This is a genomic window from Bacillus cereus (assembly GCF_002567495.1).
GTDB lineage: Bacteria > Bacillota > Bacilli > Bacillales > Bacillaceae_G > Bacillus_A > Bacillus_A cereus_AQ.
On sequence record NZ_NVAP01000046.1, the window covers coordinates 1 to 83,434 of the forward strand.

Consider the following 83,434-nt stretch of genomic DNA (forward strand, 5'->3'; position numbering starts at 1 on the left):
CCTGCTGGCCCTTGAATACCCTGAGCACCTTGAGGCCCAGTAGCACCTTGAGCACCCGCTGGTCCCTGAGCACCTTGAGGTCCTTGCGCACCAGTAGCGCCAGTAGCACCTGCTGGCCCTTGAGCGCCCGCCGGTCCTTGAGGCCCAGTAGCGCCTTGAGCGCCCGCTGGCCCTTGAGGTCCAGTAGCCCCTGTTGCGCCAGTAGCACCAGTAGCACCTCCACCTAGGCAACCAGATCCATATTGAACTAAGATAGCTTGAATTTCTGAAATGAGCTTAACGAGTTTATCGATAGCACAGCAATCGATTTTGAATAACTTAGCGATATACAATAAATAATTAAGCAGACTTTGTAGTTCAACGTATAATGCTCCGCATGAGAAAGGTTTTGTTTTTAAAATAGTTAATAGGTTAGCAATGATAGAATTTCCGATTTGTTTTTGTGCAGGAGACAAATCTAAGCAATTGAGGAATTTTTGTAGGTTATTTAAGACATCAATTAAGTTATTGATATTAACTTGGGAATGGTTTTGAAAGACAGCTTGAATAGCTTGGCCGAGAGCTTGAAGAAGTCTAACAAATTCTTTAAGTTCGGACTTAGAGATGTTGATATAACTACAAGCTCTTACTTCGCAACAATCATTACCATAAAATACTTTCCCTTTATTTTTGTTGTTCATCTTTTCATTCCTTTCTTTCATAGAATAAATAGTCGTTACTATATATTAAAATGAAATTTAAGCTAAATTTGTGATGGACAAACTACCATTTCTAAAAAAAATAAGAAGTTTACCTATCTGATAAAAACCATTAAGAGATAGAGAAAAATCTATATGTTTTAAAGAGACTGGCGTAGCATAAAAACTCCCCTTAATTGTTAGAGTATGTCTAACAATTAAGGGGAGTTCACAAAACAGTCTTGTCACTTTATAGGTTAATTGCTTCACGATTTGTTTTAGGTAAAATCGGAATAGAAATAGTGAAGGTTGTACCGTCTGGAGTACTAGTCATTTTGAGTGTACCGTTATGATTTTGGATGATTTTTTTTGTTACTGACAAGCCTAGTCCTGTTCCCGAATCCTTCGTTGAGAAGAATGGATCAAAGATATATTCTTGAATAGCTGAAGGAATACCAATTCCATTATCTGTGAAAGTAATCCGAACGAAGTTATCTAGGCGATAACTAGTGATTTGAATAGAAAGAGGTTTTTCGCCTTGAGCATCGACAGCATTTTGAAATAGGTTTAAAAATACTTGAACAAGTTCATGTCGATCAATATTGACTAAAATATCATCTAATTCATTAGAAAAGTTATAATCAATTGAAATGTTATGTAAGAAGACTTCACTAGCTAGTAACTGTTGAATATAGTCGCGTAAAAATGTATTGATGGGAAACGGTTCTCTTGTAAATTCACGTGTTTTTGAAATAGCTAAAAATTTTGTAATAATACTATTTGCACGATCTAATTCAGGGATAAGCAAGTTTTTAAATAACTCTTTATGTGATGGAGAAACATTTCCTTGTAAAAATTGTAAGTATCCTCGTACCGTCGTAAGAGGATTTCGTACTTCATGGGCAATTCCAGCTGCGATTCGCCCTGCTAATGAAAACTTCTCTGCATCACGCTCTGTGTTTAAATAATGAAAGACACTAATAACTCTAAAAATCTCCCCGTTATAATCGCGAATAATTCGGTTATTTATAATGCCATAGTTTTTATCTAAAACTTCTTCATTATATATTTCTGTTCCCGTTCTTAATGTTTCAATCGCTTTAATTTTTTCTTCTGGCAAGTTTAGTAATTGTTGAATCGGTTTTCCGATAATATCATTTCGTACTACACCGAAATCATCTGCGGCAACTTGATTACATAAAGTAATATTCCCTTTACTATCGACAAAGGTTACATGATGTGAAAAGGCATCAAAAATATGTACAAAGTGTTTTTCTAGTTGTTCAAATAAAAATAATGAATCACAAGTAAGTTGAAAATGAGCCTCTTTATTCTCTTTTGGCATTTCTTGAATGGAATGAGTTGTTCTGGTTTTCTTTATTTGTAAACCAATATGTGGATTTTTGTATGTGAAATGATGTGGTAATTGATTCACAAGTTCTTCATAAAAACGTACTTTATTTTCTAGTTCTTCAATTCGTTTTTCATGAGATACAGTAGCATCGTTTGGAAGCATAAATAAATAACCCCTCATTTTAAAAATTCTTCCATATAGTATATCATATTTTTATAAGGATACTCTTAAAGAAAGGGCTACTTAATGAAATTGATTAGCCAAAGTGTTTGGGGGAGTGAATAGAAGATAAAGTTAAAAAAGGGAGGGATATATGTGCTGTTCATTGGAGTGACAGGATGGGGAGATCATGATTCTTTATACATAGATTCCTATGAAAATAGAAATAAATTACGAACATATAGCGAGTATTTTCCTATTGTGGAAGTGGATAGTTCATTTTATGCGATGCAACCTGCACGAAACTATATAAAATGGGCAATGGAAACGCCGAAAGATTTTTCCTTTGTCGTAAAAGCGTATCAAGGAATGACAGGACATATGAAAGGGGAAATTCCTTTTTCTACGTTCGATGAGATGTTTGATGTGTATAAACAGTCTATTCTTCCTTTAATAGAAGCTAATAAATTAAAAACGATTTTATTTCAATATCCACCATGGTTTGATTGTAAAAAGAAAAATGTAGATTTTCTTCGATATACGAAAGAAAGAATGGAAGGTTTACCATGTGCAATAGAATTTCGAAATCAAACATGGTTTTATCCAGAAATGAGAGATAAGACGTTACAGTTTCTAGAACAGGAGAAATGGGTTCATACAATTTGTGATGAGCCGCAGGCCGGGATAGGGTCTGTGCCCCTCGTGTTAGAGGTTACGAATTCAGACATGGCATTAATACGTTTTCACGGTCGAAATGTTCATGGTTGGCTTGATAAAGGGGAAAATTGGAGAGCAGTTCGCTGTTTATATCGCTACAACAATAAAGAATTGGAAGAATGGGTTGAGCGACTAGAGCAATTAAAAAAGAAGACAAAGGATATATACGTACTGTTTAACAACAATTCCGGTGGAGATGCAGCAGATAATGCGAAACAGCTCATGAAAATGATGAACATTACATACGGTGAGCCGAAACCGGAGCAGTTAAATTTTTTTGAATGAGGATAAACAAGAAAGGCACTGTACAAACAGGGGGAATGTACAGTGCCTTTCTATATGAAAAAGAGGGGTAACAATGTTACTGAGCGTTTGGTTGATTCATCAATTGTTGGCTTCATAATAAATGATAATGGTTATCATTATCATTGTCAATGTTTTTTCTAAAAATATATAAAAAAACTTTGTATATTTTAAATTGCGATAAAAAAAGAACAGCGATTAATGCTGTTCTTTTCCGTTGACGAATTGTTGTAAATCAAAAGGAGTTATCGCTTGGATAAATTCTTTTGAGATGAGTGTTTGAACGAGAGTGCTCTCAGAGATAGAAGCACCTGTTTTCTTTTCATAAGCTTGTTTTAATAAATCAAGTTTTTCAGCCGTTTCTTTTGGTAATTCAATTGTAAGTGTGTTCATAATTTCTCCCCCTTATTATTAGAGTACCACTACAGTATAGGAGAGACAAGAAAAGAGAATATGAAACATAAAAAAGGTTACCAAATTTTCAAATGGTAACCTTTTTTATGTATAAGAGTTATTAAGCAATACCGATATACTTTAAAGTTTTTGATGGAGTACTGTGATCAAAGAAGTGTTGTAAAAATGCAATATCAACACCTGATTTGTATGCACAATAACCCCAAGTTTTTCGAAGTGTATGTGAGCTAATCCCTTCTAATCCAACTTCTTTTGCAGCTTTGTTTAAAATGTACCATGCATGTTGTCTCGTAATAGATTTTGTTCCTTTTTGAGATTTTAACAATGGTTCATTACGTTTCCAAGTTTTACGTTCTTTCATGTAGTCTTCGATTGCGTGCTGTAAGTCTTCATTTACAGCAAACCATTTATGTTTCTTCACTTTTTCGTTGTAAAATAAAATGGAATGGCGAACATTTTCATTTTCATCGATTACATCACTAACTTTTAATTGTAAGATTTCACTTACTTTTAAGCCAGAATTTACAGCTAATACGAATAATAAGCCATCACGTTTCGAAGATTGTAAAAGTATATTTTTGATAGTTTCTAATTGTTTTTCATTTTGAATAGGTTGTCCTGCTTGTTTCATTTCACGCACTCTCCTCTTTTATATGTGTAAAGGAAAGGATTAACTTGTTTCTTACTATAAAGGGAGAGTGTGAATTTCATGTGAACTCCTAGTGAAATTAAGACAAATTATTTGACTTCTTTTACTTTTTGTAAATTGAAATAGAATATAACACTATTAGTCGTATTATACACACCATACTCGGCATGATGGAGGTCTAAAATGTTTTTTACAATAGATAATCCGAGACCGGTACCTCCGGTGTGACGGCTACGTGATGCATCTAGACGATAGAAGCGATCCCAAATTTTTTCAAGACTTTCTTCAGGGATAGGGTTTCCTGTATTTTCAATTTCGACTTTGACGGTATCTTCTGCTTCAATAATGGAGACTTGTATTTTTTCTCCATCCGGCGTATAGCGGATTGCGTTACTTAGTAAGTTCACAACTACTTGCTCAATACGACTACGATTTGCTTTAACAAGTATAGAAGGGTCTGCATCGACGTTCACTTGTAAATGCTTTTCTTCCATGCTAAATAATAATTTTGTATAGACTTGTTGCGTTAATTCACCGATTGAGAACGTCGTCATATCTAGTTTGTAAGTACCAGATTCTAACTTTGCTAATTCTAACATTTCAACAATCAGCCTGTTCATATTTTCTGTTTCTTCCAAAATAACATCAGTATAATACGAAGTATCCTTACTAACACCATCTTTAATTCCTTCTGCAAAACTTCTAATTACACTTAGTGGTGTTTTTAATTCGTGTGATACGCCAGAAATGAATTCTTTTCTTGTTTTCTCTAATTGACGTTCACGTTCAATATCTTGTTGTAACTTTGTATTGGCAACATTTAATCGATCGATTCGATCTTTTAAATTTACAGATAGTGTATTGATACTGCCGGAAAGCCCGCCAATTTCATCGTCGGCTGTAACAGGTAATTTCTCGCTGAAATCAAAATTAGCCATTTTTTTTGTGACACGATTCATTTTAATTAATGGCTTAACAATGATTTTTGAGTAGTAGAAGGATAACAAAATAATAACGAGAAACACGATGATTAAGGCATAAACGTAATAATCTTTTAAAACGAGCATCGCTTCATTAACTGGCTGCAAAGATGCTATTGCAAAAGCGTATTCTTTAATTTTTCCGTTTTCTATAATAGGTTTTACAAATATGCTATTTTTTATATTTTCTCCGCCATCTAGTATGAAAGTGTTTAATTGGTTCGAGTTAGAAGTGCCATCTCTAATAATATCTGCAAAATATTGAACGGCTTGTAATGTTTCAATATCATTTGCAAGACGAACCTCAGCTTTGGATGGGAGCTGTATCTTAGTTATAACCCCTGTAAAGACGATCCGAGTTGTAGATTTGTAACGGCTCGTAAGTCTATTCTTAGAAGGGTTACCATTAATTGATTGAAAATCCGAATAGAAATGTTCGTTTTGCCATTGATTATAATTCGTTCCTAATTTTTGTGGTGTAATTATATTATTCTCTTGTACGACTCCATCAACATTGATTATTACATCTTTTTTTAAACCTAAATTTTCGAATTTATTATATTCTTCTGGTGTTAAAAGATTATTGAGTGGAATGGAATACAGTGTGTTAGTGCTGGGATTAATTACATCGATATAGTAATTGTTATCACTTTTAATAATACCGTTGGAATCCAAAAACTGCATATCGGCATTTGTTTTATCATGAAATTCTTGTTTTAGTTTTCTAACTTTCTCATAACTTTTATCACTTTTATCATAATTATCTACGAATTTTTCAAAAGCAGTTTGAACTGTTTTTACTTTTTTATTAATATAAAATTTCTCTAAAAATAGAGATTGTCCTAGGAAAAAAAGTAGGAATATGATTGTAAATAAAGTTGATGTTAATAAAAATAGTTTAAAGACGATACTTCTGTTTTTCACTGCGTCACCTCTTATGAGAAATACTGTAAATGATTTCTTTATCCCGCTTGAGCGGGTAATAAGACTCCCACTTCAAAATTCGGTGAATACAAGGGAGTTAGGTGGGAGAACAACTGCCCGTAAAAGCCCGATTGGTTCAACTAATAACCAGTGGGGATGGGGAAAATATCCACTGATTAAAGTTTCCCTTTATTATAACAAACGTTACAATAAAGTAGAGGGGAGAAATCTGTCTCTTTATAAAATAGTTATTTATAAAAAGTCACATAAAAAGAACTCGCCAGACGTATGACAAGTTCTTTAGTGTATTATTGTTGAATCGCTGCATCTAAAGCGATTTCAATCATTTCGTTAAATGTAGTTTGACGCTCTTCAGATGTTGTTTCTTCGCCAGTGAAGATGTGATCGCTAACTGTTAGTACAGATAATGCATTTACACCGTATTTCGCTGCTAATGTGTAAAGAGCAGTTGTTTCCATTTCTACAGCTAATACACCGTAATCTCCAAGTTTTTTAACCATGTCCATGCTTTCGCGATAAAACACATCTGCTGTTAAAACGTTACCGACACGAACGTGTAATCCTTTTTCAGTTCCAGCATCGTAAGCTTTCTTTAAAAGATCAAAGTTTGCAGCTGGTGCAAAATCAAATCCTGGGAATGTTAAACGGTTCATATTAGAATCCGTACAAGCCGTCATTGCGATAATAACATCACGAACTTTTACATCTTTTTGAATTGCACCGCAAGTTCCAACGCGAATTAAATTTTTAACTCCGTAGCTTTGGATTAATTCGTTTACATAAATAGAAATAGAAGGAACACCCATACCTGTACCTTGAACAGATACACGTTTTCCTTTATAAGTTCCAGTGAATCCTAACATACCACGCACGTTATTATAGCAAGTAACGTCCTCTAGAAATGTTTCAGCGATATATTTTGCACGTAATGGATCACCAGGTAATAGGATAGATTCAGCGATTTCGCCTTGTTTTGCTTCGATATGTACACTCATGAAAAGTCCTCCTTATAATGTATTGATAGAAATCAATATCATTTGCATTATACACTACGAATCCTTTCAATTAAAATCTTTTTATTATTTGTAATATGTGCAAAATAGGAGGATTTCATAAATCATAATCTAGAATATATATCTTAAGAAGTTTTGTATGAATAGAGACAATAAAAATGGTAGGTGATGTTTTGAAAAATCTTGTCATTGGGCTTATTGCATTAGTACTTATTGTGGCAGGAGGATTTTACATAAAAAAATATCAAGAAAACGCAGAGACTATAGGAGATGTTCAGGAAGTAAAGTGGGACGTTTCAAATGGAAAGGGAAATGAGAATGTAGATATTTTATTTCAGTTGTTAAACAAAAAGAATAATGAAATTCGTGGTGTAAATGATCAAATTCGGGCAGTGATTGTAGACGGACAGTTAAAAAATATACAACAGATTAAACCTACATTTGCAGGGAACGGGTCATATAAGCTATCTTCCAAAATAGCGAAAGATGAAGAGTATACAATATTTTTATACGAAGATAAAAATAAGTCCGTAGAGTCATTCGCTAGGAAAGATTTTGGGAGAACAAAAGAGGAGAACGATAAGAAAAAAGTGAAATTTCCAATCGACAGTGTACTTACAAAAAAAATAGGAGAGTATGAAGTTTCTCTTTTATTTGGCGCATTACATCCGAATGAGCCAGTTACGTTAACATTTCAGTTTCAAGCAAAAAAGGGTGAGAAATTGAAATTACACTCAGAGAGAGGAGAAGTAGAGTCACTTTATATCGTGGATGAAATGAAGGGAAATTTTTTATATGCTATGCCTGTAGATACGGATGAGCAATTACAATATCGGATTACATTTCCTGCTGAGGGTACGTATAAAATGTGGGGGAATTTCTATATAAATGGTAAGAAGTATGAAAAAGAATTTATTGTACAAGTTCAAAAAAGAAAAAACAGCTAAGAATTTAGCTGTTTTTTCTTTTTCCTATTAATTTTGTTACAGAGAGCATTGTAATTGGTAAAGAATGATTCTTTCTAAATGCTAAATATTTACCGCTCCATGCTGGTTTATATTTTTCTTTAAAATGTCGTAATCCGCTGAAACTATACGTATAACGAACGTTATTAAAGATTGCAGCAGCCACTCGTTCAGACCAGAAAGACTGTGTTGATAAACCAACATTTGAAAGTGGTGCCATACCAATATTAAAGGAGTGGTATTCATTTTCTTTTGCCCATTGGAATAAGTGGATGAAAATTGCGTCCATAATACCGCTAGGCGCATCTGGATAATATCGCATTAAATCAACAGATAATGATCCGTTTTGATAAACGGGCATGAATGTTGTGAATGCAATAATTTTTCCATCGACATCAGATAATGTTGCGATAGGAGCACGGCTCATATATTCACGATCGAAGTATCCGAGTGAAAAACCTTTCTCTTTTTTTCCACCAAGCCATGCATCTGAAACTTTTTGTAACTCTTCATATAATTCGTCTGAGAAAGGTGGCTCATGAATAGAGAATGTATAGCCTTCTCTTTCAAAACGGTTGAAAGTAGCTCGCATGCCAGCGCGTTTCTTTCCTGTTATTGTAAATGTATTTAAATCAACAACAGCTTCTTCACCAAGTTTAAAGAAGTTATAACCAAAATCATGATATAAACTCATCCATTTACTTTCGATTTGATAAAATACACAAATGTATCCAAATCGATCAGCTTCAGCTAAAAACTCTTGCAACACATTACGATAGGAGGAAGGGTCACCAATTGGATCACCTAATACAACAAGACGTTTTCCAGTTATGGAGAAGAGAAGGAGCGCTTTCCCATCACTGCTGAAGAAGAATTGTTTATCTCCTAAATAACCTAAATGACTAAGTACATTTCCACCGTGTTCATCTAAGAAGTTTTGTAACCTTTTATCATTTGCTGGTTGCCCGGGAAATTCATTTCGATAACGATTGGCAATGAGTGAGCCAATTAGTAAAAAAGTAGGAACAAAGAAGGCAGCTGCTAATGCACTTCGTTTCACTTGTGTAATATTACGAACGACGAAATCAGGTTTGAAAGCTTCTTTTGCACCTGCAAATAAAATACCTAAGTTTTTATATAAATATAACGTTACAAGTAAGAATATAAAAACTTTTACGATATCGGAAAGTGAGACTTCCATTTTCTCACGTACAAACCTTTTACGAAGCATATACAATACAGCGAGTACGATTAATAAAATAAACGTTTCTTCAAAATCAATTCCTTTTAGCGTATTAAAAATAGCCGCTCCAATTAAAGAAACAATCGTCATATAATAAGAACGTTTTGTTCCATAATATATCCCCCGTGAAAGAATGAGGAGGAGAATACCGAATGTTAGCGATAAGCTAAAAGAAAATTGAATAAGATGTTTTGGAGCTAGAATATGCAAGGCGTGTGCTCGATTTATACCTGTCGGTAGAATGGTTGATAAAATAACCATTAAGCCAGCAAATACTGTTAAAGCAGCAGATGCCCAAGAACCTAACTTTCCTAGAAAGTCACGCTGCAAAGTCCATATAACACCAGTTGTCTCTAATGCAGGCGCAATAAAAGGTTTATCTTCAAACTTTTTAATGGCTACCCCTGTCATTTCAAAAGCTGCAAAAATGAGACCAAGGCAGAATGGTAAGATGTAATAGACGAGACGATATAATAACATAGCAGGGAGTAAAACACCTGTATCGATGCCGTATTGTCCAAGCCCAGTTAAGAAGACAAGATCAAATGATCCAAGGCCACCAGGAACAAGACTAACGACACCAGCTAAAGCAGCAATGACATATACGCCTAAAAACTTTTGAAATTCAACTTCAATGCCAAATAGTAGTAATATGACGTACATAACAATACCGGCAGATACCCATTCGACTAATGAAACTAATGAGTATAAAACAGTTGGATTTTTCTCTTCTTCTTGTCCCTCTGATTGCGTTGTTTTTCTATTTTTTAGTTTAGAAAATCCGATGTATATAGGGACGAAAAGAGCAAAGAAGATAAGAACAGGCCATAGCCATGGTTTTTCATGCAAAATAAATCTCGTGTCTAATATTCCGATAAGACCAAGAAATGAAAGAATGGCTAATCCGTTAATAAAGGCAGTTGTCATCCAAGCAATACTTTTAATAAGTTTTCCATTTTCTTTTATGTATGGACGATAAAGCATTGTGCGTACACCGGCTCCAACAAGACCTCCAAACCCGATAAATCCATTTAAAGTATTAGCAATCCACGAGATACGGAAAATCTTTTGGACAGGGATATCAGCTTTTAAGTAACGAAGCATAACATAGTCATAAAAGAACATTGTTGATACAGCGAACGCACCAAGTGTAATTGCTAAAAAGACTCCTCCAGTTGGAATGTTTTTGATTGTATCAATCGCTTCTAAAAAAGAAATGCCAGCTAATTCTTTTTTTGCTTGAAAGAATACAATTGTTAATACAACAAATGGGAAGATAATTTTCCCGATTTGTAAGAAACGTTTCCATGAAAACGACATAAATACAACTCTCCTTGTATAAGAAAACTGAGACAATAATATTATTATGACAAACTTCAAGAAAAATAAAAAGGTAAATTCCCGTATAGGGGGGCTATTTTTTATATAGGTATATTTAAAAGAATATTTTGTTTGTCGGAAAATTAAGTTAAAATGAGGTTGAAGAAGGGGAAGGGGTAAGTATATGATTATAAAAGGTTATGTAGGATATGAGTTAGAAAAAGCGAAACCTAATACATCAGAAGATTTTTTTAACAGATCTGAAGTGACATATATATTAAATGATAAAGAGAAAACTTTTTCGGTTTTATACGTTCGATATTTTGAAGAAGTTTTACAAGAAATTACTCCTTTTGAAGGAAATCCAGTGTATAAAGTAGAAGAACAAAACATATATTTGCGTGATATTGTAGCGATATGTTGTTTAGTGAAAGATAGGGAGCTTCGTGCGCAAAAACGTTTGTATCTAAATAATATGGAAGAATTTCAACAATATTTTGATGAGGGAACGGTGTCGAAAGTACAAGAAATATTGGCTGAATTACATAAAAATAAAAGAGTAGAAATAGCGTGAAATGGCGAAGGAGAGAGAAAAAATGTCTAATTTGATGGTTGAAAATCAAACAGAACAAGTTTCTATATTTTTAGAAGATGCTATTCATTTGATAACCAATTATGTAAATTATCATACGTTGCCTTCTTTATTAGAGGAGACACCAGCAGGGAATGAACAATATTATAAAGGGTTATTAGCATCGATGAGACGACTTCTCGTTTTTTGTGAAGAAGGATATGATGCATGTTTTGTTTTGTTGAATAGTCAGCCATTTCGAAAAACAGCAGCTGAAAAGATTTTATATAAGATTTACCATCAAGTAATTGCAGAGTTTTTTTCACCGAAGAGTGATCATTGGTATGAAAATAGTCGGTCTGCATATACAGGAAAAAATTCTATCGTTTTTCAACAAATACCACCTGCATCTTTGGAGCAAGTGATGAAGAATTTAGAAGGTAAATTTCAATTGATGCGTGAAGAACTAGAATATTATGAGACGGATTACCAGACAAAGATGTTACACAAATATTGATTGTGGAAAAGAAGCTAAGGAGACTTAGCTTCTTTTCCTTTTGTACAGTTATATAAGGGATTTTCATTGAATATAGTTAAGTGGATAGCATTAGGGAGGTGCAACATGAATCAGCAAGGTGTATTTACAGATTACTTTCATGAAGTAGAAAATTGGTGTGAAAGTGTTCTTCACGTATTAGATAGCCGCGCAATGGAAGTGTATGATGTCCATATGCTTGCTTATAAAATTCAGACGTTATTAGAGCGTATGAAAGAGCATGAGTATGAAACAGATGCAGAGTTTATGTATGAAATAAGCGATGATGTAGAACATATTCAGCATCACTTGCAGGAAGTATTTATGCAAGAAGAAGAGGAATATGAATTGTATGAAAGAGGGGATAGTGAACGAGCTGTTCCAATTGGAGGACATACACTCCCGCCATTACCTTATCCGTATAATGCGTTAGAACCGTATATTTCTAAAGAAATTATGATGTTACATCATGATAAACATCATCGCAGTTACGTGGAAGGGTTAAATAAAGCAGAGAAGATGATGGAAGAAGCGAGAAAAACAAATCAATTTGATTTAATTAAGCATTGGGAAAGAGAAGCAGCTTTTCATGGATCAGGTCATTACTTACACACAATATTTTGGAATAACATGAAAAAAGATGGTGGTGGAAGTCCAAGAGGGGGCTTTTCGCAACAAATTGAACAAGATTTTGGGAGCTTTTTACGTTTCCAAAAACATTTTACAGAAGCGGCCTCTAAAGTAGAAGGTTCAGGCTGGGCAATTCTCGTTTGGGTGCCCCGATCTGGAAGGTTAGAAATTTTGCAAAGTACACTTCATCAATTATTTACACAATGGGATACGATACCACTCCTTGTACTAGATGTATGGGAACATGCATATTATTTACAATACCAAAATCGAAAAGATGAATATATTAAAAACTGGTGGAATGTTGTAAATTGGCCTGATGTAGAAAAAAGGTTTGAAACTGCGAAACAAATTGAATGGACACCATATTAGACGCAAATTCCCTGCGTCTTTTTTAATGGAAGCAGAAGGAAGATTTCGTTCATATTTTAAAAGGCCAAGCATACACTTGTACAAAAAGTGCCAAAAGGACGTGGGGGGAAATATGAGACGAATTTGTGTAATCATTACGCTTCTTATTATGTACGCAAGCGTTATGCCGATTCCTACATATGCAAAGATGAACAGCAATGTCAGTGCTCGAAATGCTGTATTAATGGAGCAACAATCAGGTCGTGTATTATACGGAAAAGCAGAACATGAGCCGCAAAAAATTGCTAGTATAACAAAAATTATGACCGCCTTGTTAGCTGCTGAATCAGGGAAAATGAAAGAAATGGTGCCAGTTAGTAATGAAGCGGTGAGGGTGGAAGGATCGGCAATCTATTTAAAGCCTGGACAAAAAGTGAAGTTAGAAGATTTAGTATACGGACTCATGCTTAGATCTGGTAATGACGCGGCGCAAGTAATTGCTGAAAGTGTGGGTGGGAGTATAGATGGATTCGTATATTTAATGAATGAAAAGGCGAAAGAAATTGGAATGAAAGATACTCACTTTTCAAACCCACATGGCTTAGATGGAGATGGATCACATTATTCATCGGCTTACGATATGGCATTATTAACGAAATACGCAATGGGGAACGAAACATTTAAGAAAATCTTTGGAACAAAAACATATAAATCAGATTCTTGGGATTATCCGTGGAAAAATAAACATAAGCTGGTGACATCCTATTATGAATTTGCAACAGGAGGAAAAACAGGCTTTACGAAGAAAGCAGGAAGAACGCTTGTTACAACGGCATCAAAAGATGGACTAGATTTAATTGTCGTAACTTTGAGTGCTTCTAGTGACTGGGATGATCATATGAATTTGTTTGATAAAGGTTTTGAACGTTTTAAACAAACGAAAGTTTTAGGACAAGGAGCAATTGCTGAAATAAATGAAAAGAAGTATGCCAACCATGTTTATACGAAAAATAGTTTTTCCATGCCGTTAACTGAAGAAGAAAAAAAGAACGTAGTATTAAAAGTTAAACTCGATAAAAGTGCAAAACTTACGGATGGAGTGAAGGTTGGGAAGACAGACATTTATGTTGGCAATGAGAAAGTTGGAGAACGGAATTTATTTTATAGTAAACGGAAGTTAGTAGCTACAACGGGACTTTACTGGAATAATGTGAAAGAAATTTTTTCTTACATGATAGGTGTTGGGAACGATGGTTAATCTCGTCTGGGTAGCGATGGCTGTTATTGGGATTGTATACGCCATGATAAATGGAACGATGGAAGAAGTGAATAAAGCTGTATTTGACGGAGCAAAAGATGCGGTAACGATTTGTATAGGACTTATTAGTGTTTTAGTATTTTGGCTCGGTTTAATGAAAATTGCAGAGGAAGCCGGATTGTTAAAAAAGTTAGTTGCACTTTTTATGCCGATAGTAAAAAGATTGTTTCCAGAAATACCGAAGGATCATCCGTCTATGGGATTTATTCTATCAAATATGATGGCAAACTTTTTTGGTCTAGGTAATGCAGCAACCCCTCTTGGTATTAAAGCGATGGAACAACTAAAAGAGTTAAATGGAGGAAAGGATTCGGCAAGCCGTTCTATGGTGACGTTTCTAGCATTAAATACATCAGCTATTACATTAATTCCTACGACAGTCATTTCAATTCGAATGACGTATGAATCAGCCAATCCTACTGAAATTGTTGGGGTAACATTTATTGCACAAGTACTTTCTATGATTGGAGCAATTTGGATTGACCGCTATTTTTACCGAAGAAGGAGTAGAAAGGGGCGGAAAAAATGAGTATTGTAAATACAATTTCCTTATGGGTAATCCCTTGTGTAATTGGTTTTATCCTGTTATATGGCACGATAAAGAAAGTGCCGACGTATGAATCGTTCGTTGAGGGAGGAAAAGAAGGGATTCAAATTGCAATTTCCATTTTACCGTTTATGGTTGGAATGCTTGTGTCTATTTCTATATTCCGATCGTCAGGTGCGCTAGATGCAATGATATCAGTAATGAAGCCAATGTTAGATTTAATTCATGTTCCAGCAGAAATCGTTCCATTAGCACTAATACGCCCTATTTCTGGTTCTGCTGGTCTAAGTATTACGACTGATTTGATTGCCACATATGGGCCAGACTCATTCATTGGGAGATTAGCTTCTACGATGCAAGGGAGTACAGATACGACTTTTTATATTTTAACAGTATACTTCGGAGCTGTTGGTATTAGAAAAATGGGAGATGCATTAAAAGTAGGTCTTTTTGCAGATTTAATCGGAATTATTTGCTCGATTGTCTTTGTTTCCCTATTGTTTCAGTAAAGCTATTCATTTTTTATGCTATTTCGCGTATAATACGTATACGACCACTATTAAGGTGTAGCTTAATAGTGGTTTTTTTATGCAGTATTTTTGACAAAATGATGAACTTTTATTGTGAGAAATATGAAAAATATGGACAATAATAAAGGATAAAAACATGATTTGACCTTTATATGTTTAATATCATCGCTATGTTGTTTAAGTGAGATGGAGCGAATAACCGTAAAGCGTATGCGGTTGCCAAGTCTTTCTAATGTAAGGTAAGATAAATTCGAGGTGAAAAAAAGAAATGGAACGATTACAAAAAGTGATTGCGCAAGCAGGTATTGCATCGAGAAGAAAGGCTGAGGAATTAATTCAGCAAGGAAAAGTGAAAGTTAACGGAAAAATAGTGAAAGAGTTAGGAACAAAAGTAACTCCTCAAGATAAAGTAGAAGTAAATAACATCCCTCTTGAAAAAGAAGAACCTGTTTATTTTTTACTATATAAACCAACTGGTGTAATTTCAAGTGTATCAGATGATAAAGGTAGAAGTGTTGTAACAGACTTTTTCCCTGAAATTACACAACGTTTATTCCCAATCGGGCGTCTAGATTATGATACGTCAGGAGTATTATTAATGACAAACGACGGGGACTTCGCAAATATATTAATGCATCCTAAATATAAAGTTGAAAAAACGTATGTTGCAAAAATAAAAGGTCCATTAACAGGTGAGAAAATTCGCATGTTAGAACGCGGTGTTACGTTAGAAGACGGTAAAACAGCACCAGCACATGTGAAAATTATTTCTTGGGACAAGCGTAAAGAAATGGCTATTGTACAATTAACAATTCATGAAGGACGTAACCGTCAAGTACGTCGTATGTTTGAAGCGTTAGACTGTAAAGTAGTGAAATTAAAACGTGAACGTTACGCTTTCTTAGAAGTAGGGAGCCTGCGACCTGGTGATGCGAGAGAATTGACACCACATGAAGTGAAACAATTACGCGCGCTTGCTTCTACAAAGCCAAGATAAGTTATAGAGTTAAAAATTCACCAGTGGAGTGCTCTGCTGGTGATTTATTCAATACAACATTTACAGAAGATAATACATAACATTTACCGAGGAGAGGAGAGGTAATATGAAGAAAAATCGCTTATTATTTCGCATTATTATTCTACTCATTTTATGCGGTGCTGTAGGATTTACACTTTATCAAGGATATTTCACTAAAGAAGAGAAAATGCAAATCGGAAAAGAAGCACCTAACTTTGTTGTGACAGATTTAGAAGGAAAGAAAATTGAATTAAAAGATTTAAAGGGAAAAGGTGTATTTTTAAACTTTTGGGGAACTTGGTGTAAACCGTGTGAAAAAGAAATGCCTTATATGAATGAACTATATCCAAAGTATAAAGAAAAAGGCGTTGAAATTATTGCGTTAGATGCAGATGAAACGGATATTGCTGTTAAGAATTTTGTGAAGCAATACGATCTTAAGTTCCCAGTCGCAATTGATAAAGGCGGAGAAATTATAAAAACGTATGGAGTAATACCGTTACCAACAAGCTTCTTGATTGATAAGGATGGTAAGGTGATTCAAGAGATTAAAGGTGAACAAACGATAGAACAATTGGAGGAGTATTTAAAGAAAATTACTCCGTAATATAGAAAGCCTTTACATACGAGGCGCTTACCTATAGCGCCTTCGGTTTAAAAATTCTGAGTATTGCGGTAACTCTAGGTTAGAATATACAATAGTACATATAGATACAGGGGCGGTGAGAGTGTTGAAAGAAATTAAATGTGAATGTGGACATGTTAATCCGATAGGAACCATTTTTTGTGAAGCTTGTGGGAAACCATTTGAAAGCAATGAAAATGTAAAGCTATTGGATATGCGCTATGAGGGGAGTGCACGGAGATCTCTCACGCAAACAAAAACGATAGTCGATAAAATTTGGAGCTTTTTCTCTTCTGTAAAAGTGGGTGTATGGCTAATCGTAATAACTTTAGCTGCATCAGCGATAGGAACTATTTTTCCGCAAGAAATGTACATAACTCCAGGGATTGCGCCAGCTGAATATTATAAACAGGAATACGGATTTTTAGGGCAATTATATTATCAATTAGGATTTAATAATTTATATGGTTCATGGTGGTATATGATGTTAATTGCTTCTATAGGTATTTCACTTGTGATATGTAGTTTAGATCGCGTCATTCCGCTATACAAAGCTTTAAAAAAACAAGGAGTGAAAAGACATCCAAGCTTTTTAAAGAGACAGAGATTATATGGGACTGGTACACCGCAAGATGGTGACCTTGAAAGAGTGCAAAAGAATTTAAAGAAAGCAAACTATAACGTGAAAGAGGAAGACGGAAACGTTTTAGCAGAAAAGGGACGCTTCTCGCGTTGGGGTCCATATGTGAATCATATCGGTCTCATTATCTTTTTATTCGGTGCAATGCTCCGTTTTTTACCGAGTATGTACGTAGACGAAGCGCTTTGGTTACGTGATGGTGAAACGAAAGAAATACCAGGAACGAATGGTCAATATTATTTGAAAAACGAAAAATTTATAAAGGAAGTTTATGATAAAAGTAAGGACAAGGAAGTTTTTGATGAAGCAATTGACCGTGTAGGTGATAAAATGATTGCGAAAAACTTCCAAACGAATGCTGTATTATATAAATCGGTCGGCGAAAATATAGCAGGACAAAAACCGAAATTGGAAAAAGTAAAAGAATCGGAAATTCGAGTGAATGAACCACTGAAATTTGATAAGTTTGCAGTGTATCAAGTGGATTATAAAGAAAATGAATTTAAAAGTATGTCCTTTAACCTGCAAAATAAAGAAAATAATCAAAAGTGGGGACCGATTAAAGTTGATTTAACGAATCCTACAGAAAAATTCGATTTAGGAAATGGTTATTCTTTAGAACTATTAAGCTATTTTCCTGATTTTTATTTTGATGAGAGTGGAAGACCGAACACAAAAACGAAATTACCAAACAATCCAGCATTTGTATTTAAAATGTTTACGCCTGAAACACCAGATGGTGAAGTGAGTTTTGTTGGTATACAGCAAAATATAGAACCTGATGGAAATAATAAATATAAAATGTCCTTTGCAGGTGTTGAAATGCAAAATGCAACAGCACTTACTGTAAGGAAAGATTTAACGCTTTGGATTCTCGGTATTGGAGGATTTATATTTATGGTTGGTGTGATTCAAGGTATGTATTGGAATCATCGCCGTATTTGGATACAACGCGTCAATGATGAATGGTGGATTGCAGGACATACGAATAAAAATTGGTTCGGTTTAAAGAAAGATATTGAAAGAGTACTAGAAGGTACAGCAATTCCGCAACCAAATGATAAAGTAGTCGATAAAAAAATTAGTTAAGGTGGGGAAACGATATGGTGCAAATAAGTAGTAACTTTCTCTTTACCGCATTTATTTTATATTTAATTGCAACTCTATTTTTCGGGGGGGCAATTAAAGAAAAGGGTCATAAATGGGCAAATGTAGGAATAACGATTACAATTTTAGGGTTTATTGCACAAACAGTATATTTTGTTACAAGATGGATTGCATCAGGACATGCACCAGTTAGTAACTTTTTTGAGTTCGGTACGTTTTTCGGTATGATGCTTGTCGGAGCATTTATTGTAATGTATTTTATGTATCGCGTAAGTATAATCGGACTATTTGCGTTACCAGTTGCGCTTTTATTAATTGCCTATGCGAGTATGTTTCCGAGGGAAATATCCCCGCTTATTCCTTCTTTAAAAAGTAATTGGTTACATATTCACGTGACGACTGCAGCAGCAGGCCAAGCAATTTTAGCGATTAGTTTTATTACGGGCGTTATGTATTTATTGAAAAATGTAGATCAGTCAACGAGAAGTAAACGTACATTTTGGTTAGAGACGGTAGTGTTCACACTTGTTTGTACAGTTGGATTTATTGGAGTAACAACGGTATTTTCTAGTATGAAATATGAAGCGAAGTTTCAATGGATTGATAAAAATGAACAGCAACTGGAAATGAAGTACAATCTTCCAGCTTTAGTTGGACCGCATGAAGGGAAGTTACTGACAGAAAATAAATTAGAACCAGCAGTTGAAGTTCCAGCGATTGTAAATGCGAAAAAATTAAATACTGTTATTTGGTCAGTGTTAGTTGGAACATTACTTTATATTGTATTAAGACTTGTTTTACGGAAGCGAGTATCGGCGGCACTTCAGCCGTTAGTAAAGAATACGAATAGTGATTTACTAGATGAAATCGGATATCGATCTATTGCAATTGGATTCCCGGTTTTCACATTAGGAGCATTAATTTTTGCGATGATTTGGGCTCAAATAGCGTGGACGCGTTTTTGGGGCTGGGATCCGAAAGAGGTTTGGGCACTTATAACATGGCTCTTTTATGCTGCAGTACTACATTTACGATTATCTAAAGGATGGCATGGAGAGAAATCAGCTTGGCTTGCAGTAATTGGTTTTGCAATCATTATGTTTAACTTTATTGTAGTAAACTTAATTATTGCCGGTTTACATTCATATGCATAGAGAAATAAAATAGGAGAGTGCATGTCACTTTCCTATTTTATTTTTGTCAATTTTTCTTCTTTTTTGAGAAAAACATGACAAAGTAGCGGTTGATTTTGTAAAATGATGTCGAGGACATTATATACTGTTCAAAAAAAATACATAGTTTTGGAAAAAAATTGAACAAAATTTATTATTCTTGTGAAGCATAATATGGGAAGTGAAACATTTAGAAGATTGCTTAAATAAACGAGAATAGCGCAACATAATAGTGTAGAAGGGTAGGTGTGAACCGCTGAGGTAAGAGTACGCAGCGGGTAGAAATGGAAAATGAATCAAGAATTTTAATTGTAGACGATGAGGATCGCATTCGTCGTTTGTTAAAAATGTACTTAGAAAGAGAACAATACACAATTGAAGAAGCGGATAATGGTGATACAGCTTTAGAAATGGCGTTGCAAAATGATTATGATTTAATCCTATTAGATCTTATGATGCCTGGTAAAGATGGCATTGAAGTATGTAAAGGGGTTCGTGAGAAGAAAGCGACACCAATTATTATGCTGACAGCAAAAGGTGAAGAAGTAAATAGAGTACAAGGATTTGAAGTTGGAACAGATGATTATATTGTAAAGCCATTTAGCCCACGTGAGGTAGTGCTTCGTGTGAAAGCGGTATTACGTCGTGCTGTACCAACAACATTCTTTACACAAGATACAACGACAAAAGATGTTACTGTATTCCCGCACTTAACGATTGATAATGATGCACATCGTGTTACTGCAGATGGAAATGAAGTAAACTTAACGCCCAAAGAATATGAGTTACTATTATTCTTAGCGAAAGCACCGGATAAGGTATTCGATCGTGAGCAACTGTTAAAAGAAGTATGGCAATATGAATTCTTCGGAGATTTACGTACAGTTGATACGCATGTAAAGCGTTTACGTGAGAAGTTAAGTAAAAAATCACCGGATGCTGCGAAAATGATCGTTACTGTTTGGGGTGTAGGTTACAAGTTTGAGGTTGTGAACGACTGATGCTTTGGAGAAGTGTAGTAGGGAAGTTATGGATGACCATATTACTTCTCGTTTCGTTTGTTCTTGGATTTGTTGCGATTTTACTTTCACAATTTTTTAGAACGTATTATGTTGATATGAGTGAAAATAGACTTCAAAAAGTCGCAACAAGTGTTACGGAATTAATTGAAGAAGGTGCCGATGTAAAAACGATTGAGAGCATCGCGTACAAATTCTCTGATCCACTTTCAAGGATTATTATTGTAGAAGATGGTAAGGAAATCTCTTCTTCACCGAAACAAGAAGGGTTAGTCACTCTTACAATGGATGATTTAAAAGAAGATAAAGAATTAGCGGCTGTTTTTACAGACAAAAAAGAAATTAAGAACAACATTAGAAAAGCTTCTGATAGTAGAAAGAATAAAAGCACTGAAAATGATATTGTGATCGTTGGGAAACCGGTGCAATCAAAAAATCAAAGTGCCGTGTTCGTATATGAATCTTTACAAGTGCCAATAAAAGATATGGAGAGAACGACTGATTTCATTTTCTTAGCAGCTGGGATTGCGATTATATTAACAACTTTCTTTGCGTTCTTCTTATCTACTCGAATTACAGCGCCGCTTCGTAAAATGCGTGAGGTTGCTTTTGAAGTGTCACGTGGGAAGTTTGATGCAAAGGCTCCTATGGTATCTCAGGACGAAATTGGTGAGCTGGCAACGGCCTTAAATCAAATGGGTAAACAGTTGAAGTTTAATATGAATGCTTTGCAGCAAGAAAAAGAGCAGTTAGCAAGTATTTTGAGTAGTATGGCAGATGGGGTTATTACGTTAAATCAAGAAGGTGAAGTCGTAGTTATTAATCCACCGGCTGAACATTTCTTACAAGTTTGGCAAGAAGAAAAAGAGATAGAGCTAAGTAAAAAACTACCTTCTGAACTTGTGGAACTATTCCATCTCGTTGTAGAAAGCGAGCAACAACAAGTAGTTGAAATTAATTTACAAAAAGGGAACTATGTAGTTCTTATGACGCCACTTTACAATCAAACGAAAATTCGTGGGGCTGTAGCAGTACTGCGAGATATGACGGAAGAACGTCGTCTTGAGAAAATGCGTCAAGACTTTATTGCGAATGTATCACATGAACTTCGTACACCGATGGTCATGCTTCAAGGGTATAGTGAAGCGATTTTAGATGATATTGTGCAAACGAAAGAGGAAATAGATGAGTTTGTTCAAATCATTTATGATGAATCCGTTCGTTTAGGTAAACTTGTAAATGAATTGTTAGATTTAGCTCGTATGGAAAGCGGTCACGTAGAGTTACATATTGGTGAAGTGGATATACATCCGTTTGTTGAAAAAATTGGTCGTAAATTCCAAGGGATTGCAAAGGATAAAGAAGTTGAACTAACAGTTGATTTCCGAAATCCGATTGAAGAATACGCGTTTGATGCGGATCGGATGGAACAAGTGTTGACGAACTTGATTGATAACGCAATTCGTCATACGAATGCGGGTGGACATGTAACGCTTGTAATTGATACGAAAAATAATGGTCTCATTTTTGAAGTACAAGATTCGGGTGCTGGCATTCCAGAAGAGGATATTCCATTTTTATTTGATCGTTTCTACAAAGCTGATAAAGCAAGAACACGTGGAAAAAAGGGTGGAACAGGACTCGGGCTTGCGATTGCGAAAAATATTGTTCAAGGCCATGATGGTAAAATTTCTGTTTCAAGTGTTGTTGGAGAAGGAACTACATTCTCTGTATATTTACCGAATCGTATAATTTAGATATGTGTTTTTAAAGTTGATAATGAATAAAGTTCTGCTGTTTTTTATTTTTTTGTAAACTCAATTAAATAAATAATGGTAGAACTTTTTTCTATCTTGGTCGAATTAAGAATAACAAGAGAGGTGCTGTGAAGAAATGAAATTATATACAAAAACAGGAGATAAAGGAACGACAAGTGTAATAGGTGGCAGGGTTGATAAAGATGATATCCGTGTGGAAGCGTATGGAACAATAGATGAGGCGAATTCTCATATTGGATATGCAATGACTAAGCTTCAAGGCGGGTCTTTTAGAGATATTTACAATGAGCTCGAAAATATTCAACACGAACTATTTGATTGCGGGGGAGACTTGGCAATAGTGGAACAAAAAATTCCTTATAAAGTGACAATTGAAATGGTTGAAAGCTTAGAAGGAAAGATTGATTTGTATATAGAAGAAGCCCCACCATTAGAACGCTTTATTTTGCCAGGTGGTAGCGAGGCGGCGGCTACTATTCATATTGCACGTACTGTTGTAAGGAGAGCGGAACGCTCTATAGTATCATTGCAAAAAGAAGTGGAAATAAATGAAGTTGTCTTAAAGTATGTAAATAGATTATCTGATTATTTGTTTGCGATAGCTAGAGTAATAAATGCACGATTACAAGTAAAAGATGTGGAGTATAACCGTAGTGCATTAGTTTTTCGTGATAAGAAAGAGAAGGAAGTGGAGTAATTCACTTTCTTTTTTTGTATACTTTTTTCTGTAATATACCAAAATAGAGAAGGTATGGTGGTAATTAGAAAACGGAGGATGTATATGAAAGTTTTAAAATGCGGCGTCATGTTATTGACGATACTGTTCGTATCTCAATTACATGTTTATGCAGAAGAAAATCGATGGACATGGCCTGTTGAAGGTCAGATAAGTGATTATTTTGGGACGAGGCATGGAAAACACTACGGTATTGATATAGCTGCACCGATTGGAACGCCTGTGGCAGCTATCCAAGAAGGTAAGGTAACGAAGTCTTATTATTCAAATAGTTATGGAAATGTTGTATTTATTAAACACGGAGAATATGAGGCTGTATATGCACATTTAAATAAGCGATATGTGGGACAAGGAGAGTATATTTCAAAAGGAGAAAAAATCGGAGAAGTAGGAAACACGGGAGAATCGCGAGGTGCACATTTACATCTAGAACTTCATCAAGGAAGATGGACGATGGCGAAAAAGAATGCGATGAACCCATTGCTTGTTTTAAATGAACAAAGAAATGAAGTTGTTTCTTCATCATTATATGTCGTACAAAAAGGGGATACTTTAGTTAGTATTGCACGGAAATTTAGTATGACACTTAAGGAAATTAAAGAAAAAAATGGATTACAGCAAGAGCTAATTTATCCTAATCAACAATTATATGTTAAGTAAAGAAAATGTCTCAAAAATTAATCTTTGAACAAATTTATGTTCTTCTTAAATAAAATTGCAATGTATATGAAATCATATGGACGCTTCTGCTAGAAATATTGAGTGAATGAGAGTATCTATATCTAAAAGAAAGCCGTCCCAAAACTTATTTTGGGACGGCTTCTTTTACCAAAAAATAAAGACACATATAAATCCAGAAATAGCTAAATAGCTATATAAGTAAAAAACTTTTGTTCTTGTTTTCTCTTTTGTTCGAAAAAGTACGATAGTCGGTTCAATTAAACCGATTGTCAAACAAAGTAGACCAAGAAGCATACAACCTATCGAAATAGAATACAGGGCGATTTGTGGTGCTTGAAATGGAATCATCCATTTTAATAAAAATGCAATAAGTGCAGTGTAACAAATGCTACCGATGTATTTATTTAGTGGTGTATTAGAACGAAAACCAGGAAGTTTTTTTAAGAAAGAGCGGGACACAACTTCTGTTTGTAAAGATGTATGCTCTTCGATAACTTTTTGGGCTTCTTTTCCTTTTTGAAAAAGAGATAAAATCCAATTTCGCTCACCTTGAAAAATAAATTGAGAAGTTGTCAAATAGTGATCAACTTTCACTTTATTCCAGCTCTTCCACGGATGACGCTCGCACAATTTTAATTTACTTTCTGTTTTTTTATCATACTGATAAATACTGATGCCATCTTCATCGAAAGTAGCATAGTATGTCTCGCTTGAGAATGTGCCTAAATCAATTGGACAGTAGAAAAGTAACTCTTTTTTTAAGTAAAAGTATTCTTTTCTTAAGTTTTTTTTCATTGCTTCTCGAATAGAATGTCTTTTTTCTTTTTTCATGACATTTCCTCCATAACTCAGAAAATGTTCTTATCTTAACAATTCAATATCTTATCACTTTTAATTATATATGACTAGGTAATTCAAAAGAGAAATGCCGGATAATAAAAAATATGGATTGTATTGTAAAATATCTCGCAATTTATTTGTTTTTACAAAAAATAAATAACTAACTTAAAATAAGTTACAATTTTTTAGTTCACAATATTATGGGGTTGTTGTATAATAAAGGGGAAAATAGAATATCGGTCTATCTTCGGGGCAGGGTGAAAATCCCGACCGGCGGTGATGAACTATTTATGATTTTGTTCTAAGCCCGCGAGCCGTTAAGGCAGGATTTGGTGTGATTCCAAAGCCGACAGTATAGTCTGGATGGGAGAAGATGGAGGTTCAAGCGTTCAAAAAAGATATGGATTTGAACGTCTGTTTGATGTGCCTTAAATTCTCCCTTTGTGTAAAACACAAAGGGTTTTTTCGTTCTATGAAAAAATAGGCATAGCAGAACCTTTCCACTTTCCATGAGATGATCGATGGAAAAGGAGAGAGAAAGATGAAACAAAAAAACAGTGTAGTGCAGATGGTGAGTGTAGCGATGCTAAGTAGTATTGCGTATTTACTAATGATGTTGGATTTCCCGTTCCCAGGGCTTCCGCCATTTTTAAAAATTGATTTTAGTGATGTACCAGCTCTAATTGCAGCAATTATCTTTGGACCAGTAGCAGGAGTAATTGTAGAAGCGATAAAGAACATTTTACATTACGGAATTCAAGGAAGTTTAATAGGAGTACCAGTTGGAGAAATTGCAAACTTTATTGCAGGATGTTTATTTATTGGACCAGCAACTTTCTTATTTAGAAAGTATCGTACTGTGAAGAGTTTAACGACAGGATTAATGCTAGGGACAATTACAATGGCACTCATTATGAGTGTATTAAACTACATCATCATATTCCCGGCGTACACTTGGTTTTTAAATTCACCGGCTATGTCTAGCGAAGCTATAAGAACAACGGTTGTAACGGCAATCTTACCATTTAATTTAATTAAAGGAATTATTGTAACAATTGTATTTGTAGCATTATTCTCACGCCTGAAAGTATGGGTGTTTGCAAAAATGAAAAATGCATAATATATATAATAAAACCATTAGTAGTGTGGAACTATTAATGGTTTTTTATTTAGGAAAATAAAATTTGGATACAAAAAATGCCCCTCATATTGATGAGGGGCATTTTTTGAAGTTAATAAAAGACTATTCGAATTTTAAAGCGTCTCCGTCGAATGATTCGTCAGCAACTTTAATTGAGTCAGTTGGACAACCTTCGAATGCATCCATCATATCTTCAACTAATACATCTGGAATTTCAACGATACCTTGGTTATCGTCTAATGTTACAAATGCAATACCTTCATCATCATAGTCATAAATGTCTGGTGCAGCAGCGCCACAAGCACCACATGCAATACAAGTATCTTTATCAACGATTGTATATTTTGCCATCTTTTTTCCCTCCTGATAATATGTATGTGAAAAGCTCGCCATAAAAATTATAACCTTATTGTAAAACGGTTTTTAAAACTTTTCAACATAAAATTATAATGATAATGCTTATCAATTAGAGTGTCAACTTTTTTTTGAATTATTTCATTAGATTTTCAAAATACGTAAATGTGATTTCGTTTGATACAATAGAATATATACAAGTATATAGTACTTATATGATAAATTTAATGAGCGACAGTAGATTAGTGTAATTATACTGAAAAGAATGAAGTTAAGATTGGAAGGTGGAAGCGGTCGTGCAAATACAATATACTTTGTTGCATTGTTTAAAACAATTGAATGGTGAAAGAACCGTTTCTTCTATTTATTATTTACTAAAGGGCAAACGTTCTTCGCAAACATTACAAGATGGAAATATGTTCCGGATTTCTTTTTTGTTCGGAATATATAAATCGTTAAATAGAACTGACTATGATGGTGAAGTTGAAAAGTTGTTGCAAGCAAATTTTATTCAAGAAATACATGAAAATACATATGTGTTAACACCTACGGGTAAAACGCAGTTACATAAATGGGGGGAAGTGTATGCTTTTCCGACGTATTTGCATGGTTTGCATTATGGTGAATTAGGTGAAACATTTTGGAAAAGATTATCATTGATTATTCAAACTATATCAAATTTACAACAGAATAATACGAAGTTTATCCCGATTCAACAAGATACAGAAATAATGATGTGGGTGAAACGTTTTCTAACAGGAATGCCATATAAGAGAAGTGAGTTGGCGAGAAAATTATGGGTGGAAGTACATAATCTTTTAGAAAAGAGTAATGCGATAGAAGCGACGATTGTAACATATCGACTAACGGGTTATGAACGTATTGGTTGTACATTACAACAATTAGCAGAAATTACGAAACAAGATATATTCAGGGTGTATTTTTTATTTTGGGGTACAATGCACTTCTTTATACAAGAAGTTCGTGATAAAGAAAATGAATTTCCGCTATTAGCTGAAATTATATCTTATCCAAATGAGAGAGCTGAATTATTTAGTTTATCAACGAAAAAAACATATAATTTTTGGAGACAAGGGCGTTCTTTAGAAGAAATAGCAACGATTAGGAATTTAAAAGTTGCAACGATAGAAGATCATTTTGTTGAAATTGCTTTGCGAGAAAAAGATTTTCCTATTGAGATGTTTATGGAAAAAGAAAAGATAGACAAAGTAATAAAAGTAATTGAAGCATTGCAAACGCGGAAGTTACGTGTTTTGAAACAAACGGTTGGAGAAGATATCTCTTATTTTGAAGTTCGTCTTGTATTAGCGCGGATGGAGGGTGTAAATGAAACTTGAAGAATATTTATATAAGTGGTTTGGATATTCTGAATTTCGTCCAGGTCAAAAAGGAGTTATTACAGATTTATTAGAAGGCAAAGATGTGATAGCGATGCTTCCGACTGGAAGAGGGAAATCTATGTGCTATCAGTTTCCAGGGCTTATGCGAGAAGGAACGGTGCTTGTTGTATCACCGTTATTATCTTTAATGGAAGATCAAGTGACCCAATTAAAGTATGTTGTGAAAAACCGAGTGATAGCACTTAATAGTTTTCGGACATTAAATGAAAAAAGAGAAGCAATGAGAAAGTTATCTTCATATAAATTTATTTTTGTTTCACCAGAGATGTTACAGTCGGAGTTATTAATTAGGGAATTGAAGAAAATTCATATTTCATTATTTGTTGTTGATGAGGCTCATTGTATTTCTCAATGGGGTTATGATTTTCGTCCGGATTATAAAAAGTTAGATCAAGTAATTAATAATATCGGATTCCCTGCGGTACTAGCATTAACAGCTACAGCGACAAAAGATGTACTGCGAGATATAGAAGAAAGTTTAAGTTTAAAGAATGTCGCACAGCATGTGTATTCTATTGATCGTCCAAATATTGCAATGGAAGTACAATTTGTAGAGACGATAGAAGAGAAAAAAGAGGCACTTTTGGATCAGGTGCTGTATTTGCAAGGGCCAGGGATTGTATATTGTTCAAGTAGAGCGTGGACGGAACGTTTAACGGAATACTTGAGAGGAAAAGGAGTTACTGGTGTAGCTTTTTATCATGGTGGTATGGAACATGAAGAGCGTATGTTAATTCAACAGCAGTTTATGAATGATCAATTGCAGCTTGTAATATGTACAAGTGCATTTGGTATGGGGGTAAATAAGGCGAATACGCGATATATTATTCATTTCCATTATCCAACTAATATAGCTTCTTACTTACAAGAAATCGGAAGAGCTGGAAGAGATGGCGAACCAAGTATAGCTATTTTATTGTGTAGTCCGTTAGATCATGATTTGCCAATTTCAATCATTGAGGATGAATTGCCAAGTCAGTCACAAATACAATTTTTGTTTTCTTTACTACAAGAAAGAATGTTTCAAACGAAAGAATTACCAATAGAAGATGTAGAAGAAATTTGTTATAATGCAGCAAGATTTAATGAGCAGTATTGGCGTTTCGTTCGTTATCATCTCGAACAGCTTGGAATTATACAACAGCGAAGAGTATTATTAGAGGGTTTGTCAGATGAAATCATGAACCGATTAATAGCTGAAGTAGAAATGAGGTTGCGTAATAAATATAGTGAGTTAGAAAATGTGAAGTCATGGATACGAGTTAAAGGATGTAGACGTGAATATGTGTTGCAACAGTTCGGTTATAGGAAAGAGCAAGAGTTAAATAATTGCTGCGACTATTGCGGTATTACAAAAGAAGATTATAAAAAAAGACAAGCGCAACAATCGGATTTCGACTATAATTGGGAAACAGAGTTACAAAAGCTTTTCGGCCTAGAAAAGATGGGGGAATGATGAACATTCAAAGGCATAATGTTGAAGATATGAGTCCGCAGGAAATAAGGCTGAATCTGTATATAACACAGTTAATTATTATCGGTATTGGTTGTTTACTAACATATATATTATTTCAAGATGTAAAAGAAGTGTTTAATCTATGGAAATGGGAACCAGTATCTATACTTATTATAGGTGGTTTGTTAGCGATTAGTATTGTGTTATTAGATTATGTTGCAATGCGAGTGTTTCCAGAGTCTTGGTTTGATGATGGTGGTATTAACGATAAGATGTTTCAAGGGATGTCGGTTATGCATTTACTCGTTATTACGTTCGTAATCGGTTTTGCAGAAGAATTTTTATTTAGAGGTGTCGTGCAAACGCATTTTGGAATTGTAATTGCGAGTTTCGTATTTGCAGTGTTACATATTCGTTATATAACGAAGCCATTTTTGTTTTGTTTCGTCTGTTTCATTAGTTTTGTCTTTGGTTATGTATTTGAATGGACAGGAAATTTGTTTATAACAATCTTTGCACACTTTCTTGTTGATTTTATAATGGGACTCCAATTAAGAAAATAAATGGAAGGTGGTGGTGAACAACATGAGGAAACGAATTCCTGATTTTGAAGAGGAATTAGAAGTTGAGCGAGTGGAAGAAAAAGAAAGTTTACCGCCGCGTAGTGAAATTCATAGAAATAAAGAGAACAAACAAAAGTTTAAAATAAATCACATTTTCGTCCGGGTTTTAACATTTCTATTCATTCTACTGCCAATTAGTATTTTATGGTATACGGATAAGTATATTCAAGTGAAAGGCGATAGTAGTAATGCTGGGAAAAGTGCGTTTGAAGTAATCTTCTTTGATTCAGCTAAATCTGAGTCGCATAAACAGTCTGAAAAGGTAATAACGCATACTGTGAAAGAGGGAGAAACTTTAGAAAGTATAGCGAAGCAATATTTTTCAGATAAAAATGGGATTGAAATAATTAAAAAGTATAATAACTTGCAAGAAGATGAAGTGAGTGCAGGTCAAGAATTGAAAATTCCGACAAAAGATAAGTCCACAAAGCAAGAGAGCTAGTGAATTAAGCAAGGGCAGTTTATTATAAAAGCCTAGGATTATCTTTATGAGGAGGGGAGTAAAAAATATGATATGGATTATATTATTCAGTACTCTCATAGGCATGGGGATTTTATTGATTCTTGTGATGTATAAAGAAGCGATGCGTAATACGGTGTTGGAACATACTTTAGTATTTAAAGAATTTCCGAAAAGTTTTCAAAAAGTAAATGTGTTTTTTATTTCTGATATTCATAGAAGAGTCATTTCTGATTTATTAATTGAACAAGTAATAGGAAAAGTAGATCTCGTAATTATCGGAGGCGATTTAGCAGAGAAAGGTGTCCCTTTATCAAAAATATCTGCGAATATTCAAAAGTTAAGAGAGATAGCTCCTGTATATTTTGTGTGGGGAAACAATGATTATGAGATAGAATATCATGAATTAGATGCGTTATTATTAGAAAATAACGTGAAAGTATTAGATAATACAAGAGTGGTATTTGAGTCTGAATTAGGAGAGAAAATTTGTTTACTCGGTATAGATGATGTTGGATTGCACCGTGATCGTCTAGATTTGGCATTGGCGGATTGTAAAGAAGATGGTTTTCGTATTTTAATTAGTCACAACCCTGATATAATAAAAAAGATGTCTGGAAATGAACAGATTTCACTTGTGTTAAGTGGACATACTCATGGAGGACAAATCCGATTATTCCCATCTAAAAAATATTTAAAAGGTGGCGTATATAACCATTTGAATACGATTCTTTTTGTTAGTAATGGGTACGGAACAACATTGATACCACTTCGTTTTCGAGCACCTGCTCAAACACATATCATTACATTGTGTGGAGGGAAATGATGCCAATTCAAAGTGGAAAATATAATATAAAAGCTGTTTCGAATATAATTGGAGTTCAGCCGAGTACGCTTCGTGCATGGGAACGACGATATCAAATTATTGCCCCAAAGCGGAATCAAGCTGGGCATCGTTTATATACAGAAGAGCATATTCAAATTTTAAAATGGTTAATGAAAAAAGTTTCTTCCGGTATGATGATTGGGCAAGCAGTTCAATTATTAGAAGGGAATCGTTTGCAAAGTACAGTTCAAAAAGAGATACATTTCGATAAAGAAGTTGTTTTAGTGGACGATTTGCTAGAAGCTTTGTTAAAATTTGATGAAATTACAATTGCTGCATTATTAAACGAAGCTTTTAGTATATATTCAACAGAAAAGGTTGTTGCCAGTATCGTTCTTCAAGTGACAGACAAATTGTTAACATCAAAAAAAAATAATGAGATTTCAATGGTGCAATTCCAATATGCACTATTATTTTTACAAACGCGTCTAGGTATGGTGTATCATAATGCCTCAATGTTTTCCTCTTCACACAAAGTTATTGTGTTAGAAAAGGATGCATTGAAAGGATTTATTTTTTCAACGTATTTACGCTTGAAAGGATATGAGGCGATATATATTAGGACAAGCTTAGCTGAAGATGGTATGTTGTCAGCGGTAGAGGAAATACAGCCGAAATATGTATTTGTATCTTTTGCTGATGAACAAGAAATAAAAAAGACGATAAACTTTATAAATTTATTACAAGAAAAAAGGGAATCTCTTTCTGTTGGTTTTATCGGAAAGCTAGGCGTTCTAGATCAGTTGGACATTGAAACAATCTTAATTGGTGATACGAAAGAAGAATGGGATGAATGGTTAAAAATATCGGAATAGTTGTTCGAAAAGAACCATCTATTTTCTATTTCATATAATAAAAATTAGATGCATTGGTTACGTAGGGAGGGTATGAGATGAGGCTGGAACGATTAAATTACAATAAGATAAAAATTTTTCTAACATTTGATGATTTATCTGAACGAGGATTAACGAAAGAAGATTTATGGAGAAATGCGCCGAAAGTACAGCAGTTATTTCGTGATATGATGCAAGAAGCAAATAAGGAATTGGGATTTGAAGCGGATGGCCCAATTGCAGTTGAAGTGTTTTCTCTACAAGCGCAAGGGATGGTTGTAATTGTAACGAAAGAAAATCAAGAAATGGATACAGATGATGAGTTCCGTGACGAGTTTATTGAAATGCAAGTGACTCTAGATGAAAGCGAGCATATATTGTATGAGTTTGCTACACTAGACGACGTAATTAACCTGTCGAATCGTTTATATAACCTTGATGTAACTGGCGGAAAACTATATACGTGGGATGGTCGTTTCTATCTTTGGATGGAAGAAGAAGAGCAAGTTCAATTACTAAAGGCGGATTTTATAGCTATTTTAGCTGAGTATGGTAATCCGTCTACAGCAACCATTTATCGCATCATGGAGTACGGTAAAGAATTAATGGATTCTAACGCGATAGAACAAATACACAATTACTTTGTGAAAAAACAAAACCTCAGCTGATATAACATAGCTGAGGTTTTATTTTTTATCGGATAAGGGAAGTGGGTTTAGGGCTGATTGTAAATACTCGAACATACTTTTTGAAAATAAAATATGCAGTTTTATAGTAGGGGAATGGAATAAAATAAAAAATATTTAAATATTTAAGTATTTTACTTTTCTAAAAGTAATAAAAGGACTATAATAATAGTGAAAACGCTTGCAACAGAAAATAGTTTGTATATATTTGTTAGCGTTTTCTATTGCATTCCAAATTTAAGGGTGTATACTAGGCAATGAAGGTTTACTAAACAAGTGAAATTACAGGGGGTTTACTTACTATGGTAGCCGAAAAGGGAACTCAAACAAAAACACAACAACAAAGGGAACAACATTTTGAACTATTGAATTCAACACAAATTGTTATTAGTGAAGCGTTAGAAAAATTGGGTTATCCAAACGAAGTATATGAATTATTAAAAGAACCAATTCGTATGATGACAGTGAAAATACCAGTTCGTATGGATGACGGGACTGTTAAAATATTTACAGGATATCGTGCACAACATAATGATGCTGTTGGTCCAACGAAAGGTGGAATTCGCTTCCATCCGAATGTAACAGAAAATGAAGTGAAAGCACTTTCAATCTGGATGAGTTTAAAATGTGGTATTGTTGATTTACCATATGGTGGAGGTAAAGGTGGAATTATCTGTGACCCGCGTGAAATGTCATTCCGTGAGTTAGAAAGATTAAGCCGCGGTTATGTACGAGCAATTAGCCAAATCGTAGGACCGACGAAAGATATTCCAGCTCCAGATGTATTCACAAACTCTCAAATTATGGCATGGATGATGGATGAATATAGCCGTATTGATGAATTTAATTCACCAGGATTTATTACAGGTAAGCCACTTGTATTAGGTGGATCGCATGGACGTGAAACAGCAACGGCGAAAGGTGTAACAATTTGTATTCGCGAAGCTGCAAAAAAACGCGACATTGATATTAAAGGTGCGCGCGTTGTTGTTCAAGGATTCGGTAATGCTGGTAGCTTCTTAGCTAAATTTATGCATGATGCAGGTGCGAAAGTTATTGCAATCTCAGATGCTTACGGTGCACTGCATGATCCAAACGGATTAGATATTGATTATTTATTAGACCGTCGTGATAGCTTCGGTACAGTAACAAAATTATTTAATAATACAATTTCAAATAAAGAATTGTTAGAACTGGATTGCGACATTTTAGTTCCAGCTGCAATTGAGAACCAAATTACAGAAGAAAATGCTAATAATATTAAAGCGAAAATCGTTGTTGAAGCGGCAAATGGTCCAACAACATTAGAAGCGACTAAAATTTTAACAGATCGCGGAATTTTACTTGTTCCAGACGTATTAGCAAGTGCTGGTGGTGTAACAGTATCTTACTTTGAGTGGGTACAAAATAACCAAGGTTACTACTGGACTGAAGAAGAAGTAGAACAACGTTTAGAAAAAGTAATGGTAAGATCATTTGATTCTATTTATGAAACAGCACAAGTTCGTAAAGTGAACATGCGCTTAGCAGCGTACATGGTTGGTGTTCGTAAAATGGCTGAAGCGAGCCGCTTCAGAGGTTGGGTATAATATTATATCTTGAGAAAACGTGATTTCCTTTCGAGGGAATCACGTTTTTTGTTGAAGTATTAGATTGAGGTGTTGTATATGGAAAATGAAATGATGGAACGAGTAGAACAATTAGAAGAAAAGGTTAAGCGGTTAGAGGGAGAACTCGTAAGAACGATGAAAGCCCGAAAAATAAGTATCGTTCGGGTGTCCGGGGAAGGGCTACTGTTTTTAATATTTGGTGTGGTTGTAGTTGGGCCAATTATTGCCGTTGTCATCTCAATTCTTACTTGGCTTGCTGAAAAATAAAATAAAAATAAAAAGAACGCTTGTTCTATACGAACAAACGTGCTATACTTTCCTTAGATAAACAAAACGGAAATGATTTTAAGGAGAGATAAATGATGAAAATGACAGTAGACCAAAGATTTATGATGCCAGCGGATGTTGTAGAACGAGTGGAAGTATTACGAAACAAACAAAGTAAGCGTGGCACATTAGTACAATCAGTAAATAAATTTTTCGGTTTAGATACGAAAGAAGATTGTGTTTGGTTTTACGGTTTTTATGGAGTGGCTGTAAGTATTCTGTTATTTATGGTGTTCACATCAAACATTTTCGATTTTCTCTTCGCTTAAGAAATATGCGATAAGAACATTACTGCCGAATACATATATAAGGAAGTAAGGTAATCTTCTAGAGCGGGAGTTGGTAGTAATGGCGATGTTTCCTATAGAGCGTAATTATATTGGATATGGAAGTTCACGGCCGGGGATTCCACTGACTAAAGTGAGGTTTATTGTAAGCCATGATACGGGGAATCCTGGAAGCAATGCGATAGGGAATCGAGATTACTTTAATGAAATACAACCGAAAGCTTCGGCGCATACATTTATAGATGATAAAACAATATTGGAGATTATTCCTATAAGTGAAGTTGCGTACCATGTGCGATACAATGTGCCGACGGATAATGACTTATATGGTTATGATGCAAATAAGGCTGCTATTGGAGTGGAGCTTTGTTATGGCGGCGATGTTAACTTTTGGGAAGCGTATACGCGTTTTACGTGGTATCATGCGTATTTGTGTCACAATTTTGGCTTGAATCCGAAAAAAGATATCGTATCACATAAAACACTTGATCCAGCTAGAAAAATTGATCCTGAAAATGTATTAGGGCAACAAGGTATTAAATTTCAGCAGTTTTTAGCAGATGTCTATCGGATGTACGTTTCGTTTAGATGACAAATATATGAAAAATGAATACAATAAAGATAGGTGCCTACTGCTGTAAGTAGGTTTTTTCTTGTTTTTATAAATAGTGTATTGGTAGAAGACTAGGAGTGGAAGAGTATGCAGAAAGAAACAGTTATTATAATTGGAGGCGGTCCGTGCGGATTAGCAGCGGCAATTTCGTTGCAAAAGGTAGGGATAAATCCGTTAGTAATTGAAAAAGGAAACATTGTAAATGCGATTTATAATTATCCAACTCATCAAACATTTTTCTCTTCTAGTGAAAAATTAGAAATTGGTGAAGTGGCCTTTATCACAGAAAATCGTAAACCAGTTCGAAATCAAGCACTTGCATATTATCGTGAAGTGGTAAAGCGTAAGTCTGTACGCGTAAATGCTTTTGAACGAGTGGAGAAGGTTCAAAAAGATGGAGAAGTTTTTAAGGTTGAAACGACAAAACGTGACGGAAGTAAAGAGATATATGTAGCGAAATATATTGTTGTAGCAACTGGATATTATGACCATCCAAATTATATGAACGTTCCAGGTGAGGAACTGAAGAAAGTAGCTCATTACTTTAAAGAAGGACATCCTTATTTTGATCGAGATGTAGTAGTTATAGGTGGGAAAAATTCAAGTATAGACGCTGCGTTGGAACTTGTTAAAGCTGGTGCACGAGTAACGGTACTGTATCGTGGAAGTGAGTATTCACCAAGTATTAAGCCGTGGATTTTGCCGGAATTCGAGGCATTAGTACGAAACGACACAATTCAAATGCATTTCGGGGCTCATGTGAAAGAAATTACTGAGCATACATTAACGTTTACGATTGATGGTGAAGCTTCTACAATCCAAAACGATTTTGTATTTGCGATGACTGGTTATCACCCTGATCATAGCTTCTTGACGAAGATGGGTGTTTTGATTGATGAAGAAACAGGGCGTCCGATTTATACAGAGGATAGAATGGAAACGAATGCTGAAAATATTTTCATTGCAGGTGTCATTGCTGCTGGAAATAATGCAAATGAAATATTTATCGAGAACGGTAGATTTCATGGAGATGCAATTGCACAAACCATTGCATTAAGAGAAAAATAAAAGGAGCTGTCGAGAAAACCTCGACAGCTCCTTTTTATTCGTGCATAAACATATTTTGGATTGTTTCATGAGAATTTGTATTCTCTAATGCGACCAGTAATTTAATACGTGCTTTTTGTGCGTTTAAGCCGTATGTGAATACAATGCCCATATCTTTTAAGTGTTTACCGCCACCTTCATACGAATATACGTCTTGAACGATACCGTTGAAACAGCGAGAAACTAATACGACAGGAATACCTTTATTTAGTGATCGTTCTAGGCTAGGAAGTGTTCTTGGAGGTAGGTTACCTTGTCCGAGTGCTTCGATAACAATACCGTCTACAGGAAGATTCTCGATTGCTGCTAATAATGTATCATCCATGCCAGCATATGCTTTTAGAACAACTACATTTTTAGACACTTTGTTTACCGTATATGTTTCATGATGTACTAAAGCGTGATGGAAGACAACGCCGCGTTTTGTTACCATTCCAATCGGTCCGTATTGTGGGCTTTGGAATGTTGCGACATTACTTGTATGTGTTTTCGTTACATTTGTAGCGCAATGAATTTCGTCGTTTAATACGACTAAAACACCTTTTTCTGCCGCTTCGTCACAACTAGCGACTTTTACAGCTGATAAGAAGTTATATAGGCCGTCAGCACCTAATTCATTACTAGAACGCATTGCACCTGTTACAACGATCGGAATAGTTGATTGTACTGTTAAATCTAAGAAATAAGCTGTTTCTTCTAATGTATCCGTACCATGCGTAATGACTACGCCATGAATGTTGTCTTGTTTTACTCTTTCATCAATGATGACTTGTAATTGTAACATTTCGCTCGGTGTCATATGGGGAGACGGTAAATGGAACACATCTTCAACGATTAAATCAACATCGCCTTCTAAATCAGGAATGAATTTTAAAAGTGGATTTTTTTCACCTGGTTGTACGACGCCAGTTTCTTTATCTTCCTCCATTGCAATTGTTCCACCTGTGTGTAAAACTAGGATTCTTTTCAATGCTATACCCCTTTCAAGTTGAAAAATACATTTAGAACATAACATGTTTTGAGTAAATTCGACAATGGAAATGTATAAAAGTATGCTAGGAAATTGACAATAAAACTAGTTGTTTTATGTGCGTTGTATAAAAACATGAAACGAGATGTGTAAATGTAGGGTAGGAAGGAGTAAATGCTTTGAAAAAAGTGGAGAAAATTTTTATTCGTATATTGGTCATTCAATGTATTTGTCTTTGTGTTGTACAATTGTTATTTATGCATAAATCTTCAGTGAAATATTTGTCTAAAATTGTTTATTATGAAGGTGTTATCGCAAAAAATAAAGCGGAAATTTTGCAGGTGAATAGGTAGTTTTCATTTTCTTCTATGAAGGATTATGCTACAATAATTGAGGATTTAATGACGTGAAGCAAATGAGAAGAAGCAGGGATGAACACCTGCTTTTCGTTTTGTTTTATAAGTGAAAAAATGAGGTGTTACAATGGATAAACGAATTTCAATTGCTATAGATGGTCCAGCAGCTGCTGGGAAAAGTACAGTGGCAAAAGTTGTTGCGAAGGAACTTTCTTACGTTTATATTGATACAGGCGCGATGTACCGTACGCTTACATATGCAGCCCTTGAACAAAAAGTAGACATTGAAAATGAAGAGCAGTTAATGGAAGTTGTAAAGAATGTAAATATTGAATTTCAGCAAGGAGAAAATACACAGCTTGTATTTTTAAATGGACAAGATGTTTCTGAAGTCATTCGTACACCTGATGTGACGAACCGAGTATCTATTGTAGCGAAGCATCGCCTTGTTCGTGAAGAAATGGTATTTCGTCAACAAGAGTTAGCGAAACAAGGTGGCGTTGTAATGGACGGCCGTGATATTGGTACACATGTATTACCAGATGCTGAAGTGAAAATCTTTATGCTTGCTTCTGTTGAAGAAAGAGCGGAAAGAAGACATTTAGAAAATTTAAATAAAGGTTTTGATTCTAATTTAGAGCAGTTAAAAGAAGAAATTGCTCAGCGTGATAAATTAGATTCAGAACGCGAAGTTTCTCCTCTAAAAAAGGCTGATGATGCATTGGAATTAGATACGACTTCTTTATCAATTGAAGAAGTTGTCCAAAAAATTATGAGTATTGTTTCAGGAGTGTTTGCGAAATAAAGAAAGGGGGCTAGCCTCTTTCTTTTTTTATTTATATAGAAATGTAAAGGATACGTGAATTGTGAGTCTCTTTCCTTGACAAATGAGCTGATTTGTAAGAAGTTAGTTAAAGAGGAATAAAACTGTCAGAATATATTCGCTATTATATTTCAAAACATACTTTTTTCAATCTGGTTTTGCTGTATACTATTTATATAGGTTTAATATATTTTCTTTGTGAATGGTATTGAAAAAGAGTATGTGATGAGAAATTCTTAAACATGCAAATGAAAACTTTGTTTTCATTTCGTATATACATAAAAATGCTTTGTCAATTCTGTAGGGAGGTATTTCCATGGTAGAGAAAATGAATGAAGAAGTTATGGATTCAAAAGAATTACAAGTTGGTGACGTTGTTACAGGTTCTGTAACGAAAGTTGAAGAGAAACAAGTGCTTGTAAATGTTGGATACAAAACAGATGGCGTAATTCCAATTAGTGAATTAGCTAACGTTCATATTGAAAAAGCAAGCGATGTTGTAGAATTAGATCAAACACTAGAGTTAAAAATTATTAAATTAGAAGAAGATGATCTTGTCTTATCTAAACGTGCTGTTGATGCAGAAAAAGCATGGGTAGAATTACAAGAGAAATTTACTTCTGGTCATGTATTTGATGTTACTGTAAAAGATATCGTGAATGGCGGATTAGTTGTGGACCTTGGTGTTCGTGGTTTTATCCCAGCTTCACTTGTAGAAGTACATTATGTAGAAGACTTTACTGACTATAAAGGTAAAACATTAGCGGTAAAAATTGTTGAATTAGACCGTGAAAAAAATCGTGTAATCCTTTCTCATAAAGCGGTAGTAGAATTAGAACTAGATTCTAAGAAAAAAGAAGCAATTTCTTCATTAAAAGAAGGTGACGTTGTTGAAGGAACAGTGCAACGATTAACTGACTTTGGTGCTTTCGTTAACGTTGGTGGTGTGGACGGTTTAGTTCACATTTCACAAATCTCACACGAACGTGTAGAGCAACCATCTGAAGTATTGGAGCAAGGTCAAAAGGTAAAGGTAAAGGTATTATCTGTTGATGCTGATACACAACGTATTTCTTTATCAATTAAAGCAGCTCAACCAGGACCTTGGGAAAATGTTGCTGGCGAAATAAAAGCTGGAGATATTCGTGAGGGAGTAGTAAAACGCCTTGTTACATTTGGTGCATTCGTTGAGATTTTACCTGGCGTTGAAGGACTTGTACACGTATCTCAAATTGCAAATCGTCACGTGAAAAATCCGAGTGAAGTATTGGAAATGGGACAGGAAGTAAAAGTGAAAGTGCTTGAAGTTCACGTAGCAGAGAAACGTATTTCTTTAAGTATAAAAGAAGCGCTTGAGGAAAATAATGTAACTGAAGATTATAGTCAGTATGAGCCAAATGCTGATTCTGCTACTTTCCAATTAAGTGATATTATTGGTGAACAACTGAAAAAATTAAAGAAATAATGAGGGGTACAAGTGGTAAGGGCAAAACGTAAATTAGATCATATTGAATATGCTCTTTCTACTGGACAGTCTCGTACGCATGGCTTTCATGATATTGATTTTGTGCATCAAAGCTTGCCAAATTCAAATTATGACACAATAACATGTGAAACAAAAATCGGCGAACTTTCACTAAGTTCGCCGATTTTTATCAATGCGATGACTGGTGGTGGAGGAGAGAAAACGTTACATATTAATGAGCAATTAGCATATGTAGCGAAACATCATAACCTTGCTATGGCTGTAGGTTCGCAAATGGCGGCGTTAAAAGATAAAAGTGAGGCTGCTTCTTATAAGGTGATTAGAAAGGTAAACCCAAATGGTATTTTCTTTGCTAATTTAGGTAGTGAGGCAACTATCGAACAGGCAAAGTGGGCTGTCGATATGATTGAAGCGAACGCGCTACAAATTCATTTAAATGTCATACAAGAGTTAACGATGCCGGAAGGAGACCGTGACTTTATTGGTGTACTTCAGCGAGTTGAGAAAATTGTTTTAAATAGTGAAGTACCTGTCATTGTAAAAGAAGTTGGATTTGGGATGAGTAAGGAAACGGTACAACAGTTAGCGAACGTAGGTGTAACAGCAATTGATATTGGTGGACAAGGTGGTACGAATTTTGCTGCTGTTGAAAATGAAAGAAGACAGCGAATGCTTTCTTATTTTAATAACTGGGGCATACAAACAGCTACCTCGATTATTGAAGCAACCTCTACAAATAATAACCTCTCTTTTATTGCATCTGGGGGTATACAAACAGCGCTTGACGTAGCGAAAGCAATCGCATTAGGGGCGAATACAACTGCGTTTGCTGGTTACTTTTTACGTATTTTAATGCAAGATGGTATCGAGAAGTTAATGGATGAAATCGATCTTTTACATACAGATTTGAAATTTATTATGACAGCTCTCGGTGTGAAGACGATAGAAGAGTTGCAATCTGTACCTCTTGTTGTAAAAGGTGAAACATATCATTGGTTAATGCAGCGTGGTATTGATACTACGCATTATAGTAGGAGATGAAAAATCAACCGTTTGGTTGATTTTTTTCTTTTTTGTTCTTTTTCGTAATATAAAGTGAAGAATGGAATTAGTATTTTATAAAAATATTTTTTCATAAAAATGTAATGAAAAAAAGGGTTGGAAAATGTAGATGGTTAGTTACTGAACTATTAGATAAGGCTTGATTTCCTAAGGGGATAGGTGGAGGTGAAAAGAAGTGATGGGAGGATATAGTACGTAAAAAAGTTATTTCGATATAAATAAAAAACATTAAAATGATTATGTGAAAGACGGTTTCGTACAATATCGAAACCGTCTTTTTGTATTCATTAGTGCTGGTTTTGTTTTCGAGCTTGCTCTGGTGTATCAAGTCCAGTTGCGCCTGGATATTGTAGTGATCGGTCACGGTCAGATTCAACGCGGCGTGATTCTCTTAGTTTTCGTTCTTGGCGATCTTTACCCATAATGAATAACACCTCCTTGTTAAAAGTGTTGCTGTTATAAGAAAAAACTATGCGTAAATAAAGTAGATTAACTTTCATAAAAAGTTCCCATAATGGAAAACATAGGAGGTGAAGTTGATGGATGGAAGTACTTTTTATTTTGTAGCTTGGATAGGATGGATTATCGTAACCTTTTTTATGAAAAAGGATCCTATTCGGTGGAAGTTAGGCGCTTGTATATTGATTTTTATAATTTGCTCTCCGTTATATGTAACGATTGCCTCATTCGTGGTATCAGTAAATGCTCTTTTACTTTGTATTATTTCTTTTATAGGAATCACGCTATATTCTATTTGGAAAAAATTATATAGCTTACTTTCGGCACTTATTATTGCAATGTTATATACAAGTTTTCATCTGTTAGAAATATATGATCCGATTTGGATTGTGGTGGATAGAGTGTTTCTGCTAAGTAGTGCTCTTGTGTATGCATCAGTGTTATTGCATGGGGATCGTATATTACGATTATGTTCCTTATATGTAGGAATGTTACAAGGAGAGTTGCTAGTAACGCTTATTTTTCGGAAATTGAATTTTCCATATGATTACGGTAGTTTAGCGTTTTTTGATATCGTCGCCGTTTCTACATTATTCATGGCAGTATTGTTTTGGATTGCAAAAGCATCAGTATACATGGAACAGTTTAAGAGAAAAACACGTAAAAGAAAGGCGAGGGTAATACATGACTGAATATACACCAGCCATTTTATGCGGCGTAATAGCGGGGACGGTTACAAGGGTGTTAATGCTTCGGACGGATACGCGGCAATATCCGACGAGGTTGCACGGGAAAATTATTCATATTGCAATGGGGTTAATTGCAGCTGCTTTAGGAGCAATTGCAATCCCATCAATTTTGAAAAAAGATTTTTCTGCCATTACATTTCTTACGTTAGCAGCGACGCAATTTCGTGATGTACGTAATATGGAAAGAAACACACTTCAACAATTAGATGGATATGAGCTCGTACCGCGTGGAAATACATACATTGAAGGAATTGCATTGGTTTTTGAAAGTCGCAACTATTTGGCGATGTTAACGTCGTTTGCAACGACGTTTGCGTATATAGGATTCCGTTCATGGATTGCTGGAGTAATTATGGCTATACTCGCATTTTTTATTGCGAAAAAATTAATGTCTGGAAAAAGGCTACATGATCTTGTTGAGATTGAGCATGTTCCGCTTCGTTTTGAAGGAGCAGGACTTTATATTGATAATATTTATATTATGAATATTGGATTACCAGCGAGGCAAGAAGAAATTATGAAATATGGCATGGGATTTATTTTAAAACCGAAATCAATTGATGCGATGGTGACAATCTCAAATTTAGGGCAACGGCAAGCTGTTTTACACGATGTTTCGGTGGCGTTAGGGATCTATAGAGATTCTGGTACACCAGCGCTTGTACCGTTAGCGAAGCGTGATTTAGAGGACGGCAGGGTTGGAATCTTTGTCTTGCCGCAAGATCAAGATGCAGAAAAAGCGATAAGTGTCATAGGAAATGTACCAACGTTAGAAAGTGCTGTACATATGTCATCGGAAGCCCCGAAAGGAAGGGGAGATAAGAGATGATGTTAGAAAGTGTTATTCTGGCAGTTATTACAACGACGCCAGAAAAATTTGCAGGTGGTGCACCTTTATTTGTTTGTGAGTCGACGGAGGAACTAGAATTTGTTGCAAATAATTTAGAGGCAATTTTAGATGGTATTGCGCATCGCTTACAAGAGAATGTATATATTATTGTGAAACATTAGGAACGTGTGTTATAATGTGAGGTGTTTTGATACGTTGAGAAATATTCTGGAATGCAAATCCCTTCTTGCACAAAGAAGGGTTTTTTACATAATAAACAGAAGCAAGTTGAAAGGATGAAAGTATATGCCGAAACCAGTAATAGCAATAGTAGGCCGCCCGAACGTAGGAAAATCTACTATTTTCAATAGAATTGTTGGAGAAAGAGTTTCAATCGTAGAAGATATACCAGGTATAACTCGAGACCGTATTTATAGTGCGGGAGAATGGTTAAATCATGAGTTTAACATTATTGATACAGGTGGAATTGATATTGGAGATGAGCCGTTCTTGACACAAATTCGTCAACAGGCGGAAGTCGCGATTGATGAAGCAGATGTTATCATTTTTATGACGAATGGTCGCGATGGTGTAACTGCAGCGGATGAAGAAGTTGCTAAAATTTTGTATCGTTCTAAAAAACCAATTGTACTTGCGGTAAATAAGATTGATAATCCAGAAATGCGTAGTGATATTTATGATTTTTATTCATTAGGATTTGGCGAGCCATTCCCGATTTCAGGTACACACGGTTTAGGACTTGGTGATTTGTTAGATGAAGCTGCAAATCATTTTCCGAAGATTGAAGAAGAAGCGTATGACGATGAAACAATCCGTTTCTCTTTAATTGGACGTCCAAACGTAGGGAAATCATCGCTTGTAAATGCACTTCTTGGTCAAGAACGTGTAATTGTAAGTAATATAGCAGGAACGACGCGTGATGCTGTCGATACACCATATAGTAAAGATGATCAAGATTATGTAATCATCGATACAGCTGGTATGCGTAAAAAAGGAAAAGTATACGAAAGTACAGAAAAGTATAGTGTGCTTCGTGCACTTAGAGCGATTGAACGTTCTGACGTTGTTTTAGTTGTTTTAGACGGAGAAGAAGGAATTATTGAGCAAGATAAAAAAATCGCTGGATATGCTCATGATTCAGGACGAGCTGTTATTATCGTTGTAAACAAATGGGATGCAGTGAAAAAAGATGAAAAAACAATGAAAGCATTTGAAGAAAACATCCGTGCTCATTTCCAATTCTTGGATTATGCACCGATTGTATTCTTATCTGCGAAAACGAAAAAACGTACACAAACGTTATTACCGGTTATCAATGAGGTAAATGAAAGCCATAGCATCCGTGTACAAACAAACGTATTAAACGATGTAATTATGGATGCGGTAGCGATGAATCCAACACCGACTCATAATGGTAGCCGTCTGAAAATCTTCTATGCGACACAGGTTGCGGTAAAACCACCGACATTTGTTGTGTTTGTAAACGATACAGAATTAATGCACTTTTCGTATGAGCGCTTCTTAAAGAATCGCTTACGTGAAGCGTTCGGTTTTGTAGGAACGCCGATTCACATTATCGCTCGAGCAAGAGACTAATGGAGAGGATGTGATTTTATGACAAAAATCACAGTAGTAGGAGCAGGTAGCTGGGGAACAGCGTTAGCGATGGTATTAGCTGACAATGGACATGATGTACGTATTTGGGGAAATCGCCCAGAACTTATGGATGAAATGAATACGAAGCATGAGAATAGTCGATATCTCCCAGGCATTACATTGCCAAGCACAATCGTAGCCTACTCTTCTTTAGAAGAAGCATTAGTAGATGTAAATACAGTACTGCTAGTAGTGCCGACGAAAGCGTACAGAGATGTATTACAAGAGATGAAAGAGATTGTTACAGAACCGATTACTTGGATTCATGCGAGTAAAGGGATTGAACCTGGTACGTCAAAACGTATTTCGGAAGTGATCGAGGAAGAAATTCCAGAGAACTTAATTAAAGATGTTGTTGTATTGTCTGGACCGAGTCATGCTGAAGAAGTTGGTTTACGACAAGAGACAACTGTTACGTCTGCAGCAAAGCGTATGGAAGCGGCTGAGGAAGTACAAGATCTGTTTATGAATAGTTATTTCCGTGTATACACAAATCCAGATATCGTTGGGGTTGAACTTGGTGGTGCGTTAAAAAATATTATCGCATTAGCTGCTGGTATAACTGATGGTCTTGGATTAGGTGATAATGCAAAGGCGGCATTGATGACACGTGGTTTAACAGAGATTGCTCGTTTAGGAAGAAAAATGGGTGGAAATCCGTTAACGTTTGCTGGTCTAACTGGTATGGGAGACTTAATTGTAACTTGTACAAGTGTTCATAGCCGAAATTGGCGCGCTGGAAATATGCTTGGAAAAGGACACTCTTTAGAAGAAGTGCTAGAAAGCATGGGTATGGTTGTGGAAGGTGTAAGAACAACGAAAGCTGCTCATGAATTGGCAGAGAAAATGGAAGTTGAAATGCCGATTACAGCTGCTTTATATGACGTACTGTTCAATGGGAATAACGTAAAAGATGCGGTAGGCTCATTGATGGGACGTGTTCGAAAACATGAAGTGGAAGCTATACCTGACTTACTGTAAAGAAAAGCGACAGAAGTACATTTGTACTTCTGTCGCTTTTTTATTTTTTGGGTCTTTTCACCATTTTTTCATTTTTGCATAGGATGAAGAGTAACTTGAGGAGAGGGTGAAAAGAATGGATAATAACATTTTTAATAATATTGAGAAGGAAGCGAAAGTAAATAAAGAGGATATTTTTAAATTAGCATCATCTGTACAAAATGCGAATTTACGTGATGAAACTGTACTTCGTCAATTAATTCATCAAGTTGCTCTTATGGCAGGACGTGAAGTGCCGAAAGAGCAAGAGGATCAAATTGTAAAAGCGATTATTAACAATAATATGCCAGCAGATTTTGGCTCGTTAAGCAAAATGTTTAAAAAATAAATTATGAGAAACAAAGAGTTTGTAGATTGCATATGATAGCCATGAAAGAATGGGAGTAGAGCTGTTTTTGGGCATATTTGGTCAACCGAAGCGAGAGGTATAGTCGCTTCGGTTTTATTTTTATGTAGATTGGTGGAGGGTAGAAAAAATCCAGTTGAATAAAGTTACGCGTTATTAATTCGTATTAAAATGTTCTTTTTATATTTGTTTAAAGATTTTAATTTGTTAAAATAGTATAAAAATAGTTTAATAAAAAGGGGTGTGTATATGTCAGAAGGGCTTATGAAAATGTGGTTGGCTTTAGGAGCAATTGGATTTATGTTTTTTGCAGTAAGTTTTATTTTATTAAGTAGACATAAAATAAAGAATAAATTTTTGAAAGGGATTACAGCGTTAGTAGCGTACACCCTTATGGTTGTGTCAGGAATTGTTATTTTTCTTGTTGTATTTAGTGGACCTGTACAGCAGTAAATGGAATGGTCTCGAAAATGCTACATACGGAGCAAGTTATATTAGTGTGAAAAGGTGATGCTAGTGAAAAAAGTCCATATTATTTTAATATTTTGTTGTATGAGCCTTTTAACGGGGTGTCTGTATCCGAAAGAAAATATGAAGCAAAATGCGGTTCCTTATGAAGATCAGCTACAGGTTGTTCAAAAAGCTGTTGTGACATTTAAGGATCAAAATGATGGGATATTGCCAATTAAGACGAGGGATATGAGTACACCTATTTATCAAAAGTATCCAATCGATTTTCAACAGATTGCCCCGCGTTACATACAAGAAGCGCCAGGGAATGCGTATGAAAGTGGAGGCGTCTATCAATACGTATTAATAGACGTTGAAACAAATCCAACAGTAAAGTTAATTGATGTTAGGATGGCTGAACAAATTCAGGAACTATCTTTAAAGCTTAGGATGTATCGTGATGAACATCAATATCCACCTTTTAAAAAAGTAATTTCAGATGGTGTATATGAATTGGATTTCAAAAAACTAGGATATAAAGATGTACCACAAGTGACAAGTCCGTATTCTGGTAAAGGACTTCCTTTTGTAATAAATGAAAAAGGAGAAGTTTTTGTTGATTATAGAATCGACTTATATGACGCTTTGAAAAAAAATGAAGGGCAGTTTACGGAGGGAGAAGATATTCGGAATATACTTTCGAAAGGTTCCCCGTTTGTACCAGCTTATTCTTTACCGTACACGGTAAAGGACGGAGAACCAATTTTTTTAAAATCATAAGTCATGAACCTTTCTTTTAGTGAATAAGTTCTAGAAGAAAGGTTTTTTATGTTATACAACTTACGATGCAAACAAAAGATATTTTTTAATAGTCATATGAAATTGGACAAAATTATATGATATATTGTCCGAACTTCTAGAATACCATTATATTATATCAGATATTATAGGCAACGTTAGAGAAGGTATTAGTTGACTATAAACGCGGAATTATTCCCAAAAATTTTGAGGGAGGGAATCACTTGGAAAAGGTAGATATTTTTAAAGATATTGCAGAACGAACAGGCGGTGATATTTATTTTGGAGTTGTAGGAGCTGTTCGAACAGGGAAATCAACATTCATTAAAAAATTTATGGAACTCGTAGTTATTCCAAATATTGAGAATGAGTCTGACCGTCAAAGAGCGCAGGATGAATTGCCTCAAAGTGCTGCTGGTCGTACAATCATGACGACGGAACCGAAATTTGTTCCAAACCAAGCGGTTTCAATCGAGGTAGATGAAGGACTTGAAGTGAATATTCGATTAGTAGATTGCGTTGGATATACAGTTCCAGGAGCGAAGGGCTATGAAGATGAGAATGGCCCGCGTATGATTAATACCCCTTGGTATGAAGAACCTATTCCATTCCATGAAGCTGCAGAAATCGGTACGCGTAAAGTAATTCAAGAACATTCAACCATTGGTGTTGTAATTACAACAGATGGAACAATTGGTGAAATTCCAAGAAGAGATTATATAGAGGCAGAAGAGCGCGTTGTAAATGAGTTGAAAGAAGTAGGAAAACCTTTCATTATGATTATTAATACGGTACAGCCGTATCATCCAGATACAGAGCAATTACGCCAAAGTTTATCTGAAGAATATGATATCCCGGTTATTGCGATGAGTGTTGAGAGTTTAAGAGAAACAGATGTATATAATGTACTTCGTGAAGCGCTATTTGAATTCCCTGTATTAGAAGTGAATGTGAACCTTCCAAGCTGGGTAATGGTGCTTAATGAAGGGCATTGGTTACGTCAAAGTTATCAAGAAGCAGTTCAAGAAACTGTGAAAGATATAAAACGTCTTCGTGATGTGGATCGAGTTGTTTGGCAGTTTAGTCAATATGAATTTATTGATCGAGCAAGCCTAGCTGGTATTGATATGGGGCAAGGTGTGGCGGAGATTGATTTATATGCGCCGGATGAACTATATGATCAAATTTTAAAAGAAGTAGTAGGGGTAGAAATTCGAGGGAAAGATCATTTATTGAAGCTTATGCTCGATTTATCTCATGCGAAAATAGAGTATGATCAAGTGGCAGACGCTCTGCGTATGGTTAAACAAACAGGATATGGCGTGGCAGCGCCTGCATTAGCGGATATGAGCCTAGATGAGCCAGAAATTATTCGTCACGGTTCAAGGTTTGGTGTGAAGTTAAAAGCGGTAGCGCCATCTATTCATATGATTAAAGTAGATGTAGAGTCAACGTTTGAGCCGATCATTGGTACGGAAAAACAAAGTGAAGAATTAGTTCGTTATTTAATGCAAGATTTTGAAGATGATCCGTTATCAATTTGGAATTCTGATATATTCGGACGTTCACTTAGCTCGATTGTTCGAGAAGGAATTCAGGCGAAATTATCTTTAATGCCAGAAAATGCAAGATATAAATTAAAAGAAACGCTAGAAAGAATTATTAATGAAGGATCTGGCGGATTAATTGCGATTATATTATAAGAAAAAATCCCTCTCATTGTAGAGGGATTTTTTGTTTTTTTACGTATGAAATAGAAAAATAAACAGTCATTATCTAATATATTGTTGTAAATTGTCAAGTTTCATCAGATTTTCACATTTTCAGAGTAACAATTTCCTTAAAATCATTGAATTATAAAGGAGAATCGTATAATATAGGCGTTGATAATGATTTATCTACATCTTTGTAGTATAGAATTTGTAAAAATTGCCTACAAATGAAAGTAAGACTCATTTTATGATCATTATACAGTCTTATCTTTGGGAGGAGGTGAATGGCATGAACAAGACAGATTTAATCAATGCTGTTGCAGAAGCAAGTTCCCTTTCTAAAAAGGACGCAACAAAAGCAGTAGACGCTGTTTTTGATTCTATCTTAGAAGCTTTAAAACAAGGTGATAAAGTACAACTGATCGGATTCGGTAACTTCGAAGTTCGTGAGCGTGCGGCTCGTAAAGGTCGTAACCCACAAACAGGTGAGGAGATTGAAATCGCTGCAAGTAAAGTACCTGCATTCAAACCTGGTAAAGCGTTAAAAGATGCGGTTAAATAATCCTTACATATTAACAGGGAAGAAGAGTTTCCTTTTTGGAAACTCTTCTTTTTGCTTTTAAAAACATAAATATGCTAGAATGTGTTCGTATCACTTTTAGGTTTTCGGGAGGGCTAGCGGATGGCAAAAGTTAATTTAGAACAAATTGAACATGCAGTACGCCTTATTTTAGAGGCAATCGGAGATGACCCAAATCGTGAGGGAGTACTTGATACACCAAAGCGTGTTGCAAAAATGTACGCAGAAGTGTTCGCGGGTATGCATGAAGATCCGAAAGAGCATTTGCATAAAGTATTCGGAGAAGATCACGAAGAGCTTGTACTAGTAAAAGATATACCATTTTATTCGATGTGTGAGCATCATTTAGTTCCATTCTATGGAGTTGCTCACGTTGCATATATTCCGCAAGGCGGAAAGGTGACAGGGTTAAGTAAATTAGCTCGTACTGTAGATACAATTGCACGTCGTCCACAACTACAAGAACGTATTACATCAACAGTGGCGAACTCTATTATGGAAGTACTAGAGCCGCATGGTGTAATGGTAGTAGTAGAAGCAGAACATATGTGTATGACGATGCGTGGTGTGAAAAAACCAGGTGCGAAAACAGTAACGACAGCAGTGCGTGGTGTGCTTGAAAATGATGCTGCAGCACGAAGTGAAATTTTATCTTTTATTAAAACGAAGTAAAGAAAAGCGGGAAACTGCTTTTCTTTTTTTTACAAGTAAATAAATGATATAGTTTTAGCCAGACAGAGTGAGATTAGAAAGATTCCCTAGATGAATGGCAGGTGTAGCCAAGTTTTGGTTATAGAAAATAGAGTGTATGTGTTATAATAAGTTTTATGAATTAGAAAACAAGGGTGATTTTTTGTGTGTGACATCTACGGAGGGTATGCGGGTATAAAAGAGAAATTGATGGAGAAATTACGCCATCCTTATTTTATAAACTATATTGAAGAACCATTTATTGATGAAGAAAAAATAGCATTGTTATATGGTGCTTTAAAGAGTGCAAACTTACATATAGAACAAATTGAGCATTATGTAGTAACAATTATGCTTGTACAAATTGCACTTGATACGCATGAAAGGGTATCAAATAAAGCAGGTGAAGAAGCGATTGAATCGCATAAATGTCGCCAATTAACAGTACTTGCAGGCGATTACTATAGTGGACTATATTATTATTTATTGTCTATGAATCGTGATATTGTTTTAATTCGTGCGCTTGCTGAAGGAATTAAAGAGATTAATGAACATAAAATTATGTTATACCAAAAGGCGCATGAAACGACGGACGACATAATGAAAAGCGTAGTAACGATTGAGTCTGCGCTCCTGCAAAAAACATGTGATCATTTTCATTTATCGCATTGGAAGCCATTTATCACATACGTATTAGGTGGAAATCGCCTTCAAAAAGAAATTCAATTGTATGCTGATAAACAACATTCACCTGTTTTTCAAGGGGTTCAAGAGGCTTTAGTGGATAAAGTAGAAGTAGAAACAGTGATTAATGGTTGGATGATGGAATTGAGAAAGAAAGAAAAACAATTTTTAGAAAATCACACAGACATAAATGAAATAAATTCTGTGTTAAGGGATAAATCGAAGACATAAGCAATTTTACATTGGAAGAAGGTACGAGCATGCAACAATCAAAAGAAGAAAGAGTACATGACGTATTTGAAAAAATTTCTGATAAATACGATGTGATGAATTCTGTAATTAGTTTTCAAAGACATAAAGCGTGGCGTAAAGAAACGATGCGAATTATGGATGTACAACCTGGCAGTAAAGCGCTTGATGTATGTTGTGGAACCGCAGATTGGACAATTGCGCTAGCTGGAGCGGTAGGTGAGCAAGGAAAGGTTGTTGGCTTAGACTTCAGTGAAAATATGTTATCTGTTGGTAAGCAAAAGGTAGAGGCGTTACAATTAAAACAAGTAGAACTTCTACATGGGAATGCAATGGAGCTTCCGTTTGAAGATAATACGTTTGATTATGTAACGATTGGGTTTGGTTTACGTAACGTACCGGATTATATGCACGTATTAAAAGAAATGACGCGTGTAGTAAAACCAGGTGGAAAAGTAATCTGTTTAGAAACATCTCAACCAACAATGATTGGTTTTCGACAAGGGTATATTTTATACTTTAAATATATCATGCCGTTATTTGGAAAGATGTTTGCGAAAAGTTATAAAGAATATTCATGGCTTCAAGAATCTGCTAGTGCATTCCCAGGGATGAAAGAATTGGCTCAAATGTTTGAGCAAGCTGGACTTGGACGTGTGCAAGTAAAACCATTTACTTTTGGGGTAGCAGCGATGCATTTAGGTATGAAACCAGAATCAAAATAGAAAAAAGAAGTTTTAGGTTAAGGTGAACAATATGAAGTTACAACTTATGTACTCTTTTTTACGATCGGATATTAATGTGATAGAAAAAGAATTAAAAAAGACAGTTGCTTCTGAACAGCCATTAGTAGAAGAGGCAGCATTACAACTTATTGAAGCTGGTGGGAAGCGAATTCGTCCTGTATTTGTGTTGCTTGCAGGGAAATTTGGAGATTATAAGTTAGATGCGATTAAGCATGTTGCTGTTGCGTTAGAGCTTATTCATATGGCTTCTCTTGTTCACGATGATGTTATTGATGCTGCATTTTTACGACGCGGTAGTGCGACTGTGAATGCGAAATGGGGAGATCGTATTGCGATGTATACAGGGGACTATTTGTTCGCTAAGTCTCTTGAATGTATAACAAATATCGAAATTCCAGAGGCGCATCAAGCGTTATCGCATACTATTTTAGAAGTCTGTAAAGGTGAAATTGAACAAATTAAAGATAAATACAATTATGACCAAAATTTAAGAACGTATTTAAGAAGAATAAAGCGAAAAACAGCATTATTAATTGCTGCGAGTTGTCAATTGGGAGCGATTGCTGCTGGTGCTAATCGTGATACAGTAAATCGTCTATTTTGGTATGGATATTTTGTAGGAATGTCTTATCAAATTATTGATGACATTTTAGACTTCGTTTCCACAGAAGAGAAACTTGGAAAACCTGCTGGTGGAGATTTATTACAAGGAAACATTACGCTCCCTGCTTTATATGCGATGGAAGATCCAGTACTTCATAAGAAAATCACATCTGTACATGAAAATACAACAGCAAGTGAAATGCAAGAAATTATTGATGCTGTAAAAAATAGTACAGCGATCGATAAAGCATTTGCGTTTAGTGAACGTTATTTACATAAAGCTTTAGAAATAATAAAACCACTCCCTCGTGGACAGGCGAAGTATGCATTGCAAAATGTAGCAAAGTATATTGGAAAACGAAAATTTTAATGTTTATTCTAAAAAATAAAATAATCTCTCTATTTCAAAACTATTGCACAATTGTGATAAGGGTGATAATATGTGTGTGGGGATATACAATTACATACATAATTCAGAAGTGGAGAGATTTTTTATGGAAAAAACATTTCTAATGGTAAAACCAGACGGTGTACAACGTGCCTTCATTGGGGAAATTGTAGCTCGTTTTGAGAAAAAGGGCTTTCAATTAGTTGGTGCAAAATTAATGCAAGTCACTCCGGAAATTGCTGGACAACACTACGCTGAGCATAAAGAAAAACCTTTCTTTGGTGAGTTAGTAGACTTTATTACATCTGGACCTGTATTCGCAATGGTATGGCAAGGTGAAGGTGTAGTAGATACAGCACGTAACATGATGGGTAAAACAAGACCACATGAAGCAGCTCCTGGAACAATTCGTGGAGATTTCGGTGTAACTGTTGCGAAAAACATTATCCATGGTTCTGATTCTTTAGAAAGCGCAGAGCGCGAGATTGCTATTTTCTTTAAAGAAGAAGAATTAGTAGACTACTCAAAATTAATGAATGAATGGATTTACTAATTATTTTGAAATAATTTGTAAACGCTTTAATCACTGTGATAATAGTAAAAAGCGCAAGGGGAATAGGGGTATTCTTCTTGCGCTTTTTTTATTTTCAATTTGTTACGAAGTTTGAGCTGTTATGATATATTGATATGTAAAGTAGGCCTATCGGAAATATAGAATAAGAAAATGGTTGATTTATGATATAATTTCTTTAATATTTTAGAATGATAAAAGTTAATATTATTGCTTAATATAGTGAGATAAATACATATACGAAAAGAGGAATAACGTATGCGATATATTACAGCTGGTGAATCTCATGGTCCGCAACTGACAACGATTATAGAAGGTGTTCCAGCAGGTCTATCTTTAGTAGCGGGTGATATAAACGAAGAGTTAGCTAGAAGGCAAAAGGGATATGGGCGTGGTAGACGCATGCAAATTGAAACGGATCAAGTGCAAATTTTAAGTGGTGTTAGACATGGAGAAACATTAGGTTCCCCTATTACACTCGTTGTTGAAAATCGTGATTTTGCACATTGGACAAAAGTTATGGGGGCAGAGCCTTTAACTGAGCAGGAAGAAAAAGAGATGAAAAGGAAAGTGACAAAACCAAGGCCTGGGCATGCTGATTTAAATGGTGCAATTAAATATGGTCATAGAGATATGAGAAATGTACTTGAACGTTCCTCAGCACGTGAAACGACGGTGCGTGTTGCTGCTGGTGCGGTTGCTAAAAAGGTTTTAGCAGAACTTGGTATTAAAGTGGCGGGTCATGTAATTGAAATTGGCGGTGTACAAGCTAAGGAGATTACGTATAGTTCAATTGAAGAATTAAAGAGCATTACAGAAGCATCACCTGTACGTTGCTTAGATGACGAAGCTGGTAACCAAATGATGAAAGCAATTGATGATGCGAAGGCAAATGGTGATTCAATCGGTGGAATTGTTGAAGTAATTGTGGAAGGAATGCCAATTGGGGTAGGTAGCTATGTACATTATGATCGAAAACTGGATGCGAAATTAGCGGGCGCAATTATGAGCATTAATGCTTTTAAAGGTGTCGAGATTGGAATTGGTTTTGAAGCAGCACATAGACCAGGAAGTGAAGTTCATGATGAAATCCTGTGGAATGAAGAGCATGGATATACAAGAAGAACGAACAATGCAGGTGGATTAGAAGGCGGTATGACGACAGGAATGCCAATTGTTGTGCGTGGTGTGATGAAACCGATACCTACACTATATAAACCTCTTCAAAGTGTGGATATTGATACGAAAGAAACTTTTACAGCGAGCATTGAACGTTCAGATAGTTGTGCTGTGCCGGCAGCTAGTGTCGTTGCAGAAGCGGTTGTGGCTTGGGAATTAGCGACAGCTTTAATAGAGCAATTTGGATTAGATCGTATGGAACTTATTCGTGAAAATATTGAGAAACATAATGAATATGCGAGGGGATTTTAATGGGAAACATACATATTCAAACGAAATCAAAAGAATATGATGTACATGTAGGAAAAGAATCGTTGTCACATTTGACAACAATCATTCAAAATATGCAGCCATCTGTATCAAACGTAATGATCATTTCAGATGAAGCTGTTGCCTCTTTACATTTACAGAAGATTGTCGATGCATTACAAATAGAGCAAAAAGTATTTTCATTCGTCGTACCGAGTGGTGAGAAAGAGAAATCTTTCGAAAATTTCTATGCGGCTCATACATCAGCTCTTGAAAATAAATTAGATAGAAATTCTTTAATTATTGCACTTGGAGGCGGAATGATTGGAGATTTGGCTGGCTTTGTTGCTGCGTCGTTTATGCGTGGTATTCGCTTTGTGCAGGTTCCAACAACTTTATTAGCGCACGATAGCGCAGTAGGTGGGAAAGTAGCGATTAATCATCCGTTAGGTAAAAATATGATTGGTGCATTCCATCAACCAGAAGCAGTTGTATATCATACGCCGTTTTTGCAGTCTCTTCCTGAAAAAGAGTGGCGTTCAGGTTATGCAGAGGTGATAAAGCATGCTCTTATTGGTGATGTGGAGCTATATCATTGGTTAAAAGAAGAAGTGCAAACATTAGCGGATCTTCGCGATGAGAAGTTAATTCATATATTAACGAAGGCGATTCCTGTAAAGGCAAATGTTGTATCACAAGATGAAACAGAAAAAGGTGTACGTGCCCATTTGAACTTTGGACATACGTTAGGTCACGCTCTTGAAAAAGAGCTAGGGTATGGAAATATTACTCACGGTGACGGAGTAGCGGTTGGAATGTTATTCGCCATATTTTTAAGTGAGCAAGTGTACAAGGTTGATCTTGCTTATGAAGATATGAAGCAGTGGTTCTTGAAATACGGCTATCCAAAAATGCCAAGAGATTTGAATGTAGAGCGCCTCGTTCAATTGATGAAACAAGATAAGAAAGCAAATGCAGGAGCAATTCATATGGTGCTTATGCAGGAATATGGGGTAGTGAATGTCGTATCTATTTCAGATGAGACTGTTCATATTGCGTTAGAGGCATTTCAAAAAGATATGGTTTAAAATGATAGCGAAGTGCTGTGAAGTGCTCATTTAGAGGTATTCTCGTAATAGTGACGGTTATGATAAAAGATTACAGTAAGGGGCTATAACCGTATTGTAATTAAATTGAATGAAATGACTGGGGGAAGAAAAATGAGAGTGAAAGAGCAATTGTTAACTTTGAGAGCGTATGTGCCTGGGAAAAACATTGAAGAGGTAAAAAGGGAATATGGATTATCAAAAATTGTGAAATTAGCATCGAACGAAAATCCATTTGGTTGCTCAGCGCGTGTGACAGAAGCATTAACTTCTTTAGCGAGCCAATATGCCCTTTATCCAGATGGATATGCCTTTGAACTTCGGACAAAAGTAGCGGAACATTTAGGTGTAAAAGCAGAACAACTACTATTTGGTAGTGGATTAGATGAAGTCATTCAAATGATTAGCCGAGCATTACTACATGAAGGAACAAACGTTGTAATGGCGAATCCTACGTTTTCACAATATCATCACCATGCTGTTATTGAAGGAGCAGAAGTCCGTGAAGTATCACTTAAAGATGGTATTCACGATTTAGATGCAATGCTAGAGCAAGTAGATGATAAAACGAAAATTGTATGGATTTGTAATCCGAATAATCCGACAGGTACATATGTTGAGAAACAAAAATTACTTTCATTTTTAGAATCAGTTCCTAAGTCGGCTCTCGTTATTATGGACGAAGCATATTATGAATACGCGGAAGCGAAAGACTATCCGCAAACATTACCACTTCTTGAAAAGTATGAAAATCTTATGGTTTTACGCACGTTTTCAAAAGCATATGGTTTAGCTGCTTTTCGTATCGGATATGCGATTGGGGATGAGAAGTTAATCGGACAGCTAGAAGTAGCAAGGTTACCGTTCAATACATCAACTGTAGCCCAATCTGTAGCACTCGCTGCATTAGAAGATCAAGCCTTTTTACAAGATTGTGTGCAAAAGAATGCTGAAGGCTTAAATCAATATTATGCATTTTGTAAAGAATATAACGTATTCTACTATCCATCTCAAACAAATTTCATTTTCTTAAAACTTGGTATACCGGGTAATGAAGCTTTCGAACGATTAATGAAAAAAGGATATATCATTCGTTCTGGTGCTGCATTTGGTATCGATGATGGTATTCGTATTACTGTCGGTTTGAAAGAAGAAAATGATGAAATTATAGAGTTGCTGAAAGAGCTTGTAAATGAGCAAGTACAGAAAGAAGAAACATATTCTTAAGAGATTGTGAGGGCTCCTATTATAGGAGTCTTTTTTAACGCATTAAAAATAGAGGTTAAAGTTTGGTAATTAAGTCTTTCTGTAAATCACGGTTTGTATGGCTCGATAATTAGTGAGAGAAGTTATTTGCACGGTCACAAAAGAAAGCGGTACAATAGAAGGGGATGATAAGGTATCGGTGCCATATCCGAACCTTTTGAACAAATAACTAACCTGTAAGAAGAAGTATAAGAAGAAGCATGCTCATTCTAAAGGTTGCGTTCTAACAGTGAGTTGCTTATGATAAATGAACAGAAGAGAATATTTTTTAGAATTAAAGGAGACGTTTATGCAAAAGTTTGAACAAGCTGTTTCATATATTGAAAATGGTGAAGCGGAAAAAGGATTACAATTATTAAAAGAACAATTAAAAATCGCGAATGATGAAGAGAAGTATGATATTGCTCGTTACTATCATACACTTGGATTTACAGATGAGGCATTAGCAATTACTGAAGACTTACGTTTACTGTATCCGGAAGAAAGTGAATTCACTGTATTTTTAGCAGAATTATATATTGATCTAGATAAAGAAGATGAAGCGATTGAAGTGCTTCATGATATTCCAGAAAATGATGATTTATATGTTCAATCGTTATTACTTGTTGCAGATTTATTCCAAATGCAAGGTTTTGATGATGTAGCAGAGCAAAAACTATTAAAGGCGAAAGAAATGATGCCTGATGAGCCTGTTATTACGTTTGGATTAGCAGAATTATATAGTAGTAAAGGTGAAGAACAAAAGGCAATTACTTATTATGAGTCGCTATTAGCGGAACATAAAGTAATGGGTGGTGTTGTGATTGCACTTCGTCTCGCAGAAACGTTAAGCGCGATCGGAAACTGGGAAGAGGCAATTTCTTATTATGAAGCAGGCCTAGAGGAGCAAAAAGATATTCACTCATTATTTGGATATGCCTTCACATTATACCAAGGTGAAGAATATCAAAGAGCAATTGGTGCTTGGCAAGAACTAAAAGAATTAGATCCTGAGTACGCATCACTATACATGTATTTAGCGAAAAGTTATGAAAAAGAAGGGATGCTTCAAGAAAGCTATGAAACACTTCATGAAGGAATTAAAGTAGATGAGCTTTCTGTTCCATTTTATGTAGAATTAGCGAACATTGCAGCGAAATTAGGAAAAGTAGTAGAAGCAGAGGAAGTTCTTCAAAAAGCGCTTGAGTTAGATCCAGGACATTTAGGCGCAACATTAAAATATGCGTATATTTTAAAAGGACAAGAAAAGTACGAAGAGTTAATTGCAATTGTAGAGCGTGCTATTGATAGCGGAGAGCCAGATACACAACTACTTTGGGATCTTGCGTATGCAAAAAAACAATTAGAAATGTATTCGGATGCATTAAAACACTATGAAAGTGCATATACTTCTTTTAAGAATCATCCAGACTTCTTAGAAGAATACGGTTATTTCTTATTGGAAGAAGGAAAGCAAAAAGAGGCGAAAGAAGTATTTACCCAGTTATTACAACTAGACCCGACACAAATTCATATTGAAGAGTTATTATATAATTTAGAGGATTTTTCATAAGTTGGAAGGAAACTGAATGCCGCTTCTTGAATCTAAAAAGAAAAGAGAAAGACAGAGGAGGGACTTAATTGCTATGAATACCCCTGTTTCTGTAAACGAGAAGAAGGATTTTGTAAAATGGTTTTTGAATAATTACCAACTGAAACAGCGTGAATGTGTATGGATTCTGAATTATTTAATGAGTCACGACCAATTGATGCATAAAGTCCACTTCGTAGAGCATGCAAAATATTGTCCACGTGGCTTAGTGATGTCAGCGAATTGTGTGAAAGACACACCGTTTCACTTTTTTAAACAAAATGTTATGACAACAGATGCTGAAAAATCGTTTCACGATATTCGTTTAAACCGAGATGAGGATATTTATATTCAACTCAACTTTAAATCATCGTTTCAAAATGCGAATTATGTAGCTGTATTAGAAGAAAACCCATATTTACCGAAGCATATTGAAGTAAATGAAAAAGATCGTTTACTTGCAGAAAGATTTTTGGAAGAAAGTGTATTTTCGTTTAGGAGAGAACGTCTTTTGAAACAAATTGATGAAGCGTTAGATAAGCAAGATAAGGAAGCGTTTCATAGATTAACGGCAGAGTTAAAGACTTTATAGAATTTATTTGGATTAATAAATTTTTACAAATTTCAGAATTTCATCAAGAAAAACTACCTATATTGGGTAGTTTTTCTTTTTTTACCTCTTTTAGTGTGGTTTAATATATATAAAGTGAAAGTTCTGTCATTTGTAAATGAAGGAGGGAAGGAATTTGAAGTGGATTGTAAAAGATGTGGAACAGTTTGAGCAAGCAAGAGAGTATGTTGATACAGGAGTAATACCACTTTTATCAATTTCGGCAGCAAAAGAAATGAAAATGGTTGTAGAACAAGGTGAATTTATCGAATTGTTGAGCATGGAATTGGAAAGAGAGTATAAAGGAAGAGTGCTTTTACTGCCTGCGTTTACGTATTTAGTAGAAAGTCAAAAGAATGAAAAGGGTCGTTTGCAAGAGTGGACAAATCATTTACGAAGCGAAGGTTTTAAGCATATTGCTTATGTTACAAGTGATTTTTCATGGAAAGAGGAGATACAAGAGTTACAGGGAGATTTATTTTGGTTTCCTTCATTAGCACTAGAACAGTTTAGTGATCAAGCAAAAAGAGAAGTTATTCATGCACATATAAAAAATATAATGGTGATGTTGGAAGAGAAGTGGGGAAATCAATAATAAACAGAAAGTTCTTATTATTATGAGTAGTATGATATTGACCTGTGCATGAGCGTATTATATCATGATAGTGTCCTAGTTTTTATTTTTTATATAATTTATCACGAGGGGACAATTTCTGATAGAGGGGGGAAATTTTCGTGAGCGAGAAAGAACATCGCGTGTCAAGAAGACAATTTTTAAATTACACACTCACAGGGGTAGGAGGCTTTATGGCTGCCGGTATTTTAATGCCGATGACGCGATTTGCACTTGATCCGGTGTTAAGAAAAGAAGCCGGAACAGATATGGTTGCTGTTGGGCAAGTAAAGGATATTACAACAGAGCCGAAGCGTTTCGATTTTAAAGTGAAGCAGGTTGATGGTTGGTACAAGTCTGAAGAACCAAAATCGGCTTGGGTTCATAAAGATGAAAGCGGAGACATTGTTGCGTTTTCTCCAGTATGTAAACATTTAGGATGTACAGTTAACTGGAATTCGGACAAAGCACATCCGAATCAATTCTTTTGCCCATGTCACGGGGGACGTTATACAAAAGATGGGATTAACATTAAAGGTACGCCACCCCTTGCTCCGCTTGATGTGTACGAGTCTAAAGTGAAAGATGGAACGCTGTATCTAGGAAAAGCGAAGCCAAGAGGGGGTGCAAAGTAGATGTTAAATAAAATTTATGATTGGGTAGATGAAAGATTAGATATTACACCAATATGGCGTGATATCGCTGATCATGAAGTACCTGAACATGTAAACCCGGCACATCACTTTTCGGCATTCGTCTATTGCTTTGGAGGACTTACTTTTTTCGTTACTGTAATTCAAATTTTATCTGGAATGTTTTTGACGATGTATTATGTGCCTGATATTAAAAATGCTTGGGAATCAGTTTACTATCTACAAAATGAAGTTGCTTATGGGCAAATAGTTCGTGGTATGCACCACTGGGGTGCTAGTCTCGTAATTGTAATGATGTTTTTACATACACTCAGAGTTTTCTTCCAAGGTGCGTATAAAAAGCCCCGTGAGTTAAACTGGATTGTTGGTGTTCTTATTTTCTTTGTTATGTTAGGTCTTGGTTTTACCGGATATTTATTACCGTGGGATATGAAAGCTTTATTTGCTACAAAAGTAGGGATTCAAATTGCAGAGCAAACACCGCTCATTGGTCCTTATATTAAAACATTACTCGCTGGTCATTCCGAAATTGTTGGCGCTCAAACATTAACTCGCTTCTTTGCTATTCACGTCTTCTTCTTACCAGCAGCACTTCTAGGTTTAATGGCCTTCCACTTCATCATGATTCGCAAACAAGGTATTTCCGGTCCACTATAAGAGATTGCTAAATTAAAGGGGAAAGAACTAAAGGAGGGAGATTATGCATCGCGGCAAAGGGATGAAGTTTGTAGGAGATTCTCGGGTACCAGTAGCTCGGAAACCAAATATTCCAAAAGACTATTCTGAATACCCAGGGAAAACAGAAGCATTTTGGCCGAACTTCTTGTTAAAAGAATGGATGGTTGGTGCAGTTTTTTTAATCGGTTATTTATGTTTAACAGTGGCGCATCCGTCACCGCTTGAGAGAATGGCGGATCCAACAGATGCTGGATATATACCACTTCCAGATTGGTATTTCTTATTCTTGTATCAGTTATTAAAGTACTCTTATGCTTCCGGTTCATTTACTGTAATTGGAGCGTTTATTATGCCAGGGATTGCGTTTGGTGCATTACTGTTAGCTCCATTTCTTGATAGAGGCCCAGAAAGACGTCCATTGAAGCGTCCTGTAGCAACTGGATTTATGCTTTTAGCAATTGCATCGATTATCTTTTTAACTTGGGAATCTGTAGCACACCACGACTGGGAAGCTGCAAAAAAACAAGGAGCAATTGTAAAAACAGCACCAGTTGATAAAAATGATGATGGCTATAAATTAATGCAAAAAAATACTTGTTTAACATGTCATGGTGACAATTTACAGGGTGGGGCGGCAGCACCGGCATTGCAAAACTTAACTTTAAAGCCAGAAGAAATTGCTAAAATTGCGAAAGAGGGAAAAGGTTCCATGCCTAAAGGTGTATTTAAAGGTACGGATGAGGAACTGAAGAAGCTTTCGGAATTCGTGGCAAAGTATAATAAAAAATAATAAAAAGCTGACTACAAAATTTGTAGTCAGCTTTTCTATTTAGTTGGATGAAGTTTGTTATAATAGAGTAGGATTTAGTGAATGAATTACTTTGCTTGAAAGGTGTTGGACATACAGATTGGTGTACTTGTATGCAATGTTAAGACAACGCTCGGTATTATTATTTTTATTAATTGTTAACATATTAGGTACAATTTATGGATTTATATGGTACGGAAATCAATTGAAAGAAACGTCACCGATATTTTGGCCGTTTGTACCAGATAGTCCTATGGCGAGTCTCTTTTTTGTCTTTGTTTTACTTGCTTTTTTGATAAAGAGAAGCTGGGGATTAATAGAAGCGCTAGCGATTGTTACTTTAATAAAATATGGTATTTGGGCTGTTGTTGTAAATGGGATTATGATTTATGTAAAAGGTCCTATTGGCTTTATGGGCTACATGTTAATGCTTTCGCATTTTGCGATGGCTGTGCAAGGGTTTTTATATGCTCCGTTTTACCGTATAAAAAAATGGCATTTTATAGTAGCGGGTGTATGGACGTTGCATAACGATGCAGTTGATTATTTATTTTGGCAAATGCCGCGATACGGAATCATGCATTTGTTTGTAGAGGAAATTGGTTATTTTACGTTTTGGTTAAGCATTGCTGTACTATGTATTACATATTATTGTTGCTTACGTGAGCGCAGAAAACAATTTTCTTTATAATGGTTAGAACATTTAGGGGGAGAACATGAAGAAAAATAAGAGTGGTACAAAAATATTGGATCGATTGATTACTTTAGTTGTTTCATATAGCATAGCATTTTCTATTTTTGCACTCGCAACAACGGCAGTTGTGTACGGGAAATGGCTGTATTATTTTGAAATTGATTTTTTAAATATTCCTGATCTAGCGGATATGACGAAGGATGAAATTAAAAGAAATTACGATGTGCTTATTACATATTTATCCCCGTTTTATGACGGGGCATTACATTTGCCAACATTAGATATGTCTACAAATGGTCGTATTCATTTTGTAGATGTTAAAAACATTCTAGTGAAGATTCAATATGTGATGTATGCGACGATTATGATTGCATTGATAGGCGGAATGTATTTATTAAAAAAGAAAAACGAAAAGTTTTTACTACACGGATCGATTTTAACAATTATTTTTCCGATAGTGCTTATGTTGCCAATCGCTATTAACTTTGAAAAGAGCTTTGTATTATTCCATAAGCTTTTATTCAGTAATGATTACTGGATGTTTGATATTGAAACGGATCCGATTATATTAATGCTACCAGAAGAGTTCTTTATGCATGCTGCGTGTGCTATTTTATTATTCATTTTAGGTGGTAGTATACTTTGTTACAGTTTATATAGATATTTCGTAAAAAAGAAAAGGATGTCAAAGAAAAAATTCTCTGCTTAAAGAGAATTTTTTCTTTGTAAAACGATAATATATTTTTCGGTCCAGTTCTGTTCTATTCTTGTCCAAATTAACATATTTTGTACTAGTAGTTATAGGGGGGACCGGGATGAAGAGAACATTAATTGGATTGATAGCATTTCTAATTATAATGTTTCCGTTACGTATATATGCTGAAGAGTGGAATGAGCTAACAGGGTTGTTAGATGACTCGTTACAGTTAGTGAAGCGTAATGAAGATGAAAAAGCAGTACAAGTATTACAGCATTTCTCAGAGCAATTTTTAATAAAAGGGAATGAAAAGAAGCAGGAAGTAACACCAGATCAAGTTAGAGTTATTTCTTTAGCTTATGACAAGGCGCAACAATCGCTCTCTGAAGAAGGTTTAGGTAAGCAAGTTAAAATGGATAATGTGCTGGCATTACAACTTGCTGTTGATGCGCAAGTATCGAAATATCAACCGCTTTGGATGGAAAGAGAAAGAAAAGTAATGGATGCCTTTTCTCAAATGGAAAAAGCGGTGGAAAAAGAAGATGCTGGGCAGTTTCAACAAACGTTAAATACATTTTTAAATGAATTCAATATTATTTATCCAAGCTTAATGATCGCTTTGCCAGAAAACGAGGTACAGCGTGTAAATGCTCATTTATCTTATTTGGATGAATTTCGTAACGTTATGTTAAAAACGAAAGGCGGCCAAATGCAATTAGGGATTATTAAAGGGGATTTGCAAAAGGTATTTCACACAGTAAAAAAAGATGAAATTGCACCCTCTCTCATTTGGTTTATGACAATTACTGGAGGACTTATTTTATTCACATTAACTTATGTTGGATGGAGAAAGTATAAAGGAGAGAGAGAAAAAAGAAAAAGTAATGTACATTCTAAAAATAGATAATGCAATAAATAAAGATATGGATTGTAAGGTTTATTCATTGACAATAGTGGCAGAAAAAAATAGAATGAGAAGTACTATAATTAAAACTTCAATGGAGGTTCATGATGTTTTATTTAATTTACTTCGCGATCATAATGATCATACCGTTGTATGCACAGTCAAGAGTACGTAGTGCCTATAGCAAGTATTCACAAGTTTATTCAACATCAGGTATGACAGGGGCAGAAGTGGCTCGAAAAATTTTAGATGAAAATGGATTATACAACGTAGCTGTAGAAGAAACACCAGGTCATTTATCAGACCATTATGATCCAACCGCTAAGACGGTTCGATTATCAACAGATAACTATTATGGACATTCAGTTGCTGGTACAGCAGTTGCAGCACACGAAGTAGGACACGCAATTCAAGATGCACAAGATTATAACTTTATGCGTATTCGTCATTCGTTAGTTCCTGTGGCTAATTTTGGATCGAATATATCATGGGTATTTATTATGATTGGTATATTTGCGACAATGTCGAAACTATTGTTATTAGGTATCATTTTAATGGCAGCAGGTGTTGTGTTCCAGCTCGTTACATTGCCAGTTGAGTTTGATGCGTCAAAGCGCGCAATGCAACAAATTGAAGCGTTAGGTATCGTATCAACAGATGAATATGGCCAAGCTCGTAAAGTATTAAATGCGGCAGCATTAACATATGTAGCAGCTGCAGCTGTAGCGGTATTTGAATTATTACGTCTCGTATTAATGTATACTGGTATGCAGCGTAGCGACGACTAAAGACTATCAATTTTGATAGTCTTTTTTTATTATCTGTAATAAATGGATAGGATAAAATGAAAGAAACGTTGTAAAAAGCCATAATACATATAAGTAGCGTATGATGAAGGTAGGTGGAGAGCATGGAATATCCAGACCATTTAATAAAACAAGTGAAAGAGCGTAGCACTTCTTATCAGTTAGAAGGGTTTTTAAGTGGCCAAGGTCCTGAAAATCCAAAGTTTATGCTCGTTGGAGAAGCACCTGGTGAAACAGAAATTCATAATGGGATTCCGTTTAGCGGGAGAGCGGGAAAACAATTAATGGATTTTTTAGAACGAATTGATGTTACAAGGGAAGAAGTATATATTACGAGCGCTGTTCGGAGTAGACCTTATAAGTGGCGAGAGAAAAAAGAACGAAATGGTGAAGTCATACAAAAAAAGTATAATAGAACACCAAATCAAGGAGAAATACTTGCCCATGCACCTTTGTTAGATTATGAGCTGAAACTTATAGAGCCGCCTATTATCGTTACGCTTGGCAATATTGCATTGCAACGTTTAGTTGGTAGAAATAATAAAATTACGGATGTTCATGGGAAGTTGTTAAAGCAACCGGTGCAGCAATTGAAAGATAGTAGCGGTGCAGAATTTGTATGGACAGAAAAAGAACATTATGTGTTTCCGACCTTTCATCCAGCTTCCATTTTTTATAATCGGAGTTTATTGGAGCTTATTTATGAGGACTTAGAGAAACTTAAAAGATATGTAATAAAAAACTAGAAAAGCTCTTGAGCTTTTCTAGTTGAATTTACTTATGTAACGGATTTTTATTTTCATCTAAAGTAAACCCTTCACCAATAACATCGTGTACATCACTTACAGCAACGAAGGCATGAGGATCTACAGAAGTAATAATATTTTTTAATTTCACGATTTCATTTTTAGCAACAACGCAATACAATACGTTCCGTTCCACTTTTGTATAGGATCCAACAGCTTTTAAAAAGGTTGCTCCGCGCTCCATTTCGGATAAAATTTTTGCGGCAATCTCGTCGTTTTTATCTGAAATAATAGTTGCCCCTTTAGCGGCATAGGCCCCTTCTTGCATGAAATCAATGACTTTAGCCCCGATAAAAACAGCAACTAGCGTATACATGCCCTCGCGGTAGGATAAATAGGTAAGAATAGAGATGATAATGACGATAGCATCAAACATAAACATTGTTTTACCCATACTCCAGCCGACATATTTGTGAGCTAGTCGTGCGATAATATCCACACCGCCAGTAGTCCCGCCGTATTTAAATATAATGCCAAGACCAATACCGATAAATGCGCCAGCGAATAAAGCCGCGAGTGTCATATCATTTTGCAAGTTTAAATGTAGGTTGAGAACTTCGTAACGTTGAAAAATCCATAGAAATAAAGATACGCTAAAGGTGCCGATTAATGTATATAAAAACGTCGTTCTTCCAAGTAACTTCCAACCGATAAAAAATATCGGGATATTTAAAAGTAAATTTGAGTAGGAAGGATCAAACGAAAATAGAAAATATAATAATAGTGTAATACCAGTAAATCCACCCTCTGCAAGATGGTTTTCAATATTGATATTCACAATACCGAAAGAAAAAATAGCGGAACCGATTAAAATGAAAATGATATTTCGAATTCTCAAATTTGATGTCATATAGAAATCCCCCTAATTATGTAATGATTGCATTGCTCCGCTGAAACGGTACAACATAATGGTAAGTTATTTCTAGTTGTTAGTAAAAAACGTAAGAGCCCGATTGGTTCGGGCTGATCTTTTGCGAAAAGCGTGCAAAAGAAAGTGTCACTTTCCCCCGCTCAAACGGCTGGTAGAGGGTAAAACAATGAAGAAAGGTCGAACCAGCCGTAAGAGCCCGATTGGTTCCACTAATCTTTTGCGAAAAGCGCGCAAAAGAAAGTGTCACTTTATTATAGTCTATCCAAAAACGAGAGGTAAATAGTGATAGGAGAGAATAATATTTGTCAAATCGCGATGAATTGGCTAACATGAAAGAGGAAGGATTAGAGGTGAATAGTATGGAAGCAAAAACGATGAAAGATATGCAGAAAGAAGTAGATGCATATATTGGTCAGTTTAAAGAAGGTTATTTCAGTCCGCTTGCAATGATGGCTCGTTTAACGGAAGAAATGGGGGAGCTTGCAAGAGAGGTAAATCATTATTATGGTGAGAAACCGAAGAAAACGACTGAAAAAGAAAATAGTATTGAAGAAGAGCTTGGAGATGTATTATTTGTTATGATTTGTATGGCAAATAGTTTAAATATTGATTTAGAGACAGCACATAACATTGTAATGAATAAATTTAATACACGTGATAAAGATCGCTGGACACGTATTGATGAGGGAGAGAAAGAATAATGAAAGAAATTAAAGTAATTATCGCTGGACCAAGAGGACGTATGGGGCATGAAGCAGTCCTTCTTATGGAAAGAACGGAACATTTTAATTTAGTAGCAGCAGTAGATTATAAGCATGGTGGAGAGAAGATTTCTGATTTACCTGGCATGCCAGCGTTACATACGCCGATTTACGCTGATTTACATACTTGTTTAGATGAAGTAGAAGCAGATGTGTTGTTAGATTTAACAACACCAGAAGTAGGGAAACAACACGTTACACTTGCAGTTGAGCGTGGACTTCGTTCTGTTATTGGTACAACTGGATTTACAGAAGAAGAATTGAAACGTTTAACAGAGAATGCAAAAGAAAAAGAAGTAGGAACAATTATCGCTCCAAACTTTGCAATTGGTGCAGTTCTTATGATGAAATTCTCACAAATGGCAGCGAAATATTTCCAAGATGTTGAAGTAATTGAATTGCATCATGATCAAAAATTAGATGCGCCATCTGGTACAGCTGTAAAAACGGTAGAATTAATTCGTCAAAATCGTGAATCAAAGCAGCAAGGTCATCCGAATGAAGTAGAGCAACTAGCAGGTGCACGTGGTGCAAATGTAGATGGTATTCACATTCATAGTGTACGTTTGCCAGGGCTTATTGCACACCAAGAAGTAATGTTTGGTGGAGATGGACAAATGTTAACAGTTCGTCATGATTCATTCAATCGTGCATCATTTATGTCAGGTGTAAAACTATCAATTGAGACAGTAATGAACCTGGATCATCTTGTGTACGGTTTAGAAAATATTATCGACTAAAGGGGAGACAACGGATGAAAATTGCCTTAATCGCACATGACAAAAAGAAAGATGATATGGTTTCGTTTGCATACGCATATAAACCAATTTTTGAACAACATGAATTATTTGCAACAGGAACGACAGGGCTTCGTATTATGGAAGCGACTGGCTTAGTTGTAACAAGATATCAATCGGGCCCTCTTGGTGGAGATCAAGAAATTGGTGCAATGATTGCAAAAAACGATTTAGATATGGTGATTTTCTTCCGCGATCCATTAACAGCACAGCCGCATGAACCGGATGTGAATGCATTGCTTCGTTTATGTGATGTATATGCGATTCCACTTGCAACGAATATGGCAAGTGCTGAAATGTTAATGCACGCATTAGAGCGAGGAGACTTAGATTATCGCAAGTTAAGAAAATGAGGGGAACAATTATGAGTGGATTACATATATTAGCGTTTGGTGCTCATGCCGATGATGTTGAAATCGGCATGGCTGGTACCATTGCTAAATATACGAAGCAAGGGTATGAAGTAGGTATTTGTGATTTAACAGAAGCTGATCTTTCTTCCAATGGAACGATAGAGTTGAGAAAAGAAGAAGCAGAGGCTGCAGCTCGTATAATGGGAGTAAAAACGAGACTGAATTTAGCGATGCCAGACCGTGGTTTGTATATGAAAGAAGAGTATATACGTGAAATTGTAAAGGTGATTCGTACATATAAACCAAAACTAGTTTTTGCACCATATTATGAAGATCGCCATCCAGATCATGCAAATTGTGCAAAGCTTGTGGAAGAGGCTATTTTTTCAGCAGGAATCCGTAAATTTATGCCAGAACTTCCGCCACATCGTGTGGAATCTTTTTATAATTATATGATTAATGGTTTTCATAAACCGAATTTTTGTATAGATATTAGTGAGTACCTTTCTATAAAAGTGGAAGCATTAGAAGCGTATGAAAGTCAGTTTTCAACAGGGAGTGATGGTGTTAAGACGCCGTTAACAGAAGGGTACGTTGAAACTGTGGTCGCTCGTGAGAAGATGTTTGGGAAAGAAGTTGGAGTCTTGTATGCCGAAGGATTTATGAGCAAGAAACCGGTTTTATTACATGCTGATTTAATAGGGGGATGTAAATGAAATTAAAAATAGGTATTACATGTTACCCTTCTGTAGGTGGTTCTGGAGTTGTTGGAACAGAATTAGGAAAGCAATTGGCGGAACGAGGGCATGAAATTCATTTTATTACATCGGGTTTACCATTTCGATTAAATAAAGTGTATCCAAACATTTATTTTCATGAAGTGACGGTGAATCAATACTCTGTATTTCAATATCCACCATACGATTTAGCGTTAGCGAGTAAAATGGCGGAGGTTGCCCAAAGAGAAAACCTTGATATTTTACATGTGCATTACGCCATACCACATGCAATTTGTGCTTATTTAGCAAAACAAATGATTGGGGAGCGTATTAAAATTGTTACAACCTTGCATGGAACAGATATTACTGTGTTAGGTTCCGATCCTTCGCTAAATAATTTAATTCGTTTTGGTATTGAGCAGTCTGATGTTGTTACTGCTGTCTCGCATTCATTAATTGACGAAACGCATGAGCTTGTAAAACCAAGTAAAGAAATTCAAACGGTATATAACTTTATAGACGAACGTGTATATTTCAAGCGTAATATGTCTCAATTAAAGAAAGAATACGGTATAAGTGAGAGTGAAAAAGTACTTATTCATATTTCGAATTTCCGTAAAGTGAAACGTGTGCAGGATGTTGTTCAGGCATTTGCTAAAATTGTTAAAGAAGTAGATGCGAAGTTGCTTCTTGTTGGAGACGGACCAGAATTCTGTACGATTTTACAGATAGTGAAGAATTTACATATTGAAGATCGCGTTTTATTCCTAGGGAAGCAAGATAATGTTGCAGAACTACTTGCGATGAGTGATTTAATGTTGCTTTTATCAGAGAAGGAAAGTTTTGGTCTTGTTTTATTAGAAGCAATGGCGTGTGGTGTACCTTGTATCGGAACACGGGTTGGAGGTATTCCAGAGGTTATTCAACATGGTGAAACAGGATATTTATGTGAAGTTGGCGATACAACAGGAGTGGCAAATCAAGCCATTCAGCTATTAAAGGATGAGGAACTTCACCGTAATATGGGAGAACGAGCAAGAGAAAGTGTTTATGAGCAGTTCCGCTCAGAAAAAATCGTTTCACAATATGAAGCAATTTACTATGACGTACTAAGGGATGACAAAAATGAAAAGATTTAAAAAAGCTAGTTCTATTATTGAGACATTAAAGCAACAAGGACATGAGGCTTACTTTGTTGGTGGGAGCGTACGAGATCTTATTATCGATCGGCCGATTGGAGATATTGATATTGCGACATCTGCTTTGCCAGAAGAAGTGATGGCTATATTCCCAAGGCATGTTCCTGTTGGTCTTGAGCATGGAACTGTAATTGTTGTAGAAAATGGTGAGCCTTATGAGGTAACCACTTTTCGAACAGAAAGCGAATATGAAGATTTTCGAAGACCTAGTAGTGTTCAATTTGTTCGTTCATTAGAAGAGGATTTAAAACGTCGTGATTTTACGATGAATGCGATTGCTATGACAGAAGAAGGCGAAATGGTTGATTTATTTGCTGGGCAGGAAGCCATTCAACAGAGAGAAATTGTGACAGTTGGAAATGCTGCAGATCGTTTTCAAGAAGATGCCCTGCGAATGATGCGCGGTATTCGTTTTGTAAGCACGTTAGGTTTTTCTTTAGAAACGAAAACGAAGCAAGCGATTGAAACGTATGGGCATTTGCTGGAACATATAGCAATTGAGCGCATTACAGTAGAGTTTGAGAAACTGTTAACTGGTACATATTGTGTGAAAGGTCTCAAAGAATTAGTAGAGACGAGGTTATTTTCTCATTTGCCATATTTACAAATGTCAGAAGAGAGACTGTTAAAAGCTACGCAGTATAAATGGGATTCTTTTGAAACGGATATTGAGGCGTGGGCATTTTTCTTATATTGTATCGGAGAAGAACATCCATCTGTCTTTTTACGTCAATGGAAGTTTTCGAATAAAAAAATAAAAGATATTGTTGCAGTTTTATTGACAATCCGTACTAGAAAGGAGAAGGATTGGGATACAGTCCTTCTTTATAAAACGGGAATTCAAATCGCTGAAATGGCAGAAAGAGTATATGAGGCGATGATTGAAAGCTATGACCCTACAGCTGTTAAACGAGTACAATCAATGTTTCATGCATTGCCAATCAAGGGTCGTCAAGAAATGAATGTGACTGGGAATGATCTATTAAACTGGGCAAACAAAAAGCCTGGTCCGTGGGTTGCTGAAATGCTTCAGAAAATCGAGGAAGCAATCGTACAAGGAAATGTAGTTAATGAGAAAGAGCGTATAAGGGAGTGGCTGCAAGGATGCAATCTACTATAAGAAAGCAGTTGTTGCAAGTTTTTTCTGAAGCGGATGGTGAGTTTGTATCTGGCCAAACGATTAGTGATAAACTTGGTTGTTCAAGAACCGCTGTGTGGAAACATATGGAGGATCTCCGAAATGAGGGATATGAACTTGAAGCTGTGCGTCGATTAGGTTACCGAATTGCAAGTAAGCCAGACAAAGTGACTGGGAATGAAATTCAGTTAGGGCTACAAACGAAGCGAATTGGTAGGACAGTGTATTTTGAAGAAACTGTTGAATCAACGCAGCACATTGCAGCAAAACTTGCTTATGAAGGTGCAGAAGAAGGAACTATCGTTGTAGCAGAAGAACAAACAGCGGGAAGAGGTCGTTTAAGCAGAAAATGGCATTCACCAAAGGGAACAGGAATTTGGATGAGTATTATTTTACGTCCATCGATCCCGGTTCATCATGCACCACAACTTACTTTGTTAGCGGCTGTCAGTGTTGCACAGGCAATTGAAAAATGTACAGGTGTAAACGTAGGAATAAAATGGCCGAATGATATTTTAATCCAAGGCAAAAAGGCTGTAGGTATATTAACAGAAATGCAAGCGGATCCTGATAAAATTAATGCTGTCATTATGGGAATCGGTATTAATGCAAATCAAAAGCAAGAGCATTTTGACGAAGAAATTCAGCACATTGCTACTTCATTAGCGATTGAATCAGGTAAGCCGATTGTTCGTGCAGAACTTATGCAACAAATCTATTTACAACTAGAAAAATTATATGAAGAGTATTTACAAAATGGTTTCTCTGTCATTAAAATTCTTTGGGAAAGTTACGCTGTGAGTATCGGGAAAGAAATTACCGCTCGAACGATGAGAGAGGCAATTACGGGGTTAGCAAAAGGAATTACAGAGGATGGTGTATTGCTTCTGGAGGATCATGAAGGAAAAGTACATCATATTCATTCTGCGGATATCGAAATTAAGTAAAAGAAGTTCCTCTTTTGGAACTTCTTTTTATTTCAATATTTTTGAGTTGGATTGGTAACATGATAATAAATTCTTTTCATATTTAAAGGTCATTTCAAAATATTGTCCGTCTAGCTGGCCTTGCATGTTATTTGACGATTACTTTTCCTTCCATTCCTTTAAGGAGATGGTACCGACAGATTAATTCATATGTACCAGTATTGTTAGGTTTCACGGTAATACTTTTTTCTGTTCCTGACTCGACTACGACGTCAATACCGAGTTTCTTCACTGTAAAGGTGTGCTCGTTTTTACCTTTATTTTTCAATAGTAATGTTGTTGATTCTTCAATTGGAATCGTGATGACATTTGGATTAAAGTAATCATCATTTAGTTCAACCTCAATCACTTTCGTTAAATCGGTAGGTTGTGTTACGACATTAACTGATGCAAATACATGGAAGGATCCTAAAGACATCCACCATACAATCATGACAAGCAAACTGCTGAACCGAAATAACCACTTGTTCATCGACATCTGCAATTCTCCTTTGCTAAGTACTTTTCTTCAATTAACCTGCATCATTAGTTTAAGAGTTATACTATACATGTAAACAAAACTACTTATTTTTCTATGATTGAGTTATTTATAAAAAATTTATAGCATATACATTTTAAAGTTAAATTTCACATACCGAAATGAAAGTGAAAAATTATTTTTTCAAAAAAATGTAGTAATTTCTTTTTGTAGTTTGCTATAATTAGTTCGAATGTGGGCAGTATCAGAGTGAACTGCACCATGATTCGAAGCAGTATGAAAAATAATAACTTGGATTCTGCCTTGATCCAATAACGGACTGGGACAGAGGGATGAATAATGCCGACTAACACACAACCCTTCTGCCCTTTTATGGCCAGAGGGGTTTTTTTATATGATTTCGGCCATCTCCTCTCTCCTGCATAAAGGAGGAGTAGTTTTTGAAAACAAAAACAGATTTTTTGAAGATGAAAGAGCAAGGTGAGCCGATTACAATGCTAACGGCGTATGATTATCCATCTGCTAAGTTAGCAGAAGAAGCTGAAGTTGATATGATTCTGGTTGGAGATTCTCTTGGGATGGTTGTTCTCGGATACGATTCAACAGTACCTGTAACAGTAGAGGATATGATTCATCATACGAAAGCTGTACGCCGCGGAGCGAAAAAGACGTTTATTGTAACTGATATGCCATTTATGTCGTATCACGTATCATTACAAGAAACGATGGTGAATGCACGCCGCATCGTTCAAGAGAGCGGGGCACACGCATTGAAGGTAGAAGGTGCGGGAGAAGTTATATCAACGATTCAATATTTGACGAACGCGGGAATTCCTGTTGTAGCGCATTTAGGTTTAACCCCTCAATCTGTAGGAGTGTTGGGTGGATATAAAGTGCAAGGAAAAGATGCGGAGAGTGCAAAAAAATTAATAGAAGATGCAAAGAAATGTGAAGAAGCTGGTGCAATAGCGCTTGTGTTAGAATGTGTACCAATGCAGTTAGCAGAACTTATTTCAGAGCAACTAACAATTCCAATAATCGGGATTGGTGCAGGACAAAAAGTAGATGGGCAAGTGCTTGTTTATCATGATCTTATCTCATATGGCGTAAATCGCGTCCCGAAATTTGTGAAGCAGTATACGTCTGTTCAAGAGGAGATTGTACGCGGGATTTCTCAGTATGTTGCTGAGGTAAAGACAAGGCAATTTCCTGAAGAAAAACATTCGTTCACAATGAAAGAAGAAGACCGCTTAGCGTTATATGGGGGAAAACAATAATGAAAATCATAACTACAGTGCAAGAGATGCAGCAAATTACGAGCGAACTTCGTGCAAGTGGAAGGAGTATTGGTTTTGTTCCAACAATGGGTTATTTACATGAAGGGCATGCTACTTTATTACGTAAGGCAAGAGAAGAAAATGAAATTGTAGCTTTAAGCGTATTTGTAAACCCACTACAATTTGGCCCGAATGAAGATTTAGATCGATATCCTCGTGATATTGATAGAGATGAAAATGTGGCAAAAGAAAACGGTGTGGATTATTTATTTTATCCAAGTGTAGAAGAAATGTATCCGGCAGAACAAACGACAACAGTAGAAGTTGTGAAGCGCACGGACGTATTATGCGGCAAACAAAGACCTGGTCATTTTGCTGGTGTTGCGACTGTACTAATGAAACTATTTAATATTACGCTGCCAACGCGTGCTTATTTCGGTATGAAAGATGCGCAACAAGTTGCGGTAATTGAAGGGTTTGTAACTGATTTCAATATTCCAGTTACAATCGTACCAGTTGATATTGTAAGGGAAGAAGATGGATTAGCGAAAAGTTCTCGTAACGTGTACCTATCACAAGATGAACGTGTAGAGGCTCTTCATTTATACCGCAGTCTATGTACAGCGAAAGAAAGAATTGAGGCAGGCGAACGTAATTCGGAAATGATTACAAATCTTGTGAGAGAGTATATTGAGACATATACGAAAGGTACTGTAGATTATGCGGATTTATATGCATATCCGTCATTAACAATGGTAGAGAAAATCGAAGGACGAATTATTTTAGCTATTGCAGTTAAGTTTGAAAATGTAAGGTTAATTGACAATATAACATTAACGGTTAAATAAGGGGGAGCATCTATGTTTCGCACAATGATGAGAGCAAAGTTACATCGTGCAACTGTAACGGAGGCAAATTTAAATTATGTAGGTAGCATTACAATTGATGAAGACTTAATGGATGCAGTAAATATTGTAGAAAACGAAAAAGTTCAAATTGTAAATAATAATAATGGTGCTCGTTTAGAGACATACGTTATAAAAGGAGAGCGCGGTAGTGGTGTTGTTTGTTTAAACGGTGCGGCTGCAAGACTTGTACAACCGGGAGATAAAGTAATTATTATTTGTTATGGTTTAGTTACGGAAGAAGAGGTTCATAAACAAGAACCGAAAATTGCAGTGTTAGATGATCAGAATCAAATTATTGAAATGTTAGGCGCTGAAAAGGCAGGGACAATATTATAAAATTGGAAAGCTATCTCTATGTTAGGAGATAGCTTTTTTGTGCATCTTTTCATTAAGATGAGATAAAACGTGGTATAGTAACATTATATGAATTATTGCTGTTTGAAAGGTAAGAAATTGAGGTGTTACATATATGAGTAAGCGTTATGTCGTTGTTGATTTAGAGACGACAGGGAACTCCTGGAAAGATGGGAAAGATAAAATTACCCAAATTGCAGCTGTTGTAGTAGAAGATGGAGAGATATTGGAGATTTTTTCATCTTTTGTTAACCCGAAGAGAGAGATTCCCGTATTTATTACAGAATTAACAGGGATCGATGAAAGTCTTGTAAAACAAGCCCCGTTATTTCAAGATGTAGCCCCGATGATTGTTGAGCTATTACAAGGTGCGGCTTTCGTGGCACACAATGTTCACTTTGATTGGAATTTTTTAAATGAAGAATTAAGACAAGCTGGATATACAGAAATACATTGTCCGAAAATTGATACGGTTGAATTGGCACAAATTCTTTTGCCGACAGCTGATAGTTATAAATTACGTGATTTAGCTAAGAAGCATGAACTAGAGCATGATCAACCGCATCGTGCAGATAGTGATGCTCTTGCGACAGCAGAGTTGTTTTTACAATTTTTAAATGAAATTGAGAAATTACCACTTGTTACATTGCAATCGCTTTATGAATTAAGTGATGTTTTCCAAAGTGATATAGCTGATGTGCTTTCTGAAAATATTTTAAAGAAAGTAATGCATGGTAAAGAAGATATAGCGGAGTATGAAGTGCATCGGAATATTGCACTAAAAAAGCGGAACTATTCCTTAAGCCTTGGCGAAACATGTTCATCAAAGTTCGATGCTTTCTTGAATAAAACGATGGAAAAACTTGAATTAAATATGCCGAAGTTTGAAAGAAGAGAAAGTCAACAACTGATGATGAAAGAGATATATACGGCGTTAAGAGACTCTCGTTTTTCTCTTATTGAAGCCGGTACAGGGACGGGAAAGACCCTTGCTTATTTGCTTCCTAGTCTTTATTTTGCAAAGAGAAAAGAAGAACCTGTCATTATAAGTACACAAACGGTACAACTCCAACAACAAATATTAGAAAAAGAAATTCCGTTGTTACAAAAAATAATGCCGTTTTCATTTGAGGCAGCTCTTCTAAAAGGAAGAAAGCATTATCTTTGCTTACATAAATTTGAGTATGCTTTGCAAGAGGAAGAAAAAAATTATGATATGGCACTTACGAAGGCGAAGATTTTAGTTTGGCTATTGCAAACTGAAACGGGTGATCGAGACGAATTAAATATTCCTGAGGGCGGAAAGTTACTTTGGAATCGTATTTGTAGTGATGCGTATAGTCCAGGTGGTATGCAAAGTAATTGGTTTAGTCGTTGTTTTTATCAGCGAGCGAAGAATAAAGCTTTATTTGCAGATATCGTTATTACAAATCATGCGTTATTATTTCAAGATTTTTCAAGTGAAGAACCCCTCTTTGCTTCATGCGAACATATTATTTTTGATGAAGCTCACCATATTGAAGAAGCTGCGAGTAGAACGTTGGGTGAACAGTTCTCCTGTATGTATTTTCAATTGGTTATATCTCGTCTTGGGACGCTAGAAACAGAAGATGTACTCTCCAAAGTATATAAAATGATGAAAAAATCAGAGCAAGCATCTCGTTCAACTTTCCGTATGATAAGTTATAGTTTGAAGGAACTTAAGTTTGATGCGGATGAACTCTTCCAAATGTTACGTACTTTTATATTTAAACAAACAAAGCAAGAACAAGGAACGAATAATATGCCGCTTATCTATAGGTATAGCGCAGAATTAGAAAAAGGTAAGTTATGGGATAGTATTGTCGAATTAACAAATCGTTTTATATATGAATTAAGAAGGTTAGTCACTGCTCTTGAGAAGCAAGTGGATATATTGCAAAGTAAGTTAGAATGGGAGATGCATGTTGTAACAGGTGAATTTATGCATTTAATTGAGTTGCTGAGAAAGATGGCAGAATCATTACAGTTACTCGTATTAGAAAAGAATTCGTATGTAACTTGGATGGAGACTGAAACGAAAGGGACGATCCATTCAACAGTTCTATATGCACAGCCTGTTCATATTGGAGAAAGATTTGCTGATGAATTTTTAACAGAAAAAAAGAGTGTTATTTTTACATCCGCAACACTAACAGTTAACGATACGTTTGATTATATAAAAGAGGAACTTGGTTTACATGATTTTGCTCCAAATACTTTAAAGGTTCCGTCGCCATTTCGCTATGATGAACAAATGAAATTAATGGTTTCAACGGATGTACCTTTTATTAAGCAAGTCAGTAATGAACAATATATTAAATCTGTATCGGAACATATTGCAAAGATAGCGAAAGCCACAAAAGGCAGAATGCTCGTTCTATTCACTTCGTATGAAATGTTGAAAGAAGCGTATGCGAATTTAAAAAATAATGATGAATTAGAAGGCTATGTATTACTTACACAAAGTGTGAATAATAGAAGTCGAAGTCGCTTGATCCGTAAATTTCAGGAGTTTGACAAATCGATTTTGTTAGGAACAAGCAGTTTTTGGGAAGGGATAGATATTCCAGGAGATGCCTTGAGTTGTCTTGTTATTGTCCGTCTTCCATTCACACCTCCACATCAGCCAATGATGGAAGCGAAAGGTGAGTGGCTAAAAAATCAAGGTGAGGATGTATTCGCTAAATTAGCGCTCCCACAAGCAATATTACGTTTCAAACAAGGATTCGGCCGCTTAATTCGAACGAATACAGATACAGGAACGGTAGTAGTGTTAGATCGTCGTTTGACGAGTTCTTCCTATGGAAAACGATTTCTACAATCGATTCCTAACGTACCTCTTTATGAAGGACCATTAGAAGAATTATTAGTGCAATTAGAAGAACCATCAAATGAATAAAAATGGAAGAAAAATACGCCTGAAGTACATTTAAACTTCAGGCGTAAAAAATGTGGGTAGGAGGAATTTTATTTTTCTTACTTCTTGTATACAAAATGTATTGGTTTTCGACTTGAAACCTTTTTTTGCTGTACATGTCCTGCTATAATAGATGGGTGATGAAGCAGGGGTTGTAAAGAATGTACTCTTATTGTAACCGCATTGCGTTCTTCTATAATTAGAAATTTTTGTGTAACGGAGGAGTTTTTTCATGGAGAAGAAAATCGAAGTACTATCAACGACGCGTATTAAATATTCGTCAGATTTGTATAAAATTGTTGATAGTTTGAATCGTACGTTAAAAGAGCAGGACCTCATGTTCGGACTAGCATTAGACGAAAAAGATAAAGAAATAGCTGTATTTACGATTTACAGAACGTAGTGATACAATGAAAAAGTGGATCTTTGCAATCATTATTGTTATCGTTGCTAGCGGAATATATGGGGCGTATGTTTATAATAAAGCGATAGGAAAGAAAATTCCAAAAGAGTCGAAATTTGTAGAAATTGCTAAAGAAAAAGCAAAGCTTACAAAGGTGAAATCTGTTGATTATTACAACGGAAAATCTGCATATATAGTCGTGCAAGGTACAGATGAAAAGGGAGAACAACTTATCGTTTGGGTGCCTGAGAAAAAAGGGGATACTGTAGTAAGGAAAAAGAGCGAAGGTATTTCTGAAAAAGAGGCTATACAAAGAACAATAGAACAAATCGGCAATGAAAGTAAAGAATCAAAAAGTAAGCCGAAAGAGATTATGAAAGTGAAATTAGGCTTTGAAAATGATGTACCACTATGGGAAGTTACATATATTGATGATGACAATCGTTATAGTTATTACTATCTTGAATTTAAAGATGGAAAATTTTTAAGACGATATAGCATTGAAAAATAGATGTAGGGGGAACTACAAATGAAATTAGCAAAGCGAGTAGCTGCTTTAACACCGTCTTCAACTTTAGAAATTACAGCAAAGGCACAAGCATTAAAAGCGGAAGGTCATGATGTAATTGGATTAGGGGCAGGGGAACCTGACTTTAATACACCAGAGCATATTATGGATGCTGCACATAAAGCCATGTTAGAAGGACATACGAAGTATACACCAACGGGTGGATTACAATCATTAAAACAAGAAATTGTGAAGAAATTTACTCGCGATCAAGGTATTGCGTATGATCCATCTGAAATTATTGTATGTAATGGTGCAAAGCATGCATTATATACATTATTCCAAGTATTACTTGATGAGGGAGATGAAGTTATCATCCCAACTCCTTACTGGGTAAGCTATCCAGAGCAAGTAAAGCTTGCTGGCGGTAAGCCGGTTTATGTAGAAGGTTTAGAAGATAATGAGTACAAAATTACAGCAAAGCAGCTGCGTGAGGCAATTACAGAGAAAACGAAAGCAGTTATTATTAATTCACCGAGCAATCCAACAGGAATGATTTATAGCAAAGAAGAATTACAACAGCTTGGAGAAGTATGTTTAGAACATGATATTTTAATCGTTTCTGATGAAATTTATGAAAAATTAATTTATGGTGGCGTAGAATATACTTCAATTGCCCAGCTTTCTAATGCATTAAAAGAACAAACACTTATTATTAATGGTGTATCTAAATCTCATTCTATGACAGGATGGCGTATTGGATATGCAGCAGGAAATAAGCAGCTTATTAAAGCGATGACGAACTTAGCGAGTCATAGTACGTCAAACCCTACTTCAATCGCTCAATACGGCGCAATTGCGGCATATGCAGGCTCACAAGAACCTGTGGAAACAATGCGTCAAGCCTTTGAAGAGAGATTAAACATCATTTATGATAAATTAATTCAAATCCCTGGCTTTACTTGTATTAAACCACAAGGTGCATTTTACTTATTCCCTAATGTAAAAGAAGCTGTAGCTTTATCAGGGTATGCAACAGTTGATGATTGGGCAAAAGCTCTATTAGAAGAGGAAAAAGTGGCTCTTGTACCAGGTACAGGATTTGGGGCTCCAAATAATGTTCGTTTATCATATGCGACATCTCTTGAACAAGTAGAGAAAGCGTTAGAACGCATCCATACATTTATGAAAAGTAAAGTGCAAGCTTAATTATATACTTCATTCATGTAATATAAAAAACCTCCCTATAATGGGGAGGTTTTTTTGACGAATTGTGGTAAAAAGAAATAGCTAAAGGTGTGTTATACTAGAGAGCGAGGTGTTTGGTGATGAAAAAGAAAATGATGTTACAGTGGTTTGAGCAGGGAAGCATTGCAATTCCAAAATTGCTTATGATGCATTATAAAAAATTAGGTTTAAATGAGACGGAATTTATGGTTGTACTTCATGTACACACATTTTTAGAATCAGGTAATTCGTTTCCGACCCCTTCAGAGATTTCTGAACGGATGACGATAACGGAAATGAAATGTATGGAAGTAATTCAGGCGTTGATTCAAAAAGGTTTTTTATCACTAGAAGGTGGACAAAGATCAGGAGCGATGATGTGCGAAAGTTATTCTTTACAACCGTTATGGGAAAAAATATTACATTTCTTAATGGATGAATCAATAGAGGAAGAGCAAAAAGAGAAAAAACATTTGCAAGTAAATTTATATACAGTATTTGAAAAAGAATTTGGAAGACCACTTTCACCGTTCGAATGTGAAACGTTAGGAATGTGGGAGGACCAAGATCAACATCATCCAAATTTAATTCAAGCAGCTCTCAGAGAAGCTGTAATGAGTGGGAAACTAAATTTCCGATATATTGATCGTATTTTATTTGAGTGGAAAAAGAATGGAATTAAAACGGTGGATCAGGCTCAAAATCAAGGTCAAAAATTTAGAGCGAATCAACAAAGAACACAACAAATGACAAAGCAAGAGACGAAATTTACTGGAAAAGTGCCTTTTTATAATTGGTTGGAGCAGTAATATAGGAGGAGAAATATGCTTAACAAAACGCAAATCCGTTATTGTTTAGATACAATGGCGGATATGTATCCAGAAGCACATTGTGAATTGATTCATGATAATCCATTTGAACTTGTAATCGCAGTGGCGTTATCTGCACAATGTACAGATGTACTTGTAAATAAAGTGACAAGAAATTTATTTCAAAAATATAAAACACCAGAAGATTATTTAAGTGTTTCTCTAGAAGAATTACAACAAGATATACGCTCTATCGGATTGTATAGAAATAAAGCAAAAAATATTCAAAAATTATGCCGAATGTTATTAGATGATTATAATGGGGAAGTACCGAGCGATCGAGATGAACTTACGAAATTACCAGGTGTAGGAAGAAAAACAGCGAATGTTGTAGTTTCCGTAGCGTTTGGAATTCCGGCAATTGCTGTTGATACACATGTGGAGCGAGTGAGTAAACGATTAGCGATTTGTAGATGGAAAGACTCTGTGTTAGAAGTAGAAAAAACGTTAATGAAGAAAGTACCGATGGATGAGTGGGGAGTTACGCATCATCGTATGATTTTCTTTGGACGTTATCACTGTAAAGCACAACGACCTCAATGTGAGGAGTGCAGATTGTTAGAAGTATGTCGTGAAGGAAAGAAGCGAATGAAGGTGAAATAAAGGATGGAGCGAGTTATAGAAATACCGAAAGAATTTCACTGCTTACCATTTTTTAAAGAAAGCGTAAATTCAATTGAGTATCATACAGACGAGTCTTTTGAAGAAATAATACAAAATACTTACTTTATATTTGATATTGAAAGACAGTATGAGCCGTGGAAGGAAATTGAAAACAGTATTCCAGCAATGTTGAATGTATGGAAAAATAAGCATGAAGACATTGCTATACTGTTTCGAAATAGAAATAAGCAAGAGGCTGAGGGTCCAATGATTCTTTTTGCAGCTCACTTGTTATCGGTTGTCTATTGGCTAAATGAGCAGCCTGTTCATAGTTTGAATGAAATGCAAATCCATACGAATAAATTAAAAGTACAACCTGTTAATTTTATGGAGAGATATTCATTCATTATAAAGAAAGCGAGTAATTATCATTCTTATATTCAATTAGCGCAGTTGTATATCGAAATAGAAAAGTTATTTGTAAAGAAAATGATAACAAAAAAGAAGTCCGTTTCTC

At 35.6% G+C, this 83,434-nt stretch carries 92 protein-coding genes and 1 riboswitch; of the genes, 79 read left to right on the forward strand and 13 right to left on the reverse strand.

What is annotated here, in order from left to right; genetic code table 11:
* Both COK05_RS22400 and COK05_RS22405 read right to left on the reverse strand, forming a co-directional pair.
* The coding region (locus tag COK05_RS22400) for a collagen-like repeat preface domain-containing protein (protein WP_255290348.1) at positions 1-701 on the reverse strand (701 nt) is incomplete at its 3' end.
* Between the two features lie 226 nt (positions 702-927).
* Positions 928-2,193 (reverse strand): ATP-binding protein, encoded by a 1,266-nt coding sequence (locus tag COK05_RS22405; protein ID WP_098614319.1) that lies wholly within the window; start codon positions 2,191-2,193, stop codon positions 928-930.
* Positions 2,194-2,346: 153 nt separating this feature from the next.
* Here COK05_RS22405 and COK05_RS22410 point away from each other — a divergent pair, with 153 nt between their 5' ends.
* On the forward strand, positions 2,347-3,192 hold the full coding sequence (locus COK05_RS22410; protein ID WP_098614320.1) for a DUF72 domain-containing protein: 846 nt from the start codon (positions 2,347-2,349) through the stop codon (positions 3,190-3,192).
* A 216-nt stretch (positions 3,193-3,408) separates the two neighbouring features.
* Here the strand turns inward: COK05_RS22410 and COK05_RS22415 are convergent, their stop codons facing one another.
* The 4 genes from COK05_RS22415 to deoD form a co-directional block, all read right to left on the reverse strand.
* Positions 3,409-3,603 (reverse strand): DUF3924 domain-containing protein, encoded by a 195-nt coding sequence (locus COK05_RS22415; protein WP_001094860.1) that lies wholly within the window; start codon positions 3,601-3,603, stop codon positions 3,409-3,411.
* A gap of 121 nt (positions 3,604-3,724) precedes the next feature.
* Positions 3,725-4,255: a tyrosine-type recombinase/integrase gene (locus tag COK05_RS22420; RefSeq protein WP_000806236.1), complete on the reverse strand. Its 531-nt coding sequence runs from the start codon at positions 4,253-4,255 to the stop codon at positions 3,725-3,727.
* 107 nt (positions 4,256-4,362) lie between these two features.
* Entirely contained in the window at positions 4,363-6,177 is a 1,815-nt protein-coding gene (locus COK05_RS22425) for a sensor histidine kinase (protein WP_098614321.1), read from the reverse strand.
* A 308-nt stretch (positions 6,178-6,485) separates the two neighbouring features.
* A complete protein-coding gene (deoD, locus tag COK05_RS22435; RefSeq protein WP_000110707.1) occupies positions 6,486-7,193 on the reverse strand; it encodes a purine-nucleoside phosphorylase in 708 nt (235 codons plus the stop codon).
* Positions 7,194-7,369: 176 nt separating this feature from the next.
* Between deoD and COK05_RS22440 the strand changes: the two genes are divergently transcribed.
* Positions 7,370-8,158: a hypothetical protein gene (locus COK05_RS22440; RefSeq protein ID WP_098614323.1), complete on the forward strand. Its 789-nt coding sequence runs from the start codon at positions 7,370-7,372 to the stop codon at positions 8,156-8,158.
* Positions 8,159-8,162: 4 nt separating this feature from the next.
* Here the strand turns inward: COK05_RS22440 and mprF are convergent, their stop codons facing one another.
* Positions 8,163-10,739 carry a bifunctional lysylphosphatidylglycerol flippase/synthetase MprF gene (mprF, locus tag COK05_RS22445; RefSeq protein WP_098614324.1) on the reverse strand — a complete coding sequence of 859 codons (2,577 nt, stop codon included), beginning with the start codon at positions 10,737-10,739 and terminating at the stop codon, positions 8,163-8,165.
* Positions 10,740-10,923: 184 nt separating this feature from the next.
* On the opposite strand from mprF, the gene COK05_RS22450 reads away from it, so the two are divergent.
* The 14 genes from COK05_RS22450 (at position 10,924) to COK05_RS22515 (ending at position 23,976) form a co-directional block, all read left to right on the forward strand.
* A complete protein-coding gene (locus tag COK05_RS22450; RefSeq protein WP_000584361.1) occupies positions 10,924-11,313 on the forward strand; it encodes a hypothetical protein in 390 nt (129 codons plus the stop codon).
* A gap of 22 nt (positions 11,314-11,335) precedes the next feature.
* Positions 11,336-11,827, forward strand: coding sequence for a YpuI family protein (locus tag COK05_RS22455; RefSeq protein ID WP_098614325.1), 492 nt, complete (start codon positions 11,336-11,338; stop codon positions 11,825-11,827).
* A gap of 105 nt (positions 11,828-11,932) precedes the next feature.
* A complete protein-coding gene (locus COK05_RS22460; protein ID WP_098614326.1) occupies positions 11,933-12,847 on the forward strand; it encodes a superoxide dismutase in 915 nt (304 codons plus the stop codon).
* Positions 12,848-12,959: 112 nt separating this feature from the next.
* Complete coding sequence (dacB, locus tag COK05_RS22465; RefSeq protein WP_098614327.1) at positions 12,960-14,084, forward strand: D-alanyl-D-alanine carboxypeptidase DacB; 1,125 nt, start codon at positions 12,960-12,962, stop codon at positions 14,082-14,084.
* Positions 14,077-14,673 (forward strand): spore maturation protein SpmA, encoded by a 597-nt coding sequence (gene spmA, locus COK05_RS22470; RefSeq protein ID WP_098614328.1) that lies wholly within the window; start codon positions 14,077-14,079, stop codon positions 14,671-14,673. The genes dacB and spmA overlap by 8 nt, the downstream gene beginning before the upstream one ends.
* Complete coding sequence (gene spmB / locus COK05_RS22475; protein ID WP_000029514.1) at positions 14,670-15,200, forward strand: spore maturation protein SpmB; 531 nt, start codon at positions 14,670-14,672, stop codon at positions 15,198-15,200. Before spmA ends, spmB begins: the two co-directional genes overlap by 4 nt.
* A 289-nt stretch (positions 15,201-15,489) precedes the next feature.
* Positions 15,490-16,218: a 23S rRNA pseudouridine(2605) synthase RluB gene (gene rluB, locus COK05_RS22480; protein ID WP_098614329.1), complete on the forward strand. Its 729-nt coding sequence runs from the start codon at positions 15,490-15,492 to the stop codon at positions 16,216-16,218.
* A gap of 106 nt (positions 16,219-16,324) precedes the next feature.
* Positions 16,325-16,846, forward strand: coding sequence for a thiol-disulfide oxidoreductase ResA (resA, locus tag COK05_RS22485; RefSeq protein WP_097845513.1), 522 nt, complete (start codon positions 16,325-16,327; stop codon positions 16,844-16,846).
* 121 nt (positions 16,847-16,967) lie between these two features.
* Positions 16,968-18,593: a cytochrome c biogenesis protein ResB gene (resB, locus tag COK05_RS22490; protein ID WP_098614330.1), complete on the forward strand. Its 1,626-nt coding sequence runs from the start codon at positions 16,968-16,970 to the stop codon at positions 18,591-18,593.
* Positions 18,594-18,607: 14 nt separating this feature from the next.
* A complete protein-coding gene (gene resC, locus COK05_RS22495; RefSeq protein ID WP_000250081.1) occupies positions 18,608-19,765 on the forward strand; it encodes a cytochrome c biogenesis protein ResC in 1,158 nt (385 codons plus the stop codon).
* 302 nt (positions 19,766-20,067) lie between these two features.
* Entirely contained in the window at positions 20,068-20,784 is a 717-nt protein-coding gene (resD, locus tag COK05_RS22500) for a DNA-binding response regulator ResD (protein ID WP_000426861.1), read from the forward strand.
* Entirely contained in the window at positions 20,784-22,559 is a 1,776-nt protein-coding gene (gene resE / locus COK05_RS22505) for a sensor histidine kinase ResE (protein ID WP_098614331.1), read from the forward strand. The genes resD and resE overlap by 1 nt, the downstream gene beginning before the upstream one ends.
* A gap of 136 nt (positions 22,560-22,695) precedes the next feature.
* Positions 22,696-23,277: a cob(I)yrinic acid a,c-diamide adenosyltransferase gene (locus COK05_RS22510; RefSeq protein ID WP_098614332.1), complete on the forward strand. Its 582-nt coding sequence runs from the start codon at positions 22,696-22,698 to the stop codon at positions 23,275-23,277.
* A gap of 84 nt (positions 23,278-23,361) precedes the next feature.
* Positions 23,362-23,976 (forward strand): peptidoglycan DD-metalloendopeptidase family protein, encoded by a 615-nt coding sequence (locus tag COK05_RS22515; RefSeq protein WP_098614333.1) that lies wholly within the window; start codon positions 23,362-23,364, stop codon positions 23,974-23,976.
* Positions 23,977-24,141: 165 nt separating this feature from the next.
* Here COK05_RS22515 and COK05_RS22520 read toward each other — a convergent pair whose 3' ends face one another.
* Complete coding sequence (locus COK05_RS22520; RefSeq protein ID WP_098614334.1) at positions 24,142-24,828, reverse strand: hypothetical protein; 687 nt, start codon at positions 24,826-24,828, stop codon at positions 24,142-24,144.
* Positions 24,829-25,076: 248 nt separating this feature from the next.
* A riboswitch (FMN riboswitch) is annotated at positions 25,077-25,216 on the forward strand.
* A 162-nt stretch (positions 25,217-25,378) separates the two neighbouring features.
* Between COK05_RS22520 and COK05_RS22525 the strand changes: the two genes are divergently transcribed.
* Positions 25,379-25,957: an ECF transporter S component gene (locus COK05_RS22525; protein WP_098614335.1), complete on the forward strand. Its 579-nt coding sequence runs from the start codon at positions 25,379-25,381 to the stop codon at positions 25,955-25,957.
* A gap of 123 nt (positions 25,958-26,080) precedes the next feature.
* Here the strand turns inward: COK05_RS22525 and COK05_RS22530 are convergent, their stop codons facing one another.
* Entirely contained in the window at positions 26,081-26,329 is a 249-nt protein-coding gene (locus tag COK05_RS22530; RefSeq protein WP_002171129.1) for a ferredoxin, read from the reverse strand.
* Between the two features lie 299 nt (positions 26,330-26,628).
* Here COK05_RS22530 and COK05_RS22535 point away from each other — a divergent pair, with 299 nt between their 5' ends.
* The 12 genes from COK05_RS22535 to COK05_RS22590 all read left to right on the forward strand — a co-directional run bounded on the left by COK05_RS22535 (position 26,629) and on the right by COK05_RS22590 (position 36,602).
* Positions 26,629-27,690, forward strand: a complete 1,062-nt coding sequence (locus COK05_RS22535) for a helix-turn-helix domain-containing protein (protein WP_141539216.1) — start codon at positions 26,629-26,631, stop codon at positions 27,688-27,690.
* Positions 27,680-29,209 carry an ATP-dependent DNA helicase RecQ gene (gene recQ, locus COK05_RS22540; protein WP_098614337.1) on the forward strand — a complete coding sequence of 510 codons (1,530 nt, stop codon included), beginning with the start codon at positions 27,680-27,682 and terminating at the stop codon, positions 29,207-29,209. The genes COK05_RS22535 and recQ overlap by 11 nt, the downstream gene beginning before the upstream one ends.
* Positions 29,209-29,772, forward strand: coding sequence for a CPBP family intramembrane glutamic endopeptidase (locus tag COK05_RS22545; protein WP_098614338.1), 564 nt, complete (start codon positions 29,209-29,211; stop codon positions 29,770-29,772). The genes recQ and COK05_RS22545 overlap by 1 nt, the downstream gene beginning before the upstream one ends.
* Before the next feature lie 22 nt (positions 29,773-29,794).
* The gene (locus tag COK05_RS22550) at positions 29,795-30,274 is read left to right on the forward strand and encodes a LysM peptidoglycan-binding domain-containing protein (RefSeq protein WP_098614339.1); all 480 of its coding nucleotides are present in this window, start codon (positions 29,795-29,797) and stop codon (positions 30,272-30,274) included.
* Positions 30,275-30,341: 67 nt separating this feature from the next.
* Positions 30,342-31,118 carry a metallophosphoesterase gene (locus COK05_RS22555; RefSeq protein WP_098614340.1) on the forward strand — a complete coding sequence of 259 codons (777 nt, stop codon included), beginning with the start codon at positions 30,342-30,344 and terminating at the stop codon, positions 31,116-31,118.
* The gene (locus COK05_RS22560) at positions 31,118-31,993 is read left to right on the forward strand and encodes a MerR family transcriptional regulator (RefSeq protein WP_141539217.1); all 876 of its coding nucleotides are present in this window, start codon (positions 31,118-31,120) and stop codon (positions 31,991-31,993) included. Before COK05_RS22555 ends, COK05_RS22560 begins: the two co-directional genes overlap by 1 nt.
* Positions 31,994-32,070: 77 nt before the next feature.
* Positions 32,071-32,679 (forward strand): genetic competence negative regulator, encoded by a 609-nt coding sequence (locus tag COK05_RS22565; RefSeq protein WP_098614342.1) that lies wholly within the window; start codon positions 32,071-32,073, stop codon positions 32,677-32,679.
* Positions 32,680-32,999: 320 nt separating this feature from the next.
* Positions 33,000-34,286, forward strand: a complete 1,287-nt coding sequence (gudB, locus tag COK05_RS22570; protein WP_000225171.1) for an NAD-specific glutamate dehydrogenase — start codon at positions 33,000-33,002, stop codon at positions 34,284-34,286.
* 78 nt (positions 34,287-34,364) lie between these two features.
* Positions 34,365-34,574, forward strand: coding sequence for a hypothetical protein (locus COK05_RS22575; protein WP_098614343.1), 210 nt, complete (start codon positions 34,365-34,367; stop codon positions 34,572-34,574).
* A gap of 92 nt (positions 34,575-34,666) precedes the next feature.
* A complete protein-coding gene (locus tag COK05_RS22580; RefSeq protein ID WP_098614344.1) occupies positions 34,667-34,903 on the forward strand; it encodes a DUF3961 domain-containing protein in 237 nt (78 codons plus the stop codon).
* 79 nt (positions 34,904-34,982) lie between these two features.
* Entirely contained in the window at positions 34,983-35,513 is a 531-nt protein-coding gene (locus tag COK05_RS22585) for a peptidoglycan recognition protein family protein (RefSeq protein ID WP_098614345.1), read from the forward strand.
* Positions 35,514-35,621: 108 nt separating this feature from the next.
* Positions 35,622-36,602, forward strand: coding sequence for a YpdA family putative bacillithiol disulfide reductase (locus COK05_RS22590; RefSeq protein ID WP_098614346.1), 981 nt, complete (start codon positions 35,622-35,624; stop codon positions 36,600-36,602).
* Between the two features lie 34 nt (positions 36,603-36,636).
* On the opposite strand, the gene ansA is transcribed toward COK05_RS22590, so the two are convergent.
* Positions 36,637-37,611, reverse strand: a complete 975-nt coding sequence (gene ansA, locus COK05_RS22595) for an asparaginase (RefSeq protein ID WP_098614347.1) — start codon at positions 37,609-37,611, stop codon at positions 36,637-36,639.
* A 179-nt stretch (positions 37,612-37,790) separates the two neighbouring features.
* Here ansA and COK05_RS31415 point away from each other — a divergent pair, with 179 nt between their 5' ends.
* The 4 genes from COK05_RS31415 to fni all read left to right on the forward strand — a co-directional run bounded on the left by COK05_RS31415 (position 37,791) and on the right by fni (position 41,317).
* Entirely contained in the window at positions 37,791-37,964 is a 174-nt protein-coding gene (locus COK05_RS31415; protein WP_098614348.1) for a YpfB family protein, read from the forward strand.
* Between the two features lie 130 nt (positions 37,965-38,094).
* On the forward strand, positions 38,095-38,772 hold the full coding sequence (gene cmk / locus COK05_RS22605; RefSeq protein WP_098614349.1) for a (d)CMP kinase: 678 nt from the start codon (positions 38,095-38,097) through the stop codon (positions 38,770-38,772).
* A gap of 334 nt (positions 38,773-39,106) precedes the next feature.
* Positions 39,107-40,255 carry a 30S ribosomal protein S1 gene (gene rpsA / locus COK05_RS22610; protein WP_098614350.1) on the forward strand — a complete coding sequence of 383 codons (1,149 nt, stop codon included), beginning with the start codon at positions 39,107-39,109 and terminating at the stop codon, positions 40,253-40,255.
* A gap of 12 nt (positions 40,256-40,267) precedes the next feature.
* Positions 40,268-41,317 (forward strand): type 2 isopentenyl-diphosphate Delta-isomerase, encoded by a 1,050-nt coding sequence (gene fni, locus COK05_RS22615; RefSeq protein WP_098614351.1) that lies wholly within the window; start codon positions 40,268-40,270, stop codon positions 41,315-41,317.
* A gap of 308 nt (positions 41,318-41,625) precedes the next feature.
* Here fni and COK05_RS31095 read toward each other — a convergent pair whose 3' ends face one another.
* The gene (locus COK05_RS31095) at positions 41,626-41,760 is read right to left on the reverse strand and encodes a YpzI family protein (RefSeq protein ID WP_141539218.1); all 135 of its coding nucleotides are present in this window, start codon (positions 41,758-41,760) and stop codon (positions 41,626-41,628) included.
* A gap of 117 nt (positions 41,761-41,877) precedes the next feature.
* Between COK05_RS31095 and COK05_RS22625 the strand changes: the two genes are divergently transcribed.
* The 29 genes from COK05_RS22625 (at position 41,878) to COK05_RS22765 (ending at position 66,468) form a co-directional block, all read left to right on the forward strand.
* Complete coding sequence (locus COK05_RS22625; RefSeq protein WP_098614353.1) at positions 41,878-42,489, forward strand: YphA family membrane protein; 612 nt, start codon at positions 41,878-41,880, stop codon at positions 42,487-42,489.
* Complete coding sequence (locus COK05_RS22630) at positions 42,482-43,375, forward strand: YIEGIA family protein (RefSeq protein ID WP_098614354.1); 894 nt, start codon at positions 42,482-42,484, stop codon at positions 43,373-43,375. The genes COK05_RS22625 and COK05_RS22630 overlap by 8 nt, the downstream gene beginning before the upstream one ends.
* Entirely contained in the window at positions 43,372-43,557 is a 186-nt protein-coding gene (locus tag COK05_RS22635) for a capping complex subunit for YIEGIA (protein ID WP_000979059.1), read from the forward strand. Before COK05_RS22630 ends, COK05_RS22635 begins: the two co-directional genes overlap by 4 nt.
* A gap of 124 nt (positions 43,558-43,681) precedes the next feature.
* Entirely contained in the window at positions 43,682-44,992 is a 1,311-nt protein-coding gene (gene der, locus COK05_RS22640; protein WP_098614355.1) for a ribosome biogenesis GTPase Der, read from the forward strand.
* An 18-nt stretch (positions 44,993-45,010) separates the two neighbouring features.
* A complete protein-coding gene (locus COK05_RS22645) occupies positions 45,011-46,033 on the forward strand; it encodes an NAD(P)H-dependent glycerol-3-phosphate dehydrogenase (RefSeq protein ID WP_098614356.1) in 1,023 nt (340 codons plus the stop codon).
* Between the two features lie 115 nt (positions 46,034-46,148).
* Entirely contained in the window at positions 46,149-46,400 is a 252-nt protein-coding gene (locus tag COK05_RS22650) for a stage VI sporulation protein F (RefSeq protein ID WP_000369753.1), read from the forward strand.
* Positions 46,401-46,667: 267 nt separating this feature from the next.
* A complete protein-coding gene (locus tag COK05_RS22655; protein ID WP_001289005.1) occupies positions 46,668-46,871 on the forward strand; it encodes a DUF2768 domain-containing protein in 204 nt (67 codons plus the stop codon).
* Positions 46,872-46,934: 63 nt separating this feature from the next.
* Entirely contained in the window at positions 46,935-47,648 is a 714-nt protein-coding gene (locus tag COK05_RS22660) for a hypothetical protein (RefSeq protein WP_141539219.1), read from the forward strand.
* 242 nt (positions 47,649-47,890) lie between these two features.
* Complete coding sequence (spoIVA, locus tag COK05_RS22665) at positions 47,891-49,369, forward strand: stage IV sporulation protein A (protein WP_000416519.1); 1,479 nt, start codon at positions 47,891-47,893, stop codon at positions 49,367-49,369.
* A 298-nt stretch (positions 49,370-49,667) separates the two neighbouring features.
* Complete coding sequence (locus COK05_RS22670) at positions 49,668-49,940, forward strand: HU family DNA-binding protein (protein ID WP_001043860.1); 273 nt, start codon at positions 49,668-49,670, stop codon at positions 49,938-49,940.
* Between the two features lie 120 nt (positions 49,941-50,060).
* Complete coding sequence (folE, locus tag COK05_RS22675) at positions 50,061-50,630, forward strand: GTP cyclohydrolase I FolE (protein WP_001151478.1); 570 nt, start codon at positions 50,061-50,063, stop codon at positions 50,628-50,630.
* Between the two features lie 183 nt (positions 50,631-50,813).
* The gene (locus COK05_RS22680) at positions 50,814-51,563 is read left to right on the forward strand and encodes a heptaprenyl diphosphate synthase component 1 (protein WP_141539220.1); all 750 of its coding nucleotides are present in this window, start codon (positions 50,814-50,816) and stop codon (positions 51,561-51,563) included.
* A 29-nt stretch (positions 51,564-51,592) separates the two neighbouring features.
* Positions 51,593-52,306, forward strand: coding sequence for a 2-heptaprenyl-1,4-naphthoquinone methyltransferase (menG, locus tag COK05_RS22685; RefSeq protein WP_098614357.1), 714 nt, complete (start codon positions 51,593-51,595; stop codon positions 52,304-52,306).
* Positions 52,307-52,337: 31 nt separating this feature from the next.
* Positions 52,338-53,300 (forward strand): heptaprenyl diphosphate synthase component II, encoded by a 963-nt coding sequence (gene hepT, locus COK05_RS22690; protein WP_098614358.1) that lies wholly within the window; start codon positions 52,338-52,340, stop codon positions 53,298-53,300.
* A gap of 124 nt (positions 53,301-53,424) precedes the next feature.
* Entirely contained in the window at positions 53,425-53,871 is a 447-nt protein-coding gene (gene ndk, locus COK05_RS22695) for a nucleoside-diphosphate kinase (protein ID WP_000415883.1), read from the forward strand.
* A 276-nt stretch (positions 53,872-54,147) separates the two neighbouring features.
* Entirely contained in the window at positions 54,148-55,320 is a 1,173-nt protein-coding gene (gene aroC, locus COK05_RS22700) for a chorismate synthase (RefSeq protein WP_098614359.1), read from the forward strand.
* On the forward strand, positions 55,320-56,405 hold the full coding sequence (gene aroB, locus COK05_RS22705; protein WP_098614360.1) for a 3-dehydroquinate synthase: 1,086 nt from the start codon (positions 55,320-55,322) through the stop codon (positions 56,403-56,405). Before aroC ends, aroB begins: the two co-directional genes overlap by 1 nt.
* A gap of 132 nt (positions 56,406-56,537) precedes the next feature.
* Positions 56,538-57,650, forward strand: coding sequence for a histidinol-phosphate transaminase (gene hisC / locus COK05_RS22710; RefSeq protein ID WP_098614361.1), 1,113 nt, complete (start codon positions 56,538-56,540; stop codon positions 57,648-57,650).
* A 328-nt stretch (positions 57,651-57,978) separates the two neighbouring features.
* On the forward strand, positions 57,979-59,241 hold the full coding sequence (locus tag COK05_RS22715) for a tetratricopeptide repeat protein (RefSeq protein WP_098614362.1): 1,263 nt from the start codon (positions 57,979-57,981) through the stop codon (positions 59,239-59,241).
* 73 nt (positions 59,242-59,314) lie between these two features.
* The gene (locus tag COK05_RS22720) at positions 59,315-59,851 is read left to right on the forward strand and encodes a ReoY family proteolytic degradation factor (RefSeq protein ID WP_001095925.1); all 537 of its coding nucleotides are present in this window, start codon (positions 59,315-59,317) and stop codon (positions 59,849-59,851) included.
* Positions 59,852-59,987: 136 nt separating this feature from the next.
* Positions 59,988-60,464, forward strand: a complete 477-nt coding sequence (locus COK05_RS22725) for a YpiF family protein (protein ID WP_141539221.1) — start codon at positions 59,988-59,990, stop codon at positions 60,462-60,464.
* Between the two features lie 140 nt (positions 60,465-60,604).
* On the forward strand, positions 60,605-61,117 hold the full coding sequence (qcrA, locus tag COK05_RS22730; protein ID WP_098614364.1) for a menaquinol-cytochrome c reductase iron-sulfur subunit: 513 nt from the start codon (positions 60,605-60,607) through the stop codon (positions 61,115-61,117).
* On the forward strand, positions 61,118-61,792 hold the full coding sequence (gene qcrB / locus COK05_RS22735; protein WP_000932700.1) for a menaquinol-cytochrome c reductase cytochrome b subunit: 675 nt from the start codon (positions 61,118-61,120) through the stop codon (positions 61,790-61,792).
* A gap of 43 nt (positions 61,793-61,835) precedes the next feature.
* Positions 61,836-62,603, forward strand: a complete 768-nt coding sequence (gene qcrC / locus COK05_RS22740; protein ID WP_000554603.1) for a menaquinol-cytochrome c reductase cytochrome b/c subunit — start codon at positions 61,836-61,838, stop codon at positions 62,601-62,603.
* A gap of 118 nt (positions 62,604-62,721) precedes the next feature.
* A complete protein-coding gene (locus tag COK05_RS22745) occupies positions 62,722-63,312 on the forward strand; it encodes a DUF1405 domain-containing protein (protein ID WP_141539222.1) in 591 nt (196 codons plus the stop codon).
* A 25-nt stretch (positions 63,313-63,337) separates the two neighbouring features.
* A complete protein-coding gene (lit, locus tag COK05_RS22750; RefSeq protein WP_098614365.1) occupies positions 63,338-64,024 on the forward strand; it encodes a lipoprotein intramolecular transacylase Lit in 687 nt (228 codons plus the stop codon).
* Between the two features lie 106 nt (positions 64,025-64,130).
* Positions 64,131-64,919, forward strand: a complete 789-nt coding sequence (gene ypjB, locus COK05_RS22755) for a sporulation protein YpjB (protein WP_098614366.1) — start codon at positions 64,131-64,133, stop codon at positions 64,917-64,919.
* 101 nt (positions 64,920-65,020) lie between these two features.
* Positions 65,021-65,704: a zinc metallopeptidase gene (locus tag COK05_RS22760; protein ID WP_011109966.1), complete on the forward strand. Its 684-nt coding sequence runs from the start codon at positions 65,021-65,023 to the stop codon at positions 65,702-65,704.
* Between the two features lie 122 nt (positions 65,705-65,826).
* Positions 65,827-66,468, forward strand: a complete 642-nt coding sequence (locus tag COK05_RS22765; RefSeq protein ID WP_098614367.1) for a uracil-DNA glycosylase — start codon at positions 65,827-65,829, stop codon at positions 66,466-66,468.
* Between the two features lie 28 nt (positions 66,469-66,496).
* Here the strand turns inward: COK05_RS22765 and COK05_RS22770 are convergent, their stop codons facing one another.
* Positions 66,497-67,378 carry a YitT family protein gene (locus COK05_RS22770; protein WP_098614368.1) on the reverse strand — a complete coding sequence of 294 codons (882 nt, stop codon included), beginning with the start codon at positions 67,376-67,378 and terminating at the stop codon, positions 66,497-66,499.
* A gap of 380 nt (positions 67,379-67,758) precedes the next feature.
* On the opposite strand from COK05_RS22770, the gene COK05_RS22775 reads away from it, so the two are divergent.
* From COK05_RS22775 to COK05_RS22805, 7 genes are read left to right on the forward strand one after another with little or no spacing between them, the layout of a single operon-like run.
* Positions 67,759-68,100, forward strand: a complete 342-nt coding sequence (locus COK05_RS22775) for a nucleotide pyrophosphohydrolase (protein WP_014894810.1) — start codon at positions 67,759-67,761, stop codon at positions 68,098-68,100.
* Positions 68,100-68,900, forward strand: coding sequence for a dihydrodipicolinate reductase (gene dapB, locus COK05_RS22780; protein ID WP_098614369.1), 801 nt, complete (start codon positions 68,100-68,102; stop codon positions 68,898-68,900). Before COK05_RS22775 ends, dapB begins: the two co-directional genes overlap by 1 nt.
* 14 nt (positions 68,901-68,914) lie before the next feature.
* Positions 68,915-69,310 (forward strand): methylglyoxal synthase, encoded by a 396-nt coding sequence (gene mgsA, locus COK05_RS22785; protein ID WP_000684755.1) that lies wholly within the window; start codon positions 68,915-68,917, stop codon positions 69,308-69,310.
* A gap of 11 nt (positions 69,311-69,321) precedes the next feature.
* On the forward strand, positions 69,322-70,026 hold the full coding sequence (gene bshB1 / locus COK05_RS22790; RefSeq protein ID WP_098614370.1) for a bacillithiol biosynthesis deacetylase BshB1: 705 nt from the start codon (positions 69,322-69,324) through the stop codon (positions 70,024-70,026).
* A complete protein-coding gene (gene bshA / locus COK05_RS22795; protein ID WP_098614371.1) occupies positions 70,023-71,168 on the forward strand; it encodes an N-acetyl-alpha-D-glucosaminyl L-malate synthase BshA in 1,146 nt (381 codons plus the stop codon). The genes bshB1 and bshA overlap by 4 nt, the downstream gene beginning before the upstream one ends.
* Positions 71,155-72,348, forward strand: coding sequence for a CCA tRNA nucleotidyltransferase (locus tag COK05_RS22800; protein WP_098614372.1), 1,194 nt, complete (start codon positions 71,155-71,157; stop codon positions 72,346-72,348). The genes bshA and COK05_RS22800 overlap by 14 nt, the downstream gene beginning before the upstream one ends.
* Entirely contained in the window at positions 72,333-73,313 is a 981-nt protein-coding gene (locus COK05_RS22805) for a biotin--[acetyl-CoA-carboxylase] ligase (protein WP_098614373.1), read from the forward strand. The genes COK05_RS22800 and COK05_RS22805 overlap by 16 nt, the downstream gene beginning before the upstream one ends.
* A 127-nt stretch (positions 73,314-73,440) precedes the next feature.
* On the opposite strand, the gene COK05_RS22810 is transcribed toward COK05_RS22805, so the two are convergent.
* On the reverse strand, positions 73,441-73,830 hold the full coding sequence (locus COK05_RS22810) for a cupredoxin domain-containing protein (protein WP_098614374.1): 390 nt from the start codon (positions 73,828-73,830) through the stop codon (positions 73,441-73,443).
* 440 nt (positions 73,831-74,270) lie between these two features.
* Between COK05_RS22810 and panB the strand changes: the two genes are divergently transcribed.
* From panB to COK05_RS22865, 10 genes are all read left to right on the forward strand, one after another.
* Complete coding sequence (panB, locus tag COK05_RS22820; protein ID WP_098614376.1) at positions 74,271-75,107, forward strand: 3-methyl-2-oxobutanoate hydroxymethyltransferase; 837 nt, start codon at positions 74,271-74,273, stop codon at positions 75,105-75,107.
* Positions 75,107-75,955, forward strand: coding sequence for a pantoate--beta-alanine ligase (gene panC / locus COK05_RS22825; protein WP_098614377.1), 849 nt, complete (start codon positions 75,107-75,109; stop codon positions 75,953-75,955). The genes panB and panC overlap by 1 nt, the downstream gene beginning before the upstream one ends.
* A gap of 12 nt (positions 75,956-75,967) precedes the next feature.
* Positions 75,968-76,351 (forward strand): aspartate 1-decarboxylase, encoded by a 384-nt coding sequence (panD, locus tag COK05_RS22830; RefSeq protein WP_000490187.1) that lies wholly within the window; start codon positions 75,968-75,970, stop codon positions 76,349-76,351.
* 133 nt (positions 76,352-76,484) lie between these two features.
* The gene (gene dinG / locus COK05_RS22835; protein ID WP_098614378.1) at positions 76,485-79,289 is read left to right on the forward strand and encodes an ATP-dependent DNA helicase DinG; all 2,805 of its coding nucleotides are present in this window, start codon (positions 76,485-76,487) and stop codon (positions 79,287-79,289) included.
* A gap of 250 nt (positions 79,290-79,539) precedes the next feature.
* Positions 79,540-79,710, forward strand: a complete 171-nt coding sequence (locus tag COK05_RS22840; protein WP_006924381.1) for a YpmA family protein — start codon at positions 79,540-79,542, stop codon at positions 79,708-79,710.
* Positions 79,711-79,717: 7 nt separating this feature from the next.
* Positions 79,718-80,221, forward strand: coding sequence for a cell wall elongation regulator TseB-like domain-containing protein (locus COK05_RS22845; protein ID WP_098614379.1), 504 nt, complete (start codon positions 79,718-79,720; stop codon positions 80,219-80,221).
* Positions 80,222-80,239: 18 nt separating this feature from the next.
* Entirely contained in the window at positions 80,240-81,427 is a 1,188-nt protein-coding gene (aspB, locus tag COK05_RS22850; protein ID WP_000761571.1) for an aspartate transaminase AspB, read from the forward strand.
* A 119-nt stretch (positions 81,428-81,546) separates the two neighbouring features.
* Positions 81,547-82,254: a DNA replication protein DnaD gene (gene dnaD / locus COK05_RS22855; protein ID WP_098614380.1), complete on the forward strand. Its 708-nt coding sequence runs from the start codon at positions 81,547-81,549 to the stop codon at positions 82,252-82,254.
* A gap of 15 nt (positions 82,255-82,269) precedes the next feature.
* On the forward strand, positions 82,270-82,917 hold the full coding sequence (nth, locus tag COK05_RS22860; protein WP_098614381.1) for an endonuclease III: 648 nt from the start codon (positions 82,270-82,272) through the stop codon (positions 82,915-82,917).
* 3 nt (positions 82,918-82,920) lie between these two features.
* A partial coding sequence (locus COK05_RS22865; protein ID WP_141539225.1) for a YpoC family protein occupies positions 82,921-83,434 on the forward strand: 514 nt, incomplete at its 3' end.

What these genes read in the sequence shown, in the direction of transcription:
- COK05_RS22590 (WP_098614346.1), top strand. Translation starts at nt 35,622, where the DNA reads ATGCAGAAAGAAACAGTTATTATAATTGGAGGCGGTCCGTGCGGATTA.
- COK05_RS22840 (WP_006924381.1), top strand. Translation starts at nt 79,540, where the DNA reads ATGGAGAAGAAAATCGAAGTACTATCAACGACGCGTATTAAATATTCG.
- COK05_RS22805 (WP_098614373.1), top strand. Translation starts at nt 72,333, where the DNA reads ATGCAATCTACTATAAGAAAGCAGTTGTTGCAAGTTTTTTCTGAAGCG.
- dinG (WP_098614378.1), top strand. Translation starts at nt 76,485, where the DNA reads ATGAGTAAGCGTTATGTCGTTGTTGATTTAGAGACGACAGGGAACTCC.
- hisC (WP_098614361.1), top strand. Translation starts at nt 56,538, where the DNA reads ATGAGAGTGAAAGAGCAATTGTTAACTTTGAGAGCGTATGTGCCTGGG.
- lit (WP_098614365.1), top strand. Translation starts at nt 63,338, where the DNA reads ATGAAGAAAAATAAGAGTGGTACAAAAATATTGGATCGATTGATTACT.
- COK05_RS22415 (WP_001094860.1), bottom strand. Translation starts at nt 3,603, where the DNA reads ATGAACACACTTACAATTGAATTACCAAAAGAAACGGCTGAAAAACTT.
- COK05_RS22800 (WP_098614372.1), top strand. Translation starts at nt 71,155, where the DNA reads ATGAAAAGATTTAAAAAAGCTAGTTCTATTATTGAGACATTAAAGCAA.
- COK05_RS22720 (WP_001095925.1), top strand. Translation starts at nt 59,315, where the DNA reads ATGAATACCCCTGTTTCTGTAAACGAGAAGAAGGATTTTGTAAAATGG.
- COK05_RS22405 (WP_098614319.1), bottom strand. Translation starts at nt 2,193, where the DNA reads ATGCTTCCAAACGATGCTACTGTATCTCATGAAAAACGAATTGAAGAA.
- COK05_RS22775 (WP_014894810.1), top strand. Translation starts at nt 67,759, where the DNA reads ATGGAAGCAAAAACGATGAAAGATATGCAGAAAGAAGTAGATGCATAT.
- COK05_RS22650 (WP_000369753.1), top strand. Translation starts at nt 46,149, where the DNA reads ATGGATAATAACATTTTTAATAATATTGAGAAGGAAGCGAAAGTAAAT.
- aroB (WP_098614360.1), top strand. Translation starts at nt 55,320, where the DNA reads ATGGGAAACATACATATTCAAACGAAATCAAAAGAATATGATGTACAT.
- COK05_RS22420 (WP_000806236.1), bottom strand. Translation starts at nt 4,255, where the DNA reads ATGAAACAAGCAGGACAACCTATTCAAAATGAAAAACAATTAGAAACT.
- COK05_RS22715 (WP_098614362.1), top strand. Translation starts at nt 57,979, where the DNA reads ATGCAAAAGTTTGAACAAGCTGTTTCATATATTGAAAATGGTGAAGCG.
- COK05_RS22725 (WP_141539221.1), top strand. Translation starts at nt 59,988, where the DNA reads ATGAAGGAGGGAAGGAATTTGAAGTGGATTGTAAAAGATGTGGAACAG.
- COK05_RS22645 (WP_098614356.1), top strand. Translation starts at nt 45,011, where the DNA reads ATGACAAAAATCACAGTAGTAGGAGCAGGTAGCTGGGGAACAGCGTTA.
- COK05_RS22515 (WP_098614333.1), top strand. Translation starts at nt 23,362, where the DNA reads ATGAAAGTTTTAAAATGCGGCGTCATGTTATTGACGATACTGTTCGTA.
- panC (WP_098614377.1), top strand. Translation starts at nt 75,107, where the DNA reads ATGAAAATCATAACTACAGTGCAAGAGATGCAGCAAATTACGAGCGAA.
- resC (WP_000250081.1), top strand. Translation starts at nt 18,608, where the DNA reads ATGGTGCAAATAAGTAGTAACTTTCTCTTTACCGCATTTATTTTATAT.
- aspB (WP_000761571.1), top strand. Translation starts at nt 80,240, where the DNA reads ATGAAATTAGCAAAGCGAGTAGCTGCTTTAACACCGTCTTCAACTTTA.
- COK05_RS22760 (WP_011109966.1), top strand. Translation starts at nt 65,021, where the DNA reads ATGATGTTTTATTTAATTTACTTCGCGATCATAATGATCATACCGTTG.
- COK05_RS22525 (WP_098614335.1), top strand. Translation starts at nt 25,379, where the DNA reads ATGAAACAAAAAAACAGTGTAGTGCAGATGGTGAGTGTAGCGATGCTA.
- COK05_RS22670 (WP_001043860.1), top strand. Translation starts at nt 49,668, where the DNA reads ATGAACAAGACAGATTTAATCAATGCTGTTGCAGAAGCAAGTTCCCTT.
- panD (WP_000490187.1), top strand. Translation starts at nt 75,968, where the DNA reads ATGTTTCGCACAATGATGAGAGCAAAGTTACATCGTGCAACTGTAACG.
- ndk (WP_000415883.1), top strand. Translation starts at nt 53,425, where the DNA reads ATGGAAAAAACATTTCTAATGGTAAAACCAGACGGTGTACAACGTGCC.
- qcrC (WP_000554603.1), top strand. Translation starts at nt 61,836, where the DNA reads ATGCATCGCGGCAAAGGGATGAAGTTTGTAGGAGATTCTCGGGTACCA.
- mgsA (WP_000684755.1), top strand. Translation starts at nt 68,915, where the DNA reads ATGAAAATTGCCTTAATCGCACATGACAAAAAGAAAGATGATATGGTT.
- COK05_RS22845 (WP_098614379.1), top strand. Translation starts at nt 79,718, where the DNA reads ATGAAAAAGTGGATCTTTGCAATCATTATTGTTATCGTTGCTAGCGGA.
- deoD (WP_000110707.1), bottom strand. Translation starts at nt 7,193, where the DNA reads ATGAGTGTACATATCGAAGCAAAACAAGGCGAAATCGCTGAATCTATC.
- COK05_RS22460 (WP_098614326.1), top strand. Translation starts at nt 11,933, where the DNA reads ATGAATCAGCAAGGTGTATTTACAGATTACTTTCATGAAGTAGAAAAT.
- nth (WP_098614381.1), top strand. Translation starts at nt 82,270, where the DNA reads ATGCTTAACAAAACGCAAATCCGTTATTGTTTAGATACAATGGCGGAT.
- COK05_RS22455 (WP_098614325.1), top strand. Translation starts at nt 11,336, where the DNA reads ATGTCTAATTTGATGGTTGAAAATCAAACAGAACAAGTTTCTATATTT.
- mprF (WP_098614324.1), bottom strand. Translation starts at nt 10,739, where the DNA reads ATGTCGTTTTCATGGAAACGTTTCTTACAAATCGGGAAAATTATCTTC.
- dacB (WP_098614327.1), top strand. Translation starts at nt 12,960, where the DNA reads ATGAGACGAATTTGTGTAATCATTACGCTTCTTATTATGTACGCAAGC.
- spmA (WP_098614328.1), top strand. Translation starts at nt 14,077, where the DNA reads ATGGTTAATCTCGTCTGGGTAGCGATGGCTGTTATTGGGATTGTATAC.
- aroC (WP_098614359.1), top strand. Translation starts at nt 54,148, where the DNA reads ATGCGATATATTACAGCTGGTGAATCTCATGGTCCGCAACTGACAACG.
- COK05_RS22450 (WP_000584361.1), top strand. Translation starts at nt 10,924, where the DNA reads ATGATTATAAAAGGTTATGTAGGATATGAGTTAGAAAAAGCGAAACCT.
- qcrB (WP_000932700.1), top strand. Translation starts at nt 61,118, where the DNA reads ATGTTAAATAAAATTTATGATTGGGTAGATGAAAGATTAGATATTACA.
- gudB (WP_000225171.1), top strand. Translation starts at nt 33,000, where the DNA reads ATGGTAGCCGAAAAGGGAACTCAAACAAAAACACAACAACAAAGGGAA.
- COK05_RS22575 (WP_098614343.1), top strand. Translation starts at nt 34,365, where the DNA reads ATGGAAAATGAAATGATGGAACGAGTAGAACAATTAGAAGAAAAGGTT.
- rpsA (WP_098614350.1), top strand. Translation starts at nt 39,107, where the DNA reads ATGGTAGAGAAAATGAATGAAGAAGTTATGGATTCAAAAGAATTACAA.
- menG (WP_098614357.1), top strand. Translation starts at nt 51,593, where the DNA reads ATGCAACAATCAAAAGAAGAAAGAGTACATGACGTATTTGAAAAAATT.
- COK05_RS22630 (WP_098614354.1), top strand. Translation starts at nt 42,482, where the DNA reads ATGACTGAATATACACCAGCCATTTTATGCGGCGTAATAGCGGGGACG.
- rluB (WP_098614329.1), top strand. Translation starts at nt 15,490, where the DNA reads ATGGAACGATTACAAAAAGTGATTGCGCAAGCAGGTATTGCATCGAGA.
- resE (WP_098614331.1), top strand. Translation starts at nt 20,784, where the DNA reads ATGCTTTGGAGAAGTGTAGTAGGGAAGTTATGGATGACCATATTACTT.
- dnaD (WP_098614380.1), top strand. Translation starts at nt 81,547, where the DNA reads ATGAAAAAGAAAATGATGTTACAGTGGTTTGAGCAGGGAAGCATTGCA.
- COK05_RS22550 (WP_098614339.1), top strand. Translation starts at nt 29,795, where the DNA reads ATGAGGAAACGAATTCCTGATTTTGAAGAGGAATTAGAAGTTGAGCGA.
- COK05_RS22530 (WP_002171129.1), bottom strand. Translation starts at nt 26,329, where the DNA reads ATGGCAAAATATACAATCGTTGATAAAGATACTTGTATTGCATGTGGT.
- cmk (WP_098614349.1), top strand. Translation starts at nt 38,095, where the DNA reads ATGGATAAACGAATTTCAATTGCTATAGATGGTCCAGCAGCTGCTGGG.
- spmB (WP_000029514.1), top strand. Translation starts at nt 14,670, where the DNA reads ATGAGTATTGTAAATACAATTTCCTTATGGGTAATCCCTTGTGTAATT.
- der (WP_098614355.1), top strand. Translation starts at nt 43,682, where the DNA reads ATGCCGAAACCAGTAATAGCAATAGTAGGCCGCCCGAACGTAGGAAAA.
- dapB (WP_098614369.1), top strand. Translation starts at nt 68,100, where the DNA reads ATGAAAGAAATTAAAGTAATTATCGCTGGACCAAGAGGACGTATGGGG.
- COK05_RS22810 (WP_098614374.1), bottom strand. Translation starts at nt 73,830, where the DNA reads ATGTCGATGAACAAGTGGTTATTTCGGTTCAGCAGTTTGCTTGTCATG.
- resD (WP_000426861.1), top strand. Translation starts at nt 20,068, where the DNA reads ATGGAAAATGAATCAAGAATTTTAATTGTAGACGATGAGGATCGCATT.
- COK05_RS22520 (WP_098614334.1), bottom strand. Translation starts at nt 24,828, where the DNA reads ATGAAAAAAGAAAAAAGACATTCTATTCGAGAAGCAATGAAAAAAAAC.
- COK05_RS22655 (WP_001289005.1), top strand. Translation starts at nt 46,668, where the DNA reads ATGTCAGAAGGGCTTATGAAAATGTGGTTGGCTTTAGGAGCAATTGGA.
- COK05_RS22585 (WP_098614345.1), top strand. Translation starts at nt 34,983, where the DNA reads ATGGCGATGTTTCCTATAGAGCGTAATTATATTGGATATGGAAGTTCA.
- COK05_RS22565 (WP_098614342.1), top strand. Translation starts at nt 32,071, where the DNA reads ATGAGGCTGGAACGATTAAATTACAATAAGATAAAAATTTTTCTAACA.
- recQ (WP_098614337.1), top strand. Translation starts at nt 27,680, where the DNA reads ATGAAACTTGAAGAATATTTATATAAGTGGTTTGGATATTCTGAATTT.
- bshB1 (WP_098614370.1), top strand. Translation starts at nt 69,322, where the DNA reads ATGAGTGGATTACATATATTAGCGTTTGGTGCTCATGCCGATGATGTT.
- COK05_RS22545 (WP_098614338.1), top strand. Translation starts at nt 29,209, where the DNA reads ATGAACATTCAAAGGCATAATGTTGAAGATATGAGTCCGCAGGAAATA.
- COK05_RS22440 (WP_098614323.1), top strand. Translation starts at nt 7,370, where the DNA reads ATGGTAGGTGATGTTTTGAAAAATCTTGTCATTGGGCTTATTGCATTA.
- COK05_RS22635 (WP_000979059.1), top strand. Translation starts at nt 43,372, where the DNA reads ATGATGTTAGAAAGTGTTATTCTGGCAGTTATTACAACGACGCCAGAA.
- bshA (WP_098614371.1), top strand. Translation starts at nt 70,023, where the DNA reads ATGAAATTAAAAATAGGTATTACATGTTACCCTTCTGTAGGTGGTTCT.
- hepT (WP_098614358.1), top strand. Translation starts at nt 52,338, where the DNA reads ATGAAGTTACAACTTATGTACTCTTTTTTACGATCGGATATTAATGTG.
- COK05_RS22580 (WP_098614344.1), top strand. Translation starts at nt 34,667, where the DNA reads ATGATGAAAATGACAGTAGACCAAAGATTTATGATGCCAGCGGATGTT.
- COK05_RS22625 (WP_098614353.1), top strand. Translation starts at nt 41,878, where the DNA reads ATGGATGGAAGTACTTTTTATTTTGTAGCTTGGATAGGATGGATTATC.
- resA (WP_097845513.1), top strand. Translation starts at nt 16,325, where the DNA reads ATGAAGAAAAATCGCTTATTATTTCGCATTATTATTCTACTCATTTTA.
- COK05_RS22510 (WP_098614332.1), top strand. Translation starts at nt 22,696, where the DNA reads ATGAAATTATATACAAAAACAGGAGATAAAGGAACGACAAGTGTAATA.
- COK05_RS31095 (WP_141539218.1), bottom strand. Translation starts at nt 41,760, where the DNA reads ATGGGTAAAGATCGCCAAGAACGAAAACTAAGAGAATCACGCCGCGTT.
- folE (WP_001151478.1), top strand. Translation starts at nt 50,061, where the DNA reads ATGGCAAAAGTTAATTTAGAACAAATTGAACATGCAGTACGCCTTATT.
- COK05_RS22560 (WP_141539217.1), top strand. Translation starts at nt 31,118, where the DNA reads ATGCCAATTCAAAGTGGAAAATATAATATAAAAGCTGTTTCGAATATA.
- COK05_RS22765 (WP_098614367.1), top strand. Translation starts at nt 65,827, where the DNA reads ATGGAATATCCAGACCATTTAATAAAACAAGTGAAAGAGCGTAGCACT.
- COK05_RS22770 (WP_098614368.1), bottom strand. Translation starts at nt 67,378, where the DNA reads ATGACATCAAATTTGAGAATTCGAAATATCATTTTCATTTTAATCGGT.
- COK05_RS22555 (WP_098614340.1), top strand. Translation starts at nt 30,342, where the DNA reads ATGATATGGATTATATTATTCAGTACTCTCATAGGCATGGGGATTTTA.
- ypjB (WP_098614366.1), top strand. Translation starts at nt 64,131, where the DNA reads ATGAAGAGAACATTAATTGGATTGATAGCATTTCTAATTATAATGTTT.